Raw genomic sequence first — 115,343 nt, 5'->3', positions numbered from 1 at the left:
TGTAAAAATGTTATCCATCGCTTTGGAAAAGCAATTGTATCTACTTCTGCTAATGTTAGTGGGGAAGAAGCACCACAAGGATTTTCGAACATCTCCAACACTATCAAAACAAAAGTTGACCACATTGTTAATTGGCGCCAATCAGAGCAAAAGCAGACGGCTCCCTCATCCATTATTAAATTAGGAAATAACGGAGATATTAAAATAATTAGAAAGTAGATTACACCTTGTATTAAAATCAAAAATTCCTTAGCAGGAAATAGTGTTCAAATTTATATGAAAGCTATATTATTTATAACGAGGTTGTTGTTGTTTTGGATGCTCTTTTTTATAATTCAGCAACTCTTGTTTTTTTGCCTTGATTTAAGTTCTTATAAAGGTACATCGATCGAGTTCATGCATTCTATTTGGATTGGCTTGCGCATGAATTTGGCAGGAAGTATTTACCTGCTCTCCATTCCGACTATAGCCTTAATTGCCTCACTTTGGGGGCTAAACGATAAATGGACAAACGCAATTGTAAAATGGGAAAGTTTTGTGATGCTTTTTATTTGCTGTTTATTGTGTTCTGTAGATATTGGAATTTACAAAGCTTGGGGAACAAAATTTAATGCTAAAGCGCTTGCTTATTTGGCTTATCCAAAAGAGGTATTGCCCTTACTATACGATCGCACAACGCTATTTTTATTTCCAATAATTCTACTTGAAATGGTGCTTTTTATTTGGGTGTGGAAAAAATTGGTTGGGAAGTATAGCAGGTCACAAAATGGCTGGCCGGTTAAAATAAGTGCATCGGTTATTTTGATTGTAGCCTTTATTATTGGTGCACGCGGTGGAACTCAAAAACTTCCGCTCAACCGGAATCAAATTTTTTTTAGCGAACATCAATTGTTGAATTATAGTGCTATGAATAGCCTTTGGAATTTAGGTGAATTGATTTCTCATCCCATTGAGCCCACAAAAAATCCCTACCCATTTTATTCGGAAAAACTTGCCTTGCAGTATTTGCAAGACTTCAATAAAGCTACTAAGGACAGCACGATCGAAATTTTCAAATCAAAAAGACCCAACATCGTTTTGGTTTTTTTGGAGAGTTGGACAGCCGATGTGGTGGAATGTGTAGGTGGTGAAAAAAATGTGGCGCCCAATTTTGGCAAACTGGCGAAAGAAGGTATGCTTTTTTCAAATTTTTATTCAAGCGGATACCGCACCGAACAAGGATTACTGGCCATGCTAAGCGGCTTTCCTGCCCAACCGCAAGGTTCAGTAATTTACTCCTGGGGTAAATTCGATAAATTGCCCAACCTTTATATCGATTTGAAAAAACAAGGTTATTACACTTCTTTTTATTATGGAGGACGTTTACAATTTGATAATGTGGAAGCCTATCTTAGAAGCGCTGGCGTGGAGCACATGGTAGGGGAAAATGATTTTGCGATAAAAAAGCGCACCGTATGGGGTGCCTACGACGAAGAGATTTTTGCCCTACATCTCAACGATTTAAAAGCAATGAAAGCGCCTTTTTTTAGTACCTTAGGAACAATTAGTACGCATGAATGGTGGGATTCAGATGTAACGCAAGTATTTAAAAATTCGGGTGGCGATGAATTAAACGATAAGTATAGAAATACGGTGCATTATTCCGATAGTTGCTTGTATGCCTACCTAAAATCAGCGCAGCAACAGCCTTGGTATGCGAATACAGTTTTTATTTTAGTTGCCGATCATGGTTGTCGTTTTCCTCTGCAACGAAACAATTATGAAGTAGGACGACACCATATTCCTATGCTCTTGATTGGTGGGGCTTTGAAAGAGGAATACCGCGGTACAATAAATAATCGCATTGCCTCGCACACCGATTTAGCTGCCACTTTATTTGGTCAATTATCACTCACTTCTTCGGATTATTTAAGAAGTAAAAATATTTTTAATCCTTACAGCCCTGAATTTGCGTATTACGCATTTGATAATGGTTTTGGACTAATCACAAAAGACAAAACAGTAATCTTCGATAACAATCAAAACAAGGATATGTTAAACCAAAAGGAAGACTCACTTAGTCTTCGACTAATTAAATATGGAAAGGCATTCCTCCAATGCACCAACAGTTTCGCGGTTGGCGCAAATAAGTAATTATTTATTTTTATTGTTAGCCCTACTAAAAATCACTTAATTTTCTTGCTTTAAAAACTAAATTTGCAAAAAATAAAAAGTGAAAGCCCACCTTACTCATCCGGTCTTTAAAATCATTTCCGACTGTTCCAAAGAAATGAATATTCATTCTTTTGTGATAGGTGGTTGGGTACGCGATTTGTTTTTAAAGCGACCGTGTAAAGATATTGACATAGTTGCGATTGGCTCCGGTATTGAGCTCGCCAAAAGAGTTTCAAAAAAATTGGGCAGTGAATTTCAGGTGAATGTGTTTAAGAATTTTGGCACTGCTCACATTAAGTATGAAGATTATGATATCGAATTTGTGGGAGCCCGCAAAGAATCTTATCGCAGTGAATCGCGCAAGCCAATTGTAGAGGATGGTTCCTTGGAAGATGATCAAAACCGAAGAGATTTTACAATTAATGCCTTGGCTATTTCTCTTTCAGAGAAGGATTACGGCAAATTAGTTGACCCTTTTGGGGGATTGGCTGATATGGAACAAATGCTTCTACGAACTCCACTTAATCCGGCCATTACCTATTCTGATGATCCTTTGCGGATGATGCGAGCCATACGCTTTGCCACACAGTTAAATTTTTCTATTCAAAAGGAATCATTTCAAGCCATTGTCGAAAATAAGGAACGTATACGGATTGTCTCCGCAGAGCGCATCACAGATGAACTCAATAAAATTATTTTATCGCCTAAGCCATCCATTGGGTTTAAATTGCTTTATGATTCGGGATTATTAAAAATAATATTCCCCTTAATGGCCAATTTGCAGGGGGTACAAACAATTGGAAACAAATCGCACAAAGATAATTTTTACCATACCTTGGAAGTGCTCGATAATGTATGTGAAACCTCCAATGATTTGTGGTTGCGCTGGGCGGCGATTTTGCACGATATTGCCAAGCCGCATACAAAACGTTTTGAAGAGGGGCATGGCTGGACTTTTCACGGACATGAAGACAAAGGCTCGCGCATGGTTCCTAAAATATTTGCTGACTTGAAACTTCCTTTGAACGAGAAAATGAAGTATGTTCAAAAGCTTGTACTGCTTCATTTACGCCCCATTGTGCTTGCAAAAAGTATTGTTACCGATTCGGCAGTACGTCGACTTTTGTTTGAGGCAGGCGACGACATTGATGATTTAATGAAGTTGTGCGATGCTGACATTACTTCCAAGAATCCGGTTAAAGTAAATCGTTACCGAGCTAATTATGAATTGGTGCGTCAAAAATTAAAAGAAGTAGAAGAGAAAGATCATTTGCGAAATTGGCAACCTCCCATTAGTGGGGAAGACATTATGAAAGCCTTTAATATATTGCCTTCCAAAGAAATTGGTATCATTAAAAATGCAATAAGAGAAGCGATATTGGACGGTGTAATTCGCAATGATGCAGTTGAGGCAAAAGCATTTATGTTTGAAAAAGGAAAGGAAATTGGATTAATAGCAGTAACAAATTGTTAACACAGATACTCAGCAATATAGGAATTTAATTGCATAAATAGCATTGATTTTAAAGCATTAATATTTGAGATTGCAGAATTAATATTCTAATTTCACGCTATAGAAATTGCGAAATTCACTTACACTTTTTAAGAGATAAGATCATGACCGTTTACAGATTCAGGGTTTCGTTCGAAGACCACAACGATATCTATCGTGATATTGAAATCCTTTCCAATCAAAGTTTTGAAGAATTACATGAAGCCATTCAACAAGCAATTGGTTTTGATGCAAGTAAAAATGCAACTTTTTTTCAAAGCAATGATTACTGGCGAAGAGAAAAAGAAGTTCCACTTCAGATAACTGTTGAAAATGCCGATAAGAAAGGGAAATCAAAAACTAAAAAAACGTATCTCTGCGATTATATTGATGATCCACATCAAAAATTAATTTACTATTTCGATTTTGATAAAATAGAAAATGCGGTGTGGACATTTACCGTTGAGCTCATTAAACTCAGCCCCGAAGATCACGCTTCATTTTATCCACGTACTGTAAAAACGCAGGGTGTAGCCATTCGCCAATACAAAGTACAAAAGTTCACACCTTCAGCTGATGATGACGAAGATGAGCGCCCAAAAACAAAATCAAAAAGAGCTGTGGTTGAAAAAATATTTGACGACGATGCTTTTTCGGATGCTTCTTTGGTAAAGGATGATGAGGATCTTGCGGACGGTTTTGGTGAAGAAGGCGAAGAAATTGCCATTGAAGAGGAGGACGATGCAGTATTGGACGATGGAGAAAAAACAGAGGGAGAAGATGAAGATGATATGCTCGAAGATAGTCCCGAAGATGAGTTTGAGCAACTCGATGAAAATATGGAAGAATAAAATCTTCCATTATGCAAGCAACTTTACTTGTAATTTGTGGCCCTACTGCAGTTGGTAAAACAGCCTTGTCTATTGCTCTTGCTAAACAGTTTACTACCGAAATTATTTCTGCCGATTCGCGCCAAGTTTATCGCGAAATGCAAATTGGCACAGCCCGCCCTTTCGATGCTGAATTAGAATCAGTTCCACATCATCTATTGGGACATATATCCATTCACCAAAAGTATACGGTAGCTGATTTTGCGATAGAAGCCAATGAGCTAATTAGTAAAATACATGCAAAGAATCCGCTCGCAATTCTTGTCGGTGGAAGTGGTCTCTATTTGGATGCCGTGTGTAATGGCTTAGATGATTTGCCTAATTCTGATGCATCTATTAAAGCTAACTTATTAAAAACGCTCGAATCAGAAGGGATCGAGAAGCTGCAAAAGCAGCTATTGGAACTTGATCCAGTATATTTTCATAGCATGGATATTAATAATCCGCATCGACTAATTCGAGCAATTGAAGTATGTTTAATTAGCGGAAAAAAATTCTCTGATTTACGCCTCGGTAAAAAAATGGAGCACCCTTTTCGAATCGTAAAAATTGGCTTGCAAATGGAAAGGAAAAAGTTATACGAAAAAATAAATTTGCGCGTGGAACACATGTTTGAGCAAGGCCTTCTGGAGGAAGTTAAAGGACTTCTTCCCTACAAAAATCTAAAGGCGTTGAAAACAGTTGGTTATTCTGAATTGTTCGACTTTTTAGATGCCAAAATTTCAATTGAGCAAGCCTTATTGCTGATTCAACAAAACACACGAAGGTACGCAAAGCGGCAAATGACTTGGTTTAGGCGGGATCAAGAAATTAATTGGTTTGAAGTTTTAGAAAATAATGCCGAATTAATTAATAAAGTAAAAGCATTATTGTAATTTAATTTTAACCTGTTCCACGCTGTAAATATCTCTTACTTCTTTATCCTGAACATAGGCAATCAACACATATTTGCTATTTAATTTTGGCAACTTATAATTCAATACTACCTTGTTTGTGTCTTTGGGAATTGCGATTGTTTCCATATATCGAACTGCGCTGTAATGAATTACTTTTTTTCCTTTGTTTTCACCGGATTTAACTGTAGCTGCCGGCAAGTCCTTTTCAACCAACACCAATTGCAATTGACAATTTGGTGGCAAATTTACAAGATTGCACATTACCGAAATTTTTGCACTATCTATTTTTTGCGCTTTTAATTCAGCAATATAATTTGGTTTGTTATGTAAAAAAGCATCTTCAACAGAACGTTTAATTAAACCTTCGTCGGAACCGGTAAATTCTGTGGTCCCATTCACAATAAGTTGGGGGGTGTATGATTTTTGAACGGGCAAATAGGAATTGTAAAAATCTTGATGCGCTTCAAATTTTTTGCTGGCATATTCATCTTTCCAACCCAAATTATCCCAATAAGCAACATGATAATTTAAATAGTAAATTTCGGCACCATCCTTTTCTGTGTTCTTTTCCATTTTACTTAATAATTCATCCGCGTCGGTACAAGAGGCACAACCTTCGGCAGTAAATAGCTCAAGTACCACAAAAGTTTTTTCCTTTTTTTTTGCAGTGTTAACCTGAGCTGTTAGGCTTGAAAAAAAACATACTGATAGAAGTGCAATAAGTGCATTTTTAAGATTCATAGTTGGTGAAATGTTAAGTTTTGTGATAATGATATTGAAGTGAGTGTGCGTACAAAAATAGAAGATACCTTTGTTGTTCCAGCTATTTTTAAATTAATTTTGCAAAATTTAGTATCTGTATGAAAAAATTACTTGTTGTTTGCCTATTGATGGCAGCTCCCTTTTTTAAATTAAGTGCGCAAGTGGATTCGCTTGTGGAGTATAAATTTGACCCTAGCTTACTACTCTCATTTCCGGTAACGCATACCAAACAATCAGGCGACTTCAGGCTTATTTTGGAAGGCAGACACAATGGAATTATTTACAATCTTTTTGTTACCGATGAATACAATTATACTCAAATAAAAAATTACATAGAACTAGACAGTTTGTATGAATTAATTCTTTTTAATACCAAACAAATTTATGTTGGCGATAACGTTGAATCAAACAGCTACACTTATAATTTCGGTGAATTGAGAGGTAAGTACCTGCTAATAGAGTCGGGTAAACCTGAGAATCCTTACATTGCTGAGTATTATTTGGTTGGTGTTAAAGGAAGGCTTTACTTGATGTCGGTTACCTATTTGAAGAATTATTCGGCAAAACAAATCGAGCAAGCAAAAAACTTTGTGAATACTATTCGGTTTGATCCACAACTTACTCGCGATAATCAATTAAACCGATTGTAAATGCCATTAAAACAACTTTTGCACCCCATTTTCGATTTTGTTTTCATGGTCGAGTAACCACTTTTTTCGCCATAATCCGCCTGCATACCCAACAAGTTTACCCGATTCACCAATTACACGGTGACAAGGAATTACAATTGCCAAGTTGTTTTTTCCATTAGCGTTTCCAACTGCTCTAATGCTTTTGGGATCACCTAATTGAGCTGCAATTTTTAAGTAGCTGCGTGTTTGTCCAAAGGGAATTTTTTGTAAGTGCATCCAAACAGTTTGTTGAAAATCGGTACCCACCTGCTGAATAGGAAAAGTAAACTCCTTTCGCTTTGCCGAAAAATATTCCTTAAGTTGAAGTGCTGCTTCTTTTGCAATAGGTGGAAGCCCTTTGGAAGAATTAACTTTTTCATCACTAAACGTGATCACGCTAATGAATTCATTATTTCCTTTTAAAATTAAGAAACCTAAAGGTGTTGCGATGCAATTGGTGAATTCCAAATTAGCGTGGTTTGTGTTACAAGATTAGTACTTTGAAAATAAATTGCAAAATAGCCTTATCATTTATTAGCGGCACAATTAGGGGTAACCTGCTACCTATTAGTTGTGTATGAAAAAAAAGCGTAAATTCGTAGCTTATTATTTAGCCTAAAGCCTATGATTACTGAACAATTTGAAACTGAAGTTGAAGAGATTACCGAACACGTCGTTAGGGCTGATAACAAAAGAGCACTTGTTATTCATAACGATGATTTTAATACTTTCGACCATGTAATAAATACCCTGATAGATGTGTGCAAACATAACCCAATTCAGGCTCAGCAATGCACACTTATTATTCATTATAACGGCAAATGTGAAGTTAAACTTGGAGCTTTGCAGGAATTAATGCCTTTGCGTTTCGCAATTCAAAACCGCGGTATAAACGTTACCATCGAGTAATTACATATTAAATTTACTAGAATGAAAAAAATGCTTGCAGTACTCTGTATTGCCTTTACTTTACAAAGTTGTTTTAAAGTGCCTATTTCGGGCCGCCGTCAAATGAACTTGCTTCCTGAGAGTACCATGATAGGAATGAGCATTACCAGCTACAAGGAATTCTTAACCAAAAATCCATCCGTCGCAGTTGGCGATGCGCAAGCACAAATGGTTAAAAATGTGGGTGCAAAAATTCAGTCTGCCGTTAACCGTTATTTGGGTCAGAAAAAAATGAGCGATCGCGTAAAAGGATATAAATGGGAATTTAATTTGGTTAATGATAATACCGTAAATGCTTGGTGTATGCCCGGAGGGAAGGTAGTAGTGTATTCAGGTTTATTGCCGGTTACACAAGATGAAGCAGGCTTAGCGGTGGTGATGGGACATGAAATTGCACATGCAATTGCGCGCCATGGAAACGAACGGATGAGTCAGGGTTTACTGGTGCAATTAGGTGGACTAGGATTACAAGTAGCCATGTCGCAAAAACCACAGGAAACGCAAAATATATTTTTGCAATCATATGGTGTTGCTTCTACACTCGGAACCTTAAAGTATTCCCGGGTGCATGAATCGGAAGCCGATAAAATGGGACTTGTTTTTATGGCAATGGCCGGATATGATCCTTCGGTTGCAATCTCATTTTGGGAGCGCATGGCGAAGCAAGGTGGTGCTAAAACGCTTGAAATTCTAAGTACACATCCAAGTGACGAAACGCGCATTAAAGACATAAAAGCTTATTTGCCCGAAGCTCAAAAATATTATAAAAAGAGCTAAGCATCCATATTATAGAAATTTGTAAATTCGTTAGACTTAAGCATAATTCATGCGCTAAGCAGTAAGGATGAATTTAACTAATAAAGTAAAATACTTCTTTTTTCTTTTTCCTTTATTTATTTCATCCGTTTTTGCACAAAGCCAACTTCAATACCTTTCTTCCACAACCGGTGCTGCCTGCTATGCGGTAGCCTATTACAATAATTTTGTTTTTGCCGGAGCTGGCAACACTTTGCAGGTGTACGATGTAAGCAATAGTCAAGCACCTTACGCTAAGGTTTATGAACATCGATTTACCAGCAATATTGCCTGTTTGAAAGTTAAGGGAACAAAATTATTTGTGGCGGCAAATCATGCAGGTTTAAGTATGTGGGATATTTCAAATCCTACACAGCCGGGTTTTTTAGATGCATTTGAACCCGACAGCATAAATGAAGCAGCTTACGATATTGCCTTTAAGGCAGATAGTGTTTTTGTTTCTTTAAAAAGTAAAATGGCACTCTTGCTAAACAATGGCACAAGTTTATCTTTATTGAATCGTTTTGCATATCAGAGCAATGGCATTGTTGCAAGAGGCTGTGATGTGAAGGGGAATTTGTTAGCCTATACCAGCGCCTATGGACCAAATGCACAAACAGGCGTGCATTTACTTGATGCTAATACACTCACACAACTCTCTTTTTTTACACAAAACTTTTGTGATCCCGAAGATGTGATTTTTGGAGCCAATATCCCCTTGCTACATGTTTTAGGGGGTACTGAATCCTGGGCAAATGCTAATCCAAACGGTTTGTTTTATTCACTTGATATAACAACGCCGACGCTGCCAACATTAAATTATATGGATACCTTAAAGGGAATTACCTATCTCGCGGTAGCGCAACCACAGCGCGGGCAATTGATAAATGATACTGTTTATGTGGCTACTGTCGCCGCTTACAATACAAGTACGCCCTTTCCACTTAGTGGTAATGTATTTGTGTACGATGCTTCAAATCCAGTAACCGAGCATAAACTCACTGAAATATATGCCGGACTTTGGCATTTTGATTTAGCAATCCATCAACATAAAATGTATGTGGCTTCAGAATGGTATGGACTCAAAACGCTTGATATTTCTGATATTTATAATGAAATTGATTTAGGAAATACACTCACAGGTGGTTGGAATACATCCGCAGATATTTACAAAAACAAGTTAGTCGTTGCCAATGAAGGCTATGGCTTTAAACTGTATGACATAACAGATAAATATCAGCCGCAGCTACTCGATACCAGCAATGAACAAGGCTTTTGTTATGGGGTGAGTTTTTCGAGTAATGGAAATTACATCTACGGCTATTTTTATACCGGAAAAGATTTTAGAGTGTATGATGCGAATAGTTTAGCGCTTTTGTCCTCTATTGATGTTAATGCCACTCCGGCTACAACCGATTGGCTAGATGCACAAGTGTGGCAAAATAAAGCTATCAATATTGAAGCTCCTTCGCTCAGCCAACGTAAGATTTTTATTGCCGATATTTCTAATCCACTGCAAGCTGTAATCGATACGCAATTTGTTGCTCCGCAGGTCAACGATATTTTAGTTACGCCGGCAGGAAAACTTATTTTGGCGAATAATGGATCCATTCAAGTATATGATTTGCAAAGCAGAAATATGATTGTGAATGTTCCGCTTGCCTTTCAAAATGTTACCAGTATTGCTTTTTATAACGATACCTTGTATGCGAATGTAAATGGCTTATTTGCAGGTTTGCGGCGCTATCTCTACACAGGTTCATCCCAACTCACTTTGATTAGTTCTATTACACTTCCAATTCCGAATCCTAAATTCATGGCTGCGGATGCTTTTGGTTTATACCTCGATTATCAGCAGGAAGGTTTATTTGCATTTTCAAAAAATAGCCTCACTCAAATTGGCTATTTTAGACATTCTCAGGAGTTTTATCGCCCGGACCAATGGGGCCAAAAAATGCTTATGTGCAAAGATAGTTTGTTGATTTTGTCGGAGTATTTTGGACAAACTTCGCTCTTGACCAATTGTGATACTTATTTCACACATGCAACAGCTTTTGTCGCAGATTCAAAAGCTATACAGGTGTATCCAAATCCGGCGACAGATAAAATAAATTTACGATTTACTTTGAGCGAAAATTCTGCTGTAAGGTTAGATTTGTATACACTACAAGGTACTATAGCAAAGCGGCTACTTTCCACAATTCAGCCTAAAGGTGAAGCGTTTTTCAGTATTGATATAGATGATTTAGCCGAGGGACAGTATATTATTAAACTGAATACTACACAGGGTACAATTCAGCAAAAGATGCTTAAAATTGCATGTAAATAAAACAATTTATGAATCCAATTAAAAATCTCATTTTAATTTTTATGCTGCTTTCACAAACAATAACTGCACAAAATGAAAACGTTCCCTATCTGCAGCAAATTGAGCAATGGCATGCTAAACGTGTGGCTAACTTAAAAAGTGAAAGCGGTTGGCTTACTGTTGCAGGCTTATATTGGTTGAAAGAAGGGGAGAATTCTGTTGGCAGTGCAAAATATAATCAAGTAGTTTTTCCAAAAGGGAAAGCCGCTGAAAAAATAGGTGTTTTTACTTTAAACCATGGCGAAGTTAAATTAAGTGTTGTGCAGGGTGTGTCTGTGATGCAAAAGGATTCACTTTTTACTTCCGGAATTATTTTCAATGATAAAATTGGTGAACAGGAAGTGATTTTGTCACATAAGAATTTACGTTTCTTTATAATTAAGCGTGGAGATAAATATGGTATTCGTTTAAAAGATATTGAGAGTGATGCCAGAAAATCTTTTACGCATATTGACCGATTCCCGGTAGCTGAAACGTGGCGTGTGGTGGCAAGTTACGAAGCCCCCAAAGAAGTAAAAACAATACCAATTCACGATGTAATAGGTTTAACTACCGAAACACCCTATGGCGGTACACTTCACTTTGAATTGAATGGTAAAAAGTATCAGTTGGATGCAACTTTGGAGGAGGATGATTTATTTATTGTGTTTGCCGATGAAACCTCCGGAGTAACAACCTATGGAGGTGGTAGGTTTTTATATGCAAAGGTGCCAAAGCAAGGAACGGAGGTAATTCTCGATTTTAATAAAGCATATAATCCACCTTGTGCTTTTACTGATTTTGCTACTTGCCCATTACCTCCCGATCAAAATAAATTAGCACTTGAAATTACCGCCGGCGAAAAGGCTTATAATCGGCATTAAGAGTATTTTGTCTCCTGCAAGTTTCAATGCGCTATTTTAGATTTAAAAAGTATTGCGTCCAAGCTATATTTACCGGCACCTGCAATAAACACAGCACTATACGCCACTAAAAACAAAAATGCATGCTCACCATCACCTGTAATTTCGCCATGATGCGCTACAAAAACGGCAACTAGCATGGCAATAATTAATGGGATTAACGCGATACGTGTGAATAACCCAAGGCAAACAAAAAGGGCACAAAAAAATTCAGCTCCAATAGTCAAGCTTAAGGAAACACTGCTTCCTAGACCCATAAAATCCATAAATGTTTCTTGCTTTGTTGTAAAATTTAGCAATTTTTTATATCCATGCGGTAGCATGAGTCCTGCACCAACAATCCGAAGCAACAGCAGCGCTATGTTGGTATTGAGGTTTAAAATTTGAGTTGAAAAGAGTTTTCGAAGCATCTGTAAAAGTGTTTATAAAAAGGATTATTCTTTTGCTATTTTTTTATACGAAACAGTTAGTCCTTTAATGAGCGATGAACTAAATCCTTGATGTTCCATTTCATTCAATCCGGCAATGGTGCATCCTTTAGGAGTAGTTACTTTATCAATTTCTTGCTCGGGATGATGGCCGGTTTGAATCAACAATTCTGCCGCACCTTTTACTGTTTGAGCGGCAATTAGACTTGCAGTAGCTGCATCAAATCCGATTTCAATTCCACCCTGAATATTTGCGCGGATGTAGCGTAAGGCATATGCTATGCCGCAGGCGCCAAGCACTGTTGCTGCATCCATTAAATTTTCATTTATAAAAACCACTCTTCCCAATTGTTCAAATAGTCCGCTTATTTCTTCTTGTTCTTGGTTAGTAGCTTTTCCAATACTTAGGCAAGTAATGCTTTGTCTTATGGCGATGGCAGTATTGGGCATAGCACGCAGCACCGATAAGTTGGCGGGTATTTGCTTTGTAATTTGTTCAATGCTATAACCCGAAACAACTGAACAAAGTATATGCTTTTTGGGATTCAAAGATTTTTTTATGGAAGCAAGTAAATCATCGGCCTGATAAGGTTTTACGGCAAGAATAATAATATCAGCAGCCTTTACAGCCGCTTCATTGTTGCTACTGATTATAATCCCTTTGCTTTTTAATGTTCCCAACGCGGCACTGTTTCGTCGGGTAACATGTATGTTTGGGGCTTTGGTGTAGCCACTTTCCAAGAGACCCTCCGCAATAGAAGCGCCCAGATTTCCACCACCCAAAATGGCAATTTTTTTTGTATTCATATATATGGAATGAAACAGCTAAGGTATGAAAATCAGGATTGGTAGCACTTAACAAAATTGGTAAATCAGCAGTTGCAAAAAACTTTAGGTGCCAATAAATACCCAATTTCCCTACATTTGCAAAATGAATTATTTATCGGTTGAAAATCTCACCAAAACCTACGGCGAAAAAACACTTTTCAAAAACATTAGCTTTGGAATTGAGCAAGGACAAAAGGTTGCACTCATTGCTAAAAACGGTTCCGGCAAAAGTACCTTACTAAAAATTATTTGCGGAAAAGATATCGCAGATAGCGGTAATGTGGTAAACCGCAACGGTATCTCCATCGCTTATTTAGACCAGAACCCCGACTTTGACGAAAACAGTAACGTAATCGAAAATATATTTCGTGCAGATAATCCCGTATTGAAAATCATTAAGGAATATGAGTTTTGCTTAGAAGAAGTGAACCTCAACCACAGTGATGAAAATCTGGAGAAACTGCAAGATATTACTGCAAAAATGGACGATGCTGCCGCCTGGGATTACGATGTAAAAGTAAAGCAAATTTTATCTCAACTAAAAGTAACCAACCTGCATCAACCTATTGCTGAAACGTCGGGTGGACAGCGGAAGCGTGTTGCCCTAAGCCGTGTGTTAATTGAAGCTCCCGATTTATTAATAATGGATGAGCCTACCAATCACTTGGATTTAGAAATGGTGGAATGGCTCGAAGAATACCTGTCGCGGCAGGATATGGCCTTATTAATGGTTACCCACGATCGTTATTTTTTAGATAATGTGTGTGATGAGATTCTAGAACTGGATAACGGAGATTTGTTTCGTTACCGTGGAAACTATTCTTATTTTCTTGAAAAAAAGGCAGAGCGAGAGTACAACGAGCAAAGTGAAACCGATAAAGCACGCAACCTTATGCGTACAGAGTTGGAATGGATTCGCAGGATGCCCAAAGCGAGGGGTACCAAATCAAAAGCACGTATTGATGCATTTTACGATTTAAAAGACAAGGCTACCGGAAAGCCTAAGCAGCAAGCTTTGCAGCTAAATGTTAAGATGAACCGCATAGGAGGGAAGGTAATTGAATTGAAAAAACTGTATAAAAGTTTTGGCGATTTAAAAGTGGTAAAAGCTTTTGATTATACCTTCAAAACCGGTGAACGTATTGGTATTGTTGGAAAAAACGGAGTAGGTAAATCAACGTTTTTGAACATGCTAATGGGTTTAGAACAAGCGGATTCAGGAAAAATTAATGTGGGCGAAACGGTTGTGTTTGGCTATTATTCCCAGCAAGGAATGATACTGAATGAAGATAAAAGGGTGATTGAGGTTGTGAAAGAGATTGCCGATGTAATACCCATGGGAGATGGTAGCAAAATTACCGCTTCGCAGTTTCTTCAACTCTTTCAATTTCCGCCAGATTCGCAGTATACTTATGTAAGCAAACTTAGCGGCGGTGAAAAACGCAGGTTGTATTTGCTTACCGTATTAATGAAAAATCCTAATTTTTTAATTCTGGATGAGCCTACCAATGACTTGGATTTATTGACCTTAAATACTTTGGAAGATTTTCTGGTTAATTTTAAAGGATGCCTTATAATCGTTTCCCACGATAGGTATTTTATGGATAAGTTGGTGGACAGTTTATTTGTGTTTGAAGGCGATGGAGTGATATCCGGATTTACCGGTAATTATGCGGATTTCAGAGACAAGCAGGATGAAAAAGAAAGAATAGAAAAATTAGCGCTTAAGAAAGGTGTCCTCCCAAAGGCAACCGAAACAATAGAAACCTTTGAAAGTAATGTTGAGCCAATCAAAAAAGCAAAGCTCAGCTTTAAAGATAAATTTGAATACGATTCCCTCGAAAAGGAAATTGCTGCACTAGAACTTGAAAAGGCCGAACTAACGAACAAAATGAATGAAAGTAGTATAAATCACGTGGATTTACAGACTGCTTCTGAGCGCTATGGTATTGTGATTCAGCTCATAGACGAAAAATCCTTGCGTTGGCTCGAATTAAGTGAACTTGTTTAATATCTTTTTAGGAACTGAATTTTTCAATCAAAAAAATGCTTTAATTTCGCAGAAGCAATTAATATTAACTTAAACAAACACAAGGTGGATTTATTTGAAAAGATAAGAGCAAATCGCGGTCCTATCGGGCAGCATGCTAAAGAGTCTCATGGTTATTTTACCTTTCCAAAACTGGAAGGAGAAATTGGACCACACATGATTTTTAGAGGTAAAAAGAGACTAAACTGGAGTTTAAATAACTACCTCGGATTGGCGAATCATCCGGAGGTACGCAAGGCGGATGCGGATGCGGCTGCTCAATACGGATTTGCATTGCCAATGGGCGCGCGGATGATGAGCGGAAATTCAAATCAGCACGAGCAATTGGAAGCAGAGTTGTCGGCCTTCGTGCAAAAAGAAGATACAATTTTATGTAATTTCGGCTATCAAGCCATGGTATCTGCAATCGATTGCTTAGTAGATCGTCACGATGTGATTGTTTACGATGCTGAAAGTCATGCTTGTATTTTAGATGGCGTTCGCCTGCACATGGGCAAGCGCTATGTATATGCGCATAACGATATTGAAAGTTGCGAAAAGCAATTACAACGGGCAACTAAATTGGTTGAAAATACCGGGGGTGCAATTTTAGTTATTACAGAAGGTGTTTTCGGAATGAGCGGAAATCAAGGTAAACTAAAAGAAATTGTTGCCCTAAAGAAAAAATACAAATTTCGCTTATTTGTAGATGATGCACATGGCATTGGTACAATGGGTGCAACCGGCGGTGGAACAGGGCAGGAACAAGGTTGTCAGGATGGTATTGATATTTATTTTGGAACCTTCGCTAAGTCATTTGCATTGATTGGTGGATTTATTTCAAGCGATGAGCAAGTGGTGGAATATTTGCGCTACAACATGCGTTCTCAGATCTTTGCTAAAGCTTTACCGATGCCCCTAGTAGTGGGTGCCTTAAAGCGTATTGAGTTGATGCGTACCAAGCCCGAATTGAAAAACAAATTATGGGAAATCACGAATGCTCTTCAAAGTGGATTAAAAGCAGCCGGATTTAATATCGGAACAACCAACTCGCCGGTAACCCCTGTATACATGAATGGTTCCATACCCGAATCAACCAATTTGATTTTGGATTTACGTGAGAATTATGATATTTTTTGTTCTATGGTAGTTTACCCGGTTGTTCCAAAAGGGGTAATCATTTTGCGACTTATACCCACAGCTGTGCATACGCTTGAAGATGTAAGCTACACGATTGAATCTTTTGGTAAAATTTACCATAAGCTAACATCCGGGCAGTACATGAGCGAAAAAATTGCAGCCATATAGGATTCTAGACTTTAATTGCATCTTAAATTCTATGAATTTGCACTTAATGTAAAAAAAGTGCAAAATCTTATTTTGAAATCATGCAAATCAAATTTATGGGTACTTTTGCCTGCCTTAAAAAAATGAAAATATTGATTAATACTATGAACACACTTTCAAAAAGCAAACTAATTGCACTTGCGGTAGTTTTTATGGCGATGTATTCTTTCTCTTCCTGCAAAAGTAAAAGCAGTGATAATGGGCAAGTTTCTACCGACTTAGTGAACAATCCCGCTTCGGCAAATGGAAATGAAGAAGAAGAAAACATTCCGGTAATGTCGCTGGAAGCAGAAACACATGAGTTTGGAAAAATAACTGAAGGTGAAAAAGTATCCTATTCTTTTAAATTCAAAAATACAGGTAAATCCGATTTAATTATTTCGGATGCTAAAGGAAGCTGTGGTTGCACGGTTCCACAATGGCCTAAGAACCCAATAGCACCTGGAGGAAGTGGAGTAATTGATGTAACTTTCGACAGTCGTGGTAAATCAGGCATGCAAAATAAAACGGTTACTTTAATTACGAATGCAATACCCAATACAAAAATTCTCACGATTACCGGGGAAGTGAGTGCACAAGGTAAATAGTATTCATCTCAACAGGATAAACAGTTGTTGTTTTGTTTACCTGATTCACAACCCAACTCAATCTTAAAACTAAATTTAAAATCAAATACAAAAACAAATGCTAAATCAAATTATCCTAATGTCTCAGCCCCAAGGTGGCGGAAATCCAATTATGAGTTTTTTACCGATTATTTTAATTGTAGTAGTTTTTTATTTTTTCATGATTCGTCCACAAATGAAAAAAGCAAAAGAGCAACAAAAGTTTCGTGAAGCGATTAAAAAGGGCGATAAAATTGTTACCATTGGTGGTATTCACGGTAAGATAGTAGATGTGGCTGAAAAAACATTTATTATTGAAGTAGAAGGTGGAGTGAAATTAAGAATTGAACGAAGTGCTGTATCAATGGACAGCTCAACGCTTTTAGGAGCGCAAAACAATCAATAAGTTCTTTCTTCGCATATAATGATTGCGAAATAAATAAAAGGTATAAAAGCGCTACAAAGTTGTGTGACTTTTATACCTTTTTAAATTTCGCCCCAACAAGCATAACCGCTGCTTTATTGAAATTGTGCATAAATGAAAAATAGAATTATTGCGCTTACAAATTGGCTTAAATCAGGAAATCCAAACGGTACAAGTAATCGTTGGGTAACTTTTTCATATTGCCTAATAGTTGCGTTTGTATTTTGGCTACTCATTGTGTTTTCTAACGAATATAAGGCCCCTGTTACTTTTAATTTGCGTTACACGAATTTTCCGAAAGATAAAATGTTGGCCAATAAGTTGCCACTAAAGGTGGATGTACAGTTAGCTGCACGCGGTTTTACTTTTTTAGGATTTTATTTTAATCGTTTAAACGATACGCTTACCTTGGATGTATCTAATATTCGTAAAAATCAAAATGCTAAGGATTATTACCTTCCTGTGTACGCGCAGGCACAACAATTCGAAAGCCAATTGGGGAATCAAATTAAAATTTCGAAAATTTATTTGGATACCTTGCACTTTTATTTTGATAAAAAGGTTGTGAAAGTTGTTCCTGTGCATTTAAATTTGAACTACACTTTTGAAAAACAATTTCAATTGGGAGCTAAAGTGGATATTAAACCTTCTAAAATTGTTGTGAGTGGTCCTGCTTCGGTGATGGCTGATATTGTTGAACTTAATACCCAACAATTAAATTTCTATAACCTCAACAAATCGGTTGCTAGAGCTGCTGAAATTATAATTCCGGACGAACTAAACAGTGTGGAATTCTCGACCAAGAAAGTGGTTGTGAAAATACCTGTCGAAAAATTTACTGAAGGAACTATCGAATTGCCGGTGGAAGTGCTTAACCTACCCGAACAATTCACGATTAAAACATTTCCCGAAAAGGTTAAAATTACTTACTTGGTAGGTTTAAGTAATTATGAAAAAGTAACCGCCGACCAGTTTTCGTTGTTAGCCTATTATGATGAGAATGCAACCTCTTTAAAATTAAAACTCGTTAAATTTCCGGAGGTAGTTCGCAATACAAAAATCGAAACGGATAAAGTAGAATATATTCTTCGTAAAAGATGATTCAATTAGGGGTAACAGGTGGTATTGGCAGTGGCAAAACAACTGTGTGCAATGTGCTAGAACACTTTGGAATACCTGTTTACAACGCTGATGAAGAAGCAAAGAAATTGCTAAATACACAGCCCATTCAAAAAAAAGTAATTCAAGTTTTTGGAAATGGAATATTAGATGAATCCGGTGCGATTGACAGAAAAAAACTGGCGGCTCAGGTATTTTTAAATCAAGAAAGATTGGAAGTCTTAAATTCGATTATTCATCCTGCCTTGGCCGTTCATTACGCCAATTGGTTAAAATCAAAAAAGCACAATCCCATTGTTGCAAAAGAAGCTGCAATACTTTTTGAAAGCGGCAGTTATAAAGGGATGGATAAAATAGTTAGTGTTTATGCCCCACAGGAACTGCGAATTAAACGAGCTATGCAACGCACAAATACAAGCCGTTCAGAAATTATGAGTCGAATTAAAAAACAACTCCCGGAGAAAGAAAAAATGAAACGTTCGGATTTCGTACTCTACAACAATGAAAAAAAAATGTTATTGCCTCAACTCATTCTACTGCTAAAGCAACTTAACTATTCTTTTAGCGATTAGTTTGCGTTTATAGCACTAGATGCAGCCGGAGTAGTAACTTCCTCTTTAAGGATATTTATCCGAATGGTAACCTTCATTTGTTGTTCGCCTTTATCGTCGCCATGACAATGTCCCCCTTTTGAACCTCCTTTGTGATGCCCTTTGTTTCCTTTATTTCCGTGCTGTTTTTCTTCTACGGTAGACACTACAATTAAATCATTACCTACATAATCCTTTTCAGGAGTGTAGGTGTAAACTGCATTGCCTGAAAGGTCATCACTCAATTTGCTCACATAAGCATGTGCCGCATCTGTAGTAATTTTATAGGCATCATCCGATTCATTTACCGGTAATGTAAAAGTAGCACTTTCATTTACTTTAATAGTTTTTTCAAGGCTTTGCTCTATGATTGTTACTTCTTGTTTTTCCTTTTCACAAGAATAAAATGAAATAAGGGCAACTAGTGCAAGTGTGGTAGCTACTATGGATTTTTTCATGAGTGTTTTTTTAGTATCCTTCAAAGATATTTTTTTTTAACATTGCTTATCCTTTATTTTGATATAATTAGGTGAATGCAAGCTTATTTCGGATGAATAAAATTGTTTTCAATGAAGTGTTAATTTGTATCAGTTCATTGCTTTACAATCCTAAAACTGCTTTCAATTTTCCGTACCCACTGCGGCTTAGTGGAATTTTTGCTCCACTTTTAAGCAAGGCCAAATGATTGTTTTTTTCGAAGGGTTCAATCCTTGTTATTTGCGCCAATTGAACAATGTAGGAGCGGTGTACACGCAAAAAGTCAGTAGCATCCAACACCGTTTCAAAATGGCTCATGGTTTTCTTTTTTAAATGATGCCCTTCCTTGGTAAATATTTTTACGTAATCGTCGTAAGCCTCAATATATACTACATCTTGTACCGGAATAATTTTAATATTAGTTCCATTTTTTACAACAATCCGATTTTGTTCTTCTGCATGTTTTCCAGTTGTTTCATTAATACTTTTTACTGCATTCTCGCTTTTAGCGCCGGATGAATTTGTCAACCACTTTTGCATTGCTTTATCGAAACGCTCTTTGCTAAAGGGTTTTAGCAAATAATCAACGGCATGGGTTTCAAATGCTTTCATGGCATATTCATCAAAGGCAGTAGTGAAAATCACTGCAGGAGCCTGCTCCACCAATTCTAGCATTTCAAATCCGTTTATTTTAGGCATTTGAATATCCAAAAAAATTAAATCGGGATGATGTTGCTGAATGGCTTTTACGCCTTCGAAGCCATTGTTACACTCTTCCACAATGCTTATTTCAGCGTAGGTTTGCAAGTATTCCTTTACAATACTGCGTGCCAACGGTTCATCGTCAATGAGAACTGCTTTTATCATAAAATTTGAGGAATGGTTAGTGTACTTATAAAGGTATTGCCAGACTGCTCTGTGCGCAATAAATCCTGGCGGCCATAAATTAAATAAAGCCTCCGTTGAACCGAGCTAAGTCCAAACCCAACACCCTTTTTGGGTTTGGATGTACCGGCATCAAATGGGTTTATTATTTTAATTAACAGGTTTTTATTTTCAATACTCGCTTCAATTCTAATGGTGATATCTTCCAACGTGTCATAAAGCCCAAACTTGATGGCATTTTCAACTAACGGCTGAAGCAGGAGAGAAGGCAATGCATAATTTAAGGACTGTTCCTCACATTCCACAACAGTATTCAAACGATGACCAAATCGCACCTTTTCGATTTCGAGATATAATTTTAGATGCTGCAATTCATCTGTGAGTTTCACCAATTGTTGTTCGTCCTTGCGCAGTGTACCTCTTAAGAAATCGGAAAGTTGTTGTACCATTTTTCTTGCTTCATTGGGTTTTGATCCCGCTAAGGCACTAATAGAATTGAGGCTGTTAAATAAAAAATGCGGCTGTAATTGTTGCCTTAGTGCAGTAAGTTCAGCATCACGCACTAGTTTTTCAGCTTCTTCTTTGCGCTTCTTGTTTTCGTCTTGCTCTTTCATAAAAAACCATAACCAACTGGTTACTGTCATAAGTGCAATCATCAGCAATGAAAAAGTATAACGAATGGGAAGAGAGGATTCTAAAAAATCAAGATAGCTTTTGTTTTCAGGATAAATATGAGCTAAGAGCCATTGCAAGCAAAACATGTAAGCAAATGTAAGCGCAATGCTATAACCCAATCGCTGCAAGCGATTATCAACACCCGGGCGGTAAAATCGATACGTGTTTTCCGTGATATATCCCGCTAAGGCTAGAAGAAGGTTAGAAACAACTGCATCGGTTAATGCAATTTCCCATGACCAATGTAGGCGGTGCAAAACGATTGTTTGTACTAAAATCCAAAACAGCCACCAACCAATATAGCTGCTGACTGCTTGTTTTTTAGTAAGGGTATACGCGAACAAATTTCTTAATGTAAAAAGTACATGAATTAAACAAACAATTGGCTTTCCGTTTGAATTACCATTGCTTTATGTCTCACAAAGTTAATATAAGCATTCACTTCTTCGGTTTCGTGGGTTGAAGTATAAATTTCGGTGCCATCGCTCAACTCATTTACCAGCTGAATCTCGCTAACATCAATAAATTTCCAATTCACCAGCTTTTTATTATTGTTCACAAACATGGCTTCATCGCGTTTCCCTAATGCACGCGCTTTAAAAAACGCTTCTTCCGATGACTCTGCTTTAATCATTCGAAGTTGCTCATCAAACTGAGCGTTGTTTTTGCCGTTTTCAATATCAATATTAAAAACCAATTTTGTTACATACCAATTCATGTTTTTTGCTATTAAGGGGTGTTGGTTACAAGCTTTAAGTACATTCATTTTTGTGCAGTTTACGAACAGCTAGGTTTCAATGCAAACGGTTTTACTTTAGTTTATTTGTTTTAAAAACTCTGAATATCAATCCCGCCAAACACAACACTGCCTCTTAACACTAGTACTTTTGATTCAGAATAGCTCATGTCCTTTTGAATCATTCGTTTATCCTCTACACTTCCTAAAACTGCTGTTATTTCAGATTTTATTTCCCAATGCGCAGGAACAATTAATTTTGTGCCTGCAAATACGTTGTTTATTTCCAATTCCACTCTACCATTAATATCAGCTTGGCTCAGGTTTACTTCGGCACCACCGAAGACCACGTTTATTTCGCCCCCCTTAAAATCTTTGGTAATGATATTTTTTTCCATGCCGGCAAAAACGGCGTTTAATTCAAGATAGTTGTCGGAGTTTTTTTTTTCTTGCCACTGTGCCCATTGCTCGTTTTTTTGTTGCCAGTTTTGATGACGTTCCCAACGGCGGTAGCGGTGATTTCCACAGCTTTTTCGGCGAGGTTTAAATATAACCATCAAACCAATAAAGATTAAAGCTATTGGCCATATATAATGAGATATGCCTAACTCCGGAAAATTATCTCTTAATAAAAATGCAGTACCAATAAAGATGGGGATTAACCAACCTGCATTTCTAAAAGAATGTTTAATTCCAACATAAATACCAATTACTATAAGCAACACTTTCCAGCTAAAAATCCAATGTGGAATATAAGCGCCCATTTCGCGTGCTAAAAAAAGACTTCCAATTCCCATAATTATTAATCCCGCTAGCACTTTACCTCTCCGGTGACTTTTTTCCCAATTTCTCATGTTATCCTCCTGATTCGTATTTTGATTAGTTGGATTTGTGTTTTCTGTATCTACTCGTTCCATTTTTTATTGTTTTTATTTTTTTTGATGCGACAAAACTATTTCAAGATGCAGGGCTTCACAACAGTCAATAGGCAAGCTTTGACGAAAAGTAGGTGAATGGTAAATTGGAGTAGGTGAACTGCAATCCGTTTATTTGGGGTATCGGATTTTGCAGTTTAATTAAGCAATTTTATTGTAATTTTTTAATTCAAATTAAATTTCTACACCTAAGAAAACACCCTATCAAATGTTTAATGTGTGCGCTAATACCATGATGTAATCATTACTATGCGTTTTCAAATAATAGATATTTATTTGGGAAATTGAACGATTTTGTTTTTACATTTTTTTGGCTTTTAAGAGCCATTCGCCGCTTTGCTAATCCACTTGTTTGATTAATTTTGTCAACCTTATCAAAATGGCATTGAATACCCTTTGAAAAAAATACTATTACTTGGATTTTTATTTAGTGCATTCTCGTGCAATTACTTTAAACCTAAACAAAAGGAAAAGGCCATCGCACGCGTGTTTGATAAATTTTTAGATGCTTCCGATATCGAAAAAATTGTGCCTCAAAATGTGAAAGGTAAGGATAGCATTGCCATGGTTAAAAATTACATTGACAATTGGGTACGTCAAAATTTATTACTTCAAAAGGCAGAGCAAAATCTGAATGCTGAAGTGCTAAATGCCTCTATTGAAAAGCAATTGCAAGATTATCGTACTTCATTAATAACCTTTGCTTATGAAAAGGAGTTGATTCGTCAAAAGTTAGATACCGGAGTGAGTGAATCAGAAATCGAAGCCTATTACAGTAAAAATCCGCAAAATTTTCAATTAAAAAACAATATTATAAAGGTATTGTATGTTAAAGTAAAAAAGAATGCGCCCAAATTGAATAAAGTACGCGAATGGTGCAAAAGCGAGAAACCACAGGATAAGAAGCTGTTAGAAGATTATTGCTACCAGTTTGCTGAGAATTTCTATCTTGACGACACTTCTTGGTTTTTGTTTGATGATTTATTAAAGGAAATTCCCATTGAAGCATACGATAAAGAACAGTTTTTGCAAAATAACCGATGGGTAGAAGTGAACGATACATCGAGTTTATATTTTGTAAATATTAAAGGATTTAAGATAAAAGACAGTACTTCGCCATTGAGTTTTGAAAAGCAAAACATTCATAACATAATCCTCAATAAACGTAAGCTTCAGCTCATTAACCAAATGAAGGAAGATGTGTATAATACAGAACTAAAAAATAAAAATTTTGAGATTTATTAAAGTAAAGCGCATGAAGAAAAGTTTTGCAGCAGTCGTTGGATTAATTTTAATTGCAAGTAATGTATTCGGACAAGGTAAAACGGTTGTTGACAAGATTGTTGCAGTAGTAGGATCTAATTTGATTTTAAAGTCAGACGTGGATAATGAGTATCAGCAATATGTAACGCAAGGCTATGCTGCAGACGATGATACCCGTTGCAGTGTAATTGAGGAATTGTTATTTCAAAAACTATTGATTAATCAAGCGGTTCTTGATAGTGTGGAAATAACTGAAGCGCAAGTGGAAGGAGAGTTGGAGCAACGCATCAACTATTTTATCAAACAAATTGGATCTGAGCAAAAGCTTGAAGAGTATTACGGAAAGAGCATCTCACAAATAAAAGAAGATTTTAGAGGGGATATTAAAAAACTCTTGTTGGCTAAAAGCATGCAAGCTAAAATTACCAGCGATATAAAGGTAACACCTGCTGATGTTAGAGCCTATTTTAATTCCATACCTCCGGATAGTTTACCCTTATTAAATTCAGAAGTGGAAGTAGGGCAAATCACCAAAAAACCACCTATAAATGAAGCCGAAAAGCAACGGGTAAAGGAAAAACTAAACGAAATGCGTGAGCGTATTGTAAAGGGAGAAGACTTTTCAACCTTAGCCGTGTTGTATTCCGAAGATCCAGGTTCCGCTCGAAATGGGGGTGAACTTGGCTTGCTTAATCGCAATGAGTTGGTTCCTGAATTTGCTGCCGAAGCATTTACACTCAAAGGAAAAGAAGTGTCTAAAATTGTAGAATCACAATTTGGATATCACATTATTCAACTCATTGACCGTAAAGGTGAATTGATTAATGTACGCCACATTTTGTTGGTTCCAAAAACATCCGGAGCCGATTTATTAAAAGCTCAGATTTTTTGTGACAGTGTACATCAGTTAATTTTAAAGGATTCCCTGAACTTTGCAGATGCTGCTTTTAAATTTAGCGATGATTCTGAAAGTAAGAATAATGGTGGTATTATTCCTAATCCACAAACAGGCTCATCTAAATTTGAAACGGCTGAATTGGATCCAACTACTTTTTTCACCATCGATAAACTTAAAGTGGGTGAAATTTCAGAGCCGGTAATTATGCAAACGCCCGATGGTAAAAAGGCATATCGCTTGTTGTACTTAAAAAGCAGGAGCGAACCACATCGTGCAAATATGAAAGACGATTACCAACGCGTGCAAAATATTGCATTAACTTTAAAGCAAAACAAAGTAATCGACACTTGGATCAAGAATAAATTAAAAACCACATTTGTGAAAATTGATGAGGAATACAAATCTTGTAATTTTAAACATGATTGGTTTACAGTTAATAAAGCAGAATAATTCGTAGAGAAAATAAATTATGCAATTCAAATCAGAAGTAGAAGCAGTAGATTTTTTTGTTGGAAAATACAAAGAGTTGAACAGCGAAATAGGAAAAGTAATTATCGGACAAAACGAAGTAATAAGAGATGTACTAATCTCTATTTTTAGCCGTGGACATTGCTTGTTAGTTGGGGTACCCGGATTGGCTAAAACTTTATTGGTAAACACTATTGCCGAGGCATTGGGCTTGCAGTTTAGCCGCATTCAGTTTACACCGGATTTAATGCCTTCGGATATTATTGGCTCAGAAATTTTAGACGAGAGTCGTAATTTTAGATTTATAAAAGGACCTTTATTTGCCAATATTATATTAGCTGATGAGATAAATCGTACTCCTCCTAAAACACAATCCTCGTTGCTGGAGGCAATGCAAGAACGGGCTGTTACTGCAGCCGGAAAGCGCTATGAATTGGGAAATCCATTCTTTGTTTTAGCAACCCAAAACCCAATTGAACAAGAAGGTACCTATCCTTTGCCGGAAGCACAATTAGACCGATTTATGTTTAATGTGTGGCTCGATTATCCGAGTTATACAGAGGAGTTGCAAGTTGTAAAAAACACCACCTCCGACAGAAATGTCACCTTAAATAAGGTAATGGACGACAAGCAAATAATATTCTTTCAAGACTTGGTGCGCAGAATCCCTGTGCCTGAAAATGTGATGGAGTATGCTGTAAAGCTTGCCATTAAAACGCGCCCCAATTCAGAGCTTGCTTCAGCAACGGTAAACAATTATCTCACCTGGGGAGCAGGGCCTAGGGCTTCTCAATTTCTTATTGTAGGTGCCAAATGTCATGCGATGATTCAAGGTAAATATTCGCCCGATATTGAAGATGTTCGTGCAGTAAGCACTGCTATATTGCGCCATCGAATTGTGCGCAATTATAAAGCTGATGCAGATGGTATTACCACCGATGCAATAATTCAAGAATTGCTGAAATAAAATTTAGTGTATTCATTTTTCTATCTTACGGTGCTTTACTGCGCTGTTTTTAAAATGCATTTTATTTTTTTAGTGTGAAGGTTGTATTGTTGCTTTTTTGTACCTTAGACTGACATTTTGAACTTGGCATAGCCCTTGCCATATGACTAGTTCCCCTGTTTAAATTGCTTGACATACGCATTGGTTTGGGAAGGAGGGGTTTTACTAATTTTATTTTCTGACATTCTGACTTATACCTTATGAACGATAATTTCGAATTTAAAAATATTCAATTGAACAACCTTATTGACGATGAAAGTGACAATGATTTTATTCCACTTTTAACTTCAGAAGATGAGGAACAAATGAATTCGGAGCAAACTCCGGAAGTTTTATCCATACTGCCTTTGCGCAATACTGTTTTATTTCCGGGTGTAGTGATTCCAATTACAGTAGGCCGTGATAAATCAATTAAATTGATTAAGGATGCTTACAAAGGCGACAAAACAATTGGTGTAGTTTCGCAAAAGGACGATAAGATTGAGGATCCCAGCTTTGATGAGCTGAATAAAATTGGAACAGTTGCATTTATTATTCGAATGTTACGCATGCCTGATGGCAACACTACAGTTATTATTCAAGGAAAGAAACGTTTTCAATTAAATGAAATTACGCAAACCGACCCTTACTTAAAAGCTTCGGTTACACCCTTTGTAGAGCATAAACCCAAAAAGGGAGATAAGGAATTTGATGCCTTATATAGTTCCTTAAAGGATTTGGCTTTACAAATTATTAAACAATCGCCGCAAATTCCTTCCGAAGCAGCTTTTGCTATCAAGAACATTGAAAGTCCATCTTTCTTAATCAATTTTATTTCGAGCAACATGAATGCTACCGTTGCCGATAAGCAAAAGATAATGGAGGTTTCGGATTTAACCGAACGTGCAACTTTAGTGCTTGGTTTTTTAACTAAGGAACTGCAAATGTTAGAACTTAAAAATCAAATTCAATCCAAAGTAAAAACTGATTTAGACAAGCAACAACGCGATTATTTTTTGAACCAACAACTCAAAACAATTCAAGAAGAATTGGGTGGAAATCCTGTGGATGAAGGGGTGAAGGAGATGGAGGAAAAAGCCAAGAAGAAAAAGTGGAGCAAAGAAGTTGAAGCCACATTTAAAAAGGAACTCGAAAAAATGAAGCGCATTCATCCCAATGCAGCTGAATATTCAGTTCAAATGAATTACCTCGAGCTCTTGCTTGACTTGCCGTGGGGAGAATACACCAAAGACAAATTTGATCTGCGCAAAGCAAAAAAAATATTGGACGATGACCATTATGGTTTAGATAAAGTGAAAGACCGTATTTTAGAGCATTTGGCCGTATTGAAATTAAAAGGCAATATGAAATCGCCGATACTATGCTTGTATGGACCTCCCGGTGTAGGAAAGACTTCATTGGGTAAATCGATTGCAAGTGCATTAGGGCGTAAATTTGTACGCATGAGTTTAGGAGGTCTGCGCGATGAAGCTGAAATTCGCGGACATCGTAAAACCTATATCGGCGCCATGCCGGGTAGAATTTTACAAAATATTAAAAAAGCAAAATCTTCCAACCCTGTATTTATTTTAGATGAGATTGATAAAGTGGGCAACCATTTTCATGGAGATCCTTCATCGGCTTTATTAGAAGTGCTTGACCCGGAGCAGAACAATGCATTTTACGACAATTTTGTGGAGATGGATTATGACTTAAGTAATGTGATGTTTATTGCCACAGCTAATTCGTTAAGCACCATACAACCGGCTTTGCGCGATCGTTTGGAAATTATTGATGTGACCGGATATACCATCGAAGAAAAAGTAGAAATAGCCAAGCGACACTTGGTTCCTAAGCAATTGGAAGAACATGGTATAAAGAAAAATCAAGTGCAGTTAGAGGATAAAGTGCTTGAAAAAATAATTGAAGATTATACTCGTGAGTCAGGGGTACGTAGCTTGGAAAAGCAAATTGCAAAAGTGGTGCGCAATGTTGCCAAAGCAATTGCAATGAAGGAAAAGTACAACACAAAATTAAGTATTGAGGACATTAAAAAATTCCTCGGTCCGGAATTTTTTCACAAAGATAAATACCAAGATAACGAAGTGGCAGGTGTAGTTACAGGCCTAGCTTGGACAGCTGTTGGTGGCGATATTTTATTTATTGAAGTTAGTTTAAGTAAAGGCAAGGGAGGCGGTAAGCTAACACTGACAGGTAATTTGGGAGATGTGATGAAGGAATCGGCAGTTATTGCGCTCGAATATTTAAAATCGCACTGCGATGATTTTGGAATTGCTTCGCACGTTTTTGACGAATGGAATATACATGTGCATGTTCCGGAAGGTGCCACACCCAAAGATGGTCCATCTGCCGGGATTACTATGCTTACAGCCTTAGCATCGGCCTTTACGCAAAGAAAAGTAAAAAATCACCTGGCCATGACCGGCGAAATTACCTTGCGCGGAAAAGTATTACCGGTGGGAGGTATAAAAGAAAAAATACTAGCTGCAAAACGCGCAAATATTAAAGAAATTATTCTTTCTCAAGAAAACAAAAAGGATATTCAAGAAATAAATGCTTCCTATATCTCGGATTTAACTTTTCATTATGTAAAAGAAATGAAGGAAGTAATTCAATTGGCTTTATTGGAAGAAAAAGTAAAAAATCCGATTGATTTTGCGAAGAAATCTGAGCAGGAAGTGAAGAAAGAGAAAGTAAAGGTAAGCTAGTTTAATTTCTAAAATGCAGGCAAGATGCCTTTAAAATATAAAACGCTCGCAAGATGCGAGCGTTTGCGAGACACTAATTCGCTCGCTTCCAGCGAGCGTAAGCTATTCCCAAGCCTCCGGCTTAATTTTATCAATAATCCTTTCTGCAAGATGCCTTTAAAATAAAAAACGCTCGCAAGATGCGAGCGTCTGCAATACTAATTCGCTCGCTTCCAGCGAGTGTAAGCTATTCCCAAGCCTCTGGCTTAATTTTATTAATAATCCTTTCGGCAGGATGCCTTTAAAATAAAAAACGCTCGCAAGATTCGAGCGTCTGCAACACTAATTCGCTCGCTTCAAACGAGCGTAAGCTATTTCCAAGCCTCCGGCTTAATTTTATTAATAATCCTTTCGGCAAGATGCCTTTAAAATAAAAAACGCTCGCAAGATGCGAGCGTCTGCAACACTAATTCGCTCGCTTCAAACGAGCGTAAGCTATTTCCAAGCCTCCGGCTTAATTTTATTAATAATCCTTTCGGCAAGATGCCTTTAAAATAAAAAACGCTCGCAAGATGCGAGCGTCTGTAACCTAAATTCGCTCGCTTCCAGCGAGCGTAAGCTATTCCCAAGCCTCCGGCTTTTTTTAATTCATAATTCATCAATTAAAATAGGCCCATCCGGATTAGCACTCGAATAAACATAGTAAGACTCATCAGTTACTTTCCCAGCTTTTACTGGATTTTCATGAATATAATTTATTTTTTGTTCTATAATTGCAGTACTATCCAGTAAAACTGGATAATTGGTATACTGCCAAAAATGGTATTTGTGGTATTGTTTATTTTTCTTTGCAAAAAAAGCAAATAAATATAGTAGCCATTCCTTTCTACTTTCTTCAGAAGTGGAAGCAATGGATTTTAAGATTTCCTTTGCTGTAAAACTTTTGAATCGACCCAGCAATTCAGTCAAATTTTTTTCACTTTCACGGTTTACTATCAAGTGTAAATGATTGCTCATTAAGACATAAGCAAAGATTTTTAATCCTTCTTTTTGTTGACAATAAATCAAATTTTCAATAACAATTTCGGCATATCTTTTTCTTGTAAAAACGTCAATCCATCCTACAACAGTGAGGGTAATAAAATAAATTTCGTGAGGGTATGTTTTTCTAAATTCTGACATATTAAATCAAACTTAAGCCATACAACGCCTTTTTAAAAATGCTTTATTAAAAATCATCCATTAATAATCAATATGTTTTATAATAAAAAACTGCAGGCAAGATGCCTTTAAAATAAAAAACGCTCGCAAGATGCGAGCGTTTGCGACACTAATTCGCTCGCTTCCAGCGAGCGTAAGCTATTCTCAAGCCTCCGGCTTAATTTTTTAATTTCCAGGATATCAATAAAACCAAAGTATTAGAATTTAGAAACAATAAAACAGCTGCATATTCGTTGAATTGCAAAACATTTATTTAATTTGTAATCCAATCTAATGAAGCAACTTTTTACGAACAAAGTTATAATTGCACTATTATCATTTTTGGTTTGCCGGGTGCATTCCACAAATGCTCAAGTTGGCGGCAACAATACCTACGAATTTTTGAATTTAGTTCCCTCTGCGCGGGTTTCAGCCTTAGGCGGTAATCTATTGGCAGTTAAGGACAATGATTTGAATCTTGCCTTTTATAATCCTTCCTTACTAAATGAGGGGATGAATAAAACCCTCGCGCTCAATTTCTCGAGTTATTTGGCCGGAATTAAATTTGGATCAATGGCTTATGGCTTGAAATTAAAGAAATCCGGTATGTTGGATTTCGGAATTCACTACATAAACTATGGAAGTTTTACCGGTGCCGATGCAACATCACAGGAAACTGGGACATTTCATGCTGCAGAATATGCTTTTTTTACCGGTTATGGCCGTCAATTGGATTCTTCCTTTTCGATTGGAGCCAATTTAAAAGCCATTTATTCTCAATTGGATACATTTAATTCATTTGGACTTGCGGCTGATGTGGCGGGTACTTATCATAACCCAGCAAAGAACTTTACAGCTGCCCTTGCAATTAAGAATATTGGCAGTCAGTTAACGCGATACAATGAGACAAAGGAAAAATTGCCATTTGAAATTCAAGCAGCAGCATCTATCCGATTAAAACATGTTCCCTTAAGGCTTTCCTTGGCTGGGGAGCATCTCGAAAAATGGAATTTGCGCTATGTCGATTCTGCTGCGATTAAACAGAGTTCGCAAAGCTTAGGAGGAGCAGATGCAAGTACTTCTAAAAACAAGAATTATTTTTTTGATAAGCTATTGCTGCACAGCGTAATTGGAGCAGAGTTTTTAATTACTAAAAATTTCAATATACGTGCAGGGTTTAATTACCGTAGGCGAAAAGAGTTAAAGGAAGAAAGTCGTGGCGGTATTGCCGGATTTTCTTTTGGTGCCGGAATTAAAATATCCAAATTTCACATTAGTTATGGGGTTGCATCCTACCATTTGGGCGGATTGTCTAACACATTTTCAATCTCTACAAAATTTTCGGAATTTATTCGTAAAGCATCAACAAGTCCTTAACTTTGTGGCGTATTAAAACAAGATGAATTAATACTAAAAGAAAAATACATGCTTCCTAATGCAGACATAGCAGAAGAAATCGAGGTGTCGGGTGGTATTACTGGATGGCAGCTTAAAAGCAATTTTCGGCTTATGAAACAAATTACGATTGCGATTGACGGATATTCATCCTGCGGAAAAAGCACATTGGCTAAAGCATTGGCAGCCAAATTGGGCTATAGTTATGTGGATTCAGGGGCAATGTATCGAGCGGCAACGCTCTTTTTTTTGCGCAATAAATGGATCAGCAAAAGCGGCAAAATTGAGGAAAGCAAAATTATTGATTCCTTGCCATTAATAAATTTAAGCTTCCGCTATAATAAAGCGCTCCGATTTTCAGAAACCTATTTGAATGAGGAGAATGTTGAAACAGAAATCAGGCAGATGGAAGTTTCGAATAATGTAAGCAAAATCAGTACTTTAAAGAAAGTGCGTGAGAAAATGATTCATCTCCAAAAGGAAATGGGTAAAAATAAAGGGGTGGTAATGGAAGGCCGTGATATTGGAACAGCAGTTTTTCCGGATGCTGAACTTAAATTGTTTATGACAGCCGATATTGAAGTTCGGGTACAACGTCGCTATGATGAAATGACCTCAAAAGGAAACCAGGTGAGCCATCAAGAAGTGCGCGAAAATTTGCAAAAACGCGATTACAGCGATACCCACCGCAAAGAAAATCCTTTGGTACAAGCAGCGGATGCAATAGTATTGGATAACAGTGATTTAGATAGGCAACAACAACTCGACTATGTAATCACCATTATAAATGACCTATCTTTGGTGAAGGATGAAATCAATAAGGAACGCTTGCGTTAGTAAAGTATTCATTCCCGAACAAGTAATTTCAGTTTAATGATAAAAAAAATACTCTGCTTTGTTTTCCTGTTTGTATACCTTGACAATCAGGCTCAAACTTGTATTGGCGTGAATAAATTTGTAAGCGGACCTGGAGGAAATAAATGGATTCGTGCAGATTATGCTCCTTATTTGGTTGTTGGAGGGGTCTATTATGGTGCCTCTACTACTATTGATGGTCAAATTTTAAATGCCAACTTAGGGGATGCCGCCACCGTGTACGCCGCCGTGTTAGACACAAATTTTAATTTAGTGCGCATGTTTAATGTTTTGGGTTTGAAATCCTATGGTGGTGTAACTCCAACCCGCCTATGGGATATGCATGTTGACAAAAATGGAAACATCTATTTCTGTGGAAACTATACCCAGGATACTTTAATTTCAGGAACTGATACCGTTATCAGTGCGGATAGTTATCAAGAAGCATTTGTAGTTGCTGTAGATGCTTATGGAAATTCAAAATTTTTAAAATCTTGTGGTACACGCACTGCAAATACAGGACATAGTTACCAAGATTTAGCAACTGCTGTAACAACCGATGGTTCAGGAAATGTATATTTTGTTGTTAATGGACAAGGCACTTATTTTGAATTGGATAGCATAACTGTAAATGCTCAACAATTTTCACCTTTAAATGGGTATTACGATGTGTTTACAGTAAGTCTTGATTCACTTGGAAGTGTGCGTTGGATAAGGAATTGTGGTACTGCCAATAAGGATGATTCAGCATATGATATAGCAGCCGATTCGATTGGAAATGTTTCGATTACTGGAACAGAAAATGGCAGCAATTCGGTTTTTCATTTCGGTTCATTCACGCATACATTTATAATCAATACCAATGGTTACCATGGATTTGTTGCACGATATGATAATTCCGGAAATGAACAATGGTTGCAAAGTATAGAAACTTATTATCCAAGCGGACCGAATGTTGGGCCTTTTGCAATTGTTGTGGATGATGCCGGAAATACTTATGCCGGTGGCTATTTTGATGGCTATGTTATTTTTGGTGCCGATACCATCCGAACACTTAATTCGACCTCCAATTATTTAGCTAAATATACATCAACCGGTAAATTGCAATATTTGAAAACAGGTAAAATAGATGCCTTTTATCCTTATCCAATGGAAATGGATTTGAATAAAGATAAAATATTAATTACCGGGCAAACTTTCACCAACCAACTGAGTTTTGGTCAGTATGGAGCCTGTTGTTCTAACCGAAGTTATATTGTTCAGTACGACACATCGGGAACAGTTGATTGGCTGAGGGCTGCAAGTACCACCGGAACCGGGACGGGTATAAATTTCAGTTGTGCACTTGGTGCAAATAATGAAGCTTATGTTTCAGGCTATGCACAGAATGCTGTGGTAACTTTGTACCCGAATACATTAAGCGGTTCTGCGAGTGGAAATTATTACTTCGCAAGAATTGGCACAATTGTGAATTCGCCTTTTACCTTTTCAATTGCCTTAAATGGCAATGATACCTTGGCTTGTGGAACAAATGTTCAAATTGTTTCTTCTTGTAGTGTGGGCTCCAATGCGCAAATTACTTGGTGGACAGATAAGGATACCATTGCATTGCCAAACTTTTATACTTCCATAAGTGCATCGCCACGCATGAGCAGCACCTATATTGCCAGAGCAACTTTTCATGGATGCAGCCTTAGCGATACAGTAAAAATTACAGTTTTACCATTGCCTGTGGATGCCGGCAGCGATACTACGATTTGTGCCAATTCGATTTTGCAAGTTGAAACGGATAGTATTTTTGGTGCGGTTTACAGTTGGAAACCGACAACTATGTTTTCAAGCAGCAGCAGTTTTAATCCTTATTTTTTAGGTACTGCAAGTACGCCAATAGTAGTTTCGGTGAAAAAAAGTGGTTGTGCGAGTTATGATACTGCCTCAATTACCGTAATTCCACTTGCTGTGTCAGATTTTAGTTTTTCGAGCCTTAATTACGCTGTGGATTTTGTTTCCAATAACCTGGGTGGAAGTTCCTTTTTGTGGGATTTTGGTGACGGAAGTGTTGACAGCACAACTATTAACCCTAGCCATTTGTATGATTCCTCATTGGTTTATAGGAAGAATTGTAAATGAACGATCAACACATGAAACTAGTGATACAATGAATATTTCGGAATTAGCCAAGGGTTTATATACTTGTCTAATTTATTCAAAAACTAGCAATTTGCTCAGTTATAAGTTTGTAAAGCACTAATAATGAAAGTATTTTAGCAATTTTGCATTTAAATTGACTCATGAAAAGTTTTAACATACCCGATTTTTATAAAAGCCCGGTTATTTCAAAAGTGAAAGACTTGCGGAAGTTAAATGATCCGCGTAAAAAGGATTTTACTCCCACTATGCTTGATTTTGGGCCGGTTCGGTTTTATATCGCACGCCATTTTGGATTTTGTTATGGTGTTGAAAATGCTATTGAAATAAGCTATAAAGCAATTGAAGAAAATCCTGATAAGCGTGTTTTTTTATTGAGTCAAATGATTCATAATCCGGAGGTTAACAATGATTTATTGAACCGTGGTGCGCGCTTTTTGATGGACACTGCAGGGAATTATGTGATACCCTTTAGTGATTTACAAAAGGATGATATTGTAATTATACCTGCATTTGGAACAACCTTAAAAATTGAGCAACAACTGAGTGAAATTGGAATAGATGTGCGTAAATACGATACAACTTGCCCCTTTGTGGAGCGTGTTTGGAAAAAATCGGAAAAGTTAGGAGACGATAAATACACCATAATTATTCATGGAAAATACAATCATGAAGAAACGCGTGCAACCTTTTCACGCAGCGATAAATATTCGCACACCATAATTGTAAAGGATATAAATGAAGCAAAAAAAGTTGCTGATTTTATCCTAGGAAAGGTTACAAAAGAAGAATTTGTGCATACTTTTATTGGTAAATACTCCATTGGGTTTGATCCGGAAGTGGATTTAAATAGGGTAGGAGTTATCAATCAAACAACCATGTTGGCTACTGAAACACAGGAAATTGCTGAATTCTTTAAGCAAACCATGTCGGAAAAGTATGGTTCCCAAAATTTGGATAGTCATTTTGCCGATACACGGGATACTTTGTGTTATGCCACCAATGAAAACCAAGAAGCAACCTATGGTTTATTGCGCCAAACTGCTGATTTGGCCATAGTTGTTGGTGGTTATAACAGCTCCAATACTTCGCACATTGTGGAATTGTGTGAAAAAAAGTTACCTACATTTTTTATCTCATCTGAACGTGAAATTGAATCAGCCAACATTATTCACCATTTTGATTTTACGCATCAAAAGCATTTAAGGACCGAAAATTTTCTTCCTTCCAAGGATCCGGTAACCGTTATTTTAACAAGCGGAGCTTCTTGTCCGGATTCGGTTGTGGATGCTGTGCTTCAAAAAATTCTTTCTTTTTATTCGGATACTTTCGATACCGAAACTGTGCTAGATAAGTTATATTTACAGATTATGTAAATTAAGTAAGTGTCTGATAATCATATATTATTCAAATCATAAATTAGTATTATAATTAATATTATGTTAAATAGTAAATTTTGAATACTACCCTCAGTTAGGTTAAAATACGGATTGAATTGCTTTCTAAACCTGCTGACTAATTTTCATCAATTGCCATTTGAACAGCTTCCCAAGCAAGCCAACTTATAATTCTCTTAGAAGATTGCCAAGATCGAATTACAGATAATAAAAAAAGGATATTGAACTGGTCAATATCCTTTTTGAAATATTTGAAATGTTATTAATATTTTCTTTTTCTGCCAGCTGAGAAACCTCCGGATTTATTTCCATCGGAATAAGATCGTTTAGAGCCTCCACCGTAAGATGGTTTTTCGCCACGATCGCTGTTACCGCCTCGGCTACCACCAAAGTCTCTACCTGAACTGCCACCGCTTCTTGGACGAGAAAAACTTTTGCCGCCACCGCCAAATTCACGGTCACCTCTCGGTTTTCCGCCACCTCCGCCACTTCCAATTCCGGAAGAAATTTCTAAATGCACACTTCTTCCTTTATAGCGTTGTGATTTAAAAGCATCCATTACCATTTCGGCTACTTTTGGCTCTACATCAAAAAACGAAAACTTTTCCTTTACATCAATTCTTCCAATGTTACCAACATCCAGTGTTGTAACCTGACTCACATAATCTCTTAGTGCAATAACATTTAAACCATCCATTTCACCTAAGTTAATGAAGAAACGGCCTGTTGGTGCTCCATCATGGCGTGCTTCCCTCCTGTCGCGATCGGCACTTTTTACGTCTACATTTAAGTCAGCTGATTTTTTATAATAATCGAGGAATCGATTAAATTCGGTAGAAACCATGCGTTTAATTAACTCTTCTTTGCTTAAATTCATCAACATTTCATTGATTTTAGGCAAAAAGGATTCAATTGCGGCATCATTTACTTCAACTTCCTGAATTTTATTTACCAGGTAAAATAATTGTTTTTCACATACTTCTTTACCGGTTGGTAATTTGGCATGTGTAAACTTTTTGCTGATTTGGCGTTCAATCATTCTAATTCTTCCTACCTCTTTCATGTTGATGATAACGATAGAAACACCTGATTTTCCTGCTCTCGCTGTTCTTCCGCTGCGGTGGGTGTAATTTTCGATATCGTCGGGTAAGTTGTAATTAATAACGTGAGTTACGTCGTTCACATCAATTCCACGTGCAGCAACGTCGGTGGCAACCAACATTTGTAAGGTTTTACTGCGGTAGCGCGCCATAACTTGATCGCGCTGTTGTTGTGATAAATCCCCATGAAGGGCATCGGCATTGTAACCATCCTTAATTAACTGTTCTGCAATTTGTTGGGTTTCGATGCGGGTACGGCAAAATACGATACCAAAAATTTCAGGATTAAAATCGGCAATGCGCTTTAATGCTGCATATTTATCTTTTGCATGCACGATATAATAGCGGTGCTCAATATTTTCGGCACCTTGATTTTGCTTTCCAACCGTAACCTCATGAGGGTTGCTCATGTAGTTTTTGGCGATTCGTGCTACTTCATTTTGCATGGTGGCACTAAATAACCAGGTATTCTTTTCTGCAGGCGTTTCGGATAAGATACTGTCTAAATCTTCTTTAAAGCCCATGTTGAGCATTTCATCGGCCTCATCCAAAACCACAATGGAGATGTTTGTTAACCTCACTTTTCGGCGGCTAATCATATCTACCATTCGGCCAGGAGTGGCTACAATGATTTGCGCACCACGAGATAATTCGCGGCTTTGCATTTCTAAACTAGCTCCTCCGTAGATGGCTACGATGTGAGCACCGTTGATGTATTTCGTAAAATTTTGTAAATCGCGGGTAATTTGTAAACAAAGTTCACGCGTAGGGCAAATAATAAGTGCCTGTGTGTTTTTGCTGTCGAAATCAATTTTTTCGACCATTGGTAAGCCAAAGGCTGCTGTTTTACCTGTTCCTGTTTGCGCTAATCCAACTAAATCTCTTTTCTCGCTTAATAATACAGGGATGGTTGCTTCCTGTATGGGGGTGGGACTTTCAAAACCTAATTCTGTTATTGCTTTTACGACTCTTGCATCAATTCCTAATTCTTCAAATCTGTTCATTACTTGTTATTATATTACTTTTTTAAAATTTGCGCAAAGGTACGACAATTAATTTAGCAATGATTTAGTGTGTTGGAAATGTATGTAATAGCGTTTGTTTTTATTCCATTACAGAATGCTTGAATGCAGGCTTAATGCGGATTTGATATTTGCATGTCGGTGGTGCTATTTAATTAGAAATACGTTAGCAGCTTGTAAATAAGAAATAGTGCTTTTAGGTAGGAATTTTACACCTACTTTAATCATGTGAGGTTAACCACCCCCTGCCCCCGCCGGCGGGGGATAAGTTTTTTATGAATTGTGAGCGAGCATTGAACCTAATGCGAGTTAACCACCCCCTGCCCTCGCCGGCGGGGGATAGTTTAATTTGGAAGGTTGGCTTTTGTGATATTTGCTTGCTTTTAGAGTTTTATCCCTGCTACTAATACATCATCAATTTGTTCGCCATCTGCTTTCCATTTTAAGAAAGTTTCTTCTAATACTTTTTCTTGAAGTTTTATGGGAGTGCTTTCTTGGGCTAAAATTAGCTCACGCAATTTCTTTTGAGAGAATTTTTTTCCTCCATTTCGCCAATCTGGGCCACCAAACTGATCGGAATAGCCATCAGAAAACATGTAATAATTATTTCCGGGGATTAATGGAACTTGATGATTGGTGAAGGGTTGCACTAAATGAAATCTACCAATAGGTTGTTTATTCCCTTTAATTTCAGTCAGCATTGCTACGCTACCTGATTTGTCGAGAATTAAAAGCGGGTTGTTGGCTCCTGCCCATTCAATTGTTTTATTATCATAATCAATCATGAGTAGGGATGCGTCCATACCATCGTTGACCTGCTCGTGTTCATGTTCATGCTCATTGCTTGAGAATGCATCAATTACGAGTTCGTTTACTTTGTCTAAAATAGTAGCCGGATGGGTTAAATCAAACTCTACCACAGCCCTATTCAATGCTTGATGGCAGACTAATGAAACAAAAGCTCCGGGTACACCATGACCGGTGCAATCGCACACCGCAAAATAGATTTTATTTTCATCGGCATGCATCCAGTAAAAATCGCCTGCGACAATATCCTTTGGGCGATACAGGATAAAAATATCCTGAAAATATTTTTTTAACGTTTTGATACTCGGTAAAATTGTTTTTTGAATACGTTTCGCATAATCAATAGATTGTAGGATCTCAGTATTTTTTAGCTCGATTATGTTGTAGGCTTTCCTTAATTCGATATTGTTTTGCTGTTCTAACTCTGCACGTTTTGATGCTTCTTCGGCACGCAATTGAGTTTGCAGGACTTTAATACGCCCAGTACTTTCATCTGCAAGCACTTGTGTTTTATAGTTAAAGTATTTTTCCAAGTGCTCATTTGCGGTTTCAAAATTTCCTTTTTCCTTATATAACTGCGCTAATAATTCATGTGCTCTAAATGCTTTTGCTTTAAAATTGTTTTTGCCGGAAATGGTTGCTGCTTCGAGTAATTTTTGCTCTGCTTCATCGTGCCTCTTCATCGAAATAAGGAGCTGCCCCATTTCTAATAAGGAAGTTATTTGCCCTTGTAAATTCGCTGTTTTAATACGCATAGTATAGGCATGTTCAAACAATTCAAGTGCTTGGGGGTAATGACCTAATTTAGATTCAATTACTCCTAAATCTGTAAGTGCTCTTGACAGTCCGGATAACTTATTATAATACACATAAATATCGCGAATCTCATTCAAGATGGTGGCAGCTTCCACAAGTTTTTCCTGCTTTATTTTTATTGAGGCAAGACCATTATTGGTGCGGGCATACCCGTATTTTGCATTACATTGTTTAAAGAGCTCCAGGGCTTTGTTGTAGTTTTCTTCTGCTTCTCCTAGTTGATTGCTGTCGAACTGGTAGGTGGCCAAGGTAAATAGACACCATCCTTTTACTTCATGATAGTTCGTATCATTTACTTCATGAAGGGCTTTAAATATACAGTCGAAGCCATCGTTTCTTCTTCCTTCAAACCAACACACAATTGATTCATAGGTGTGATACATGGCGATTGCCGATTTACTCTTAATTTTTGGAAACTTTTCCTTGGCTTTTATCTGACATTCTTGAAACAATTTTTTATTTCCTAAACTCAAATAAATGTAACTAAGACTATAATAGAAAATACCTTCATAACCCGATTGATTTTCGGTTTCGGCTTCCCTAATGTATTTTTCCAATAGCCCAATTACTACTTCAGAATGTTGACCATCGATGTAAATATAAATGAGTGAGAAAAAACGTTCGTACCTTTTAACCGGGTCGGTTATGTGAGAAATGGCATTTATTTCAGTATCGAAAAAGTTCATATTATATATAAATGCAGTCTAAGCGAGAAAAATAGTGTAGGGTGTTATATGTGAAGTGCAATAATATTTTTAAACACCGAATTGTGTTAAGTGATGATTGGCATGTAAATACATCATATCCGCCCATTCTTCCTGCGTCATATTGCCAAAGAAAGGATGTTTATTTTTGGTAATGATTGCGGGGCCATTTTGTTGCAAGCTTTCCAATAATTTAATTAATTTACCTTGCTCCTCCTCAAATTGCTTTTTATCAGTTACTTTAAATTGAACATGCGTTGGCAAGTTTTTACCAAATCCTCTCTCTTTCAAGAATTTCTTTTTTAAATTTTTGCCAATCAAAAATCCAAGAAGCGTAAACTTTATTTTCTTTTCGCCAGTCATTACCAACAATGGGTTTGAAACATGCATGAGCATTTGACCCACATTCATTTTGCCCCATAATGCTTGCGTTTCGGGGCTTAATTTTTTTATTCTTTCGATAAGTTCGTTGTTGTCGGCTTTATTAAATATTGATTTCATTACACAATTTGTTATTTTTTTAGGATCAAGTTGCTAATCTTCAAAATGAAAGTATAAGGCTACTAATGTAAAAATAATTACCAATTGAATGGAGTAAAACATTTTGAATATGAATTACTAATTAGTCGTAGTTGCAAACTAGGACTAGAGTGCAAAAAATATTTGATGAATGAATTTTTCAAATACTTACTATTGTACAACGTTATGAAAATAAAAATAAACTAAAAATGACGCTCCCGGAATTTGATTTAAGAATACAAAAAAGCACAATTGATGGCAAGGGATTATTTGCTTATTCAAAGCTTCCTGCCCGCAGAAAAATAGGTGAATTAACAGGTGAAATAATATCTACCGCTAAGGCACGTAAATTGGCAAAGCAGCTCAAGAGAATTGCAATTGTTGAGTTAAACGAGGATATTGCTTTGGATGCCACCAATTATGAAGATAAATTAAAGTACATAAATCACTCTTGTAAACCCAATACTTACGTAAGAATAATTACCACTCATGTGGAATTTTACACCTTACGTGAAATAAAAAAATACGAAGAGCTTACTGCTGATTATGGGGAAACACATCATGATGGAAAATTGAGATGTAATTGCGGATGTGAAGGGTGTATTGGGTTTTTGTAATTGTACATTTTTGGTGAATTGAGTTTGGAAAATGTGTGAGCGTTGATGGAATATAAAAAGGCGTAGTTGCAAACTACACCAAGTCCTTGGTTTTTTGTAAGCCAGAGGCTTTTTAATAGCTAACACTCGCAGGATGCGAGCGAATGATTTTTTGGGCAGCAGAGGCTTTTTAATAGCTGACACTCGCAGGATGCGAGCGAATGATTTTTTGGGAAGCCAGAGGCTTTTTAATAGCTGACACTCGCAGGATGCGAGCGAATGATTTTTTGGGAAGCCAGAGGCTTTTTAATAGCTGACACTCGCAGGATGCGAGCGAATGATTTTTTGGGAAGCAGAGGCTTTTTAATAGCTGACACTCGCAAGATGCGAGCGAATGTTTTTCTTTCGGAGCTTTTTAAATAACACGTTTTTGCCTTTTGGGTAGCAGTGTGCGCTCTAGTTTAATCAAGCATTTTTATTTTCAAGCCATTCAAATATGGAGGGGTCTTTTGCGATTTCTACTTTAAATTTTTCGGGTGGTTTAATACCAAATGATGCTAATGGTAGCGGAATGTTGTGAATCATTTTATACTTTGTAAAGTAGTTGTTTTCGAGCCAACCTTCACCAAAGTGAGAAATGGCATTGTAGTATAAGAGCACTTGTTCATAATCTGAAAGTTGCGCGCGCAGCATTCTTAAATACTCTATCTTATCAGCATCAGAAATTAGATCTTCATCTTGCTTATCGACGTATTTTACTGTTTGAAATAAATGACGGTAATAATGCCCTAAACGGCTTTGATGGCCACCCCAGGGCAAATAACGTAAACGCAGAATAACAGGATTCCCATCCGCATCAATATAAGCGGGACGAATGGATTTTGATTTGATGAGTTTGAAATAATTAAGTACTGCAAAAAATAATTTATCTTCAAAACAATGCGCCGGCATTTTATTGATTGCTTTGCTCACCATATCGGAATTATCCCCAACTCCACCCAAAAAAAAGATATATGCTAGCCTTACCAACTCTTCTTCTGTATATTGATTTTGCAAAAGACCAGATTCCTGTAGCTCATCGTATTTATCTTTGCAACACCAAAAGGAATATCGAAATTCATTGTACATCGATACAAATGCTTTTCGTTTTTCGACAATGCCTTCGTTTCCGTCAATTTTTATTTCAGAAATATTGTCTTTGTGAAAGCGCAGTAATTCATAATATTTATTTTCAAAGCGTTCGATTTGCAAATCTCGTTTTTGTTCGACATTGGCTTTAAACTGCACCCAAAAAGCAAGGAACGTTAAAAAGGCTGCAAAGAGGGCTATGAGAGGTCCCAACATCCCACCAAAAGTATCGCCAATAGGCCCAGTAATAGTGGGGTTTAACTCTTCGCTTGGAAAATTTTGATAGTATATTTTGGTTAGCCATTGTGGAAAGCTTACCAGAATTTGCTTATAAAAAAGGGCAATAAATAGGATTATTAAAATCGGCAACCATAATTCCGACCATATTCTTTTTAAAGCTTTCATGAATTGGTATTGGGTATGAAAACAAAATCAGCCAACAAAATGGAAAATTAATTTAAATAAACCATTAATGCAATTTTTAAATGGAATCAACAGCTACCTATGTCATGTAAGATATCTATTGAGAAAAAGTACGTATTACCCCGCTGTTAAAAATACCCCGCAGTGGGTATTTTATCAGCAAAATTGTATGCCTTAATTTGTTGTGTACTTATCAATTCACTAAAATCTCTTGAACATGAAAAAAATCTACAAACCACACTTCATTAAATTGAACTTGGTATTAATCATTCTTTTAAGTTGCAACCTGCATCTTATGGCGCAATGGCTGCAAACAAAAGGGCCTGCCGCAGGAATATCAAAAAAAGTCATGGTGGATAATTCGGGAATGTTTATCAGTGGCACCATTGGCGGTGGAATTTTTGTTTCTACTGATGATGGTCAAACTTGGGAACAGCGCATAAACGGGATTAATCAACATAGTTTGACGGTAGATGATATAGATACCGTTGGTCAGAGTATATTTATGATGGGTACTTCATCCTTTATGAAGCGCTTGTACCAATCGACTGATCATGCACAAACCTGGACTGAAAATGCACTTTCCTTTACGAACGGAACCGGATTAGAGCATATTGGAAATAGGATCTTTGTTGCCACAAATTCGGATGGTTTATTGTATAGCGATGATTTAGGTATTAATTGGGATACCTTGCCAACAGCATCGGTGCTAGGAACTATTTATCCGGCAATTTATGACATACATGTGATTGGGAATGATTTATTTGTAAACTTTCAAGATTCCGGATTGTATAAAACTTCGGCCGCTGCAACTACTTGGACGAAAGCATCGATTGGAATAAGCCAGCAGGATATAATTGTAAATATGGTTTCAACCGGAAGCACTTTATGGTTAGTGCATCAATACAGCAATGAGTTGTATAAATCGGTGGATGGTGGAATACATTGGAGTTTAATGCCAGCCATTGGAAATAATAATTCTATTGAAGATTTATACGCATTGAATGGGAATTTATATGTGATAACAGAGCCACATATTTATCTAACAATTGATAATGGATTGAACTTTACTAATTTCTCCGGCAGTGTGAATACGAAGTATCAGCGATTGTGCTACAATGGAACTGCATTTATAAGCATATCCAGTTTCTTTGGTATTGGGGTTCAGCGAAGTATTACTAATGGAGCAACATGGAATGAATCTAATTATGGTTATGCTAATTCACGCACTGTGTCGTTGTTTCCTGATGGGAATAATTTATTTGCAAGCACTTACGATAGAGATATGTTTATTACTTCGGATGCAGGATTAACCTACACCCGGATACCCAGCCCAATTGTAAACGATTTGTTTTTTGCCAATGATATTATTAAAGTGGGCGCAGACATAGTTGAGGGAGGATATTCAAAAATGTACAGAAGCAGTAATAATGGAAATACATGGGTGAATTGCAGTCCGGGTATTCCAATTGGATGCGATGTACAACAATTTTTATTGGATGGAACTGATTTATTTGCAGCAACAACTATGGGTGTTTATAAAAGTACAACCAGCTTTGGCAATTGGCTTCCGTCAAATACAGGAATACCTGCCGGTACGGAGTTAAATTCGATTGTAAAAAGCGGAACACGCATCATTGTTTGTGGGAAGACAGCTAGTTATGATGCACGACTTTACTATTCAGATAACGGCGGAACCAGTTGGACAGATAATAGTGCTGCTTTAAATCTTGGCGCATTTTCAAGTGCTGATAAACTCATTGTTTCAGGCACGAACATTTTACTTTCTGCAGGATTTCAATTGTATGCGTCAACCGATAATGGCGTAACGTGGAATATTAGTGGAGTAGGAATGCCATTTGGAAGAGTGAACAAATTTTATCAATACGGTACGGATTTATTTGCAGGTATGGGGCAAGGAGAAGATCCCTATGGAGAAATTTTAATCTCGCGCGACTATGGAGCGAATTGGACCAGCATTCGCGATAATCTTTTTAATTCGAATGTATCAAGCATGGCGATCATGAATGGTGATTTATTTGTAGGAACCGCTTGGGGCGGAGTTTGGAAAAGGCCGGTAGCAACAATCACTGTTGATGTTCCTAAAATAAATTCTTCGAATACCCTTTTTGCGATTTATCCTAATCCCGCTAAGGAAAAAGTAAAGCTGAATCTTAATAATAATGGCAAGTTTAAAGCGATTGAAATTAGAAATAATGAGGGAGAACTTATTTATTCAATAGCCACTTCATTGGCTCAGCTTGAAATTGATACTAAGCAATTTGCGAATGGATTTTATGTTGTGAAATGCCTTGAGGACAATTATTTACTCTGCCAGAAATTAGTGATTTGTCATTAGGAAGAATTATGAGTTTGGATTTTTATGGTGGTTGGTGTTAAACACATAGGAGCAAAGGGCACATAGTAAAGATGCGGATTACATCACTTTTTCTCTTAGGTATTTTTCGTAGAGCAGGTGTACGATGCCGTCGGATAATCCAATTTGAGGAACGATTATTTCGTCGATGCCGGCATTTTTCATTACGCTAAGAAATATTTTGGAAGCGGGAAGAATAACATCAGCGCGATCGGGATTAAGTCCAAGTTTGGTTATGCGTTGTTCAACTGTAAAGGAATTAAGGTATTCACTATACTCTTTAATTTTATCGTATTGCAAACTTTTGCCTTCTTTTTTCTTGAGTGTTTTGTAAATTTTATTGATGTTTCCACCCGAACCGATTGCTTTTAAAGGGCGATAATTTTTAGTGATGTTGCGGACCGTTTCCTTAAAATCGCTCCAATGTTCCTTGCTCACTGTTTCGTGCAGCAAGCGGATGGTACCTATATTAAAGGATTGCGAAAAGACTATTTTGCCTTCCGAAAAGAGTGTTAATTCTGTACTTCCGCCACCGACATCAATGTATAAATAAGAAGAATCATGGTCTAAGTGTTCGGCAATATGGTTTGAATAAATAATTTCAGCTTCAATTTTACCGTGAATTATTTCGATGTTGATACCTGCTTCCCTCCTTACACGTTCGATAATTTCATTTCCGTTACCGGCTTCACGCATGGCACTGGTGGCGCAGGCGCGGTAATCGACTGCACCAAAAACTTCCATGAGCAATCGAAAAGCTTGCATGGTTTTTACAAGGCTTCTGATTTTTTCTTCGCTTATAAATTTTTCAACAAATGCATCTTCACCTAATCGAATGGGAATGCGCACCAATTCATTTTTTTTAAAGAGTACTTCTCCCCCATCTTCCATAACTGAACAAAGCAAAAGCCGCACAGCATTAGACCCAATATCGATAGATGCAAATTTCATTAATTGTTACTTTTTTTGTTTTTTAAATAGGTGTAAATTTCATCTTGTGCCCTAACTTTATTTTTAGGGTCGCCTTTTTTGTATACGTTGTCCTGAGTGGAATTAAGAATACGTGCTTTGGTATTTCCAGCCCATTGAATTTCTAATATTTGTTTTAGCTCTTGCTGAATTTCAGTGTCAAAAATTGGTGTGGCTACCTCGCTGCGATGGTCTAAATTACGTGTCATAATATCCGCGGAAGCGATGTAGTACTTAGCTTCTCCCCTATTGCAAAAAATAAAAACACGACTGTGTTCTAAATATTTATCGACGATACTTACCGCTTCAATATTTTCGCTTAAGCCTTTTTTTCCTGCTACCAGCGAACAGGTGCTTCGAATAATAAGGCGGATTTTTACTCCCGCTTTACTCGCATCGTACAATTTTTTAATCATTGCTTCATCCACGAGGTTATTCATTTTTAAGAAAATCCAAGCTTCCTTTTTTTCTTTGGCAGCCTTAATTTCTCTATCAATAAGCGCAACCAGCTTTTTACGCATATTAAAGGGAGAAACGAGCAATTCCTTGTAAGTGCCGGCTTTGTAATTATCGCTGTAAAAATTGAATACTTCCACTACATCTTGCGTAATTTTTTTATTCGTAGTGAGTAAACTGTGGTCGCAATAAAATTTTGACGTGTCTTCATTAAAGTTTCCGGTTCCAATGTGGGCATAATATTTTGGCAAGCCGTTTTCTTCGCGTTCAATGAGGAAAAGCTTGGTATGCGCTTTTAATCCGGGCACACCGTAAATTACTCTTGCTCCTTCTTCCTGCAAGCGATTGCTCCAAAATATATTTTGTTCTTCGTCAAAACGGGCTTGCAATTCTACAATTGCCGTAACTTGTTTACCGTTTTTAATGGCATTGATTAAGGCATTCACAATATTCGAATTGCGGGCTACTCTGTACAGTGTAATTTGTATGGATTTTACTTTAGGATCGATAGATGCTTCGCGCAACAAATCGATGATGGGGTGATAGGATTGATAGGGATAGCTTAGCAAGATATCCTTTTGCCGTATCACTTTCATGATGCTCTGATTGTCTTTAAAATCGGGGTGTTCGAGTGCGGGTGGAAATTTATAGCGCAATTCGCTGCTGCCTATTTTTGGAAAATTTATAAAATCAACCGTATTGTGATAACGTCCACCTTTGATGAAATTTTCATTTTTTAGGATCTTAATTTTTTTGCCGATAAAACGCAGGATATCAGGCGAAATGGCTTCATCCACCTCTAAACGCACAGGGTCGCCCTTTTTGCGAAGCTTCACGCTTTCGGATATTTTCTTAACCAAACTTTTGGAAACATCGTTTTCGATATTGAGTTCGGCATCGCGTGTCATTTTAATGGCATAGGCTTCAGCAAAATCGTAATTGAAATGAAAGAACATATCTTTCAAACAATAACGTATCACGTCGTCGAGTAATATCACATGTTTATTTTCTTTTGGTAAAACCAAAAAGCGAGAAATTTTATCAGAAGGAATTTCTACCAAGGCCAATTTGTCTTTTTTAATTGGACTTACGAGTTTAATGATGAGATAAATTGCCCTGTCTTTTAGCCATGGAAACTCCACCACATTATCGAGCATAATTGGAAAAAGAAAGGGAAGCACATTTTCTTTGAAGTAGGCTTTCACAAAAGCGCCTTGTTCGGGATTGAGTTGCTTTTCGTTGATGATAAAAATATTGTTGTGCACCAATTCCCCGAGCAGTTTTTCATAGGTTGCTTCAAACTCATCTTGCTGTTGAGCTATCACTTTCATGATTTTATCCATCAGCACTTTGGGTGTTTCGCCTGCAAATTCTTTGGGTTTGGCTCCAATTTTTATTATGCGGCGCACCGTTGCCACGCGAACTCTAAAGAATTCGTCGCGATTGCTGGAAAAAATACCTAAAAATTTTAATCGTTCTAATAGTGGTACGCTGGGATCGTTGGCCTCTTGAAGTACTCTTGCATTAAATGATAGCCAACTTATTTCGCGGTTTATAAGTGGTAAACTTTGTTTGTTCATAAAAAATTAAGCATTTGATTTTCTCCTTAAAGAAGGAGATTTTTTGCTGGCAGGAGCTTTTAAGTTGGAAGACTTTACACTTTTTTTGGTGACGCCCCTTTTGGCGGAATTGGCTGAAACAGCCGGTGGATTCGCTTTATCTGCAAGTTCCTTCATTAATTTTTTAGCAATAACTTTGCTGTGCTTTTTAACGCTTTTAAGAAATGTAGCAGTTGATTTTAGACCGTGCAATTTTACTGTTTCAGTTATCGCAACAATCATTTTTTCTTCCAGTTCTTTACGTTCTTTTTTAGTCATTTGCGTACTTATTTAATAAATTTTGAACTCAAAATAAGAAATAGATTTTAAAAGTCAAGTAAAATTAGGTATTTCTTAACTAAAATTTAATATTGGCCGCTGTTCCATTTTTATGAAAGCAGAAAGTCTTTAGAATGTTTCTTGCGGATAAAATAGCATTGTTACCTATTTCTTTTTTGCTTTCGGTTTAGATTTGGTTTTTGATTTTGTGTAATAGTTGCAAACTTTATTCATCACGCATTTACTGTGCAAAGGGTCGCTTGGGCGACAGATTTCTCTTCCTAAGAAGGAAATAGCCATTCCAAGCTCTCCCCAGTGTTTTTGATCGACAGCTGACATGAGTTCCTTTTCCATTTTTGTAGCATCTTCGCTGTTGGCTTGGCTTGCAATACCTAAACGAGGGGCAACACGAAGTACATGCAAATCGACTATCACACCAACCGCCTTAGCTTTTGCTTCGCGCATAATTACGTTGGCAGATTTACGGCCAATTCCCGGAAGTTTTACTAATTCGTCCATAGCTTTTGGGATATTTTTATCTTGCTTAACTTGACCTGCAATCTTTATTAACCAATTGGCCTTATTTCTAAAATTTCGAACTTTGGTAATGTAAGGAATAAGCGTTTCCACATCGCATCGCGAAAGGGCCTCCATGTTAGGAAATGCCTGAAATAATTGAGGAGCAATTGTATTCACAATTTTATCGGTGCTTTGTGCGGAAAGTACAACCATGACAATTAATTCGTAAATGGAATTATACTCCAACGGATGCTTCCTTTTAGCGTATTCTTTTAGCAATGGCGCTACTGCTACATTCCAATTTGTTTTCATGTTAAAAATATTTATTGCTAATATATAAAATCAGGAACAAGGTTGTGGAAGTTTTTTATTGCGTTAGCCTTCTTTAGCGGTATGTATTTTATCAATTTTTGAGCATTCGGTTTCATGTTTTCAGTTTTTTGAAGCAGCGAATCCTTACATTTGTGCTTTCCCGAGCCATTTTAGACTCTATTCAATGGGTTCGCATAAAATGTTATGAAAAAAATTTTACTCTTTACCCTTGGCGGGATTGTGTTATTGATTTTGCTCTTGGTTTTCTATTTTATTTCTGTTGCCACTATCGATCCACCTGTTCCCAAATCCCTTGCGGCTATGTCGTTGCAGCGAACTAAAATGGATACCGATTTTTATACTTTGGGAAATAGTTGGATAAAAAAGAGTAACAGTGGATTGTGGGAGATGTATGTGGAAGCTGAGGATCCCTTTGAACGCGGCACCATTAATGGAAAATTAGCAAAGGATTTAGTTCAATTGCAAGAGGATTATTTTATTCATCAACTCAAAAAACTTATCCCCTCTCAAACCTATTTGAATTATTTAAAATATGCTATTGCTTGGTTTAACCGTGATTTGGATGCTTATGTAACGGAAGAATACAAACAAGAAATATATGGTGTTTCAAATTCGTTAAATGATAGGTATGATTTTATTGGATCTAAGTATCAACGCAGCTTAAATTACCATGCTGCGCACGATATTGGACATGCATTGCAAGACAAGAATATGGTTGTTGGATGCACTTCCTTTTCGGCCTGGGATGCAAAGAGTGCGGATAGTAGTATAATTGTAGGACGAAATTTTGATTTTTATGTTGGCGATGAGTTTGCCCAAGATAAGGTTGTTTGTTTTTACAATCCGATACATGGAAATAAATTTGTATTCATTACATGGGGAGGTTTTGTTGGAGCTGTATCAGGGATGAATGACCAAGGACTTACAGTTACTATTAATGCTTCTAAATCAGATATACCAAGTGGTTCAGCCACGCCTATATCTTTGGTGGCTCGTGAAATTTTGCAATATGCCTCCACGATTAAGGAGGCACAAGCTATTGCAGAAAAGCGTAAGACATTTGTTTCGGAGAGTATTTTGCTAGGTTCGGTGAAAGATGGGCATACCAGTATTTTAGAGAAATCGCCAACAAAAATTGGATTGTTTGAATCGACTAATAATTACATTATTTGCGCCAATAATTTTCAAAGCAGTGTCTTTGCAGCAGATGCTGTGAACATTGAAAATAAGAACACTTCCTCCTCCATGTATCGCTACCAGCGGATGGATGAATTAATATCGCAGTATCCTAAGATAGGTGCAAAGGAAGTTGCTGAAATTTTGCGAAACAGAGCAGGATTAAAGGGAAGAGATATTGGAATGGCGAATGAGAAATCTATTAATCAACTTATTGCTCATCATTCGGTAATTATGGAACCGGCTAAGCGATTGATTTGGGTGAGCACTAATCACTATCAGTTAGGAGCATATCGCTGTTATGATATACATAAGATATTCGCAACCTATGCAGGTTTAAAAGAAAAAAGGGAAATTTGTGAAAACGACTTAACGCTTCCGGCAGACTCATTTTTATATTCGCAAGCGTATCGTAATTTTTTGAATTATAAAGTAATTTCACACTATGTGAGCGATTGTATAAATTATGGAAAGAAGCTCAGTGCGAAAATGGAAAAGGCCTTTGTTGCGAGTAATCCGGAGCAGTTTGAAGTGTATTCGCTTTTAGGTGATTATTATTTAAAATCGAAAAATTATGTTTCAGCACAAGCGCAATATAACATCGCGTTAAGCAAAGAAATTCCATTGAAGAAGGAAGTAAAACACATCCAAGACCAATTAAAAAAGTGCGCAGAACAAAAGGCAAAATCATAACAATTGGACTTGGTATTTTTCTTGTTTTGATAGCTGCACTTCGCGTTGAGGCACAAACAACAAAAATTTATGGTACGATTCGCGATACGGAAACAAATGAGGTAATTCCTTTTGTGATTGTTACATTTAAAGGAACAAAGATTGGTACATTTTCGGACGATGAAGGGAATTATATGCTTGAATCCTATTATGCTTCTGATTCGTTAAGCTTTTCGTTGGTAGGTTATAAAAGGAAAACCGTTGCTGTTAAGAAAGATAAAGTAAAGCAACTGAACATAGCGCTTACACCCAATGGAACCGATTTAAAAGAAGTGGTGGTAAATGCCAAAGATTTTGAAAATCCCGCCTGGCGCATTATTCGTGCAACCCTTGCCAATAAAGATGTGAATAATAAAGCAAAGCTGGAGGCCTATGAATACGAAGTCTATAATAAAATAGAGTTCGATATGAAAAATTTTCAATCGAAATTGCGTAAGAATATTTTTCTGCGGCCCTTTCGTTTTATATTTAATTATGTGGATACGGTTGGTACCGATTATTTTTTGCCGCTATTTATTTCTGAATCTTTGAGTGATTTTTATTTTAGAAGGAACCCTAATCAGAAAAAGGAAAAAATTAAAGCCACCAAAACCGGAGGCATGCAAAACGAAAGTGTATCGCGATTATTGGGTGATACCTATCAAAACATAAATGTTTACGACAACGATATCATGGTATTTGGAAGGGCTTTTGTGAGTCCTATATCGAATGCGGGTTTTGCTTTTTACCGCTATTACTTGATGGATAGCGCGTATATCGACAATCGTTATTGTTATAGAATATCCTTTCAACCAAAGCGAAAACAGGAGCTTACTTTTGCAGGCGAGTTATGGATTAATGACACCACATTTGCTGTAAAGCGTGTGGAAGCTGGAATAGCAAAGGATGCTAACATTAACTACATACAAAATTTTGAATTTAAGCAAGAATACAATCAAGTAAAAAAGGAAGTGTGGATGCTTACTACCGATCGATTAAATTTTGAAGCTGCTATATTGGTTCCGCATAAGTTGCGCAAACAGCACTTTGTGGGAAGTAAAGTGAGTTCGTACCGTAATTTTAAAATTAATGAATTTAGGGAAGAATCTTTTTTTGCAAAGCCGGATAACATTGAGATGGAAGACAGTAGTTATGCAAAACAGGAGGAATATTGGAAGGATGCCCGTCATGATTCACTTTCACAACACGATAAGGATGTATACACAATTGCGGATTCGATTCCAAAAATTCCGCTGTTTAAATTATACATGAATGTGGTAAAGGGATATAATTCGTGGGGTGTGGTTGATTTTGGACCTTATTTTACAACCTATAGTTTTAATGCGCTCGAAGGTAATCGCTTTAAATTGAGTGCGCGCACCAATACAAAATTTGACAAACACTTTGGAGTGGATGGCTATTTGGCTTATGGAACCAATGATAAAAGTTTTAAATATGGCGGCAGGGCGAATTATTACTTTAAGCGCATTCCTCGGAGTTTGCTTAGTGCCGGTTATCGGGATGATGTGGAACAATTTGGATTGGCCCAAGGTGTTTTTAAGGAAGATAATATTATTACGTCGGCCTTGCGCAGAACGGCAATTAGAAGTTACAATCGAGTGCATGAAGTGAATGTGTATTTTGAAAAGGATTGGTTTAATGGCTTTGGAAATAAGTTTCAATTTAAACGCAAGGAGTTAATTCCGGTGGGTGATTTGGAGTACGATGCAGAGAATACGCTCGGCCAGTTGGTAAATGTTTCGAAGATTACTACAGTAGAGTTTTCACTGCATACGCGATTTGCGTATAGCGAACGTTTTATTGGCGGCAATTTTCAGCGCATTAGTTTGGGAACGCAATATCCTATTTTAGATGCGCATTTTTATTGGAGCGTTAAAGGTTTGTTGGGTGGCGATTATGCCTATCAAAAATTGGTTTTAAGTGTTAAGGATAAAGTGAAATTGGGGATTTTAGGAACGTTTAGATATAAGGTTGAAGGTGGAAAAATATGGGGTAGTGTGCCCTACCCTATTTTAGAATTGCATCCCGGAAATCAAACTTTTTTATTGAATGACAATACCTTTAATACGATGAATTATTTTGAATTTGTGAGTGACCAATATGCGAGCGTTGCGGTATCGCAGCATTTTGAGGGCTTGTTGTTTAATAAAATTCCATTGGTGCGAAAGCTAAACTGGCGGGAAGTGTTGAGTGGGAAAGGATTAATTGGGAATTTAAGTGCATCGAATGAACGCATTTTACAACTGCCTACACATCTTTATACACTTAGTTATCCCTATTATGAAGTGAGTGCTGGAATTGAAAATATTTTTCAAGTGTTTCGAGTGGATGCGCTGTGGCGCCTTTCTTATCTGGATCATCCGGATATTACAAAATTTGGAGTAAGGGTAAAAATGCAATTGGAATTTTAAAGGAATTAATGGAACGCTGATTTATTAAGATGATTATGATTTTTTTAAGATTTTGACACGTTCGGAATTTAGAGAAGCGTTTTTTGATTAGTGATTTTTATGGAACGCGGCTTGGGCGGATGTAGCGGATTGGTATAAAAGAAATGAACGCAGATTTATTAAGATGATTATGATTTATTTAAGATTTAGACACCTTCGAAATTTAGAGAAGCTTTTTTGATTCATGATTTTTATGGAACACGGATTAGGCGTATGAAGCGGATTTTAATATCCCCCGCCGGCGGGGGCAGGGGGTGGTAAGGAACGCTGATTTATTAAGATGATTATGATTTTTTTAAGATTTACATATTAATTTAATCTCCTTTTTCTTTAAAGATGTAGTTAATAGCAATTGGATTTGGGGAAGTTTCATCAATTTTTTGGGGTTCTTCATCCGGATTTTGCCAAGGAGCGTTTTCATCTTCTTCATTGGTATCTTCTTCCCAAACGAATTCTTCTTTTTGTAAACCTATCTTACGAAAGTAAAAGCTGCACAATAATCCTGCTGCGGCTCCCATTAGGTGACTTTCCCAAGAAATGCCTATTTGTAAAGGTAGTACTCCCCAAATGAGGCTTCCATAAAGGAACACAACGAAAAGAGAAAATGCCATAAGGTATTTATGTCCTCTTATTAATCCGCTAAAAAAGAGAAAGGAAGCCAAGCCATACACCACACCACTTGCACCGATGTGATAGCTTGGGCGGGCAGAAACCCATACCCATAAACCTGTTATGAGGTAAATAGAAAAGAAAGCTTTGTACCCGATTTGGCGGTAGAAATAAAAAAGTCCGGCACCAAGCACAAGCAGTGGCACCGTATTAGAAAACAAGTGCCCAAAATCGGCATGTAATAATGGCGCCATAAAAACGCCGGTAATACCTTTAATTTCGCGGGGGTAAAGTCCGAAGGTAAAGAGCTCGATATGAAACACCTCTTCAACTAATTTCACAATCCAAAGCAAGAACACAAAGCTGATTGGAAAGAACCAGGTGTGAAATCGTTTGCTTTTTTCGGAGGCAGATAAACTCATTGTGCGAAAAGGAATTCAATTCTTATACCAGTTAAATAAAGGTGTCATAAAGGCACAATAAGCGGTATATTTGAGCCAAATAAAAATACAAAATGGAATACAGAAGATTAGGTAAATCAGGATTACAAGTAAGTGCGCTCTCCTTAGGCAGTTGGCTGACATTTGGAAAGCAAATTGAGAATAAAACAGCCGAGCGATTAATGGACATGGCATACGATGCGGGTGTAAATTTTTATGACAATGCTGAAATTTATGCCAATGGAGAGAGCGAAATTGTAATGGGTAAAATATTAAAAAAGAAAAAATGGGAACGGAGCTCGTACCTTATTTCGAGCAAAGTTTATTTTGGATATCGCGGTGCTAAATCCAAACCGAATCAACGCGGATTGTCGCGAAAACATGTGATTGAAGGATGCAATGACGCATTAACCCGTTTACAAGCGGAATATATTGACTTGTTTTTTTGTCACCGACCGGATAAGAATACGCCTATGGAGGAAACGGTATGGGCCATGAATGACTTGATACGACAAGGAAAAATATTGTATTGGGGAACTTCGGAATGGAGTGGTAATGAATTGATGGAAGCCTTTATGGTGGCTCAAAAATATAATTTGATTCCCCCCACTATGGAACAGCCTGAATACAATATGTTTCAGCGGGAGAAAATGGAGAAAGAATTCATTCATTTATTTACGCATCATGGCTTGGGCACCACCATTTGGAGTCCGCTTGCATCGGGGGCTTTGACCGGAAAATACAGTATTAAAAATAAGCCTAAGAATACGCGGCTTGAAATGGATGGCATGGAGTGGCTTAAGAAAAAGGTGTTGATTGAAAACCACTTGGAAAAGGCTGAAAAAATGAAAGTGTTGGCCACTAAATTGGGGGTATCACTTCCCAAACTAGCAATTGCATGGGTTTTAAAAAACAAGCATGTGAGTACGGCAATTTTGGGAGCTTCAAAACCTGAGCAATTGAAGGAAACGCTTACCTCGTTAGAAGTATTGCCCTTGTTGACAGATGAAGTGCTTTTGACAATTGAAGGGATTTTGAATAATAAGCCAAGGCAGGCGGAGTTTTAATTTTTTTATTGAAAAGGCGCATCAATTTACCATCCCCTGCCCCCGCCGGCGGTGGATAATTTGTTGTTGACAGCGAGCATTTTTTCATTAAATTTGTACTCTCCTTTACTACATGAGAAAAGTTCTGATTATTGTTTTTATTTTGATACAGGTTACCTGCAGCTTTGCGCAAAACGCTAAGGTGGAAGAAGCGCGTAAGCTTTATCCAAAATCGGGAACCAATAAGGAAGTATGTAAGAAACTTTACGATATGCTTGCACAAATTGATGAGAAGAATCAGAATTTGTTGTTGGGGTATAAAGGCGCTGTAATGGCCGAAATGGCCAAGCATGAGAAGGAAGCACCTAAAAAGTTAAAATTTTTCAAGGAAGGGAAACGCAAATTGGATGAATCTATACTAAATGATTTAGAGAATATAGAATTGCGATTTTTACGTTTGAGTATTCAACTGCACACTCCATCCGCTTTGCGCTACAATGGCAATATAAAGAGTGATAAGGAGTTTATTGTTCAGAATATTGAAAAAGTTAAGAACGAAAATTTAAAAAAATCCATTTCGGAATTTATGGCAACCCTTGATACGATGCCTGTTAGTCCGCCAAAATAAATACTATGCTCAGCAACCACGTTATACTTGTTGATGTTAATGACTGTGAACAAGGAACAATGGATAAAGTGGAAGCGCATCTTAAAGGTGAATTGCACCGTGCTTTTTCTATCTTCATCTTAAATTCAAAGAACGAACTTTTATTACAAAAGCGTTCGGAATTAAAATACCATTCAAAAGGCAAATGGTCAAATAGCTGTTGCAGTCATCCACGCCCATTCGAAAGCTTAGAAACAGCAGTTCACCGTAGGTTGCAAGAGGAAATGGGATTTGATTGTACACTGGAATTTAAATTCTCCTTTCATTATAAAACCGAATTAGAAAACGATTTAATTGAACATGAAATTGACCATGTGTATGTTGGTTATAGTGATTGTTTGCCGGTAATTGATACACACGAAGTTAGTGAATGGCGCTATGCCACCATACCAGCCATTGCTGCTGAAATTGAAAACAATAGTGCTGCTTTTTCTGTTTGGTTTCCAATTGCTTTTAATGCATTAAAGAAATACCTTTAGTATGATGAAAATAAAAAATTTACTTCTTGCTCTATGCCTGCTTTCACTTGGCAACATTGCCAACTCCCAAACTGTGGATGAGTTGAATGAATTTAACAAAGAGCGTATCAACATCAGTAAAAAAGGCATGACCGTGCTTGCTGCTTGGAGTTTAGCCAATGTGGCTGCAGGTGCTTATGGGTTTAGCACTACACATGCAGAAGTGGATAAAAATTTTCACAAAATGAACATGATGTGGGGTGGAATAAACTTGGTGCTTGCTGCCACCGGTTATTTGGGGGCAGTGAACGACAAGAAAAGTTATGATTTGAAAAAAAGTTTCAAGCAACAGCAATCGATTGAAAAAACTTTTTTGGCAAATGCTGCATTGGATGCAGCATATATAACGGCTGGTTTATATTTGACCGAACGTGCCAAAAATCAAGAAAGTAAATCGGCTGTTTACAAGGGTTATGGGCAATCGATAATGCTGCAAGGCGCGTTTTTAATGTGTTTTGATGCTGTTATGTTTGCTGTGGAAAATAACCATGGCAATAAGAAATTGTATCGTTTTTTGGATAAGGTAAACTTGAGTAGTAATGGGATTGGTGTGAAGTTTAGGATTTAGTGTGAAGGGATTAAGGATTAAGGATTTGGGAATTCGGATTTAGGATTAAGGAGTTTGGATTTGTGACTTTTTGTTTAGGGCTTGGTGATTAGGATTTGGGTTTTGATTCGTTTGAGAGGAGTTGTGCTTTGTATTTTGGCAGGAGTCCTACAAATTTAAGCAGTGTTTCATCTAGTGATAAGTCGGAATGCGCGCCTGCGGCATTAAAGTGACCGCCACCTTCAAAATTTTCGCGTGCAAATGTGTTCGCGTCAAAATTACCTTTGGAGCGGAATGATATTTTTACGATGTCGTCGCGCTCAATAAAAATAGCTGCAAATTTTACTTTATTAACCGAGAGGGCATAGTTAACAAAGCCTTCGGTATCGCCTTTTTGGTGGTGGAAGCGCTCCAGTTCTTCGGCGCTTAGGCTGATAAAAGCCGTTTTGAAATCCTCTAAAACCGTGAGTTTATGAGCCAGTGCATGACCAAGCAGCTTCATCCGGTTTTCGGAATTGGTATCGTAGACTTGCTCGTGAATGAATGTTTTTTGGGCTCCGGCTTCTAGCAATTCTGCCACTATGCGATGTGTATCGGCAGTGGTAGCATCGAAACGAAATGAACCGGTGTCGGTCATGATGCCGGTATACAAGCAATTGCTGATATCTTTGGTGAGCATGTCCTTCTCTCCTATCCCATCGATTAGTTCGAAGATGAGTTGACAGGTGGAACAGGCACTTGTATCGGAGAAATTAATATCGGCAAATTTTTGTGGAAAGAGGTGGTGATCCACCAGTATTTTAAAGCCTTTTGCAGTGCTAACAGCTTCTTCCATTTTGTCGATGCGCGACAAGGCATTGTAATCGAGGCAGAAAATAATATCTGCGGAAGCAATGAGTTTGGCGCATTTCTTAACATTCTTATCGTAAGGAATTATTTTGTCGCAGCCTTCCATCCAGGATAAAAACTCGGGATAATCGTTGGGTGGGATAACCGTTACTTTGTGTCCTTTGGCTAACAAAAAATTATATAGTCCTAATGAGGAACCAATGGCATCTCCATCGGGATTGAGGTGGGTGGTTATAACAATATCTTTCTTCTTGCGAAGGACTTCCTTTAATCTACCTAATTCTAGCGGGCTGAGCATACATTTAATTTTCTTCAAAAATAAGAATAAAAATGAGGGGGCAGAATTGGGCGAATTTTTATAGTTTTGCGGCTCGAAAAATTAAACTAAAAAAACAATGTCAACAAATAGAACGTTTACAATGATTAAGCCTGACGCCACAGCAAAGAATTATATTGGCGGGATTTTAAAAATGATTAACGATGGTGGTTTTAAAATAATTGCCATGAAATACACGCAATTGAGTAAGGATGCGGCCGGTAAGTTTTATGAAGTGCACAAAGCCCGTCCTTTTTATGGGGAATTGGTGGATTACATGTCTTCGGGGCCAATTGTTGCTGCTATATTAGAGAAGGACAATGCAGTTGCTGATTTCAGAACTTTAATTGGTGCTACTAATCCTAAAGATGCTGCAGAGGGTACTATTCGTAAAATATATGCTGAATCGATTGCTGCTAATGCGGTGCATGGTTCGGATAGCGATGAGAATGCTCAGATTGAGGGTGATTTCTTTTTCTCGAAATTGGAGCGTTTTTAAGGGTGTTTTTTTTGAAACACATAGGAGCATAGGGAACATAGGGTGCACATAGGGTTTTTGCTTGATGTTGTTGATTTAATTACTTCTTTAATTCAAGCGAAATATTAATAAAAAAATCTCTGCTTATATTGGCAGAGATTTTTTTTTATCCGTGATATACCCGGGAAGCTATGATGCGGTCGTTTTTTATTTCGAGCACCTCTCCTACTTTTAGGTCTTTTTCGCCTTCGACGCTGCGGATGTATTCCATAAAAATACAGTCGGCTTCGGCAATAAATTTGGTTGGTTTGTAGCTTAGTGTTGGCAGGCGTTCAAAGGCATCTTTCCACCAGGTGTACAATTCGGGTTTTCCTTTTATAAGTCCTTTTGTTTCGGGTTTTCGCTCGAGTAATTTGGGGCTGTAGTGCACGGCACTTTCGTCGTAGAGATTTAGGAGCTCTATTATATCGTGTGCATTAAATGCGTTCATCCAGCGGGTGGCAATGGCTTTACAAGTTTCGGAGGAGAGCATTTTTACAAGGATAAAATTTCGATCATGCGCATAATTTCCTGGTCGGTTTCCTCTATGTGTTTAATTGCTTGACTGAAGGGGGTGTATGCCACTTCATTATTAATCACTCCAACCATTTGCCCGTCTTTACCTGAAATTAGTGCTTCCACAGCCATGAAACCAAGACGGCTGGCAAGCACACGATCGTTGCAGGAAGGGCTTCCTCCTCTTTGCATGTGGCCTAAAATGGAGACACGGGTATCGTATTGGTTGAATCGCTCTTTTACTTTTCGAGCAATTTCGAATGCTCCGCCTTCTTCTTCGCCTTCGGCAACGATAATAATTTTGGAAGATTTGCTTTTTCTTCCTCTTTCCAAACGCGCAATGAGGTGGCTTAAATCGGTTTTGGTTTCGGGGATTAAAATACTTTCGGCACCTACACCAATTCCACTGTTTAAAGCAATTAGACCGGCATCGCGACCCATGACTTCCACAAAAAATAGTCGGTCGTGACTTTCGGCGGTATCTCTAATTTTATCGACTGCATTAATTACAGTGTTGATGGCAGTATCGTATCCAATTGTGAAATCGGTTCCAGCTAGGTCGTTATCAATTGTGCCGGGTATACCGATAAAGGGCATTTTATAGATGGAGCTAAATTCGGCAGCGCCGGTAAACGTTCCGTTTCCTCCAATGGCAACAATGCCTTGAATGCCGTGCTTTACTAAATTATCGTAAGCTTTTTTCATGCCTTCTTTGGTCATGAATCGTTTGCTTCGGGCAGTTTTGAGGATGGTGCCGCCGCGTTGAATAATGTTGGCAACGCTGCGTGTATCTAAGTTAATAAACTCTCCATCTATCATTCCTTCGTAACCATGCATGATTCCCATTACGGATAATTTGTGGTATATACCGGTACGCACTACCGCTCTAATACAAGCGTTCATTCCGGGGGAATCGCCACCGGAGGTAAAAACAGCAATCTTCTTCATCTTTTTTCTTCTTATAAATTGGGTGTAAAAATAGGAGTAAATTTAAAACGCAAGGTAATAATCCTTTGTCAGTTGTTTGTATTCTTCTGAATAGGAATGTCGCTCATCCTGTTCAATAATGATACTGCTTTCGGAAAAGGTGGTTGGATTAAATTCGAATTGCATCAGCAATCGTTTTTCGGTTTTATCGGCTCTTGTTTTCACGCGCAAGATTTTATCGACGTGCAATTTTTTTTCTTTAGCTAAGTCACGAAATATTTCGGCTTCTTTGCTGGGAAGTATCACACAAAACTTTCCGTTTTTTGAAAGCAGTTTTAATACGCCTTCAAGCAGGTCTTCGAAAGCAAGAGAATCGGTATGACGGGCTGCGGTGCGCGATTCTGCAGAAGCTTTGGAAGAGTCGATAAAATAAGGTGGATTACTAACGATTAAATCGTATTTTTTTTCGTGATTTTTAAAAAAGTTTTGAAAGGACTGATGGTAAACATGTATGCGTTCTTTCCATTTACAGTTGCTTACGTTTTCTTGTGCTTGCAAGAAGGCAGCATCATCAATATCGATGGCATGAATTTGAGCGGTAGATTTTTGTGCCAGCATGAGGGCAATTATTCCGGTGCCGGTGCCGATATCTAAGATAGTTGTGGAAGTAGCAGCATCCACCCATGAGCCCAGCAAAACTGCATCCGTGCCTACTTTCATGGCACATTTATCTTGGTTTATTTTAAACTGTTTGAATTCAAACTGCTGTTGGGGCATAAAACATTTGTGCGGTAATGGGGTGTTGTTTGATTTAATTTTGATAAAGATATAAAATTATATGCTTATGTATTACTATGCGAGAAAGTAGCAAATTGTTGGAGTTTGCAATTTATTGTTTGAATCAATGATATTGTAAGGAAAAATATTTTTGAAAAGTGTAGTATATTTATTTGGATGCTGTTATGCAATAAGGATTGAGCCTTTGTTTGAGCTCTCCGCCGGCTGGCGGAAGCGAGTGGTGAAAGCCTGACCCGATTTTTCATCGGGTATTGCCCAAAAAAAATTGACATTAATTGTAGCTCACAGCAGACTATGAATGTTTTATAAAAGGAGAAATTGTAAGGCTAGAATTAACAAAAAAGAGTTTATGTGTTACACTTTAGTTGCCAGTAAAATGAGGCGTTCGGAAGTTTTTTCATCGAATTTTTGAAGGTTGTAATTTCCAAAAGTTGCCGTAAGACGTAATCCACTTTTTTCGAAATAGTGAATAAAGTCAGGCAGTTTAAGGGTTTTTACTTTTTCGGTGAAGGAAAAATCTTCGCCATTATCGGTGAAATTAATGTGTTTGATGAGAAAACCTTTTTCTATTTTTTTTTGAATTTTAAAAGCGATATCGCAGACTTTTTTTTGTTCCTTAGGTATTAGTTCATTGAGCACTTTGGTAGAATTCATAAAATCAATAACCAATACACCCCCTTGTTTCATGGAGGCTGCGGCAGATTGAATGGTTTTTAGATTATCTTTTTCATTTTCGAAATAACCGAAACTGGTAAAGAGGTTCATTACCGCATCGAAATAATTCACACGAAAGGGCTGGCGCATATCGTGTGTAAAGAAAGAAAGCGAATCGTTTTCGAATTGTTGTGCATATTGAATGCTTTGTTTGGAGAGGTCTAAGCCCGTAACATTATATCCATTTTTAGCAAAATAAATAGAGTGTCTTCCTTTACCGCAGGCCAAATCGAGCAAAAATGAATGTGGTGCAAGCTTAAGGTGCTGAATTAAATTGGTAATAAATTCTTTTGCTTCATCTTTATCTCTGTGTTGATAGAGTAAGTGATAGTAGGGAGAATCGAACCAGATATCGAACCAGTATTTTTTCTTGAAGTTGCCATTCATTGCGGAACAAATTTAATGAAATAAGCAAGGGAGTGCTAAGAGAAAATTTTGGATTGAAAAGAAGTTGTAAACCGAAATATGAAGCAATAAGGAATGGTGTGCGATTATTTTTTTTTCGGAGTTAATAACAAATAGTTGTAAATAAATTCTATTTTAGCCGATGTTTTTATTTATACAAATAGTTATATTTGCTAACATATATTAGTAATATCAAGGGTTTTTACACAATTTTAAGCGAATAAGCAGCAATATATTTATTTAACTAAAGCGAAATAGGATGGTTGATATTTATGATTTTTACGATAAAATGGATCGTAATAAAATTATGCTTTCATTTAAAGGTGATATCACCTCCGAATTGCTGACGTCTATATTGCAAATTATGGAATCCAAGTTGGATAATTTGCAGGAGGAGCCAAAAGTTAAGAAGAAAGTGTATAATGTGTTGGTGGAGTGTTTGCAGAATTTGTATCACCACATGGATGAAGTTGCCTTTACGGATGACACGAATGAAATTGTTTCTCGTTCGGCCATTTTTATGATAGGTAAGGTGGAGAATGAATACAGCATTATTACCGGAAATTATATCTTAACTTCGAACGTTGAAAATCTCAGAGTAAAATTAGACAAGATAAATGAGATGAGTAAAGAGGAGTTAAAAGAGTACTATAAAGAAATATTAAACAACGATACTTTCTCTGAAAAAGGCGGAGGAGGCTTGGGAATGATAGACATTGCGCGTAAATCAGGTCAGAAGCTGAACTATAATTTTATGGTGGCGGATGATAAATATTCATTTTTTAGTTTGAACATTAAAATCTCACAATAATTAAATACTATGGAAACACTGCTAATTGAAGGTTCACCCAAAACGCCTACTATTAAATTTGATTGGGATAAAGGATATTTAGAAATTAAAGGGAGATCGATCCCTGAAAACTCGATTGAGTTTTACAAACCGCTTGTAGACTGGTTGGATAAATACTCGGGCAAGCCACAAAAGAATACAAATGTGAATATTCATTTGGAGTACTTTAATACCAGTTCTTCGAAGTGTATTTTGGACGTATTTAAAAAACTTGAGAGTATTCACAAAGGCGGAAGTAGTGAGGTTATTATTAACTGGCATTATGAAGAGGATGATGAGGATATGTTAGAAGCAGGCGAAGATTATCAAGCCATTATTAACATTCCTTTTAAAATGGTATTGAGCGAAGCTTAAGCTTTGAAATAGTATAAAAAAAAGCAGTTGCCTAATATGCAACTGCTTTTTTTATGTGGATAAGTGTAGAAAAGTACTTTGGTTAATTGCAATAAGATTTGAATTATAAAACTATTAAAATCATTACTTGTAAGGTGTTTTCTTACTTTTTGCTTGATCAAAAAGTAAGCAAAAAATCAAGGCTGATGAGCAATTGGCTAAAATTTTAATTCATTTTTACTCATATTGTGTTAATTTTTTAAGGTATTCGTGATTCGGCTTTGCCTTAATTGCCACGCAACCCAAGCGCTCGATTTTGTTCCGTAATTGGAGAATATTTTTGTTTCTCGCTCGAGGGTTGCTTACACAGGGCCTACGCTTAAAAATGAATTCAAATTTCTTAACGCTAATTTCTCATAGGCCGGTCCTTTTCGGTTTTTAATGATGTTTTTTAGGGTTTCGTTTTTTGTATCTTATTATTATTTGCGAGTTTTCATGCATGTTTTCTTACTTTTTGCTTGATCAAAAAGTAAGCAAAAAATCAAGGCTGATGATAAATTGGCTAAAATTTAAATTAATTTTTGCCGCGCAACCCAAGCCGCTCGATAATATTCTGTTGAAAGAAAATATTTTCATTTCTCGCTCGTGGATTGCTTACACAGGCCTGCGCATAAAAATGAATTCAAATTTCTTAACGCCAATTTCTCATAGGCCGGTCCTTTTCGTTTATGATTATGATTTTAGGATTTCGTGCTTTTTGTTGCTTAGGTTTTATCGGGAGGTGAACACTACTAGCAATAGTCATTCTCATACTTTTTTCTTGATCAAAAAGTATGCAAAAAATCAAGGCTGATGATAAATTGGCTAAAATTCGAATTCATTTTTACACGCAACCCAAGCGCTCGATAAATTCAGTAAAAGGAAAATATTGATTTTTCTCGCTCGAGGGTTGCTTACACAAGGCCCGCGCTTAAAAATGAATTCAAATTTCTTAACGTCAATTTCTCATAGGCCGGTCTTTTTCGGATTTTATTGATGTTTTTTTAGGTTTCGTTTTTTGTATCTCATTATTATTTGCGAGTTTTCATGCATGTTTTCTTACTTTTTGCTTGATCAAAAAGTAAGCAAAAAATCAAGGCTGATGATAAATTGGCTAAAATTCGAATTCATTTTTACACGCAACCCAAGCCGCTCGACAATATTCTGTTAAATGAAAATACTTTCATTTCTCGCTCGAGGGTTGCTTACACGAGGCCAACGCTTAAAAATGAATTCAAATTTTTTAACGCCAATTTCTCATAGGCCGATCCTTTTCGGTTTTGATTGTGATTTTAGGATTTCGTTCTTTTTGTTGCTTAGGTTTTATCGGGAGGTGAATACTACTATCAATGGTCATTTTCATACTTTTTTCTTGATAAAAAAGTATGCAAAAAATCAAGGCTGATGATAAATTGGCTAAAATTTGAATTCATTATTGCCGCGCAACCCAAGCGCTCGAAAGTGGTCAGTGCTAAGTAAAAAATTGTTTTCTCGCTCGAGGATTGCTTACACAGGCCCGCGCTTAATAATGAATTCAAATTTCTTAACGCCAATTTCTCATAGGCCGGTCTTTTTCGGATTTTATTGATGTTTTTTTAGGTTTCGTTTTTTGTATATCATTATTATTTGCGAGTTTTCATGCATGTTTTCTTACTTTTTTGCTTGATCAAAAAGTAAGAAAAAAATCAAGGCTGATGATAAATTGGCTAAAATTCGAATTCATTTTTACACGCAACCCAAGCCGCTCGACAATATTCTGTTAAATGAAAATACTTTCATTTCTCGCTCGTGGATTGCTTACACAGGCCTGCGCATAAAAATGAATTCAAATTTCTTAACGCCAATTTCTCATAGGCCGATCCTTTTCGTTCATGATTGTGATTTGGGGATTTCGTGCTTTTAGTTGAATAGATTCTATAGGGTGGTGAATACTACTATCAATGGTCATTTTCATACTTTTTTCTTGATCAAAAAGTAAGCAAAAAATCAAGGCTGATGATAAATTGGCTAAAATTTGAATTCATTATTGCCGCGCAACCCAAGCGCTCGAAAGTGGTCAGTGCTAAGTAAAAAAATGTTTTCTCGCTCGAGGATTGCTTACACAGGCCCACGCTTAATAATGAATTCAAATTTCTTAACGCCAATTTCTCATAGGCCGATCCTTTCAGTAAACTAAATAAGCCTTTATTGATGGCAATTCATCATTAATACTGGTTGTGATATTTATATCTCAAGCAAAGTAAAACTAAGGATAAGCAAATGAAATTTTTCTTTCAAGCTAGTCTTTGATAAATCGTTTGCAGAAATTATTAGTTCCCTCCTTTACTACAATAAAATACATTCCCGGTTTTAGATCTTGTAAATTTAAATTGAGTTGTGATGAATTAATGTTGGTTTCAGCTTTATATACTTGGCCAAGGAAATTTGTAATTTGGTAGCTATCAATTTTATTGTTGGATGTAAATTTTAAAATATCTTTTACGGGATTTGGTTGAAGGTTGTGGGTTGCGGAAGTTTTGATTTCACTGATTCCTGTAAAATCGTCGTTTTGAATGGTAAGCACCCAACTGGAATCTAATATTGTAGCGGAACCACTTACATTTTGAAGACGGAGTTCAAGTATTTCATCCGGCTCAATTGTTAAATCATCCACAATAGAAATGCTAATGGATTGCGGAACTGTGGAATTTGCCGGGAAGGTTAACTGTGATGGGGTAAAAGTAAAATCGCTGTTGAGTGTAGCCGTGGTTAAATTACCTAAAACTACATCCACCGTAGTGGCAACTGCAAGGGGATTAAAGATCTTTACACTAATGCTTAAGCCGCCAACTGCTTCATTAAAGGAAGCATCGGATGTAAACATGGTGACCGTCGGTGGCACAATAAAACCACAGCCGTTGATGGTGTGTGAACCCAAGTGAGAATAATCAGCTTGCGGAAATATATCCCATTGACCATTTGAATTGTTCCAGTTTGACTCACCTTGTTTGATATTTTGTTTTCGCACCAGTGTTGCCGAAGTTGAATTTGCATTGTAAACCGGCCAGCCAAAGCCGGGGTTCACTCCTATTGTGCCAAAGCAATCGACTAAAGTAGCATTGTGGTATAAGCCAATTGCGCTGTTTCCATTAAAGAAGAACTGTCCGTTTACCAAATCTGAAATTGCCTTTACTGCTGAATCGGAGCCGGAATAACTGATTACATAGGTATCTCCATGATTTATAAAACCGGATAATGGCACATCGGTTCCGGCAACGGTGTTACCGGCAAAATAAATTTTTATGGAATAATTTGATAAATCAACCACCTGGCCGGTTGGATTATACAATTCGAATGCTCTATCACCAGCTGAAAAACTATGCACAAATTCTGAAAAAAATATGTCGGAACAAGGATTGGAAGTGGTTATGGAGTCGTTGTCATAAATGGTAAAATTAATTAGAGAATCACCTAGAGTTGCATTGTTACTCGGGTTTGCAAGCATAAAACTGTAGGTCTCAATTGGCTCGGCTAAGAGGTCTTCGAATATGCTCACACAAACAGATTCATTACCGGCAAAATTGGGTAAAAACTTAATTCGAGTAGGTGCAATGGTAAAATCGGTACCGAGCGTTCCGGTGGTACTTGCCACAATTTGCACATCTACAAAAGTAGTATCGGGTAATGGATTTGTAATGCTTACACTAAAACATAGGCCACCAACAGCTTCCGTGTAGGTACCATCGTTGCTTACAATACTGATAGCCGGAACAACACCTGAGCTGTTTTTTTTGGCCTGAACATTAGAGGCAATTCCAATACTGAGAAAAAGCTGGATAATTAAGTAGCAATATTTCATAGTTTTTATTTTTGATTCAAACTTGAAGATACAAAATATTTGTAACGCAACTCAAAAATTGGAAGTGTTTTTTATAAAATATCAAAAACTTAAAATGTAACAATGCCAACAGTAAGCCTTTGTTGAATTGACGGATTTATTTTATTCAGAATTGAATGGTAGAAGTGACAAGACTTAAATACGGTGTTTTTACTGTGGAATTTTTATACTCATTAAACCAAGCTTGAGTTTTCTGTTGATTTTTTTAAGTCTTTCAAAATTACTAGTACTAAAACACTTATGATAGCTGCAAAAAAGCACCAAATAGAAATAAAATATTTTGGTGTTATGATGCGTGTTATAATGCATGAAGTTAAAATTGTAATTCCTAGAATTTGCATCCGATTCACACTAGACACAAGTGTTGATACCACCGTTGGAATAAAATAAAAAAAGGCACTCAACCACAATAAATTTTGGGTATGCGGAAATTCAAGATTGTATTTGATATGGTGTCCGCTGATTTCGGCATGTATTGGGTAAATTATATAACAATAGCTCAGGTAAAGAGAAAGTAGTATACCGAGACTTAGTATATAGGTGAGCACTCGTTTTCGTTTTATATTCTGTTCGAGAAACAGAATTGATAGTGGTACCCAGGTAGGCCAAATTATTTGGGCCACAATCAAAAAGGAATAGGTGCTGGCTGATTTTAAGTATGAAAATTCGGGATGTGTAAATGAAAGCCAGAGCAAACCTTCAGTGAATTGCTGAAAGGCGAATAGAAATGGAATGCAGGCGAAAGCTGTTTGCGCCGGAAGGCTTACCTTTTTGACGGAAGCAATACCTACCAGTGCTAAAACTGCACTGGCGGTAAAGCTTGCTTGGGCTGAAAAGCACATTAAATAATAGGGATTATCACTAACATAAAATTTTGCTTTTTGAATTTTAAATGTAGTAGCCGTTAGTTGAAAAATTTAATCCACTTACGCACTGTTCTATTTTCTAATTTGCTTTCATTACTATTGATGCGCTCAATAGCTAAACCAACCGCATCATTGGAGATCCGCTGAATTACTTTCGCTTTTGAATTTATTTTCTTAATCAAAGCAATGAATTCACGTTCTTTTGTAAGAAATAAGTGATTTTCCAATACGACTAAATTAGTGTTTAGCGAAATTTTTTTTAAGGCACTTGCACTGTTGTAAAAGCTTGCTACCTGCACATCTTCGTTGAAACGAAGTGTAAGATAAGATCGCAACAATTTTACAGAAAGAATATCGCTATCTACAATAAATAAATTCAGTTTTGACAGGGGCATGTTTAATTTAGTTTGGAATTAAGTGTACTTCGTACTTGTCATTTCCGTCCATATAGTAATACCAAAGCGCTTTTTCTTCCAGCTTTTTAATGAATAAGGTGCGAGAGGATTGATCATCGTCGCCATTTAGTTTTACTTCTTCATCTTTATTTTGAAAGGTCCAGTTGCCCGCACCGTTAAGCATTCCAAATGAATAGGAATAGGATCCGCTTTTTGAAAATGTTTCGGTATACCCTGCCACGAGCGACGTGTAATCATCGCCGTTAATTTTATAATTATCGATTTTCCAAGAATTGGCTAAACGCGCAGCACGCGAGCGGAGGCTTAACGCAGGGCCGTCGTCATATTTCTGACAACTTTGAATGGAAGGAATCACTATAGCTGCAAGAAGTATGCAGAGGATTGCAAATTTGTTTTTTAGTTTCATGTTTTTTTTCTAGTTTAAAATGTGTTTTTAGCATCAGGGCTTGATTCAAGCACCATTGTTTCTTCCATTGTACCGGCATTTTTTAATTCGAATTCGCAGGTTATTTTCACTTCATCGCTTACCACTACGCCGCCTGTTTCCATGGCTGTGTTCCAAACAAGGCCCCAGTCGTTTCGGTTTAATTTGCCCGTAACTGTAAACCCGGCTTTTTCATTTCCCCAAGGGTCTTTGGTAATTCCACCAAACTGCACGTTTAGGAGTTGGTTTTTTGTTATGCCCATCATGCTTAATTCGCCCCAAAGTTCATGGTTACCATCCGCATCGGCTTGTGCAATTGTGCTCGAAACAAAGGTGATTTGTTTGTGCTTGTGTGCGTCAAAAAAATCAGCACTCTTTAGATGTTCATCTCTTTTGTCGTCGCCTGTATCCAAGGAGGCTACATCTATCCAAAAATCAATGACAGCGGTTGAAAAATCTTTTCCGGTGGTATAAATGCTGGCATCAAAATTTTTAAATTTTCCTTTTACATGAGCAATCATAAGGTGACGCACTTTGAATTCAACTTCACTATGGGCGATATCAATACTCCATTTTACATCTGGTTTCATTTTTTTATTTTTTTTAATTATTTCTTCACATTATTTACACCTAAATCTTTGAATGCTTTACCAAATTCGTCCATGTCGTGACTGAATTCGCTTTTAAATGAATTCCAATTGTCTTTTCCAGTTTCTTTGTAATCCGCCATTCTTTGCTTCAAGCTGTTGTTTTTTTCTTCCAGGTCTGCAATTTTTTTATCGTAATCGGCACGAGCTTGAGCTTTTTCATCGCGTACTTTAAGTCGGAAAGCAGCTAATTCCTTTTCATTTTGTGCGATTTGATCGGCGGTTACTTTTTTGTATGTTTCAATATCTGCAAGGTATTCATCATTTGCTTTTGCTAAATCTGCATTAGCATCGTTTACATTTTCTTGCGCATTTTCGACCTTTTTTTCGGGACTGCTGCAACTGCTTACTAGCATCACTGACATAATAGATGCGACTGAAATTGTTAGAATTGAAATTTTCATTGTATTTTTTATTTGATTTTCGCTTCCTGCGAACAAGGTGCAATAGTAGCATTGCGGTGCAAAAGTCCGTGAATACTAGGTAGTAAATGTTATATAACTCTAAGATTAAATTGCATCATTCACAGATGGGGAATTTATTTTTTGAATTTTGATTTGTTGAATTCTTGAATTTTGATTTGACGAATTGTTGTTCTATTAATTTGCAATTCATTCTAAAGATGGATTTATGGCTGTGGGGTATTCTTTAAGGTATCCGTTATTTCGATGTATTCTTTTGACAGTTTTGTAAGTTCTCGCTCGGTTTTTAACTCTGTATCGATTACGGCATTGCTGGCAGGTTCGTGTGAGGATACCAATTCATTTACTTTTAAATGTAGGGATGCGGAAAATCGGTTGAACGATTTTTGAATTAGAAACAAGCTTAAAAAGGTAATTCCAATTATCGCTTCGTGTATACACTCATGTAGTGATTGGTCAAAAAAATCCTTCTGCGTAAGCCAAAAAATAACGCTGATGCATGCAATAATAAAGGTAAGTGAGTTACCCATTACTGTTATTGCAAAGGAAGTTACTCGTTCAAAAATGCGTTCGGCATGGTGTGATAATTTGTACATCGTAAAGCTGTTATAATAATTTGATTTCTTTTGTTTTGGATAGCCGTAACAAAATTTCCTTTTTTATAATTGATGCGGATTCATCCCAGCTTTGAATTGCATTGTGCTGCGCAGCTCTTTCGATGCCGGTTTGGCTTGAATAATTTTTTAGCTCGTTAATTAAGCTGATTCTATTTGCTTTCATATTGGTGTAATTTGGTTCAACAAAGATTGAGCACAGGGGCATCTTAAGGATTATATTACGACCATATTTATTTATATAATTCACAGATGATTAAACTAATTTGTTTGCCTTGTTTCGGAATCAAATTCAATGGATTGAAACACTGAATTGAGCTTTGGAATGGAAAGGTTTGTTCCTTTTTATTTTTGATGGAGCTTACAAACAAAAAAAGGGATTGCCTTGCCAGGCAATCCCTTTAATAAAAAATCAATTTTTAATTAATACGAAGTCTTTAATTCTACTCTTCTGTTTTTCGCTTTACCGATTGCAGTTTTATTATCTGAAATGGGTTGTGTTTCGCCAAAACCGGTTGCAGTTAATCGCGATTCCATAATGCCTTGTCCCATTAAATAAGTTTTAACCGATTCGGTTCTTTTTTGAGAAAGGGTCATGTTGTATGCGTCTTCGCCATCGCTATCGGTATGGCCTCCAACTAATAAGTTTGCTCCTTCGTATTTTTTCAAAATAGAAGCTAATTCATCCAGTTGTACTAAGGATGCAACTTTTAATTTATCGCTATCAAATTCGAAAAATATTTTGCTTGCAATTTGAGTTATTTTTTTCACATCTTCTTTTGCCATTTCAGGACATCCTTTGTTATTAATAGTTCCTTTAATGGTTGGACAACGGTCATCATTATCTGCAACACCATCGCCATCTGTATCAGGACAGCCTTTAAAAACCATTGGTCCTGCTTTATCCGGACAAGCATCTTCTTCGTTCACAATACCATCGTTGTCGTTATCTTTTGTGCAACCTGTTGCATCTACTTTGTAACCGGCTTTTGTGTCGGCACATTTATCATCTAAATCGGCAACACCGTCTCCATCTTTATCCGGGCAACCTTTTAAAGCTGCGCTACCAGAAGCATCCGGGCAACGATCGTCTTTATCGGCCACATCATCACCATCTTTATCGGGACAACCGTTCAAAGCAAGTGTTCCTTTCTCATCCGGACAATTGTCTTCCTTATCTCCTACTCCATCGCCATCTTTATCAGGGCAACCTTTAAGCGCCAAAGTACCTGCTACATCCGGACATGCATCCAAGTAATCAGCTACACCATCTTTATCTTTATCAAGCGGGCAACCTGTTTTATCCACTGTAATTTTTGGAGGCGTGTTGGCACACTTATCTCTTGAATCAGAAACACCGTCCATATCTGCATCTTTTTTCTTACCAAAATTAAAAGTCAAGCCAACCATGTGTTGCAAGTAGGCATCATTTCCGGCTTTGTTCACACCATCTTTACCATCACCGGTAGAGTATAATACCATTTCTTGCAGGTTAAGCATAACCGTTGGGGTTAAACTAATATTGATACCCACCCCAAAATCAGGAGCCGCATAATCGATTTTACTTTTATCAGTAACTGTAGGATTCACTGCAAATAGCATTGCACCTGCACCCACAAATAAATAGGGTCTAACCACATAATCGGACGATAATATATTAAAGCGAACGTTAGCAGTAACTGTTGAGAATCCGGTTTGGAAACTGCTGGTATCGCCTTTAAAGCCAAGCTCTCCTTTGGTAAACAACAAATTTGCATCTAAATGCCGATTGATAAAGCGTGAAAAAGATATTCCTCCAAATCCATAAAGCGCTTGGTTTCCTTTATAGAAACCTTTCCCTAAATCGCCTTGGTACTGGTTTGCGCCACCGTGCAAGCCAATGCTCCATTTTTTATCTTCTGTTTGTGCCTTTGTACTGAGCGTGAATGCAATGCATGCAGTCAGAATTATAAGCTTTTTTCCAGTTCGTTTTAAGTTCATAAAACCCGGTTTGTACTTAATTGATTTCATTTTTATTTTGAATTAGTAAGTGACAAAGGTGTGTGAAGTTGTGCGGGAATGTGTTACATTAAAAATGTGTTTATTATCAATATTCACACTTCAAGTATCGCTTTAAATGTGCTTCCATGCTGATACACTTCGCTTGAGTATAAGCTTACAAACTGGTTTAGGAGCGTTGACTTCAAAAAAAAGAGCCGTTGAAATTTCAACGGCTCTAAAACTAAACCAACTATAAAAGTCTTGATAATAAGCCTATTTGTAATTAACTCTTTCGTTTTTCACTGACAGTAGTAGAGTAACAGTTGGCTAATGCCAGCGTATGCTTAATCTTTTTGAATTACTAAGTATTTTGAAGCGCTCCAAAACTTTTCAGGATTGGTAATGGTTAAATTTTTCACCTTCTTTTTATTTTTTGCATCGGCATCCAATACATAAGAATCGGCAGGATGCACGGTAATTATTTTCATATTGCTGTTTACTTCAATGCTGGTGGTTTGTGTATAATCAATGCGAATAAATTTGCTGTTATCAATATTAGGGCTGAGTTTAGCTGTTTTACCCATGCCTAATAAACCACCTTTTCTATCGATTAAATTTGCATCGCGCAATTCTTTTGATTCACCAATAACATAGTATGCGGTATGCAAAGCCATTGTTTCTTCGGCAATGGTTTGAGATTTAACAGCGCTTTCTTCAGTTACGATACTTAAAGCTGTTTGCAAATCGTTAACCTGGGCATTTAAATTATACAGTTTTTCATTTAAGGCAGTCAATTCTACATCTTTTTGTGCCAATTGATTGTTAATTGTGGCAATGGCTTTGGCCAGTTCGGCATTTTTGTAAGAGGAATTTTTTAATTTCTTTTTTAGCTCAGCCAGTTTCTTGCGGTTTTCTTCCATTAATGTATTTATAGAGGCAATGCCTTCATTAATTCGTGTTCTCTGACTAGGTTTTAAATCACCTTGTTGGTCGGTGCTTACAGAAATAAGATGTTGGCGTGCTGTAACCGAATCCAAGTTGCGTTCCACATCATTAAAAGAGGTAATAAAATCATTTATGGATGCTTCTCTATCTGAAACAATTGATTTTAAAGAGTCGTTTTCAATAGTAGTTTTGTCGAGTGCGGCTTTATCTAATTTCGCTTGTTCGCAGGCAGAAAACATAATTGCAAGTAGTGCAATAAGGAGGTAATTTTTCATAAGTTCTGTTTTTTAATTTTACTGTGTTGAAAAAATTCCACCACATTTTATACTTGCAAAGAAACTATGTGGCAGCTACTATTCCATTATACAATTGCAGCTAGAAGTTACATAATTCACAGATAAGTCAAGCAGGTCAGTATAAAACAAAAACCGCAAGCAAAATCCTGCGGTTCTAAATTTATGTACTTAATGTAATTAGTCATTTATTGTTCTAAGTCCCCAAATTTCGATTTGAGTTTTTTCATCTGCTAATGGGCTAAGCGTTTCATAGGCAAAGGTTAGCTTAGTTAAGTCAGTTTTACTGCTATCTAATCCATACACTTTACTTTCGGTTCCTGCTTTCATTTCGCTGCTAATATCAATTACTTGTCCGTTGCCGCCAGCAAAAGAAACTTCTAAATCGTACATGTTAATTTCTGCTTCCTTAACCACCACTTTAATGGCTGTAAATCGCTCGATGCCCGAAACAATTATTTCGTCACGGTTTTTATTTTCGCCAACTACTTTATCAGCAATTTTATACCACTCCCATTTATCGCTTACTAAAAATTGAGGTGTTTGTGCATTTGCATTCATTAATCCACTTGCTAAGGCAAGCATTACAATTAGTGTTACTTTTTTCATGATTTCAGGTTTTAAGTATTATTAGTTTGATTTAATTTTCTGTGACAAAGGTGCTGCGCTCGGGAAGCTTTTGCATTACAGAACTCTATTTTGTTCTTGTAACATTCGCAGGTGTGAATTGTAATGAAAATTCATGAACGCCTTTACGCACGCTTAATGCATGAGTTTAGTATAAACTGAAAATCAATTTAAACCAATAAAAACTAAAATTACAGGAAGGGTGATTGTTAAGAAAACAATCAATTTTTGAACGTCTAATTTTTTTGTATTGGATAAATTATCCGGACACAGCGTGCATGATTCAACGTGGATTACTTTATTCTCTTTTGAATAAGATACAGCCAGTTGTATATATTTTCCCAATGCGGAACGGCCATTCACCGGTTGGGTATCTATTGAAAGTGTTTTACGATCCGTGACACGGTAAACATAAATGAAAACAGTAGCTGTATCGGAGACTGATTTTAAGTCATAAGGTTGCAATCCTAAAGTTTTTTCAACTTCGTCTTTCGACATACCTAGTTGAAGCTCCATCACTTTGTCGAGGGAGGTATACTTGGGCGATTGAACAATACAAGAGCTGCACAGGGTAATTGAAAAGAGAAAGCAATAAATAAGATTTTTCATATTCTAGGTTTAATCTGTTGAAGCGGGCAACAATTTTTAAGTTAAATACTAATAGGTAGCTAAAGCGAATATTTGGAGGCGCTTTAAGTAATAGTTTAGCGCATCAACTGTATTCAAAAAAGTAAACCGCTCCAATTGCTGTGGGGCGGTTTATTATTATGGTATTAAAAATTATTTTTTATCCGTGTTTGTTTTATATCCCCATACTTCTACCAATGCTTTTTCTTCGTTACGATTGGGCATAGTTTTGTATTCAAATACAATTTTTTTAATTGCCCTTTCTCCACCGGTTAAATCAATTACTTTGCTTTCAGCACCCATCAATATAGGATTTGAGATAGTAATGTTTTGATTATCTCCACTTTCGTAATGCACCACAATACTTCTGATATCAATAGATGCAAAGACAGCAATAAATTTAATGGAGGCAAATTTATCAGCACCTACCACCACAATTTCATCGTGGTCCATTTTCCAATTGATTGTTCGTTCTCCTATTTTATGCCATCCTTTTTTGTCGCTTAAAACAATACCCGGCATTTCAACAGCAGATTTATTGGGTGCTTCATTAGATTTCATTCCCCAAATTTCGATGGAAGCTTTTTCATCCTTTTGATTTGGTTCAGTTTTATAAACGAGTACAATTTTTTTAATGTCTCGCTCCACGCCTTTTAAATCGAAGCTTTTGCTTTCTCCGCCGGCCTTTATAGGACTGCGCACTTCAATCACTTGTTTCGTTCCATTTTCAAAATAAACTTCCATATCGTAAATTGATAATTGAACATCCTTAACAAAGAGTTTTAATGAAGCAAAGCGATCTGCGCCTAGAATTGTAAATTCATCGCGATCGCGTTTTAAATCGACACTTTTTTCAACAATTTTATGCCAGCCGGTTTTATCATTTGTGATAAGTTCCGGTGTTTGTGCTTGTATTCTTCCAGCTAAGGCAAGAAGAAGAATCAACATTGATTTTTTCATAGTTTTAGAATTTGCTTTAATTAATATAGAGCAAAGTTGCCAATACATTATGTGTGTTGACTTATACTATTAAATCGAAAGCTTACATTATTCCTATCTTTTAGGAATACTGCTTTAGTGATAGATAATTCTAGGAGCAGAAAAAGTTGCTGCTATTTTCTTAATTCCATAATTCCCATTTTGGTGAGATGGATTCGAATGGGCTTTTTTAAGGAGTCTTCGGGCTCAAGAACGGCGAGTAAGGTTAAATTGTATTCATACTGATCTTTATTGCGTGCCACCTGGATGGCTGTCCTAAAAATATTCTTTAGTGTAACTTTAATAGGAAGGGTCACAACTGTTGTTCCAAATGGCTTTATTTTAATGGCTTCAAAGTATTTGCCTTTTAGTGTACCTTGATTTGGCACTACCAGTACATAAGCCATTTCCTTAATGGACAAGGTTATGGGACCATAATTAATAATTTTGATTTTGGCACTGGCTTCAATATTCTTGAAACGAATTTTAGTGTATTTAACGTTTTCTATTTCGAGCTCGGGCGGTTGTGGAATCTTTAACTTGGCAACTTTATTAATTGGCAATTCCGCTTTACCCAATACGGTGGAGTATTGCAGAAATACATGGATGGCATAGCTTGCACTATCCCCTTTTTTTCGTTCGGCTTTTAAATCTTTTAGAATTTCCTTGTAAGGAATTTTTAATGAAAATTCAAATGTATCCTTACCATTTGGAGGCAAAACAATTCCCAAAAAGCTTTGACTTTTAAGATAGGTTTTATTAAATAAGGAAACTTGGTATTTGATAGTATCCACACCAATTTTCAAAAAGGAATTATTTTCGATTACGAGTTTCGAGTGTATATAAGTTGTATCGTCACCCACATTAATTTCAAGATCACCAATTTGTTCCAGCTTAGGAATATAGCGTGCTATAAGCTTATCTTTAAAAAAATAGAGGTATCCTACAGCACCTATTACAAGCACTAAAACAATTAGTAGCATCCATATCCATTTATTTTTCATTGCTTGCCGGTTTTGATTTAAAGAATCGTCTTAGTAAAATATTGTGTTGCACGGCCTCAAGATCTTGATCCAATTTTTTTGTGCTGCTTTCCAAATTTTTCAAACTGGCTTTTAAATTCGCTCCAGCTTCTTCATCGTGCAATAAAATACCGATGGCGCTTTTTGAATTTCTTTCGCTGGCTTTCAAATTACTAACAAGCATTGTTGCTGAATCGGTAAGTTGTTCGATATGGCTAGCAGCAGCTTTTAATGATTTAAAGACAATTGTATCGCTTACCAAATCATTTGCAAGTGTTCCTTTACGGGTTAACCCTGAGCTAAATCCATTTAGGGAAACCAGCAACTGGTTTGCTTTTGAGGCAGCCCCTTGCAACGAAGCAGTTGCTGCGTTAATTTGGTTATAAACAGCATCATCACTAAGTAGTTTTGCAACCGTACCTGTTCCGTTTGCTAAATTATGACTAATCACTTTAAAGTCGTTTGTTATCACCAATAAATTTTTATTGTTGTCTTGCAAGGTGTTTATCATATCGTCGGAAGAGAAAGTTTTTTCCACCAGCAAAGTATCTCCCTCTTCCACTTCATTTGATTTGGAAGTTCCTCCATAAATAACCAATATTTTATTACCAATAAGGCCATCGGTGCTGATTTTTACTTTAGCATCCTTTCGAATGTATTGCTGCGCTTTGGTTTCGATTTTCATAATTACTTCCACTTGTGATTTTCCATAGAAGTGAACACTGCTTACAGTACCAATTTTGACACCTGAAAACCAGATATTATTACCGGTTTGTAAACCGTTAACATCATCAAAAAGTGAAACTACCTTCATTTTCCTTTTAAAGGTTTCATGTAAATTTCCCACCATTAGTACACCTGTAATCAGAAATACTATTCCTAAGATGACAAAGAAACCGACGGCCACAGCGCGTTTATTTTGTAATTCGTTCATTGTTTGTTGTAAAATTATACTTGTAAAATCCTTCAATTTGTTTTTCAGGATGATTAAATACTTCCTCAAATGTTCCAACCTTAAGAAAAACGCCATCGAGCAGCATGGCGATGCGATTGCCGGTTGATTTAGCGCAGGTTAAATCGTGTGTGATAATTATGGAACTGGTTTTAAATTGTTGTTGCACATCCAAAATGAGTTGATTTATTTCGGCACTTGTTATGGGATCCAAACCGGAAGTGGGTTCATCGTAAAGCATTATTTCGGGTTTTAAAATGAGCGTACGAGCAATTCCAATTCGTTTGCGTTGCCCACCGGAAAGATCGCTTGGCATTTCGGTTAGCTTATTTTTTAAACCTACTGAATCCAAAACTTCATCAACTGCTTTATCCACTTGCGCTTTGGATAGGTTTTTCGTATTCATGGTTAGTGGAAATGCAAGGTTTTGATACACATTCATACTGTCGTATAGTGCACTGTTTTGAAATGAAAATCCAATTCTAAGTCGAAGTTTATCGAGGTTTACTTGATTTAACTGATCAACAACTTCGCCTAATACAATTACTTCCCCTCTATCCGGCTTAAGCAAGCCCACGAGTATTTTAATCAGTACCGATTTTCCGGTTCCTGATTTTCCAAGCACGGCGATATTTTCTCCTTTAATTAGATTCAGATCAATGCCTTTTAATACATCAAGTTCACCAAATGACTTGTATAATCCTTTGATGGAAATGGCGTTGTTATCAGTATTTATTTCCTGTGTGAGCATTTGCTTACTTAATAATTTCGAATCCAATTAGACATTTGCACAATTACAATTTCTTCAATAAAAATTAAAAACATGGCAAGTACCACAGCTTGATTGGCAGCTTTACCAACACCTCGTGTACCTTGAGTGGCATTAAAACCTTTATAGCAACCGATGATTCCGATGGTGAATCCAAAAACTATTGATTTGGTTAATGAAGCAAAAATGTCGACAAAAGTGATTGTTTTAAATGCGCTTTGATAGAAGGCGATGAATCCGGTAGCTTCTTCGGAATTTACATTTACATAAGAGCCGAATAATGCAACAAAGCTGCAATACAGTGCAAGTAATGGAACCGAAATCATAGTGGCCCAAACGCGCGTTACCACGAGATATTTAAAGGGATTAATGGCAGAAACTTCCATCGCTTCAATTTGTTCCGTTACCTTCATGGAACCTAATTCGGCGCCAATGCTGGAACCAACTTTGCCTGCGCAAATAAGTGCTGTTACTAATGCACCTAATGCTCTAACAATGGCTATTCCGATTAAAGAAGGCAGCCATGAAGCAGCGCCAAATTCTTCGAGAGAAGGACGTGATTGTTTTGTGAAAACTATTCCGGTAACAAATCCTGTTAAAGTAATAAGTGGAAGTGATTTTAAGCCTACTTCAAAGCACTGATGTATAATTTCACCAATGTGCATGGGAGCTTTCCCTGCCTCTTTAAAAAAGCGCATGGTAAATAAAAAAGCCTTGTGTACATCTTTAAAGTACTGATCGAGTCCTTTTGTGAAAATAAATTTTTTAGTGTGCTTCACTCTCATACTAAGACCAATTGTATTGAACTAACGTTGCGCTGCATTTTTTAATTTTCGATTTTGGATGCGTGAATTTCTGATTTGGCTGCGCTCCTTGTTGAATTTATTTCTTGGAGCCTCCGCATTTAAGGAGTGCATTTCCCTGTATGCTTTCATTAATGCTTCAGGAAACTCATCCTTGTATTCTATCCGGTAAAAAGAAAATCCATTATATGGAATTGTTGTTTTTCCTGTTAAAAATTTAACATGTGAATCCACATCACTTTGCTTGAAGACAGCTAAAAAAGCGCTTTCTCTTTCTTTTTTGAGTTGCAACCATTTTTCGTTAACTACATTTTCAGAGACCATGCGTGCACATTTTTCTTGAATGGTGAAAAGCATGGTATCCTTGCTATTTGCAGTTAAATACTGAACAAAAAGAGTATCCTTAACCGACATTTTTGTGACGAAAATTGAATCGTTTTCTGAGAGGTTGGCATTCAAATTAGGATTCTTGAAAAGCATATATTTCTTCTTTGCTTCATAAAAAAGAATGTGCTCCTTTTCTTTTGCTAAATAGTTTTGAGGGGTTATGGTGATTGATGCTTCCGGCGTGTTTTTTAAAAAATCGGCTAATTTTGAAATGAACTTTTCTTGCTTCCGATCTACTTCACAGCTTCTCATATCCCATTTAAAGGATAGAGATTTCTCAATTTCCTGCTCTATATTTCTAACTTGAATGCGGTATGGAGTTGTAGCCGGCTTCACAAAAATATTTGTGACCACATCAAAAAGTACATCTTTTAAATGAAATTTAGGGTTATTTAAATTTCCGGTAATGGGTACTTCATAATCAATTACATTCCCTCGTTCTCTTACAAATGCCATGATTAATCGAAGGGGCAGCCAATTGTTATCTTTATTACGTACCCGATTAGTTACTCTCGGATCTATTACGGTGAGGTGGTTATCGCTAACGATTTCACCATTTCTAACATTCCAGGTGCCCTTAATGGCAATTGTTCCTCTATCGAGAGGAAAGGATGTGTAAGTGAGTAAATAGGGATTAAATAAAGTGGTTGGAATTTTATCAAAATCATAAATCATATCAAAATCACTGCTGTCTTTTGGGTTAATACTAAGCGTTATATTAGCTTTTCCATAAGGCTGTATAGATGATACAAAATTAATTTTCACCCGTTTGTGCTCCTTATCAATTGAATCTGCAAAAACAGTTAAAGGATCTAGGCCGATGGAAAATTTTTCACTAGTCGAAAAATCGTTGAATGCGAAATCGCCATTTGTAAGGTCGAGATGATTTATCTTATAATTACTTCTAAAGAAATTTTTTGCCAGTACTTTTACATAGCGTGCAATTTCTATAACTAAGTTAAATTCGGCTTCATCTGCTGCAACTGTTGCAATTTTAGAGCCCTTCTTCCCAAACATTTTTTGAATATTGTCGAGTTGATCGTAACGTTCATATTTGAAAAAAGGATGTGCTAATAATATAGAATCAAAACTGTATTTGTGGTTTTTAGGGCTTAGTTCGATAATTCCAATTTTTAATTTTTGAAAGGAAGCAAAATCTTCCTTGGGATTTTTGCCAAAATGAAAATCAGTAAAAGCGAGTTTTCCGCTTGCCGAAATATTTTCTTGGTCCTTAAAATTTCCCTTGGCTCTAAAGTCTGCATCCACATTGGCTCTAAAACTGCCATAGTTGGTAATGTCGTTTAAGTATTGTTGTAAAAAATCGAGATCATACTTTTGAATAACAGCATTCAATCTATAATTTAGGTTTGTAAAATTCATTTCAAAATTTCCGTTCACTTTACCGGTGCCAATGCTTGGAATGAATGAAAATGCGGCAACGATGCTGTCTTTATCCCACCATTTGCCACTGCTTTTTATATTAATTTCCTTTAATGAATAAGAAATAGGAATTTGTGATTCACGATACTTAAGCACTCCCCTTTCTATTGAAATATTTAGAATATTAAAATGTACCGGAGCTTTAGGGATATCACTTGTGCTTTTGGAAGAAAATTTTTTTATAATGTCTCCAAAGTTTAGCTCCTTTTTGTTTTGAATTACTATTCCTATTGGTTGATTTAAATTGATTTCACTTATTTCATAGGTTTTATTCAAAAGTTTGCGCATGGCAAAATTTGCACTGACTCCCCTTGCCGAGAAGAAAAGTGTATCGCCATCAGGCTCATAAATTTTTAGATTTTGAAGGTGAACATATCCTGTAAAGGGATTAACATAGGCCCAATCCATAGTAATTTCCCGACCTATAAATTTTACATCATATTTTTCAATCAGGTATTTTGCTATGGGAGAGATAAATAGTATGATTAGCAAAATGGCACCAAAGCATATTCCAATGGTAATAAGTGCGGTTTTTTTAAACTTTTTTGTCATGCGGAGCAAAGATGCAATATGGCGGTTTAGGAGTTCTTATATTATACCGCTACAGTGTTACAAAATTCACACATTGTTGGATGCTTAAGGTGATTAGAAAAATTGGATTGGTAAGTAGATTGCGATTTTTAAAAATGCAATACTAGCTTACCAAGACTTTTTGATACCTGTGTTTAAGGCGTTGACGTTTGTTAGTTGGAGCTGTATGATTGAACTAAAAAAGTAATGATTGAATTACATAAACATTTTTTGCTTTTCTGTAATCCATTCTGTGTAATAATATTGGCATAATTCACATCTGCTACACTCGCGAGATTGGCTAAATTCATACTTGTCGCCGTTTGCTTTAATGTGATTTGTATAATTGATATACTGCCAATTGTGCCCGATTATTTTGCAAACAGATTGAGCTATTCGTTTAGAAATAGATACTTTTTTATAGGGGGTGGAATTCAAATTAATTGTTAACACCTTGAATAGGTTTTTTACTGAATAGTCGATGTAACATATTTTCACCAAATGATTTTATGCTGGAGGAGTTTTTGCTTACAATATTTGAAACACCAAATTGCAAGACTGTTCCCAAGAGCGCTTTAATAGGATTATGGGTTGCGCCAAAGAGTATTTTTTTAGATAAAAATCCGGTTCCTAAACCAATAAGGCTACCAAGCAAATCCTCCTTAAGGTTGGGTGCAGACATCACTTCTTTCCAGGTATTTTTAATTAGATTTATTGGCTTTAAACTTTCATAGGTTAGGTAAAATTGCGCACGCAATAAGTCAAATTGAAGTTCTTGCTTTTGCTTCAACAAAGTAATTCTATTATTTAACTCATCGGTTTGGTTTAGGTGCTTCATTCTTTTTCTTTTAGTAATTGCTTTATAATTGAATTGCTAATCGGATACTTAATCCATTGTTGCTTAAAACTATGCATTAGGATGGCGCAAAGAGTATAAAATCCACCTAACACAAAAAAGCCGTAATAGGGTTTTGGCATATACTCACCTATCCAAAACGATAAACCAATGCTTGCAATAAATACAATTAAAGCAACAACCATTAATATTGCTAATCTTGAAATTAAGGAGGATACAACATCTGCTGTTTTATCAATTAAATTTAACTTATACAGTTCCAGTGTTGTTTTACTGTAGTCCTCTGCCTTTTCGAAAAGCACTTCAATGGGTGTTGCCTTGATGTCCATATTGGATAATTGGTTTTGGGTGATACTAAGCGGTATGATTTACTTCCTTTTTAACTTCGGCAAATTTCGCTTTACCCTTTTCAGTAAGTTCATCCGCTTGCTTGCGCAGATGATCATACTTTTCTGTAACTGTTTCTAACAAATCGTCAAATTTACTTTGTAAATCTTCCGCCAGATCTTCACCTTTATCCAATATTTGTCGTCGAGTACGGCTTCCTTTATCAGGAGCAAATAACACACCGGCAAGTGCGCCTATAGCCACACCGGCTAAAATTCCTACAACTACTTTTCCTGTTCTCATTTTTTCTTGTTTTTAAGTATTAATTATTTGATTATTTTTTCTCCTTGAATTACGCGAAGAAGAATTGCAATTATTGCGATGACTAGTAATACATGTATAATTGCTCCGGTGCTGTATGCAAAAAAACCGATGGCCCAAATAATTATCAGCACGACTGCAATTGTATAAAGAAGATTTCCCATTTTGATTTTTTTTAGAATGTATATTAATTAAGTGATTGCAAGCAATTATAGTGATTCCATAATTGCATCAAACTCTTCCTTTGTTTTTCCAATTTTTACTTGCACACGGCTCAGCATTTCGGTCTTTTTACCATTTTCATAGCGTAAGTCTTCATCTGTAAGCGTATTGAATTGTTCCTTTAATTTTCCCTTTTGAACATTCCAGGTTCCTTTAACGGGTGCATTAACATTTGTTGAATTTTCCATTTTTATAGGATTTAGTTGTAACTGTATTATTACGTTACAAAGTTGAATAATCTGCATGTAAGCGTGTTATACAATAGCTGTAAATTTTTATAAAATTCACATATCAACCAATCATAAAACCCAATAAGAAAAACTAGAAGCGCAATGAAATTAAGATTCATGGAAGGTTCTAAAAATAAGAAAGCAGCCTAAAATAAATTAGGCTGCTTACTTATGAATCATTTTAATCTTAATTAGCCCCTATATTTCCTAAGGCAATAACATTATTCGTATTTGCCGCATCATACACTGTCATGAAGCCATCGTATACTAACCAGTTGTCATAGCTGATTGCTATACCATCATTTAAGTTTCTTACATTGGTGAAACTCATTCGGGTAATACCATCAACCGGATTTAAGGTTTTACGGTTTACGGGCATACCTATGGTAGAAACCGATCCTAAATTAATATGCACAGGATACATACCGGCCGGCAAAACTCCACCGGAAGTTAAATCCACAGTTACAAGTGTATTTCCATTTTTTCTTTTTTCAAACTTAGCTACACCAAAAACTCCGGAAGCGGAATCCTGGTTTATAACGTAGGATTTGTTCGTAGCAGTAATAAAATTACCTCCGATATCCGCTTGAGCGATAATGGTTCCCAAAGTGGATGCATCAAGATGAACATTAATATATCCATCAAAATTAATTAAGGCCGAGTAGGAAACGGCTAAGGTTGTAGAACTATTTCCTGCTGCATCAACTGAATTAAGTGGATACATAATCATACCCGTTTCAATAGCTGAGTTCATGTGGATGTGTGCAGGATGCGTTCCAACAGGGGCACCAGAAAGCGCAATGGTAATAACCGATTCGGTACTTCCACTGCTTTTTTCGGCAATTGTTACAGTACCGGAAACACCAATTAGATCTTTCACTTTAAACGTGTAGGTCGTTTTTAGCGCTTCTACAGGTGTTGGATCAGGAGTGGGCTCAACAGTATCGTCTTTGTCTTTTTTGCAGCTTGCTACCGACAAGGTTAACATAATTGCCAGTGCAGCAAGTTTGGTTAAACTGTTTTTCAAAACTATTTTTTTCATTCTTAATTATGGATTTTAGTATAACGGAATTGTTATGGTACAAAAGTCTGCAAGTAGTACAGGATGAATCTTACACAATTTCTATAAATTGTTTCAAAATTCCTGTTTCGGATTTAGAGCTTAAATACCAAGCCTGCATTCACAATACTTTTTCCCATACCAACTTCGGCATTTAGCCCGAATTTTGGAGAGATGTAATAGCGAATGCCTACATGTGTTCCTCCAAATGCTAATGGAACAACACGATTTGAATTTGTATAATAAGTAAATGCTACACCGCTTCCAAAATTTAAGCCTGCATAAATGTCCATTTTATCGCCGTGGATATTTTTTTTGCTGTTATCCGAAATGAGTTGATAAAAGTGAAAATTGCACACAATACCTGCCGGAATATTGAATTCTCCGCGGTAGTTATTGGATAAAGCTCCCCTACCCCCTACTCCAATGGTAAAGCCCAATCCCACATATTTATGAATCCCAAATTCTCCTTGAAAATTAAATTGTTCGGTTGTCAATTTATATCCATTTCTATTATCATTTCGGCCGTAGTAATAATAATCATCGAGGTGATAAAATTGAGAAAAACCAACTCCTAATGAGAGTACTTTTGAAGTACGTTCCCAAGCTTGTGCATGAAGTAAGGTGGGTGTTAATACAAATGATACAATAAGAAATGCGCTTACAAATAATTTTTTCATTTTATTTCTGTTTTGATTTGTTGAATGGATTTCAGTTATAATCAGCTTTAAAAGGGCATACAGCTTGTTTTGAATGCTCCTTAGAAAGTTGATTTTTCTTATAAACCTGAAATTAGCAGATGAAGTTCTTCCTTTGTCTTACCTAATTTTTTTTGAAGTCTGCCCATCATTTCATCTTTCTTTCCTTCTTCAAAAAGTAAATCATTGTCTGTTAGTTCAGCGAATTGTTGTTTTAATTTACCTTTTTGTTCGTTCCAGTTACCTTTCATTTCAGTTGAGTTCATATCATTATGTTTTAATGTGAAAGAATTTTCACAACACAAAGGTGGGCTTAAAACGATGTGGCATACTTATACAATTCAGCTAAAAAGTTATACTATTCACAGGCAAGTTGTGAAACTCAGAACAGTTAATTTTATGCAAAATCAATTTGTGATTTTAGAATCAATTTCAATTTTATCCTTTAGAATTTGAACGGAATAAGCATTCGGGATAATTTTTTTACCGTGTGTAAGTGCATACACTTTAGTGAATTCGGCACCGAAATAGAGAATGATGGCTGAATAGTAAACCCAAACCAAAATTAAAATAACAGATCCTGCAGCACCATATACTGACGCGACTGCAGAACTTCCCAAGTAGGCGCCAATTGCAAACTTCCCAATCATAAATAGAAACGCGGTAAATCCGGCACCTATAACACAGTCGCGCAAAGCAATTTTCCCATCTGGAAGCGTTTTAAATATTACCGTAAACAATAATGAAATGATTAAAAACACAATTAATAAATTAAGTGCATAAAAGAAATAAACGCTGTCTTGTGGAAAGCGTGCAGTTAATCGAGTATTTAGAACATCCATAATAGAATTCACGATCAATCCTACCATCAAAAGGAATCCAGCTGAACCAATCATTGAAAATGAAGTTACTCTGTTTTTAATAAAGCGAATAAATCCACGCTTAGGTTTTGCCTTTATCCCCCATATATAATTTAATGAATCTTGAATTTCCACAAACACTCCGGAAGCTCCAATTAACAACACTATTAAACCCAGAGTTGTGGCAAAAGTGTTGCTCTTTGAAAGTTTAACATTCTTAATTGTCTCCTGTATTTGCATTGCTGCATCATTTCCTACCAATCCATTTATTTGTCCAAATATTTCCCCTCGCACAGCTTCAGCACCAAAAAAGAAACCGCTTAAACTTATTATAATAATCAATAAAGGAGGTAGTGAGAATATGGTGTAATAAGATAGTGCAGCGCTTAGTTTAAGTCCATTATCCTCAATAAACTCGCTAACTGTTTCAGTTAAAAGAAATGCAATTTTTTTTGATTTTATTTTTAGTTGATTCATTTAATGATTTTTAGTGTGGATTAACCAAAATATTTATTTTATTCATAGGCAATAGTCGAAGGCTTTCCAATCTCAAAATCTCTAAATCCAAAATCACTTGTCTTGAATGAATTTACTTTAAAGGCGCCTTGCTTATATCCGGGAATGGAAGGATAAAAAGATAGTGATATTTGAAACGTATTAAAAACCAGGTTATCGTTTTTTATCAAGCATCCAATTCCAATTTGGCTATACACTTTGCTTCTGGTAAAACCTGTTTCATCGCTGCTGAGCATTCCTACAGAATAAATAAGATAAGGGCCAAATCTAAATCCTATGATGTTCCATGGAGCATAAGATTGTGTTTGAAGCTTAAGTAAAATTCGATTTACCCCAAATAAATTTGAACTGTTAAAACCATCGATTGCCGGCCCATCATTTAAATTTAAATTTTCTCCTGGATTTCGATTGATTCCAAAAGTGATTTGTGGTTTGGCAAATTCTCTAAAGCGCCAACGGCCAATTTCAAGCAATTTAGTAAAGTAAATTATACTGAACCGAAACATGCCCTGTTCTGCTTTTAATGCTCTTAAGTAGGTACTGTACTCATAATTAGAACTCAAATATCCCCAAGAATGAAAATTTCCAAATGAAATTCTTCCGCTTAAGTAAGTCCTGCCTGTCTTGTTTTTTTCGAGATAGCCTGCTGTAATCGCATAAACTTTGCCAACCGGAACATCTTCTGTTATTCCGAAATTGAAAATAAATTTGTCTTGTACATATTTACGTGTAGATATCCCAACACTTGCCAAATAAAAATTTTCGGGACTATAGCTTTGCGTGCTATCATAAACAGCGTCCGGTTTTTCAACATACTTTGTTCGAATAAAATGTAAAGCCGATATAAAATTCGTGGAGCGATTGGTTTCTGAATTTCCTTTAAATATTTGCATGGAATTGCCGATCCAATAATCTTGGGTATTGCTCAAGAATCGTTGTGGAATGTAAGTACTATCGAACGTTAATATTGAATCTCTGTGCAACAGTTGAGTGAATATTGCTCCCGCAGCCCATTTCGTGTATGGAGAAAAAAATGGACGGTCGATTGCTAAACTTCGTATGGAGTTTCTGAATTCATCTGTACCATAATGTAAAGTTGTACTTATATATGTGTTACGGATATTGGGAACATAATAGTCGGTGTAAAATGCTCCGTCCCCATTTCGATGATACCATGTATAGTTATTTTGAGACTCGTGTCCCCATCCCATAAAATTTCGTTCTACCAATTTAACCACTACACGCGTGGGTGATGCGCCAATCTTAGGGATGATACTCCATTTGTCTAATTCACGAATATACACATCCACCGAGTCGGAATTTTTTGAAGCGGGTAAAGTATACACCACTAAATCGCGCACATAACTTTGGCGGCGCACCAAACGCTCCGATTCTTTTACCAGTAATGAATCAAAAACTTGGTTTTTATGAATGAGCAACAGGTTACGAATGGTGGTACGTTGTGTTTTAATGTGTGTTTTATTTGCACCTTTTAAAAAGAAATTTTGATCGCGTGTTATGGTATCACTAATTGAATAGCCAAATGGGTCAAGCGTTTCGATGTGTATGTTACGGATAATTTTTCCTTCAAATGCACTATTGGGTTTTTGAATTATTTTTTTTGCTATTCTCTTTTTGACTTTTTTTAATGGTTCCACAGACTTAACCGGTCTGAATATCATTCGATATACAAATTTGGCGAGTTTATTTCTTCTGGAATGCGATTCAATATTTTCATATAGCTTGCTTGAATCACCTTCGTTAGAGGTACTTTGAGCGTCTGAAAATTTTATTGAAAATAGGAAACTCATCGAAAGCAAGAGTGCAATTTTGAGCCACATGATTATTTTAACTCCTGTTTCTTTTTATTCTCATCTTTTGCCTTATTTTTAAAATAACCTTTAAACAATATATTGTGCTTTGCGGCTTGCATATTTTCATCCAGGCCTTTGGTACTTTTCTTTAAATTATTCATCGTTTGATTTAGGTTTTCGGCAATTGTGGAATCTTGAATCAATTTACCCAATGTGCCATTACCACTGTTCACTTTCACCATTATCTCTGCAAGTTGGCCAGAAATTATTTCGGCATTGCCGGCTGTTACTTGAAGGCTTCCTAAAATAGCATCCGTTTCAACCGGTTCGTTCGAAGCCAGGTATTGACCCGAGTTAACCACTTTTGAAGTGGAACTGCCTTGTGTGATTGTTACAAGTCTATCGCCAATTAGACCTTCCGAACCAATTGAAACTCTGCAATCGCTTTTAATGAACTGTTGAATTTCTTTTCGAATCATCATCTCCACGGTTACTGTGGTGTCATTAACAATTCGAATATTATCAACTGTTCCAACATTTATTCCGGCAAAACGAATATTGTTCCCAACTTGTAATCCGCTTACATTATAAAAGGTGGAGTTCAATTTAATTACCGGATTAAAAAGATTTTTTTGGCGGCCAATGATAAATATGGCTGCAACAAAAAGCGCTATACCTATGGCAATGAATAAACCTAATCGTATTTTAAATTTTTGTGAATGTGGTTCCATGATTTTAATTATTGATAAGCTGCTTATTTAATTATTTATTTATTTTCGAAAACTAGAAGTATTGAAATAGCAATTCTTATTTAGTTAAAAAAGGATGCTATAAGTTCGTCTTCTGAATTTTGGAATTCCTCTTTTGTTCCTTCTTTGTAAACGCAACCATCCGAAAGCATAATAATTCGGTTAGCTGTAGTGAGCGCGCATTTAATATCATGCGTTATAATTATGGATGCAGTTTTGTACTTTTTTTGCAAGTCAAGTATGAGCATGCTAATTTCATTAGATGTTACCGGATCCAGCCCTGTAGTGGGTTCGTCGTAAAGCATTATGAGGGGATCAGTAACAATAGTGCGCGCTAAGCTGATGCGTTTTCGCATTCCACCGGAAAGTTGAGAAGGCATTTTTTCAATAGCGTCTGCAAGCCCAACATTTTCAAGCACTTCTTTCACTTTTGCATCCAATTCGGTTTCTGATAATTTATCCTTTTTTCGACGCAAGGGAAATTCCAAATTTTGTCTTACTGTCATCGAATCATATAATGCTCCACTTTGAAACAGAAATCCAATTTTTTGACGCATTTCCGAAAGTTCAACTGAATTCATTTCAGAAACTTCTTTACCCAAAACTTTAATGGAGCCGCTATCAGCAAGTAATAAATTCACAATGCATTTTATGAGTACAGATTTTCCTGTTCCTGATTTCCCAAGCACTACCAAGTTTTCGTTTGCATGAAGTGTAAGATTTAAGTCTTTAATAACTTCCTGCGCGCCGAAGGCTTTTTTGAGGTGAGTAATTTCAATTGCTACATCAGTTTGTGTAGCTGCTGAATTATTGTTTGGCAGAGATATGTTAGTAGAAGTCGTCATCATGGAAGCATATCTGTAATTTGTACTGCAATCATATCCACAATTATCACAAGCAAGGAAGCAAGCACAACAGCTGAATTTGCTGCAACACCAACACTTTCGGTGCCTCGCCCGGCATTATATCCTTTGTAACATCCCACCAATCCAATAACAGCACCGAAAAAAAATGATTTTACAAAAGCAGGTAAGAAGTCAATAAATTCAACGTGACTAAATGCTTGTGAGAAGAATAGCACAAATGAAACATCTCCTTTAATATTTGCTCCGGCCCAACTTCCCAAAATTCCTAAAGTATCGGCATAAAGAATTAAAATGGGAATCATAAAGATGGCAGCCCATACGCGTGTAACAACCAAAAACCGCATCGGGTTGGTGGAAGAAACTTCCATGGCATCAATTTGTTCGGTAACTTTCATCGAGCCAAGCTCCGCTCCCATTCCTGAACCAATTTTTCCGGCGCAAATTAATGCTGTTATTACCGGACCCATTTCGCGAATTAAAGAAACAGCAACCATTCCGGGAAGCATATTGACCGCGCCAAAATCAACTAGTACAGGCCGTGATTGAATGGTTAATACCAAACCCATAATGGTTCCGGTTATAGAAATTAAGCCAAGTGATTTATAACCAATTTGATAACATTGTTTTAAGAACTCTTTAAATTCAAAACCGCGTGAAAAAGTTTCCCGCATTAAACTTGAAATAAAGAGAAAGACATCTGCAATATCTGCGAAAAAACTACTTGCCTCCACTTTTTTAGCAATAGATTTTTCGCTCAGTAAAATGGATTTTTCTGTAGCATAATTTTTAACCTTATCCGCTCGAGTGCTTGTTGACATTGTGTTAATTCAAATATCTTCTTAGAATCCAAGTTATCGTTTCGTGTTCTTCCATAATCCCCGTAAGGAAATCAGCAGTTCCGGCATCTTTATTAGTATCTGCACATTCGTTTATATTTTTGCGCAATTGCACAATAACAGTTTCATGATCGTGAAGTAATTCTTTGAGTGTTTCTTTTGAACCGGTATATTTACCGGGATTTTCAGTAATGCTGCTGTGTTTTAAAAATTCATTCATCGTGCCAATTGTTTTTTGTCCCAGTTTACCAATTCGCTCAGCAATCTCATCAATATAAAGTTCAAGTTGTTTGTACTGATTTTCGTACAGTTTATGAAGTTCCATGAAGCTTTCTCCGCTAACATTCCAGTGTGCTTTGCGGGTTTTAACATACAATGTCATTTCATTGGCAAGCACATCTGCTAAGAGTGTTGAACTGTTCTTTAATTTTTTATCACTAATTCCGATATTTGGTTTCATTGTTTTTATGATTTTGGTAAGATTAAATTTTAGGTAAAATTTCTATTGGTGGAGTTTCCATAATCCTATCGCCTAATAGGTATCCCCATGGTTTTAAGCCATCGATATGATCAAAAATAACTTTGATGATTGCTGTGAGCGGAATCGATAAGAACATGCCGGGAACGCCCCAAATTGCTCCTCCGCAAATGACAACCACCATAGATACCAGCGCATTGAGTTGCACTTTGGATGCAACCACTCTTGCGATTATATAGTTGTTATCAATAAACTGAATAACAATATAGGCGCCTAAAACAAGAAATGCCGATGTAGGCGATTTAGTGGCAAGCGCTATAAGCATGGGTAAGGATACTGCGATTATTCCACCGATGTAAGGAATTAAATTTAAGACAGCACCAATTACACCTAATAAAATAGCATAATCAATTCCAATAATCAACAAGCTTGCAGAGTTAAGTGTTGCAATAATTAAGGCTTCCAGCATGAGTCCAATTAAATAGCTTTGAATAATTTTTTTTGTAGCACTTAAAACTTTATTCACTTCCGTATGATTATGGGCACTAAATAACTGATGAATAAAATTCATTAATAAGGGGCGATAGTATAAAACTAAAAACACATATACCGGTATTAGAACAAGCACCACCAAAACGCTTCCGATATTAACAAGCGTCCTACCAACTAGGGATTTACCTAATACCATTGCCTCTGCTTTAGTATCGTTGGTCCAAATTTTTACTTTAGAAAGTCGGATATTAAATGTCTCGGATACCCAGGCTTCTCCTTGATGGAGTAGCAACTCAAATTTTGCTAGCAGCATAGTGAAAGATTCTGCTTTCATATCGGCCCGCGAAGAAAGCCATATCAATATTGCCATAGAGAATCCAATTACTGTTATTAAAGTAATTGAAATAGCGAGTATTCTATTGAATTTTTTACGAACCAAAAAATTTACAATAGGACTCAGTACTATTGCTATTATAATGGCATAAATCAGGGGTAAAATTATGTTTTGCGCAAAATGCATACTGCAAACAATAGCAAAAATGCCGATTGATACGATTGCAAATTTTATATAAACAGGTAGATTTTGAATACGGTCCATTAGATTTGGTGCTGCTACAAGTGCATCATCATTACAATTAATCACTGAAATTTAATTTAACTGATTACCTTTGCATCCGGATAACGCTTCTTCCATACTTCTAAAGAGGCTATGTTGGTAATGGTAATAAGTGTTCGGTAATCCAAACGCACTTTAATTAATTTCTCTTTCGAGGTTTCTATAATTTTTTTGATTTTACCTTTCATCTGATATTGATTTTGAATTACAAAGATGAAGTGAAGCAACTACCATTCTGTTACATAACTTTTCTAAAAAATTGCACGATTCACACTTAGTTAAATAAAGCGCTTAGTTAATCATGAGCAGCTTAGTGTATTTTTTATTTATGATCATTACCGAAATGTAATACATGCCTACCGGGAGTTTATCATTTAGATTAAGCACTATTTGATGCAGGTTTTGAGGACTATTAAGATCATTTATAACGCATGCTCTCCCATATAAATCAAATATTGTAACAGAATAATTACCTGTAATATCAACATCAATAGCTAAGTTTAACAAACCATCTTTTTTGCATGGATTTGGGAATACAGAAAGCGAAAAATCATTATTTGCAAAGGAAACAGGAACAGAATTAGAATATGAGAAGCTTCCGTTAAAGTCGGTTTGCTTTAACCTATAATAATAATTGTTTGAGAGCGTTAGCAGATCAAATGAATGGTACTGAAGAGTACTCGTAGAATTGCCTGCTCCATAAATTACAGCGATGGGTTTCCAATCTGTGCCATTTAGGCTTTTTTCAATCGTAAAAAAATCATTATTATATTCTGATGAAGTAGTCCATTTCAATTCCACCCTATTCTCATCCAATTGTGCACTAAAACTTAAAAGGTTTATTGGTAGCGGGTTTGATAAAGCAGTTGAAGCAAGTGAAAAGGCAGAAAAATTGGTACTTGCAGCACCTGAAAGTATTGTTCCTACGGCAAGGGATCCGGTTGTACCTCCATTCCCACTATTATTCCATACGCTCCCATTCCACGAAACTACCCTTAACTCTGAAAGATTTGTAACACCGCAACTTCGAGTATCCCAACTTAGTTTTACGGCTAAATTCCCGTTGCCAATAGTCCTGAGTAGCATCCAATACTCGCATTGCGAAATGTGTTGAATGCTAATATCCATGTTAATAGAGTCATAAATAATGGTAGGGTTACTTTGAAAATACTCAGCCTTAAATTGATTTAGGGTACTAATGCCCACGCCAATAGAAATTGGTGCATAAACTGAATTCTTTCCTACCGGAAAAGTAAATGCTTGTTTTCCTGTTTTATAAACCGGCCCGGATACAAAACTTAAATAGCTGGCTCCACTTGTTGTAGCGGCATTTATAAAGTATAAATTGCAATTTGTTGTAGCATATATAATCCCAAGAATAAAATTAAGGGAATTAAATATTTGAACATTTGCATGGAGTGTTAAGCCTTGGCTATTGTTAAGTTCTGCGTTATAAAAAATTTCAGTATGGGTAGGATGTGAGAGAACTATATGTTGATTAGCGGCACCATCAAATACAACTTTACCATTGTTTTGATTAAATGAACCCAGAGTTACTGAATTTAAATTTGTCCAGTTTCCAGCAATATTTATTTGGTAAAAACTTGAACTGCTTACATCTAATTTGCAGCTGGAGCTTGCACCAATCAATAAGTTGCCATTCACATCTAAATTGCAATTAAGTAACACATAGGCTAGAATTGTTACATTATAAAAATTGGCATTTCCCGAAATTTGCTGATTGGCAACAAATGAAATAGTTCCGCCATTGGGGTTGAATGTACCGGGAAGTGCATGAAATCCGGCACTCAACTCCAAATTCCCAACTGTAGAGTTAAATATTCCACCCCATAATTTAAAAGGGCCTTTGCTGGATATATCTCCGTCTGCACCAATAAATGTTCCAGCGGCTTGCGTATAACCTGCTAAGCCAATCGAAAGCGTATATCCTGGTAATAACTGAATTTTGCCTGCATACACATCCAAAAGACTAATTCCTGCAACCACAATATTCGTATCAATAATACAGAAGGAGGAATCAGTACTTTCAAAATAGGCTGTATCAATTGAGGTCGGGACTGATGCACCTGGAATTCCTGAACTCAAATACGCCCAATTTGAACTGCTATTCCAATTGCCTGAACCAACCCAATAGCGTGTTGCAGCTATTCCAAAAGAAGGAGCAACAAAGAAGATAAAGTAGAGAAGAAATGGTAGCTTTTTCAAAATAGAAATTGTACTACAAAATTCACACATGACAATTCAATTGTGTTACATAACATTTTTCATTTATTACATAATTCCAAATAAAAATGCCTTACGATGTGCAAGGCATTTTTAATTCGTGAATGAAATTTGTGACCTAATTTCTTATAGCTAAGCTTCAACTATTTTGCTTATTACTAAAAAAATAGTGATTTACAATTTACCATAGCAGTTAAGAACTCATTTTTGCAAACTCCATACGATTCATGTTATGGCATTCTACGGCACATTTACGACACACTTCAGCACATTTTAAACAGTGCTCAAGAGTGGTTTGTTTTTCGCATTCTAATGCACAGGTATTGCACATGTCTGCACAAAGACTGCAAATTTGTTTTGCAAACTCACTTGCGCTCGACATTGATTCCATTGCAAATAGGCACATGGCTGCACAATCGTGTGTTAACTTTATACACCGTGCCAGACTTTTAATATTCTCTTCATTCAGGCAAGTGCTTTCACAATGAGAACATTCTACTGCACAGTCGGAACAAGCAGTAATACAGTCTTGATATTTTTGTAAGCTCATACTAATTTAGTTTAGTTAATATTTATTTAAAATGCGAATAACCTTTTATTCAGCTGCTAATCGAATTGGAACAACTTTAAATTTTTCAGGAAACTGTTTAATTATGCCGTCAGAAATATAATCTGCTAGTTTTAAATTATCAGCGCGCAGTTTATCGTAGGCAACAATTTCGGCTTCATAATCTTTTCTGAATCGCAACACAATCACATCGTTGGTAAGTTTTAAATGATGGCTAAGAATTTTATTTAAATCATCGAGTGCCCATTTCGAATTTATTTTGTTTAGGTAAATCGCAATATCGGTAGCATTTGCTTGCCATCTACTAGCCAGTTCATCCGGTATATCGGTGTTATTTGCATTACATGCACGCATAACTTGTTCCGAAATAAAAGTATGAACAACTAACAGTTCGGTAAATTTATTACCTGCATCTTCTCCAAAATAAGGTTTGATGCTGTTTCCGATTTCTGTTTGATTAAATAATAATCTTTTTTCGGTTGGATCTATTCCGGGTAAGTTATCAGCAATGCATAATATTAGGTTTCGATTCCATGTACTTTGTTCTTCCCATAATTTTCTGGTAGCTGCTTTAAAAGCCGTTGCAGAATTTAATACAAATGCTCTTTTGGAACTAGTAACTTTTGCTGATGCATTCTCGGGTAGAACAAGTAACAATAAAATTAAGATAGAATACGGTTTGAAGAAACAGAAAAATTGGTTGTTGGGCGTTGTTGAACTAAACTTTTCGATGGAGGCGTACATGTAAATTCAGCATTAGGTTTGTAGCCTCAAAGTTGCACACTACCTATTTTGCAATTGTTACATAACTCTGCATATCTCTTATAAAATTCACAGCACACAAAAATATTTTCAACTTACTTAAAGACTATATTTTTGCTCGATAAATTCTCTTCCACCATTTAACACATTCGTACCAAATAACACAAATAAAGCCAACTCCGGCGCTTAAAAATACCGCAGTACCAGGCAATACTTCAAATTCGAAAAATACCGTTAGTGGTTTCACATATAAAATTAAACCCGAAATTATTACCGTAATACATATTATTAATACCACTAAATTATTTTTATACAGAAGTGTAGTGAATATGGAATAGTAAAATGAACGATTAATTAAGGTTAGGAATATATTTGAACTAATTAGTGTAATAAATACCATCGTGCGCGTAGCCTGTTCGTCGCAACCCGTCTGAACCGCATACTGATATGTAAATAAAGTTCCAACTGTTATAACAATTCCTTGCACAATACTCGTTGCTAATTCTTTCCAACTAAAAAAAGTGGTGGTAAACGGCCTTGGTTTTTGAATCATTAAATTTTTCTCAAAAGGTTCATTCTCGTATATGATGGAACAGGTTGGCCCCATGATCAACTCTAAAAATATTACATGTATGGGTGAAAAAATGTTGGGATAAATCCATCCTAAGGCTAATGGAATAAATACGGTTAGTATAATCGGAATATGGATTGAAATAATGTATTGAATTGCCTTTTTTAGGTTAGTATAAATTTTTCTCCCCATTGCCACAGCATCCACCATTTTGGAAAGGTCATCCTCCAATAAAATTAAGGAGGCGGCTTGTTTGGCTATTTCGGTTCCCTTTTTTCCCATTGCAATTCCTATATGAGCAGCTTTTAAAGCAGGTCCGTCATTTACGCCATCGCCGGTCATGGCAACTATTTCATTGTGATTTTTTAAGGCAGTAATTATTTTAAGTTTTGCTTCCGGAAACATTCTGGTAAATATATTATTGTTCACTACCACTTCATTTAAATCAGCATCTGACAGCTTCATTAATTCGTCACCGGAAATGCTTTTCTCGAAACCCTTGAATCCAATTTGTTTGGCAATTGAAATAGTGGTAGCTGCATTGTCGCCGGTAATAATTTTAACTGCAATACCCGCCTTATAAAAATCTTCCAACACCTTTTGTATGTTGTGCTTGGGAGGATCGTAAAATGCAACTAAACCTAAGAATTCAAATTTGAATTCTTCCTGTTTCAATGGATAGCTTGTTCCCTCAAAGTTTGCTTCTCCGACTCCCAGAATACGATATCCTTCAACTGCCAAAACATGAATGGCATCAATAATTTCTTGTTTCTGCTGTTCGGTTAAGTTGCAAACTGTTAAAAGTGCTTCAGGGGCGCCTTTGGCTGCAATGATTTTTTTATCCTTATCGTTCCCGAAAATATGCGTCATCATCGGAGGCTTTCCGCTCAAAGCATACTCATGAATCATTTTATAATGTGGTCGCTCATCTGTGCCTGCCGAATTCTTATAGGCAGCGTGCAGTTCAACTTCCATTGGGTCAAACGGAATAGTCTCACTCGCAAACATAGCGATGCGAAGCAATTCTTTATCTGATGCAGATGCCATGGATTCAGGCGTTGTAAATGTTTTACTTTTCCAAACAAATAACTTTGCCAAACGCATGTTATTTTCGGTAAGGGTTCCGGTTTTATCTGTACAAATTACAGTAGCACTACCAAGCGTTTCAACAGTTTTCATTTGTTTTACAACAACTCCCATTTTCATCAGGCGCCAAGCACCAAGAGCCATAAATGTGGTAAAGGCAACCGGAATTTCTTCGGGCATAATACTCATCGCCAAGGTAAGTGAGCGTAAGAGACTGTCAAGAAAGACGCGTGAATGAAGGTAATTTATACCCCAAACTACCGCAAAAACAAGCGCACCGCCCATCATCATCTTCTTAACAAAATTGCTGATTTGCAATTCAAGTGGCGTTTTTTCTTCCTCAATACTTTCAAGGCTCTTACCAATTTTACCCAGTTTTGTTAAATTGCCTATTGCTGTAATGGTTGCAATTGCCAAGCCACTCGCAACGGCTGTTCCTTTATAAATCAGATTATTGTCCTTGGATTTATCCTTAAACACCGGCATCGATTCACCGGTTAAGATCGATTCGTTTACAGAAAAATCATTCGATTGAATAATGATTCCGTCGGCTGTTATTGATGTTCCTTCTTCTACCAATAAGCTATCTCCCACCACCAATTCTTCACTTCCAATTTGTATCAGTTTACCATCTCGATAAACTTTGCATTTGGCTTGGCTAAACTGTTTAAGTTTTTCTAAAGCATTTTTGCTTCTTGAATCTTGATATAATGAAATGGCAGCTGAAAAAAGAATTGCTGCTAACATAAAAATCCCATCGCTTGTTTTGCCACTGGTAAAATAAATTGTGGCCGCTACCAATAGCATCAATACCATCGGTTCGAGAAGGATATTCTTAACACGAATTAAAAATGTATTTTCCTTTTTGTACTGAAGTGTATTTGTACCAAATTTAGTTCGCGCCTCCAGCACTTGCGCCGCGCTTAACCCCGGAATATTGAATTGATTTTCTGACACTTTATGTTGAATTTATTTACGCTTTGCGAAGGTTAATTTCCATCAAAATTATAAAGCAAAAACAGATAATTTTTTCGCTTTAAAAATGAATACCGTCAATACTCCCCAAACCGTTATTAGAAAGCCCAAATAGTTAATACTTGGCTGTATCATGGCTTGCGAAGTAAATGCAATATCAATGGTTGAATGAAATATAGCACAAATAAGTAAACTACCTTTTGATGAATTATACAACCAAGTTAATAGAATACTCCCCGTAAGCAAGCTCAGCACCCATCCCACAATCGCCATCACATCCATATCCATATATCCCGGCCGATAAAAGAAGAGTGGAATATGCCACATGGCCCATACAATTGTTAATACACAACTCGCTGATAATGCATTCATTTTTGTATGCAAAAAGGGTAGCGCAATGCCTCGCCAGCCAACTTCTTCACCAAAACCGAAAAAAAGTAAATTGTAAACAACTAGGCTGGGTATGCTAAAATTCGGAAATTCTTTTGAGGTAAAAAGATCGATTGAATTGGGAGTCACATTATGCATAATTGAAGTAGCAAGTAGTGCACAATATCCAAGAATTGTTGGTGCAAATGCTGCAATTAACAAATAAAGGATTGGTCGTACTTTAATACAGCATTGCAAAAGCAATTTTATTCCTGCTCCCCTTTTATATATGAAGGTGGTAATAAATGCAGCCATTAGTGGCCCAAGAGCGCCAATGGCATGGTGGTAAGGAATAATTGGTAAGGTATAAATTCCAACAGTTGGTCCGTATAAGGGAAGCCAAATCAACCAAGAAATAGAATAAGCCAACACACAAAACAGTAGAAATTGTTTCATGCTTATTTCCAAATTTTAAAATTTAAATTAAATTTTTTCAATTGTATGAGGGAGCGCCAATCCACAAATAGCAATGCAAATAGTAGCAGTATTCCAAAGGAGAAACTGCTGATAGACTTCCACGATAAAGCAGAGTGCATGATGCTGTCAAAGTTTTCGGCAGCATATTTACCGAAAAAAACGGCGAGAGTATCACTGGTAAATTTGCCAACAAAAAAAGCGGGGATAATATAAATAGGCTTAATCTTAGCCATACCTGCCGCTAAAAACAAGGGAGTAGTTGGTAATGGTAAAAGTGAATAGGCAAGAATAACCGCCTGACTCTTCCAACCTTTTTCTTTTAGTTTACTACCCAAAAATACAACGTCTTCATTTTTGGAGTTTTTAAATATTTTATCCGCCAAGAGCGGGATGTAAAGGGTGAGTGTAAATCGACCAAACACAGAACCAACAACACCAACACATATAACCCACCAAGGATTAAGCTGAAAGTAAATTTGCAAGGGTACCATGATGGCAAAAGCCGGAGGAAAAGGAAAGGGAACTACATCAAATAAAAATGCACCCAAAAAAACCAAGAAATATTGCCACCACATAAATTGTTTTGTAAGCAAAGGTAATACTAGTAATACAATTCACTAGAATTAATTTAATCGAAAAAATTAATTTGCGCCTTTTGTTGCATCAAAATTGGCTGTCTTTTTATTCTTTGATTTTATCTCTGCTCCACTTTTAATTTCGAATTTAATTTGAATTTCGGGTTGAATCTTCGGTTTTGAAAATTTAAGCGAATTGCCAATCAAGTTATTAATAACCTGACTAAACTGGAATCGAATTATTTTTGCAAAACAAAATCCGTTGCAACTGATTATTGCTCGCTTGTCTTTAATGGTTTCGTCGTAATCGGCAATTACCTCCCCAACAATTTTTGAAAGGTTGGTTTTTTCAAATTTTTGATCGCCACTTTTTGCACGCGCATATACCAGCAAATCTTCAATCAAATCTTGCATTCTTTTGGCAATGTGATTGGTGCGGTGCAGGTAATTTTTTCCTTCCGGAGATAAGTTTTTTTCTTCTTCCGCAAGCAAAACCGTTACAAAATTCTTGATTTTACGCAATGGTTCTTGCAAATCGTGACTCGATACATAGGTGAAGGTAGTCAAATCTTCGTTGGCAATGAGTAATTCTGCTGCCCGCTTTTCTTTTTCTTTGTTTTGATAGGCTAATTCTTTATTTGCAATTATTAATTCAGCAGCTCGCTTTCCTTTCTCTTTGCTTTGAAATGCCAATTCCTTATTGGCTATTATGAGCTCGGCAGCACGCTTTCCTTTTTCCTTATTTTGAAATGCAAGCTCTTTGTTGGCAACAATAAGCTTTGCTGCCTTTTTTTCCTTTTCCTTATTTTGAAAGGCAAGTTCCTTATTAGCAATAATCAATTCAGCAGCACGTTTACCCTTTTCTTTATTTTGAAATGCCAATTCTTTATTTGCAATAATCAATTCGGCAGCACGTTTTCCTTTTTCTTTATTTTGGTAAGCTAATTCTTTGTTTGCAACAATGAGTTTAGCAGCTTTCTTTTCTTTTTCTTTATTTTGAAAAGCCAATTCTTTATTGGCTACAATTAATTCAGCAGCTCGTTTTCCTTTTTCCTTATTTTGAAAGGCAAGTTCTTTGTTGGCAATAATTAATTCGGCTGCGCGTTTCCCCTTTTCCTTGTTTTGAAAAGCCAGTTTTTTATTTGCAACAATAAGCTCGGCTGCTCGCTTTCCTTTCTCTCTAGATTGCAATGCCAACTTATTCTTTGCAATACTTAATGCAGTTTTCATGTACTATTGTGTGTCTTAATTTAAGTGTGTAATTATTAACTCAGTATAAAGTTATCGCGACTGGGTTGTAATGTGTTTATAGTAAGCAGTTTAAGCGCTTTGGAAATTATTTTTAACAGGGGATCAAAATCACATTTTTTGATGTAATAATGCGCCCCATTTTTATACAACTCGTCTGCAATATCTCTATGCAGGGAGGTGGAATAAATTATAACCGGTAAGGTTTCAAGAAGTTTATTCTGCCTAATTTCTTTTAAACACTCAGAACCATTTTTTCGAGGCATATTAAGATCTAGAAATAAAACATGGGGCAAGTCTCGTACATTCTGATTTAAAAAATCCATCAATTGCTCTCCATCCTCAGCTGTTGTAAGCAAGTACTTTAAATCCAATTTATGCAAGGCTTTATTAAAAAAGAATCGGTCATCCTGATCATCATCTGCCAGCATAATTTTTAGCAGCTTGGCTTCGCTTGTTTCAGTTGGGTATAACACGGTTTTAATCAGATAACAAGGAACCTGTATTAGTTCCCCGTACTTTTAAGCAACATGTGGAAGTATTATATTGTCGATGATTCGATCCAAGGCTAGTTTTATTACTTCTTTCAGCTTTTCGAAGTTATCGGGTTTGCGAATGTAGTCTTGCGCGCCTATTTTCTGCAGTGTTTCTATCATGTTCTTTTCATAATTGAAATCCTTAGTGTAAGAAGTTGAAAACATGATGACCGGTATGTTCTTTAATACTTGATTTTCCTTGATTTCAGAAAGACATTCAAATCCGTTTTTTCGAGGCATGCTCAAATCCAAAAATAAAACATCCGGTAAATTTGCTGCGTGTTTTACGAGATACAGCATGAGCTGTTCGCCATCATTCACTGAATTAATTAAGGTGGGAATGCTTAGTTCTTTTAGGGCCTTTTCAAAAAAATAACGGTCATCTTTATCATCATCTGCTAACAGAATGGATAAGGGAGCTGTTTTTATTTTCGTTTTCACTTTTTGTAAATAGCTTGCTGAATTTGTGGAGTTATGTTCTATTCGCATTTTTAGCTGGGTTCAAAGTTGATACTATTAATTTGGTTCTGATTATAAAGAGTATAAAAAAGATTATATAATTCACACATTTCTTTTCTGCTCATTTCAATGTTTTGATTGCTTATTTCTTTTCGCTCACCACAATCGCAATTCCTCCGGCAAACAAGAGTACTGCAATAATTGGAGGCCAACTGAATGAAAACGCTTGTTCATTATAAATCTTTACCGGACCGGCATCCACAATTTTTCTTGCACTCATCCAATCATAAGCGCTGTATATCAGCATAAGTATTCCAATGCATACACTGATAATTCCAACTGTTTTTCGTTTTGCCATTTGCTTTTTATTAACTGATACAAATTTCGTATCAATACTTTTTTAAACTCTTATGTTATCTTTTATTTATGTTTCACAATTCATTGAACAAAAGCGTTTCAGTTAAGCCTTACACATGCTTTGCATAAACAAAATTTAGCTCATTAAAACTAAATTAGGAAGTAATATGCAACAAGTTGTATGTCCTAAATTAGGATCTCATTAATGAAAGCAAAATATTGGCAAGTCAGCGATATGCCGGGAATACTGATTAAGTTGATTGAACAATAAAAAGTTGTGTTTGTAAAATCGTTACTTTAAGAATGCTTTTAAAAGGATTGGTTCTGTTTGTAATCGTTGGAGATTTAGTGACAACTCAAAATCAGTTGGCCGAAAATGTCTGATTATTGACCTTCATTTACTAGTTTTAGTAGTTAATATTGCAACTCAAATTCTTGCAATATGACAACAAAATTTACTTTCCTCCTTTTACCTCAAATTCATTTACTTGATTTAGCAGGCCCTGATCAAGCCATTCATGAAGCAATGGACTATGGTGCTGATTTCGAAATTGAATATTGTTCCTTAGAAAACAATATTGTCTCCACTGCAGGATTACCGCTTGGCAAGGTAAAAAGTTATAAAAGCTGTAAATTAAAAAAGGGAGACTATTTGTTTATTCCTGGTTCAAATTTCACCTATTTAACCTCGCTCCCATTTAAGAAGCAAAAGGATTTATTAAATTGGATAGTTATGCAACATGCAAATGGAGTAACGCTTTGCAGTATTTGTGCGGGTGCTTTTGTTTTGGCTGAATGTGGCTTATTAGATGGAATTAATTGTACTACACATTTCAAAAAAACAAAAGAGCTGCAGCAGCTGTATCCAGAAGCTAAAGTGCAGGAAAATATTTTATTCACGCATCAAAATGGCATCTATACCAGTGCCGGAATTGCCTCCGGAATTGATTTAACCTTGCACATTATTGAACAGCTAAAAGGTAGCTATTTTGCCCATTTGGTGGCGCGTGAACTGGTGGTATACAAGCGCAGAAATGGCGCTGCATCTCAAGAAAGTGAATTACTCAAATTTCGAAACCACATTCATGCAGGTATACACAAAGCCCAGGATTTTATTCTAAAAAATATAAAGAAAAAGTTTTCGATTGGTGAATTAGCGGATGTTGCAGGAATGAGTGAACGAAATTTTACCCGAGTATTTAAAAAGGAAACCGAGATAACTGTCAACCACTTTATCAATCTCATCCGAAAGGAAAAAATTAGTGAACTCATGAAGAACCCTGATTTATCACGAATCGAAATCGCAAACAAGGTTGGATTAAGCAGTGATAAACAAATGATGCGTATTTATAAAAGCAAATGATGAAACTATTTTTTTCCTTCCTGCTTCAACTCTGTTTACCTATTCTTGCTTTTTCGCAAGAGATAGATGTGTTGCACCTGGCATTAAATTTAAAATTTGATTGGCAAAAAAGACAAGCCTATGGCACAGCTGAAATAACTGCAAGAGTTCTAAATACATCCAATATACTCTTGTTAGATGCAGCAAAACTCCATATTGAGAGTGTGTACATAAAAAACAAAAAGTTGAAATTTGTATACAACGACAGTGCAGCCAAAAATGCACTTGCTTTATTGTTAGATAAAAATTGCCTTTCCGGTGATACGGTAAAAATTACCATTAACTATCACACAACTTACGAAAATAAATCTGATCCAAATGCCATATGGGGTAGTTTTGGTAAAGGTTTGCGCTTCTTTGAGCCTACCAGCACTACTCCCAACAAGCACAAACAAATTTGGTCGAGTGGTGAACCTGAGGGTAACAAATATTGGTTTCCTTGTAAGGAAGATATTGCCGACTTGCATACCACCGAAATAACTGCTACAGTAGAACTACCGCTTATGGTTATAAGCAATGGTAAATTAATTGAAACTATTGTTAATGCAGATAATACAAGAACTTTTCACTATGCTTCCAATGTATCATTTCCAAATTATTTGGTATCACTGGTGGTGGGAGAATATGTAGATGTAGTTCAAAAAACTGAGCGTGCAAGTATTCATAATTTTGCTTACTCGAATGAAATAGAGGCTGTAAAAGCAACCACCAAACTTTTGCCGGACATGCTGGCATTTTTGGAAGAAAAAACCGGATTCACATATCCTTTCAATCAGTATTCACAGGTGATGCTTCAAGATTACCCTTTCCCTGGCTTGAACGGTCAACACATGCTGGGAATGCTTTCCGATAATTACATCGATGATTATGGAGTACATCAGGATTTTAGCTACCTCTGGGATGGAATTGCCGTGCAAGCTCTCGCCGGACAATGGTTTGGGAATTTAATTTCACCTCAATCATGGGAGGATAATTGGCTAAATGCAGCTTTCGCCCAATATTTTGCCGGATGCTATACCGCAAAAAATAACACTAAAGATGAATATCTAAGTTACTATATACCCTTCGAAAAGGGAACTGTATTGGCAGATTGGCAATCAGGTTACAAGCATCCAATCCGAATTAATTTACAAAAGGATACAATTGGTTTTGTAAACGACAATTATGCTAAATACAGAGGAGCGCTTGTTTTACGTATGTTACAGAAAGAAGTAGGTGAAACAAATTGGTGGAATATTATTCACACCTATGTAAAAAAGTATGCCCACAAACAAGTTACAACTGACAATTTCATTGAGGTAGTCAATGCTGTCACAGGAAAGTCCTATCAATGGTTTTTTGAACAATGGGTAGATGCTATTGGCTTACCAGAATTTAAAGTAACACAAGTATATAACCTCCCGAAGAAAGAATTGGAATTGCATGTGTCGCAAACACAAAACCTCGATTCAACCAACAAGCAGCAACAAGTAGGATATTTTAAAGGAATGGTAGAAATTGAAATGGATAACAACATAAAACAAATTCAGCTCGAAGCAAAGCAGGAAAATGTGTTTACGTTTCATCTAACTGAATCTCCAAAAATGCTAAATTTTGATTGGGAAGAAACATGGATTTGTGAAACAAAATTTGAGAAAACAAAAGAAGAATATCTGTACCAGTTAGCAAACAGTAAATCAGTTTTAGCACGTCAAAAAGCAATGGATGCCCTTGTTGGCAGTGCAATGGATACCACTATTGATTTAACTTACAAAGCTAAAGTGGAAGCAGCATTTAAAAATGAAATACAATCAAATGCTTATTGGAGATATCGCATGTATGCATTGGGCGCCTTAAGAAAAATCAGCTCCAAAACTCCGAGCGCCGCTACAGAAGCATTGCTGTTAAACTTGATAAAAAATGAAAGTTCGTGGCTTAAAACTTCAGCAATTTCTTTTTTAGGCAATTCAGCAGACGCTAATTATGTCGATATCTATATAAATGCGTTAACAGATAAAAGCGACAGAGTAGTTAATGCAGCTGCTATTGCATTGGGAAAAACAAAAAGTCCGTTAGCATTTGAAACCTTGATAGCATTAGACAAAAAACCTTCTTGGAAAAGTCAAAGCCGAATTAGTGCCTTAAACGGACTTCAACAACTAGGAGATCCGCGCGCCTTAGAGTTTTCATTAAACTGCTTAAAGGATAATAAATCGCCACGATGGTATTTAGCAACACCGGTTTGGGATTATCCCTTTGCGGCTGTAAATACTATTTGTGCTTTAGAAAAAGCTGAAGCGGCCTACCCTATTCTTTTCGATCGCTTTACAAAATCTTTAATTGAAAATGATTTAAATGATATTTTTCAAAATGTGCAATTGCTAACTATGTTAGCCGATAGCCGCGGCAAGGAAGTTTATGCAGCATTGCGTATCAAATTTGCTGAAGATGCGCTGTTAATGGAAGCTATTCAGAATTATGAAAATCAGTATTTGGAAAATTTGAAAAAGTAACCGAATGAATTTCAAATCAAGCTATACGCCCAGATTTATCCGCTTTTTAGAGATACATGAATACTTTGAATGGAAAGTTAAAATTTATGGCATTTCAACTAAAACTACTGAAATTGCATATTCTAAATTATATCGTGTTAAGCAGGATCTTCCAAATTGGTTGAATAATTGCAAAACTCCCGGATACAAATCGCATCAGCATGCTACCCTAATTTTGCATCAGGGTGAAAAGGAATTTTTTGCTGTTCTAAGTTCTTGGATGGATGAAAATATGCTTCAAATTTGTGCATATAAGTTAGAAGCGAATGCGATTAAATTAATTTCAAAAAATGGGTGTGTAACCTGTGTGTGGGAACTAGCTGTAATTTGGCACGAGCGAAATGCTTGGGTTAAACATATTTTGATGCAAGCTCCTAATCCAAATTTTACAGCATATTTGGATGCTCAATTAAATGAACGTATTTAATTTTCTACAAACGCTATAGCTTTGATTTTTTGCAATTGCTCATTTTTTGACTTGATTTTCTATTTATAGCTACTAGTATTTTTGCATTTATATACCTAATTTGGCACTACAATAGTCGAAGCAAATTAATTCTTTATCAGTAGCATGGAACATAAAGCTAAATCCATTCGCCCCTTTATCGGTGCGAAAAATTATGATGTGTCAAGAAATTTTTACCGTGACCTTGGGTTCAAAGAAAATGTAATTTCTTCGAACATGTCTTATTTCAATTCCGGTAGTTTTGGTTTCTATTTGCAGGATGCATATGTAAAAGATTGGGTGGATAATACGATGGTTTTTATGGAAGTGGATAATGTTGCTCGTTTTTGGGAAGTAGTATCAAGCTTGAATCTCCCATCAAAATATAAAGAAATAAAGCTGTTGCCGGTGCGCAAATTGGATTGGGGTAGCGAATGTTTTATACACGATCCGTCAGGAGTTTTATGGCATGTAGGTGAATTTAATTTGATGTAGGATTTATTGTTAGTTGAACAATATGAAAATCAATGCAGACAACGACAGTTTCATTAAGGCGCTAACGTTTGAGCCATTAACAAAAAACAATTGGCTTAAATTCACAGCACTTTTTGGACCAAAAGGAGCCTGTGGAAATTGTTGGTGCATGTATTACCGTTTAAATAAAGCTGATTATGTGGAAGGCAAGACAAACGATGGAAATAAAAATGCAATGAAGGAATTGGTGTGGAACAAGGCCCCAACCGGTATGCTTGCGCTGTATGAAGGCGAAGCCATTGCTTGGTGTGCCTTTGCGCCGCGTGAAGATTTTATCAAACTTCAAAAATCAAGAGTGCATAAACCTATTGATGACAATGCCGTTTGGTCGATACCTTGTACTTTTATTTCCAAAGAATTCAGGCAGCAAGGCGTATCGGTTGCGTTATTAAAGGGACTTTGTGCTTATGCTAAATCACAAGGAATAAAAATTGTGGAGGCCTATCCTACCATCCCCACACAAGAAAAACTTCCGGATGCCTTTGCTTGGATTGGACTTTATAAATCTTTCGAAAGAGCCGGCTTCAAAATTGTAGATCAAACATCCAAAAATCGGCCAATGGTAAGGTATTACATCAACTAAAATCAAATCTCATGAAATCAAAAATTGGAACAAAAGAAAAACCATTACTGCTAAAAACTCCACCTTTAAGTTCGGAATATACCATGCATGTGGATGAAAAGGAAGGTAAAGAGATTCTTGTGTGCACCGTTGGAAAAACGGTATTGCATTATGACCTGCGTTGTTTAAGCGATTTGCATGAAATGCTAAAAAAGTATGGCGATTGGATGGAATTGGGAAGCGCAGACGAACAAAAGCCAGCAAAGGAAGGAACGGTGGAAGCTTGGGGACGCTCCGAAAAAAATCCTGTAAAAGGATGGTATGGTTTAAAGAAGGGACTGCGCGGACGATTTGGAATGTACATTCCGCCTTTAATGGAAAAATTGGGATGGGTAGAACTAACGCATGATGCCAAAGGAAATAAAATGCGGGCGAAATAAATTTAATGTATTAGCTGAACCATATCCGCTGTAATGTTGGACCCTACGCTACAAATACTAGTAAATCAATACGATTTAAATTTTGCTTACGCTCAAAAATTAGTAGAGGATGTAAGCGCTGAGCAGATGACTACTATTCCCGCTGTTGGATTGGTAAATCATCCGGCATTTACGCTTGGCCATTTAGTTTCTGGAGCCGCATTATTGGCAGAAGATTTGGGAGCAACATTGGTAATGCCTGACGGATGGGATTTACTTTTTTTACGAAAGGGCCCCGGTGACCCGCGTTTACCGGATACCGATGCAAGCAAATATCCCGCTAAGGAATTACTTTTGCAAGAATTAAAGCAGCAACACGAAAAAGTAAAGCGCTTGTTTCTTGCGCTTGATAAAACAAAGTTGAAGCATAATTTCAATTGGCGATTTTCCGCTTACCTACCTACACTTTTAGATATGATTTGTTTTATGTGCATCAATCACGAAGCCATGCACCTGGGGCAGTTGGCGGCTTGGCGGAGAGAGATGAAATTACCATCTGCTTTAGCAAAACTCTGAGCGATATAATCTACAAACTGAATATTCCATTATTTTTGATAGGGCAAGCAACGTTTTCATCAAAACAGTTGTCAACCATGTAATTCGCATTTGCGTGAATGAATCTGAACTGGTTAAAGCTTGTTTAAAAGGTAAGCGCGATTCACAAAAGCAGCTTTATGAGCACTTTGCACCTAAAATGCTTGGTGTATGCTATCGGTATGCCCATTCGAGAGAAGAAGCGGAGGATTTTTTACAAGATGCTTTTATCACCATTTTTAGAAAACTACACCAATGGGAAAAGAGAGGAGAATTGGGTGCCTGGATTCGAAGAATTGTAATTAATACTGCATTAAATGGCATTAAATCGCGTCACCCATTTAATGATTCGCAGGGTGGACTGCCTATTGAGCAAATTAGTGATACTAAGGTGGTGGTTCACCCCTTCCGGGAAAAGGAATTGATTGAGCTGATACAACAATTGCCTACCGGCTACAAAGCCGTTTTTAATTTATACGCAATTGAAGGGTATTCGCATGAAGAAATTGGAATGCTACTTGGAATTAAAGCGGCGACTTCGCGCTCACAATACATGAAGGCAAGAAATATGCTGCTTCAAAAACTAAGTGCTGAACATAAAATAAGTAATGATGCTTCAAGAACAGGAAGATTTGAACAAGGAGTTTAAAAGTTCCTTCGAGAACTTTTCAATTGAACCTTCCGCCTCCATTTGGGAGAAAGTTGAAGCAGATATTCGTTTGCGTGAAAGAAAAAGGAGAATAATTATATTTTTTTTCACAACCATTGCCTTGCTTAGTGGAGGGCTGCTGCTATATTATATTGGGAATCCTGCTCCCATTCAAACTACTGTTACGCATAAAAAAATAAAGCAAGCAGCTACTAATACTGAAAATGCAACCATTCAAAATGCTACTTCTTTGCTTCAAAATTCTACGCTAGAAAAAGCCAATGCCTCTCATGCACGGAATAGGCAAGATTCAAAATATCAATCGGAAAATGTTAGTAGTTTACCTGCCATCATACAAAAAACTGCGCAAGCAAGCAACGAGAAGCCGTTTCATTATCCACAACCTCAGACACAAAGCCCAATTACTAAACATGATACCACGGGAAATGTAGTTTTAACAGTACAAAATTTTGTAAAAAGCAATTTAGAAGTTCAAGAAATTTTGGAAAAACCGCTGACAATCATTTCAATTGATTCGATACCGAAAAGCAGGGATAGCATAACAGTCAAAACCAATGATTCTATATCTACTGACGTATTGATGCTTTCAGTAAAAGATAGTGTTTTACAAAACGACAAAAAAAGCAGATGGAGCATTGGAATTGGCGTATCTCCTGCAATGAGTTTTGTAAAACATAAGGAAAAAGGTTCATATCAAATTGTAGCAGCTTATCGGGATTCAACTGATAAACCTACTGTGCAACTAAATTATCAGGTGTATGTGAACTATGAGCCGGTTCCAAAAATCGAAATCTACAGCGGAATTATGTATGTGCAATTGGCGCAAAAAATCAAAAATCAACAAGCAGTTTATTTTTATGACTCAAGTAAAGTAACTACCTCCCCTACACCAATAGTTACAGTACATCGAGCCTTTTACAACATTAATGACAAACAAGATGGAAATACGTTAAATAAATTCACCTATGTTGCCGTTCCGCTTGGATTGCGTTATCAACTCTACAAGAAATCTAAGATTAGCTTTTACTTGGTGCCGGAAATGGCTTATCATAAACTCATACTTGTGAAAGGATATCGTTATGATTTTGAAAATTTCGAATATGTTTCTATTCGGAAAGTAGATTTAAAAGCTTCTTCCTTTAGTTATGGAGGCGGCATTTCAATTAATTATGCAATCAATAATCACCTGCAATTTGAGATTGTCCCGACCTATAAAAATTTCAGCAAATCTATTTATATAGCCGCTTATCCTTACAGCGAGCGCTTCCAGCAATATGCAGTGCAATTAAATTTGCGATACATGTTAAACTAAATTTTTGTTCAAGCAGCGTTTTCATCTTTTGGACTGTCATGTTTAATGAAGTTGTAAAGCTTCTGAAATGAAAAATTTAGTACTAACCCTAATTTAATTTAAAATGAAAAAAATATTTATTCTTTCGTTCATGACTGTTGCCATTTCATTAAAAGCACAAATTTTAAATGGAAATTTTGAAAACAATTCAATGGCAGATTTATCGAATTGGGAATGGACTTGCGGGTCTATTTCTACTCCGGATGCGCCACCAAACGGAGGTGCTTGGTGTATTGAAGTGATGGGTGGTAATTTACAAGCCTGCTTTCCCGGATATGCATTTCAACGGATCACTTCCATTAATCCCTTAAAGTCGTACACCCTTTCCTGCTGGGCAAAAGCTACTACTAATTTTCCTATAGGTTTATATTTCGGAACCATCAATAATGGTCAAATCACTTTACAATTGGGCAGTACCACTACATCGAATACATGGACGGAATTATCCGTACAATCAAACTTTGCGCTTGCTTCGGGCGATACTGCAATTGTAATTTTACATGGAGGTTTGGTTACAGGCCCCCTCCTAGTTACAGGACTTTTTGATTTAATTCGTATGGAGGATGTTACCGGAATTCAAAGCATCTCCGAGCAGGCACAACTTACTGTTATTCCGCAGCCATTCTCCTCGCAAGCCCTCTTGCAGTTCGGTAAAACATTGTTGAATGCCAAGATTATTATGTATGATTATTTAGGGCAAGCGATAAAACAAATTAGTAGCGTTTCAGGAAATTCGTACACGCTTACTCGCGGAAATTTAGCACAGGGAGTATATTTTATAGAAGTGCGCGAAAATGAAAAATTGATTGTAAAGAAGAAGTTGCTAATAGCTGACAACTATTAAGCAAATCAATAAAATCAGGGCATTTATATTCTATAAATAAATCGAAATTTTCGGAGTTTATTTTTTCCCGGGATTTAAGATCAATCGTAATGAGCTATCCTTTGTAAAATAAGCGATAGCCCAATTGATAAAAATGATGAGTTTATTGCGCACACTTAGAATCAGCATTAGATGCAAAAACATCCAGGTTAACCAAGCAAAATATCCCTTAAAATGGATAAAGGGTAAATCCACTACTGCTTTGTTTCTTCCTACTGTAGCCATCGATCCTAAATCCTTGTATTCGAATTCTTGCTCAGTTTTACCGGACGATAAACGATTCAAATTTTTTGCGAGGTTCTTGGCTTGGTGGATGGCAACATTGGCAACTTGAGGATGGCCTTTGGGATATTTGGGTGTTTCCATATAAGCGATATCTCCAAGAGCAAAAATAGCTTCACAGTCACTAATTTTATTAATTCGATTTACTTTCAAGCGCTTTCCCGGGCCATAGCAAGTGTCAGGGATTCCTTGTAAAGTATTGGAAATTACACCTGCTGCCCATATTACAGTTTTTGTTTGGATGGAATTACCATTTTTAAATGTGAGCAACTTACCGTCATACTTCTCAACTATCGTTTCCTTAAGAAAAGTAACTCCCATTTCATTCAAATAATGCAAGGAGGCGCTTTTTGCAGTGTCACTCATGTTATTTAAGCTGTGTGCACTCCCTTCCACCAATACGATATTAAATTTCGAAAAATCAATTCCCGGGTAATCTTTCGGAAGAATGTGTTTTTTGATTTCGGCGAATGCTCCTGCAAGCTCCACTCCTGTTGGACCAGCGCCAACAATCACTAAGTTCATTAAGCCTTGCTTTTCTTCTTCATTACTTGAAATGATTGCTTCGAATGTTTTGAGTATGTGGTTTCGAATGGCAATGGCTTCGGAAGTTGATTTTAAGGTAAACGCATTTTCTTCAATCTCTTTATTCCCAAAAAAATTGGTTTTGCAGCCCATGGCAAGCACTAAATAATCATATTCAAAATCACCAATACTGGTTTCGATTTTTTTGGAAGCAGGCATAACCTGAAGTACTTCTGCCAGTCGAATTTGAAGGTTTTTCTTATCCTTAAAAATATTGCGCAATGGAAAAGATATACTGGAAGGCTCAAGCTGCGAGGTGGCTACTTGATAAAATAAGGGTTGAAACTGATGGTGATTGATTTTATCTATCAGCAAAATGTCAAAAAGACTTTTATCCAAATTGCGCACCAGTTGAATGCCGGCAAATCCACCACCTACTATGATTATCTTCTTTTTTATCGTTTCCATGGTTCGTCTTGAAGTCAAATAAATTAAAATATTCTTCTTCGAAGCTACTCAGATTTTTCCAATTCGAATTAACAATTGATTCGTTGCAAATTGTATTAGGAATTATTTGTTAAAACAATAAGTCTTTAATTTCTTTTTTTAGACATGATTTTAATCAGTTCGGTGCAATTAATAGTGCATTATCTTGTAAAACATTTTATGTTTGAGGATGTTGAACTGAGTACCAACTAAAATATGTAAAAACTAGCTGAGAACGGAATTTATGTAATCACGAAATGCATGTGAAATAACTGTTATGAGAAAAGCAACACTGAATCCAACTGCGCTTACACACGAAAGCTCGCTTAAAACACTGGTTGAAAACAGAACCATTTACAACCTCGAAAATTGTGAATTAAATCTATTCGAAACCTACCAAAAATCTGAGCGTGTTCCTTTGCAATTTAATGACCTCGTGGTAACCAGCATGTTGAAAGGTAAAA

General features: G+C 36.6%; 115 protein-coding genes (2 of these 115 running past the window's edge). 46 read left to right on the top strand and 69 right to left on the bottom strand.

Annotated elements, in window-relative coordinates:
* The 5 genes from IPP32_09445 to miaA form a co-directional block, all read left to right on the top strand.
* Positions 1-219, top strand: the final stretch of a protein-coding gene (locus tag IPP32_09445; GenBank protein ID MBL0048303.1) for a threonylcarbamoyl-AMP synthase. The gene continues 345 nt to the left of window position 1, outside the view; 219 of the gene's 564 nt are visible here — the last part of the coding sequence; its start codon lies off the left edge, out of view; the stop codon is at positions 217-219.
* Between the two features lie 177 nt (positions 220-396).
* Positions 397-2,133 (top strand): sulfatase-like hydrolase/transferase, encoded by a 1,737-nt coding sequence (locus IPP32_09440; GenBank protein MBL0048302.1) that lies wholly within the window; start codon positions 397-399, stop codon positions 2,131-2,133.
* 79 nt (positions 2,134-2,212) lie between these two features.
* Positions 2,213-3,628: an HD domain-containing protein gene (locus IPP32_09435; GenBank protein ID MBL0048301.1), complete on the top strand. Its 1,416-nt coding sequence runs from the start codon at positions 2,213-2,215 to the stop codon at positions 3,626-3,628.
* 143 nt (positions 3,629-3,771) lie between these two features.
* On the top strand, positions 3,772-4,497 hold the full coding sequence (locus IPP32_09430) for a hypothetical protein (GenBank protein MBL0048300.1): 726 nt from the start codon (positions 3,772-3,774) through the stop codon (positions 4,495-4,497).
* A gap of 11 nt (positions 4,498-4,508) precedes the next feature.
* Positions 4,509-5,411 carry a tRNA (adenosine(37)-N6)-dimethylallyltransferase MiaA gene (miaA, locus tag IPP32_09425; protein ID MBL0048299.1) on the top strand — a complete coding sequence of 301 codons (903 nt, stop codon included), beginning with the start codon at positions 4,509-4,511 and terminating at the stop codon, positions 5,409-5,411.
* On the opposite strand, the gene IPP32_09420 is transcribed toward miaA, so the two are convergent.
* Positions 5,403-6,173, bottom strand: coding sequence for a DUF1223 domain-containing protein (locus IPP32_09420; GenBank protein ID MBL0048298.1), 771 nt, complete (start codon positions 6,171-6,173; stop codon positions 5,403-5,405). The two genes, miaA and IPP32_09420, sit on opposite strands and share 9 nt — an antisense overlap.
* Positions 6,174-6,292: 119 nt before the next feature.
* On the opposite strand from IPP32_09420, the gene IPP32_09415 reads away from it, so the two are divergent.
* Positions 6,293-6,844, top strand: a complete 552-nt coding sequence (locus IPP32_09415; GenBank protein MBL0048297.1) for a hypothetical protein — start codon at positions 6,293-6,295, stop codon at positions 6,842-6,844.
* A gap of 6 nt (positions 6,845-6,850) precedes the next feature.
* Here IPP32_09415 and IPP32_09410 read toward each other — a convergent pair whose 3' ends face one another.
* Complete coding sequence (locus IPP32_09410) at positions 6,851-7,333, bottom strand: methylated-DNA--[protein]-cysteine S-methyltransferase (GenBank protein ID MBL0048296.1); 483 nt, start codon at positions 7,331-7,333, stop codon at positions 6,851-6,853.
* A 156-nt stretch (positions 7,334-7,489) separates the two neighbouring features.
* Between IPP32_09410 and IPP32_09405 the strand changes: the two genes are divergently transcribed.
* From IPP32_09405 to IPP32_09390, 4 genes are all read left to right on the top strand, one after another.
* Positions 7,490-7,774, top strand: a complete 285-nt coding sequence (locus tag IPP32_09405) for an ATP-dependent Clp protease adaptor ClpS (protein MBL0048295.1) — start codon at positions 7,490-7,492, stop codon at positions 7,772-7,774.
* A gap of 21 nt (positions 7,775-7,795) precedes the next feature.
* The gene (locus IPP32_09400) at positions 7,796-8,590 is read left to right on the top strand and encodes a M48 family metallopeptidase (GenBank protein ID MBL0048294.1); all 795 of its coding nucleotides are present in this window, start codon (positions 7,796-7,798) and stop codon (positions 8,588-8,590) included.
* Positions 8,591-8,657: 67 nt separating this feature from the next.
* Positions 8,658-10,937, top strand: coding sequence for a T9SS type A sorting domain-containing protein (locus tag IPP32_09395; protein ID MBL0048293.1), 2,280 nt, complete (start codon positions 8,658-8,660; stop codon positions 10,935-10,937).
* Between the two features lie 8 nt (positions 10,938-10,945).
* Positions 10,946-11,839 carry a DUF1684 domain-containing protein gene (locus tag IPP32_09390; protein ID MBL0048292.1) on the top strand — a complete coding sequence of 298 codons (894 nt, stop codon included), beginning with the start codon at positions 10,946-10,948 and terminating at the stop codon, positions 11,837-11,839.
* A gap of 23 nt (positions 11,840-11,862) precedes the next feature.
* Here IPP32_09390 and IPP32_09385 read toward each other — a convergent pair whose 3' ends face one another.
* Both IPP32_09385 and proC read right to left on the bottom strand, forming a co-directional pair.
* Complete coding sequence (locus tag IPP32_09385) at positions 11,863-12,288, bottom strand: DoxX family protein (GenBank protein ID MBL0048291.1); 426 nt, start codon at positions 12,286-12,288, stop codon at positions 11,863-11,865.
* 24 nt (positions 12,289-12,312) lie between these two features.
* On the bottom strand, positions 12,313-13,113 hold the full coding sequence (proC, locus tag IPP32_09380) for a pyrroline-5-carboxylate reductase (GenBank protein MBL0048290.1): 801 nt from the start codon (positions 13,111-13,113) through the stop codon (positions 12,313-12,315).
* A gap of 124 nt (positions 13,114-13,237) precedes the next feature.
* Here proC and IPP32_09375 point away from each other — a divergent pair, with 124 nt between their 5' ends.
* The 6 genes from IPP32_09375 to IPP32_09350 all read left to right on the top strand — a co-directional run bounded on the left by IPP32_09375 (position 13,238) and on the right by IPP32_09350 (position 19,230).
* On the top strand, positions 13,238-15,145 hold the full coding sequence (locus IPP32_09375; GenBank protein MBL0048289.1) for an ABC-F family ATP-binding cassette domain-containing protein: 1,908 nt from the start codon (positions 13,238-13,240) through the stop codon (positions 15,143-15,145).
* A gap of 84 nt (positions 15,146-15,229) precedes the next feature.
* Positions 15,230-16,471 carry an aminotransferase class I/II-fold pyridoxal phosphate-dependent enzyme gene (locus IPP32_09370; GenBank protein ID MBL0048288.1) on the top strand — a complete coding sequence of 414 codons (1,242 nt, stop codon included), beginning with the start codon at positions 15,230-15,232 and terminating at the stop codon, positions 16,469-16,471.
* 143 nt (positions 16,472-16,614) lie between these two features.
* Positions 16,615-17,097, top strand: a complete 483-nt coding sequence (locus tag IPP32_09365; GenBank protein ID MBL0048287.1) for a DUF1573 domain-containing protein — start codon at positions 16,615-16,617, stop codon at positions 17,095-17,097.
* 97 nt (positions 17,098-17,194) lie between these two features.
* Complete coding sequence (gene yajC / locus IPP32_09360; protein MBL0048286.1) at positions 17,195-17,521, top strand: preprotein translocase subunit YajC; 327 nt, start codon at positions 17,195-17,197, stop codon at positions 17,519-17,521.
* Between the two features lie 132 nt (positions 17,522-17,653).
* Positions 17,654-18,640: a hypothetical protein gene (locus tag IPP32_09355; GenBank protein MBL0048285.1), complete on the top strand. Its 987-nt coding sequence runs from the start codon at positions 17,654-17,656 to the stop codon at positions 18,638-18,640.
* The gene (locus IPP32_09350) at positions 18,637-19,230 is read left to right on the top strand and encodes a dephospho-CoA kinase (GenBank protein ID MBL0048284.1); all 594 of its coding nucleotides are present in this window, start codon (positions 18,637-18,639) and stop codon (positions 19,228-19,230) included. The genes IPP32_09355 and IPP32_09350 overlap by 4 nt, the downstream gene beginning before the upstream one ends.
* On the opposite strand, the gene IPP32_09345 is transcribed toward IPP32_09350, so the two are convergent.
* The 5 genes from IPP32_09345 to IPP32_09325 all read right to left on the bottom strand — a co-directional run bounded on the left by IPP32_09345 (position 19,227) and on the right by IPP32_09325 (position 22,938).
* Entirely contained in the window at positions 19,227-19,706 is a 480-nt protein-coding gene (locus IPP32_09345) for a hypothetical protein (GenBank protein ID MBL0048283.1), read from the bottom strand. The genes IPP32_09350 and IPP32_09345 overlap by 4 nt on opposite strands.
* A gap of 142 nt (positions 19,707-19,848) precedes the next feature.
* Positions 19,849-20,592 (bottom strand): response regulator, encoded by a 744-nt coding sequence (locus IPP32_09340; protein ID MBL0048282.1) that lies wholly within the window; start codon positions 20,590-20,592, stop codon positions 19,849-19,851.
* Positions 20,589-21,629, bottom strand: a complete 1,041-nt coding sequence (locus IPP32_09335) for a histidine kinase (GenBank protein MBL0048281.1) — start codon at positions 21,627-21,629, stop codon at positions 20,589-20,591. Before IPP32_09335 ends, IPP32_09340 begins: the two co-directional genes overlap by 4 nt.
* Before the next feature lie 26 nt (positions 21,630-21,655).
* Positions 21,656-22,003 (bottom strand): DUF4288 domain-containing protein, encoded by a 348-nt coding sequence (locus IPP32_09330; GenBank protein ID MBL0048280.1) that lies wholly within the window; start codon positions 22,001-22,003, stop codon positions 21,656-21,658.
* A 110-nt stretch (positions 22,004-22,113) separates the two neighbouring features.
* A complete protein-coding gene (locus IPP32_09325) occupies positions 22,114-22,938 on the bottom strand; it encodes a hypothetical protein (GenBank protein MBL0048279.1) in 825 nt (274 codons plus the stop codon).
* 414 nt (positions 22,939-23,352) lie between these two features.
* Between IPP32_09325 and IPP32_09320 the strand changes: the two genes are divergently transcribed.
* The 4 genes from IPP32_09320 (at position 23,353) to lon (ending at position 29,299) form a co-directional block, all read left to right on the top strand.
* Positions 23,353-24,201, top strand: a complete 849-nt coding sequence (locus IPP32_09320; protein ID MBL0048278.1) for a hypothetical protein — start codon at positions 23,353-23,355, stop codon at positions 24,199-24,201.
* Between the two features lie 10 nt (positions 24,202-24,211).
* Entirely contained in the window at positions 24,212-25,567 is a 1,356-nt protein-coding gene (locus tag IPP32_09315; protein ID MBL0048277.1) for a peptidylprolyl isomerase, read from the top strand.
* 19 nt (positions 25,568-25,586) lie between these two features.
* Positions 25,587-26,552 (top strand): AAA family ATPase, encoded by a 966-nt coding sequence (locus tag IPP32_09310; GenBank protein ID MBL0048276.1) that lies wholly within the window; start codon positions 25,587-25,589, stop codon positions 26,550-26,552.
* Positions 26,553-26,791: 239 nt separating this feature from the next.
* A complete protein-coding gene (gene lon, locus IPP32_09305) occupies positions 26,792-29,299 on the top strand; it encodes an endopeptidase La (GenBank protein ID MBL0048275.1) in 2,508 nt (835 codons plus the stop codon).
* A gap of 627 nt (positions 29,300-29,926) precedes the next feature.
* Here lon and IPP32_09300 read toward each other — a convergent pair.
* Entirely contained in the window at positions 29,927-30,460 is a 534-nt protein-coding gene (locus IPP32_09300; GenBank protein MBL0048274.1) for a transposase, read from the bottom strand.
* 312 nt (positions 30,461-30,772) lie between these two features.
* Here IPP32_09300 and porQ point away from each other — a divergent pair, with 312 nt between their 5' ends.
* From porQ to IPP32_09280, 4 genes are all read left to right on the top strand, one after another.
* Positions 30,773-31,855 carry a type IX secretion system protein PorQ gene (gene porQ, locus IPP32_09295; GenBank protein ID MBL0048273.1) on the top strand — a complete coding sequence of 361 codons (1,083 nt, stop codon included), beginning with the start codon at positions 30,773-30,775 and terminating at the stop codon, positions 31,853-31,855.
* A 132-nt stretch (positions 31,856-31,987) separates the two neighbouring features.
* Positions 31,988-32,710 (top strand): (d)CMP kinase, encoded by a 723-nt coding sequence (locus tag IPP32_09290; GenBank protein MBL0048272.1) that lies wholly within the window; start codon positions 31,988-31,990, stop codon positions 32,708-32,710.
* A 36-nt stretch (positions 32,711-32,746) separates the two neighbouring features.
* Positions 32,747-34,858 carry a hypothetical protein gene (locus IPP32_09285; GenBank protein ID MBL0048271.1) on the top strand — a complete coding sequence of 704 codons (2,112 nt, stop codon included), beginning with the start codon at positions 32,747-32,749 and terminating at the stop codon, positions 34,856-34,858.
* Positions 34,859-35,019: 161 nt separating this feature from the next.
* Positions 35,020-36,252 (top strand): 4-hydroxy-3-methylbut-2-enyl diphosphate reductase, encoded by a 1,233-nt coding sequence (locus IPP32_09280; GenBank protein MBL0048270.1) that lies wholly within the window; start codon positions 35,020-35,022, stop codon positions 36,250-36,252.
* 283 nt (positions 36,253-36,535) lie between these two features.
* Here the strand turns inward: IPP32_09280 and IPP32_09275 are convergent, their stop codons facing one another.
* From IPP32_09275 to IPP32_09265, 3 genes are all read right to left on the bottom strand, one after another.
* Complete coding sequence (locus tag IPP32_09275; GenBank protein MBL0048269.1) at positions 36,536-38,377, bottom strand: DEAD/DEAH box helicase; 1,842 nt, start codon at positions 38,375-38,377, stop codon at positions 36,536-36,538.
* A gap of 401 nt (positions 38,378-38,778) precedes the next feature.
* Positions 38,779-40,704, bottom strand: coding sequence for a tetratricopeptide repeat protein (locus IPP32_09270; protein MBL0048268.1), 1,926 nt, complete (start codon positions 40,702-40,704; stop codon positions 38,779-38,781).
* A gap of 69 nt (positions 40,705-40,773) precedes the next feature.
* Positions 40,774-41,223, bottom strand: a complete 450-nt coding sequence (locus tag IPP32_09265; protein ID MBL0048267.1) for a DUF1569 domain-containing protein — start codon at positions 41,221-41,223, stop codon at positions 40,774-40,776.
* A 227-nt stretch (positions 41,224-41,450) separates the two neighbouring features.
* Here IPP32_09265 and IPP32_09260 point away from each other — a divergent pair, with 227 nt between their 5' ends.
* Entirely contained in the window at positions 41,451-41,858 is a 408-nt protein-coding gene (locus tag IPP32_09260) for an SET domain-containing protein-lysine N-methyltransferase (protein MBL0048266.1), read from the top strand.
* A gap of 444 nt (positions 41,859-42,302) precedes the next feature.
* On the opposite strand, the gene IPP32_09255 is transcribed toward IPP32_09260, so the two are convergent.
* Complete coding sequence (locus IPP32_09255) at positions 42,303-43,370, bottom strand: putative phage abortive infection protein (GenBank protein MBL0048265.1); 1,068 nt, start codon at positions 43,368-43,370, stop codon at positions 42,303-42,305.
* A 235-nt stretch (positions 43,371-43,605) separates the two neighbouring features.
* Between IPP32_09255 and IPP32_09250 the strand changes: the two genes are divergently transcribed.
* The gene (locus tag IPP32_09250; GenBank protein ID MBL0048264.1) at positions 43,606-45,747 is read left to right on the top strand and encodes a T9SS type A sorting domain-containing protein; all 2,142 of its coding nucleotides are present in this window, start codon (positions 43,606-43,608) and stop codon (positions 45,745-45,747) included.
* 78 nt (positions 45,748-45,825) lie between these two features.
* Here the strand turns inward: IPP32_09250 and IPP32_09245 are convergent, their stop codons facing one another.
* The 4 genes from IPP32_09245 to IPP32_09230 all read right to left on the bottom strand — a co-directional run bounded on the left by IPP32_09245 (position 45,826) and on the right by IPP32_09230 (position 49,898).
* Positions 45,826-46,716: an ethanolamine ammonia-lyase reactivating factor EutA gene (locus IPP32_09245; protein MBL0048263.1), complete on the bottom strand. Its 891-nt coding sequence runs from the start codon at positions 46,714-46,716 to the stop codon at positions 45,826-45,828.
* Complete coding sequence (gene ppk1, locus IPP32_09240) at positions 46,716-48,770, bottom strand: polyphosphate kinase 1 (protein ID MBL0048262.1); 2,055 nt, start codon at positions 48,768-48,770, stop codon at positions 46,716-46,718. Before ppk1 ends, IPP32_09245 begins: the two co-directional genes overlap by 1 nt.
* A gap of 6 nt (positions 48,771-48,776) precedes the next feature.
* Complete coding sequence (locus IPP32_09235; protein MBL0048261.1) at positions 48,777-49,067, bottom strand: hypothetical protein; 291 nt, start codon at positions 49,065-49,067, stop codon at positions 48,777-48,779.
* 165 nt (positions 49,068-49,232) lie between these two features.
* Positions 49,233-49,898, bottom strand: coding sequence for an endonuclease III (locus tag IPP32_09230; protein MBL0048260.1), 666 nt, complete (start codon positions 49,896-49,898; stop codon positions 49,233-49,235).
* 204 nt (positions 49,899-50,102) lie between these two features.
* Here IPP32_09230 and IPP32_09225 point away from each other — a divergent pair, with 204 nt between their 5' ends.
* Both IPP32_09225 and IPP32_09220 read left to right on the top strand, forming a co-directional pair.
* Positions 50,103-51,788 carry a peptidase C45 gene (locus IPP32_09225; GenBank protein ID MBL0048259.1) on the top strand — a complete coding sequence of 562 codons (1,686 nt, stop codon included), beginning with the start codon at positions 50,103-50,105 and terminating at the stop codon, positions 51,786-51,788.
* Positions 51,761-54,238, top strand: a complete 2,478-nt coding sequence (locus IPP32_09220; protein MBL0048258.1) for a carboxypeptidase-like regulatory domain-containing protein — start codon at positions 51,761-51,763, stop codon at positions 54,236-54,238. Before IPP32_09225 ends, IPP32_09220 begins: the two co-directional genes overlap by 28 nt.
* A gap of 353 nt (positions 54,239-54,591) precedes the next feature.
* Here IPP32_09220 and IPP32_09215 read toward each other — a convergent pair whose 3' ends face one another.
* Positions 54,592-55,308 (bottom strand): rhomboid family intramembrane serine protease, encoded by a 717-nt coding sequence (locus IPP32_09215; GenBank protein MBL0048257.1) that lies wholly within the window; start codon positions 55,306-55,308, stop codon positions 54,592-54,594.
* Between the two features lie 92 nt (positions 55,309-55,400).
* Here IPP32_09215 and IPP32_09210 point away from each other — a divergent pair, with 92 nt between their 5' ends.
* From IPP32_09210 to IPP32_09195, 4 genes are all read left to right on the top strand, one after another.
* A complete protein-coding gene (locus IPP32_09210) occupies positions 55,401-56,393 on the top strand; it encodes an aldo/keto reductase (GenBank protein MBL0048256.1) in 993 nt (330 codons plus the stop codon).
* A 112-nt stretch (positions 56,394-56,505) separates the two neighbouring features.
* A complete protein-coding gene (locus IPP32_09205) occupies positions 56,506-57,000 on the top strand; it encodes a hypothetical protein (GenBank protein ID MBL0048255.1) in 495 nt (164 codons plus the stop codon).
* Between the two features lie 5 nt (positions 57,001-57,005).
* The gene (gene idi, locus IPP32_09200; protein ID MBL0048254.1) at positions 57,006-57,518 is read left to right on the top strand and encodes an isopentenyl-diphosphate Delta-isomerase; all 513 of its coding nucleotides are present in this window, start codon (positions 57,006-57,008) and stop codon (positions 57,516-57,518) included.
* A gap of 1 nt (position 57,519) precedes the next feature.
* Entirely contained in the window at positions 57,520-58,125 is a 606-nt protein-coding gene (locus IPP32_09195) for a hypothetical protein (protein ID MBL0048253.1), read from the top strand.
* 88 nt (positions 58,126-58,213) lie between these two features.
* On the opposite strand, the gene IPP32_09190 is transcribed toward IPP32_09195, so the two are convergent.
* Positions 58,214-59,251, bottom strand: a complete 1,038-nt coding sequence (locus tag IPP32_09190; GenBank protein ID MBL0048252.1) for a bifunctional oligoribonuclease/PAP phosphatase NrnA — start codon at positions 59,249-59,251, stop codon at positions 58,214-58,216.
* Between the two features lie 97 nt (positions 59,252-59,348).
* On the opposite strand from IPP32_09190, the gene IPP32_09185 reads away from it, so the two are divergent.
* Positions 59,349-59,768: a nucleoside-diphosphate kinase gene (locus IPP32_09185; protein ID MBL0048251.1), complete on the top strand. Its 420-nt coding sequence runs from the start codon at positions 59,349-59,351 to the stop codon at positions 59,766-59,768.
* Positions 59,769-59,913: 145 nt separating this feature from the next.
* Here IPP32_09185 and IPP32_09180 read toward each other — a convergent pair whose 3' ends face one another.
* The 4 genes from IPP32_09180 to IPP32_09165 form a co-directional block, all read right to left on the bottom strand.
* Positions 59,914-60,279, bottom strand: a complete 366-nt coding sequence (locus IPP32_09180; GenBank protein ID MBL0048250.1) for a nuclear transport factor 2 family protein — start codon at positions 60,277-60,279, stop codon at positions 59,914-59,916.
* Between the two features lie 2 nt (positions 60,280-60,281).
* Positions 60,282-61,250: a 6-phosphofructokinase gene (pfkA, locus tag IPP32_09175; GenBank protein ID MBL0048249.1), complete on the bottom strand. Its 969-nt coding sequence runs from the start codon at positions 61,248-61,250 to the stop codon at positions 60,282-60,284.
* 42 nt (positions 61,251-61,292) lie between these two features.
* A complete protein-coding gene (locus IPP32_09170; GenBank protein ID MBL0048248.1) occupies positions 61,293-62,006 on the bottom strand; it encodes a methyltransferase in 714 nt (237 codons plus the stop codon).
* 375 nt (positions 62,007-62,381) lie between these two features.
* Positions 62,382-63,128: a methyltransferase domain-containing protein gene (locus tag IPP32_09165; protein MBL0048247.1), complete on the bottom strand. Its 747-nt coding sequence runs from the start codon at positions 63,126-63,128 to the stop codon at positions 62,382-62,384.
* A gap of 307 nt (positions 63,129-63,435) precedes the next feature.
* Between IPP32_09165 and IPP32_09160 the strand changes: the two genes are divergently transcribed.
* Positions 63,436-63,957: a hypothetical protein gene (locus IPP32_09160; protein ID MBL0048246.1), complete on the top strand. Its 522-nt coding sequence runs from the start codon at positions 63,436-63,438 to the stop codon at positions 63,955-63,957.
* A 9-nt stretch (positions 63,958-63,966) separates the two neighbouring features.
* Positions 63,967-64,350 carry a DUF1987 domain-containing protein gene (locus IPP32_09155; protein MBL0048245.1) on the top strand — a complete coding sequence of 128 codons (384 nt, stop codon included), beginning with the start codon at positions 63,967-63,969 and terminating at the stop codon, positions 64,348-64,350.
* Between the two features lie 2,296 nt (positions 64,351-66,646).
* Here the strand turns inward: IPP32_09155 and IPP32_09150 are convergent.
* The 44 genes from IPP32_09150 to IPP32_08935 form a co-directional block, all read right to left on the bottom strand.
* Positions 66,647-68,206, bottom strand: a complete 1,560-nt coding sequence (locus IPP32_09150; GenBank protein ID MBL0048244.1) for a T9SS type A sorting domain-containing protein — start codon at positions 68,204-68,206, stop codon at positions 66,647-66,649.
* Between the two features lie 212 nt (positions 68,207-68,418).
* Positions 68,419-69,087 carry a hypothetical protein gene (locus IPP32_09145; GenBank protein MBL0048243.1) on the bottom strand — a complete coding sequence of 223 codons (669 nt, stop codon included), beginning with the start codon at positions 69,085-69,087 and terminating at the stop codon, positions 68,419-68,421.
* 62 nt (positions 69,088-69,149) lie between these two features.
* A complete protein-coding gene (locus tag IPP32_09140) occupies positions 69,150-69,506 on the bottom strand; it encodes a hypothetical protein (protein ID MBL0048242.1) in 357 nt (118 codons plus the stop codon).
* A 7-nt stretch (positions 69,507-69,513) separates the two neighbouring features.
* A complete protein-coding gene (locus IPP32_09135; protein MBL0048241.1) occupies positions 69,514-69,933 on the bottom strand; it encodes a hypothetical protein in 420 nt (139 codons plus the stop codon).
* 14 nt (positions 69,934-69,947) lie between these two features.
* On the bottom strand, positions 69,948-70,541 hold the full coding sequence (locus IPP32_09130; GenBank protein MBL0048240.1) for a YceI family protein: 594 nt from the start codon (positions 70,539-70,541) through the stop codon (positions 69,948-69,950).
* A gap of 17 nt (positions 70,542-70,558) precedes the next feature.
* Positions 70,559-71,002 (bottom strand): peptidase M23, encoded by a 444-nt coding sequence (locus IPP32_09125; protein MBL0048239.1) that lies wholly within the window; start codon positions 71,000-71,002, stop codon positions 70,559-70,561.
* Positions 71,003-71,226: 224 nt separating this feature from the next.
* A complete protein-coding gene (locus IPP32_09120) occupies positions 71,227-71,616 on the bottom strand; it encodes a low affinity iron permease family protein (protein ID MBL0048238.1) in 390 nt (129 codons plus the stop codon).
* A gap of 10 nt (positions 71,617-71,626) precedes the next feature.
* A complete protein-coding gene (locus tag IPP32_09115; protein ID MBL0048237.1) occupies positions 71,627-71,800 on the bottom strand; it encodes a hypothetical protein in 174 nt (57 codons plus the stop codon).
* Positions 71,801-72,057: 257 nt separating this feature from the next.
* Positions 72,058-73,644 carry an OmpA family protein gene (locus tag IPP32_09110; protein MBL0048236.1) on the bottom strand — a complete coding sequence of 529 codons (1,587 nt, stop codon included), beginning with the start codon at positions 73,642-73,644 and terminating at the stop codon, positions 72,058-72,060.
* Between the two features lie 314 nt (positions 73,645-73,958).
* Complete coding sequence (locus tag IPP32_09105) at positions 73,959-74,834, bottom strand: hypothetical protein (protein ID MBL0048235.1); 876 nt, start codon at positions 74,832-74,834, stop codon at positions 73,959-73,961.
* Positions 74,835-75,032: 198 nt separating this feature from the next.
* Complete coding sequence (locus tag IPP32_09100) at positions 75,033-75,461, bottom strand: hypothetical protein (protein MBL0048234.1); 429 nt, start codon at positions 75,459-75,461, stop codon at positions 75,033-75,035.
* Positions 75,462-75,644: 183 nt separating this feature from the next.
* The gene (locus tag IPP32_09095) at positions 75,645-76,088 is read right to left on the bottom strand and encodes a hypothetical protein (GenBank protein MBL0048233.1); all 444 of its coding nucleotides are present in this window, start codon (positions 76,086-76,088) and stop codon (positions 75,645-75,647) included.
* 171 nt (positions 76,089-76,259) lie between these two features.
* Positions 76,260-77,066, bottom strand: a complete 807-nt coding sequence (locus tag IPP32_09090) for a hypothetical protein (GenBank protein ID MBL0048232.1) — start codon at positions 77,064-77,066, stop codon at positions 76,260-76,262.
* 152 nt (positions 77,067-77,218) lie between these two features.
* Positions 77,219-78,088, bottom strand: coding sequence for a hypothetical protein (locus IPP32_09085; GenBank protein ID MBL0048231.1), 870 nt, complete (start codon positions 78,086-78,088; stop codon positions 77,219-77,221).
* Positions 78,078-79,040: an MCE family protein gene (locus tag IPP32_09080; GenBank protein MBL0048230.1), complete on the bottom strand. Its 963-nt coding sequence runs from the start codon at positions 79,038-79,040 to the stop codon at positions 78,078-78,080. Before IPP32_09080 ends, IPP32_09085 begins: the two co-directional genes overlap by 11 nt.
* Entirely contained in the window at positions 79,021-79,809 is a 789-nt protein-coding gene (locus tag IPP32_09075; protein MBL0048229.1) for an ATP-binding cassette domain-containing protein, read from the bottom strand. Before IPP32_09075 ends, IPP32_09080 begins: the two co-directional genes overlap by 20 nt.
* A gap of 8 nt (positions 79,810-79,817) precedes the next feature.
* Positions 79,818-80,612 (bottom strand): ABC transporter permease, encoded by a 795-nt coding sequence (locus tag IPP32_09070; protein MBL0048228.1) that lies wholly within the window; start codon positions 80,610-80,612, stop codon positions 79,818-79,820.
* Positions 80,613-80,633: 21 nt separating this feature from the next.
* The gene (locus IPP32_09065) at positions 80,634-83,009 is read right to left on the bottom strand and encodes a DUF748 domain-containing protein (protein ID MBL0048227.1); all 2,376 of its coding nucleotides are present in this window, start codon (positions 83,007-83,009) and stop codon (positions 80,634-80,636) included.
* A 457-nt stretch (positions 83,010-83,466) separates the two neighbouring features.
* Positions 83,467-83,865, bottom strand: coding sequence for a hypothetical protein (locus IPP32_09060; GenBank protein MBL0048226.1), 399 nt, complete (start codon positions 83,863-83,865; stop codon positions 83,467-83,469).
* The gene (locus IPP32_09055; GenBank protein ID MBL0048225.1) at positions 83,862-84,212 is read right to left on the bottom strand and encodes a hypothetical protein; all 351 of its coding nucleotides are present in this window, start codon (positions 84,210-84,212) and stop codon (positions 83,862-83,864) included. The genes IPP32_09060 and IPP32_09055 overlap by 4 nt, the downstream gene beginning before the upstream one ends.
* A gap of 25 nt (positions 84,213-84,237) precedes the next feature.
* The gene (locus IPP32_09050; GenBank protein ID MBL0048224.1) at positions 84,238-84,513 is read right to left on the bottom strand and encodes a YtxH domain-containing protein; all 276 of its coding nucleotides are present in this window, start codon (positions 84,511-84,513) and stop codon (positions 84,238-84,240) included.
* A gap of 23 nt (positions 84,514-84,536) precedes the next feature.
* The gene (locus tag IPP32_09045; protein ID MBL0048223.1) at positions 84,537-84,695 is read right to left on the bottom strand and encodes a lmo0937 family membrane protein; all 159 of its coding nucleotides are present in this window, start codon (positions 84,693-84,695) and stop codon (positions 84,537-84,539) included.
* 45 nt (positions 84,696-84,740) lie between these two features.
* Positions 84,741-84,941: a general stress protein CsbD gene (locus IPP32_09040; GenBank protein MBL0048222.1), complete on the bottom strand. Its 201-nt coding sequence runs from the start codon at positions 84,939-84,941 to the stop codon at positions 84,741-84,743.
* 229 nt (positions 84,942-85,170) lie between these two features.
* On the bottom strand, positions 85,171-86,025 hold the full coding sequence (locus IPP32_09035) for a hypothetical protein (GenBank protein MBL0048221.1): 855 nt from the start codon (positions 86,023-86,025) through the stop codon (positions 85,171-85,173).
* A gap of 113 nt (positions 86,026-86,138) precedes the next feature.
* Positions 86,139-86,723 (bottom strand): hypothetical protein, encoded by a 585-nt coding sequence (locus IPP32_09030; GenBank protein ID MBL0048220.1) that lies wholly within the window; start codon positions 86,721-86,723, stop codon positions 86,139-86,141.
* 98 nt (positions 86,724-86,821) lie between these two features.
* Positions 86,822-87,007, bottom strand: coding sequence for a CsbD family protein (locus IPP32_09025; GenBank protein MBL0048219.1), 186 nt, complete (start codon positions 87,005-87,007; stop codon positions 86,822-86,824).
* Positions 87,008-87,148: 141 nt separating this feature from the next.
* Positions 87,149-88,078 (bottom strand): YihY/virulence factor BrkB family protein, encoded by a 930-nt coding sequence (locus tag IPP32_09020; GenBank protein ID MBL0048218.1) that lies wholly within the window; start codon positions 88,076-88,078, stop codon positions 87,149-87,151.
* 38 nt (positions 88,079-88,116) lie between these two features.
* Positions 88,117-89,958, bottom strand: coding sequence for a hypothetical protein (locus IPP32_09015; GenBank protein ID MBL0048217.1), 1,842 nt, complete (start codon positions 89,956-89,958; stop codon positions 88,117-88,119).
* 2 nt (positions 89,959-89,960) lie between these two features.
* Positions 89,961-90,662, bottom strand: a complete 702-nt coding sequence (locus IPP32_09010; protein ID MBL0048216.1) for an MCE family protein — start codon at positions 90,660-90,662, stop codon at positions 89,961-89,963.
* Positions 90,663-90,742: 80 nt separating this feature from the next.
* Positions 90,743-91,528 carry an ATP-binding cassette domain-containing protein gene (locus tag IPP32_09005; protein ID MBL0048215.1) on the bottom strand — a complete coding sequence of 262 codons (786 nt, stop codon included), beginning with the start codon at positions 91,526-91,528 and terminating at the stop codon, positions 90,743-90,745.
* A complete protein-coding gene (locus IPP32_09000) occupies positions 91,525-92,217 on the bottom strand; it encodes an ABC transporter permease (GenBank protein ID MBL0048214.1) in 693 nt (230 codons plus the stop codon). The genes IPP32_09005 and IPP32_09000 overlap by 4 nt, the downstream gene beginning before the upstream one ends.
* A gap of 151 nt (positions 92,218-92,368) precedes the next feature.
* Positions 92,369-92,842, bottom strand: a complete 474-nt coding sequence (locus IPP32_08995; protein MBL0048213.1) for a DNA starvation/stationary phase protection protein — start codon at positions 92,840-92,842, stop codon at positions 92,369-92,371.
* Positions 92,843-92,864: 22 nt separating this feature from the next.
* Positions 92,865-93,950 (bottom strand): AI-2E family transporter, encoded by a 1,086-nt coding sequence (locus IPP32_08990; protein ID MBL0048212.1) that lies wholly within the window; start codon positions 93,948-93,950, stop codon positions 92,865-92,867.
* A 56-nt stretch (positions 93,951-94,006) separates the two neighbouring features.
* The gene (locus tag IPP32_08985; GenBank protein ID MBL0048211.1) at positions 94,007-94,156 is read right to left on the bottom strand and encodes a hypothetical protein; all 150 of its coding nucleotides are present in this window, start codon (positions 94,154-94,156) and stop codon (positions 94,007-94,009) included.
* A gap of 103 nt (positions 94,157-94,259) precedes the next feature.
* Positions 94,260-96,194: a T9SS type A sorting domain-containing protein gene (locus IPP32_08980; protein MBL0048210.1), complete on the bottom strand. Its 1,935-nt coding sequence runs from the start codon at positions 96,192-96,194 to the stop codon at positions 94,260-94,262.
* Positions 96,195-96,405: 211 nt separating this feature from the next.
* Entirely contained in the window at positions 96,406-96,762 is a 357-nt protein-coding gene (locus tag IPP32_08975; protein MBL0048209.1) for a four-helix bundle copper-binding protein, read from the bottom strand.
* 45 nt (positions 96,763-96,807) lie between these two features.
* A complete protein-coding gene (locus IPP32_08970; GenBank protein MBL0048208.1) occupies positions 96,808-97,524 on the bottom strand; it encodes a glycosyltransferase in 717 nt (238 codons plus the stop codon).
* Between the two features lie 124 nt (positions 97,525-97,648).
* Positions 97,649-100,156 (bottom strand): cation-translocating P-type ATPase, encoded by a 2,508-nt coding sequence (locus tag IPP32_08965; protein ID MBL0048207.1) that lies wholly within the window; start codon positions 100,154-100,156, stop codon positions 97,649-97,651.
* 48 nt (positions 100,157-100,204) lie between these two features.
* The gene (locus tag IPP32_08960; protein MBL0048206.1) at positions 100,205-100,999 is read right to left on the bottom strand and encodes a CPBP family intramembrane metalloprotease; all 795 of its coding nucleotides are present in this window, start codon (positions 100,997-100,999) and stop codon (positions 100,205-100,207) included.
* Between the two features lie 2 nt (positions 101,000-101,001).
* Positions 101,002-101,595 carry a hypothetical protein gene (locus tag IPP32_08955; protein MBL0048205.1) on the bottom strand — a complete coding sequence of 198 codons (594 nt, stop codon included), beginning with the start codon at positions 101,593-101,595 and terminating at the stop codon, positions 101,002-101,004.
* Between the two features lie 66 nt (positions 101,596-101,661).
* The gene (locus tag IPP32_08950) at positions 101,662-102,825 is read right to left on the bottom strand and encodes a two-component sensor histidine kinase (protein ID MBL0048204.1); all 1,164 of its coding nucleotides are present in this window, start codon (positions 102,823-102,825) and stop codon (positions 101,662-101,664) included.
* 35 nt (positions 102,826-102,860) lie between these two features.
* Positions 102,861-103,274 carry a response regulator gene (locus tag IPP32_08945; protein ID MBL0048203.1) on the bottom strand — a complete coding sequence of 138 codons (414 nt, stop codon included), beginning with the start codon at positions 103,272-103,274 and terminating at the stop codon, positions 102,861-102,863.
* Between the two features lie 90 nt (positions 103,275-103,364).
* Positions 103,365-103,868 carry a response regulator gene (locus IPP32_08940; protein MBL0048202.1) on the bottom strand — a complete coding sequence of 168 codons (504 nt, stop codon included), beginning with the start codon at positions 103,866-103,868 and terminating at the stop codon, positions 103,365-103,367.
* Positions 103,869-103,980: 112 nt separating this feature from the next.
* Entirely contained in the window at positions 103,981-104,196 is a 216-nt protein-coding gene (locus tag IPP32_08935) for a hypothetical protein (GenBank protein ID MBL0048201.1), read from the bottom strand.
* Positions 104,197-104,637: 441 nt separating this feature from the next.
* Here IPP32_08935 and IPP32_08930 point away from each other — a divergent pair, with 441 nt between their 5' ends.
* The 10 genes from IPP32_08930 (at position 104,638) to IPP32_08885 (ending at position 113,547) form a co-directional block, all read left to right on the top strand.
* Positions 104,638-105,558, top strand: a complete 921-nt coding sequence (locus IPP32_08930) for a DJ-1/PfpI family protein (GenBank protein ID MBL0048200.1) — start codon at positions 104,638-104,640, stop codon at positions 105,556-105,558.
* On the top strand, positions 105,555-108,089 hold the full coding sequence (locus tag IPP32_08925; protein MBL0048199.1) for a hypothetical protein: 2,535 nt from the start codon (positions 105,555-105,557) through the stop codon (positions 108,087-108,089). The genes IPP32_08930 and IPP32_08925 overlap by 4 nt, the downstream gene beginning before the upstream one ends.
* A gap of 4 nt (positions 108,090-108,093) precedes the next feature.
* Entirely contained in the window at positions 108,094-108,555 is a 462-nt protein-coding gene (locus tag IPP32_08920) for a hypothetical protein (GenBank protein MBL0048198.1), read from the top strand.
* Positions 108,556-108,699: 144 nt separating this feature from the next.
* Positions 108,700-109,068 carry a glyoxalase gene (locus IPP32_08915; GenBank protein ID MBL0048197.1) on the top strand — a complete coding sequence of 123 codons (369 nt, stop codon included), beginning with the start codon at positions 108,700-108,702 and terminating at the stop codon, positions 109,066-109,068.
* A gap of 22 nt (positions 109,069-109,090) precedes the next feature.
* On the top strand, positions 109,091-109,690 hold the full coding sequence (locus tag IPP32_08910) for a GNAT family N-acetyltransferase (protein ID MBL0048196.1): 600 nt from the start codon (positions 109,091-109,093) through the stop codon (positions 109,688-109,690).
* A gap of 11 nt (positions 109,691-109,701) precedes the next feature.
* Positions 109,702-110,109, top strand: a complete 408-nt coding sequence (locus IPP32_08905; GenBank protein ID MBL0048195.1) for a hypothetical protein — start codon at positions 109,702-109,704, stop codon at positions 110,107-110,109.
* A gap of 33 nt (positions 110,110-110,142) precedes the next feature.
* On the top strand, positions 110,143-110,664 hold the full coding sequence (locus IPP32_08900) for a DinB family protein (protein MBL0048194.1): 522 nt from the start codon (positions 110,143-110,145) through the stop codon (positions 110,662-110,664).
* Between the two features lie 94 nt (positions 110,665-110,758).
* Complete coding sequence (locus IPP32_08895) at positions 110,759-111,331, top strand: RNA polymerase sigma factor (protein ID MBL0048193.1); 573 nt, start codon at positions 110,759-110,761, stop codon at positions 111,329-111,331.
* On the top strand, positions 111,291-112,664 hold the full coding sequence (locus tag IPP32_08890; GenBank protein ID MBL0048192.1) for a hypothetical protein: 1,374 nt from the start codon (positions 111,291-111,293) through the stop codon (positions 112,662-112,664). Before IPP32_08895 ends, IPP32_08890 begins: the two co-directional genes overlap by 41 nt.
* Before the next feature lie 103 nt (positions 112,665-112,767).
* Positions 112,768-113,547 (top strand): T9SS type A sorting domain-containing protein, encoded by a 780-nt coding sequence (locus tag IPP32_08885; protein MBL0048191.1) that lies wholly within the window; start codon positions 112,768-112,770, stop codon positions 113,545-113,547.
* Positions 113,548-113,604: 57 nt separating this feature from the next.
* Here IPP32_08885 and IPP32_08880 read toward each other — a convergent pair whose 3' ends face one another.
* Complete coding sequence (locus tag IPP32_08880; GenBank protein ID MBL0048190.1) at positions 113,605-114,861, bottom strand: NAD(P)/FAD-dependent oxidoreductase; 1,257 nt, start codon at positions 114,859-114,861, stop codon at positions 113,605-113,607.
* 295 nt (positions 114,862-115,156) lie between these two features.
* Here IPP32_08880 and IPP32_08875 point away from each other — a divergent pair, with 295 nt between their 5' ends.
* Positions 115,157-115,343: the 5' end (the start) of an AraC family transcriptional regulator gene (locus IPP32_08875; GenBank protein ID MBL0048189.1), read on the top strand. 734 nt of this gene lie beyond the right edge of the window; only the first 187 of its 921 coding nucleotides appear in the window; it begins with the start codon at positions 115,157-115,159; the stop codon falls past the right edge of the window.

The sequence above is a fragment of the Bacteroidota bacterium genome (genome assembly GCA_016721765.1).
Lineage (GTDB): Bacteria > Bacteroidota > Bacteroidia > UBA4408 > UBA4408 > UBA4408.
Note: the sequence above shows the minus strand (reverse complement) of the source record. Positions and strands in the feature narration are given on the sequence as shown.

Excerpts from the sequence above, each read along its gene's own strand:
- IPP32_09440 (MBL0048302.1), top strand. The coding sequence starts at position 397 with ATGCATTCTATTTGGATTGGCTTGCGCATGAATTTGGCAGGAAGTATT.
- IPP32_09430 (MBL0048300.1), top strand. The coding sequence starts at position 3,772 with ATGACCGTTTACAGATTCAGGGTTTCGTTCGAAGACCACAACGATATC.
- miaA (MBL0048299.1), top strand. The coding sequence starts at position 4,509 with ATGCAAGCAACTTTACTTGTAATTTGTGGCCCTACTGCAGTTGGTAAA.
- IPP32_09420 (MBL0048298.1), bottom strand. The coding sequence starts at position 6,173 with ATGAATCTTAAAAATGCACTTATTGCACTTCTATCAGTATGTTTTTTT.
- IPP32_09415 (MBL0048297.1), top strand. The coding sequence starts at position 6,293 with ATGAAAAAATTACTTGTTGTTTGCCTATTGATGGCAGCTCCCTTTTTT.
- IPP32_09405 (MBL0048295.1), top strand. The coding sequence starts at position 7,490 with ATGATTACTGAACAATTTGAAACTGAAGTTGAAGAGATTACCGAACAC.
- IPP32_09400 (MBL0048294.1), top strand. The coding sequence starts at position 7,796 with ATGAAAAAAATGCTTGCAGTACTCTGTATTGCCTTTACTTTACAAAGT.
- IPP32_09395 (MBL0048293.1), top strand. The coding sequence starts at position 8,658 with ATGAATTTAACTAATAAAGTAAAATACTTCTTTTTTCTTTTTCCTTTA.
- IPP32_09390 (MBL0048292.1), top strand. The coding sequence starts at position 10,946 with ATGAATCCAATTAAAAATCTCATTTTAATTTTTATGCTGCTTTCACAA.
- IPP32_09385 (MBL0048291.1), bottom strand. The coding sequence starts at position 12,288 with ATGCTTCGAAAACTCTTTTCAACTCAAATTTTAAACCTCAATACCAAC.
- proC (MBL0048290.1), bottom strand. The coding sequence starts at position 13,113 with ATGAATACAAAAAAAATTGCCATTTTGGGTGGTGGAAATCTGGGCGCT.
- IPP32_09375 (MBL0048289.1), top strand. The coding sequence starts at position 13,238 with ATGAATTATTTATCGGTTGAAAATCTCACCAAAACCTACGGCGAAAAA.
- IPP32_09365 (MBL0048287.1), top strand. The coding sequence starts at position 16,615 with ATGAACACACTTTCAAAAAGCAAACTAATTGCACTTGCGGTAGTTTTT.
- yajC (MBL0048286.1), top strand. The coding sequence starts at position 17,195 with ATGCTAAATCAAATTATCCTAATGTCTCAGCCCCAAGGTGGCGGAAAT.
- IPP32_09355 (MBL0048285.1), top strand. The coding sequence starts at position 17,654 with ATGAAAAATAGAATTATTGCGCTTACAAATTGGCTTAAATCAGGAAAT.
- IPP32_09350 (MBL0048284.1), top strand. The coding sequence starts at position 18,637 with ATGATTCAATTAGGGGTAACAGGTGGTATTGGCAGTGGCAAAACAACT.
- IPP32_09345 (MBL0048283.1), bottom strand. The coding sequence starts at position 19,706 with ATGAAAAAATCCATAGTAGCTACCACACTTGCACTAGTTGCCCTTATT.
- IPP32_09340 (MBL0048282.1), bottom strand. The coding sequence starts at position 20,592 with ATGATAAAAGCAGTTCTCATTGACGATGAACCGTTGGCACGCAGTATT.
- IPP32_09330 (MBL0048280.1), bottom strand. The coding sequence starts at position 22,003 with ATGAATTGGTATGTAACAAAATTGGTTTTTAATATTGATATTGAAAAC.
- IPP32_09325 (MBL0048279.1), bottom strand. The coding sequence starts at position 22,938 with ATGGAACGAGTAGATACAGAAAACACAAATCCAACTAATCAAAATACG.
- IPP32_09315 (MBL0048277.1), top strand. The coding sequence starts at position 24,212 with ATGAAGAAAAGTTTTGCAGCAGTCGTTGGATTAATTTTAATTGCAAGT.
- IPP32_09310 (MBL0048276.1), top strand. The coding sequence starts at position 25,587 with ATGCAATTCAAATCAGAAGTAGAAGCAGTAGATTTTTTTGTTGGAAAA.
- lon (MBL0048275.1), top strand. The coding sequence starts at position 26,792 with ATGAACGATAATTTCGAATTTAAAAATATTCAATTGAACAACCTTATT.
- IPP32_09300 (MBL0048274.1), bottom strand. The coding sequence starts at position 30,460 with ATGTCAGAATTTAGAAAAACATACCCTCACGAAATTTATTTTATTACC.
- porQ (MBL0048273.1), top strand. The coding sequence starts at position 30,773 with ATGAAGCAACTTTTTACGAACAAAGTTATAATTGCACTATTATCATTT.
- IPP32_09290 (MBL0048272.1), top strand. The coding sequence starts at position 31,988 with ATGAAACAAATTACGATTGCGATTGACGGATATTCATCCTGCGGAAAA.
- IPP32_09285 (MBL0048271.1), top strand. The coding sequence starts at position 32,747 with ATGATAAAAAAAATACTCTGCTTTGTTTTCCTGTTTGTATACCTTGAC.
- IPP32_09280 (MBL0048270.1), top strand. The coding sequence starts at position 35,020 with ATGAAAAGTTTTAACATACCCGATTTTTATAAAAGCCCGGTTATTTCA.
- IPP32_09275 (MBL0048269.1), bottom strand. The coding sequence starts at position 38,377 with ATGAACAGATTTGAAGAATTAGGAATTGATGCAAGAGTCGTAAAAGCA.
- IPP32_09270 (MBL0048268.1), bottom strand. The coding sequence starts at position 40,704 with ATGAACTTTTTCGATACTGAAATAAATGCCATTTCTCACATAACCGAC.
- IPP32_09265 (MBL0048267.1), bottom strand. The coding sequence starts at position 41,223 with ATGAAATCAATATTTAATAAAGCCGACAACAACGAACTTATCGAAAGA.
- IPP32_09260 (MBL0048266.1), top strand. The coding sequence starts at position 41,451 with ATGACGCTCCCGGAATTTGATTTAAGAATACAAAAAAGCACAATTGAT.
- IPP32_09255 (MBL0048265.1), bottom strand. The coding sequence starts at position 43,370 with ATGAAAGCTTTAAAAAGAATATGGTCGGAATTATGGTTGCCGATTTTA.
- IPP32_09250 (MBL0048264.1), top strand. The coding sequence starts at position 43,606 with ATGAAAAAAATCTACAAACCACACTTCATTAAATTGAACTTGGTATTA.
- IPP32_09245 (MBL0048263.1), bottom strand. The coding sequence starts at position 46,716 with ATGAAATTTGCATCTATCGATATTGGGTCTAATGCTGTGCGGCTTTTG.
- ppk1 (MBL0048262.1), bottom strand. The coding sequence starts at position 48,770 with ATGAACAAACAAAGTTTACCACTTATAAACCGCGAAATAAGTTGGCTA.
- IPP32_09235 (MBL0048261.1), bottom strand. The coding sequence starts at position 49,067 with ATGACTAAAAAAGAACGTAAAGAACTGGAAGAAAAAATGATTGTTGCG.
- IPP32_09230 (MBL0048260.1), bottom strand. The coding sequence starts at position 49,898 with ATGAAAACAAATTGGAATGTAGCAGTAGCGCCATTGCTAAAAGAATAC.
- IPP32_09225 (MBL0048259.1), top strand. The coding sequence starts at position 50,103 with ATGAAAAAAATTTTACTCTTTACCCTTGGCGGGATTGTGTTATTGATT.
- IPP32_09215 (MBL0048257.1), bottom strand. The coding sequence starts at position 55,308 with ATGAGTTTATCTGCCTCCGAAAAAAGCAAACGATTTCACACCTGGTTC.
- IPP32_09210 (MBL0048256.1), top strand. The coding sequence starts at position 55,401 with ATGGAATACAGAAGATTAGGTAAATCAGGATTACAAGTAAGTGCGCTC.
- IPP32_09205 (MBL0048255.1), top strand. The coding sequence starts at position 56,506 with ATGAGAAAAGTTCTGATTATTGTTTTTATTTTGATACAGGTTACCTGC.
- idi (MBL0048254.1), top strand. The coding sequence starts at position 57,006 with ATGCTCAGCAACCACGTTATACTTGTTGATGTTAATGACTGTGAACAA.
- IPP32_09195 (MBL0048253.1), top strand. The coding sequence starts at position 57,520 with ATGATGAAAATAAAAAATTTACTTCTTGCTCTATGCCTGCTTTCACTT.
- IPP32_09190 (MBL0048252.1), bottom strand. The coding sequence starts at position 59,251 with ATGCTCAGCCCGCTAGAATTAGGTAGATTAAAGGAAGTCCTTCGCAAG.
- IPP32_09185 (MBL0048251.1), top strand. The coding sequence starts at position 59,349 with ATGTCAACAAATAGAACGTTTACAATGATTAAGCCTGACGCCACAGCA.
- IPP32_09180 (MBL0048250.1), bottom strand. The coding sequence starts at position 60,279 with ATGCTCTCCTCCGAAACTTGTAAAGCCATTGCCACCCGCTGGATGAAC.
- pfkA (MBL0048249.1), bottom strand. The coding sequence starts at position 61,250 with ATGAAGAAGATTGCTGTTTTTACCTCCGGTGGCGATTCCCCCGGAATG.
- IPP32_09170 (MBL0048248.1), bottom strand. The coding sequence starts at position 62,006 with ATGCCCCAACAGCAGTTTGAATTCAAACAGTTTAAAATAAACCAAGAT.
- IPP32_09165 (MBL0048247.1), bottom strand. The coding sequence starts at position 63,128 with ATGAATGGCAACTTCAAGAAAAAATACTGGTTCGATATCTGGTTCGAT.
- IPP32_09160 (MBL0048246.1), top strand. The coding sequence starts at position 63,436 with ATGGATCGTAATAAAATTATGCTTTCATTTAAAGGTGATATCACCTCC.
- IPP32_09155 (MBL0048245.1), top strand. The coding sequence starts at position 63,967 with ATGGAAACACTGCTAATTGAAGGTTCACCCAAAACGCCTACTATTAAA.
- IPP32_09150 (MBL0048244.1), bottom strand. The coding sequence starts at position 68,206 with ATGAAATATTGCTACTTAATTATCCAGCTTTTTCTCAGTATTGGAATT.
- IPP32_09145 (MBL0048243.1), bottom strand. The coding sequence starts at position 69,087 with ATGTGCTTTTCAGCCCAAGCAAGCTTTACCGCCAGTGCAGTTTTAGCA.
- IPP32_09140 (MBL0048242.1), bottom strand. The coding sequence starts at position 69,506 with ATGCCCCTGTCAAAACTGAATTTATTTATTGTAGATAGCGATATTCTT.
- IPP32_09135 (MBL0048241.1), bottom strand. The coding sequence starts at position 69,933 with ATGAAACTAAAAAACAAATTTGCAATCCTCTGCATACTTCTTGCAGCT.
- IPP32_09130 (MBL0048240.1), bottom strand. The coding sequence starts at position 70,541 with ATGAAACCAGATGTAAAATGGAGTATTGATATCGCCCATAGTGAAGTT.
- IPP32_09125 (MBL0048239.1), bottom strand. The coding sequence starts at position 71,002 with ATGAAAATTTCAATTCTAACAATTTCAGTCGCATCTATTATGTCAGTG.
- IPP32_09120 (MBL0048238.1), bottom strand. The coding sequence starts at position 71,616 with ATGTACAAATTATCACACCATGCCGAACGCATTTTTGAACGAGTAACT.
- IPP32_09115 (MBL0048237.1), bottom strand. The coding sequence starts at position 71,800 with ATGAAAGCAAATAGAATCAGCTTAATTAACGAGCTAAAAAATTATTCA.
- IPP32_09110 (MBL0048236.1), bottom strand. The coding sequence starts at position 73,644 with ATGAAATCAATTAAGTACAAACCGGGTTTTATGAACTTAAAACGAACT.
- IPP32_09105 (MBL0048235.1), bottom strand. The coding sequence starts at position 74,834 with ATGAAAAATTACCTCCTTATTGCACTACTTGCAATTATGTTTTCTGCC.
- IPP32_09100 (MBL0048234.1), bottom strand. The coding sequence starts at position 75,461 with ATGAAAAAAGTAACACTAATTGTAATGCTTGCCTTAGCAAGTGGATTA.
- IPP32_09095 (MBL0048233.1), bottom strand. The coding sequence starts at position 76,088 with ATGAAAAATCTTATTTATTGCTTTCTCTTTTCAATTACCCTGTGCAGC.
- IPP32_09090 (MBL0048232.1), bottom strand. The coding sequence starts at position 77,066 with ATGAAAAAATCAATGTTGATTCTTCTTCTTGCCTTAGCTGGAAGAATA.
- IPP32_09085 (MBL0048231.1), bottom strand. The coding sequence starts at position 78,088 with ATGAAAAATAAATGGATATGGATGCTACTAATTGTTTTAGTGCTTGTA.
- IPP32_09080 (MBL0048230.1), bottom strand. The coding sequence starts at position 79,040 with ATGAACGAATTACAAAATAAACGCGCTGTGGCCGTCGGTTTCTTTGTC.
- IPP32_09075 (MBL0048229.1), bottom strand. The coding sequence starts at position 79,809 with ATGCTCACACAGGAAATAAATACTGATAACAACGCCATTTCCATCAAA.
- IPP32_09070 (MBL0048228.1), bottom strand. The coding sequence starts at position 80,612 with ATGAGAGTGAAGCACACTAAAAAATTTATTTTCACAAAAGGACTCGAT.
- IPP32_09065 (MBL0048227.1), bottom strand. The coding sequence starts at position 83,009 with ATGACAAAAAAGTTTAAAAAAACCGCACTTATTACCATTGGAATATGC.
- IPP32_09060 (MBL0048226.1), bottom strand. The coding sequence starts at position 83,865 with ATGAAGCACCTAAACCAAACCGATGAGTTAAATAATAGAATTACTTTG.
- IPP32_09055 (MBL0048225.1), bottom strand. The coding sequence starts at position 84,212 with ATGGACATCAAGGCAACACCCATTGAAGTGCTTTTCGAAAAGGCAGAG.
- IPP32_09050 (MBL0048224.1), bottom strand. The coding sequence starts at position 84,513 with ATGAGAACAGGAAAAGTAGTTGTAGGAATTTTAGCCGGTGTGGCTATA.
- IPP32_09045 (MBL0048223.1), bottom strand. The coding sequence starts at position 84,695 with ATGGGAAATCTTCTTTATACAATTGCAGTCGTGCTGATAATTATTTGG.
- IPP32_09040 (MBL0048222.1), bottom strand. The coding sequence starts at position 84,941 with ATGGAAAATTCAACAAATGTTAATGCACCCGTTAAAGGAACCTGGAAT.
- IPP32_09035 (MBL0048221.1), bottom strand. The coding sequence starts at position 86,025 with ATGAAAAAAATAGTTTTGAAAAACAGTTTAACCAAACTTGCTGCACTG.
- IPP32_09030 (MBL0048220.1), bottom strand. The coding sequence starts at position 86,723 with ATGAAAAAATTATTTGTAAGCGCATTTCTTATTGTATCATTTGTATTA.
- IPP32_09025 (MBL0048219.1), bottom strand. The coding sequence starts at position 87,007 with ATGAACTCAACTGAAATGAAAGGTAACTGGAACGAACAAAAAGGTAAA.
- IPP32_09020 (MBL0048218.1), bottom strand. The coding sequence starts at position 88,078 with ATGAATCAACTAAAAATAAAATCAAAAAAAATTGCATTTCTTTTAACT.
- IPP32_09015 (MBL0048217.1), bottom strand. The coding sequence starts at position 89,958 with ATGTGGCTCAAAATTGCACTCTTGCTTTCGATGAGTTTCCTATTTTCA.
- IPP32_09010 (MBL0048216.1), bottom strand. The coding sequence starts at position 90,662 with ATGGAACCACATTCACAAAAATTTAAAATACGATTAGGTTTATTCATT.
- IPP32_09005 (MBL0048215.1), bottom strand. The coding sequence starts at position 91,528 with ATGATGACGACTTCTACTAACATATCTCTGCCAAACAATAATTCAGCA.
- IPP32_09000 (MBL0048214.1), bottom strand. The coding sequence starts at position 92,217 with ATGCGGGAAACTTTTTCACGCGGTTTTGAATTTAAAGAGTTCTTAAAA.
- IPP32_08995 (MBL0048213.1), bottom strand. The coding sequence starts at position 92,842 with ATGAAACCAAATATCGGAATTAGTGATAAAAAATTAAAGAACAGTTCA.
- IPP32_08990 (MBL0048212.1), bottom strand. The coding sequence starts at position 93,950 with ATGGACCGTATTCAAAATCTACCTGTTTATATAAAATTTGCAATCGTA.
- IPP32_08985 (MBL0048211.1), bottom strand. The coding sequence starts at position 94,156 with ATGAAAGGTAAAATCAAAAAAATTATAGAAACCTCGAAAGAGAAATTA.
- IPP32_08975 (MBL0048209.1), bottom strand. The coding sequence starts at position 96,762 with ATGAGCTTACAAAAATATCAAGACTGTATTACTGCTTGTTCCGACTGT.
- IPP32_08970 (MBL0048208.1), bottom strand. The coding sequence starts at position 97,524 with ATGTACGCCTCCATCGAAAAGTTTAGTTCAACAACGCCCAACAACCAA.
- IPP32_08960 (MBL0048206.1), bottom strand. The coding sequence starts at position 100,999 with ATGAAACAATTTCTACTGTTTTGTGTGTTGGCTTATTCTATTTCTTGG.
- IPP32_08955 (MBL0048205.1), bottom strand. The coding sequence starts at position 101,595 with ATGTGGTGGCAATATTTCTTGGTTTTTTTGGGTGCATTTTTATTTGAT.
- IPP32_08950 (MBL0048204.1), bottom strand. The coding sequence starts at position 102,825 with ATGAAAACTGCATTAAGTATTGCAAAGAATAAGTTGGCATTGCAATCT.
- IPP32_08945 (MBL0048203.1), bottom strand. The coding sequence starts at position 103,274 with ATGCTGGCAGATGATGATCAGGATGACCGATTCTTTTTTAATAAAGCC.
- IPP32_08940 (MBL0048202.1), bottom strand. The coding sequence starts at position 103,868 with ATGCGAATAGAACATAACTCCACAAATTCAGCAAGCTATTTACAAAAA.
- IPP32_08935 (MBL0048201.1), bottom strand. The coding sequence starts at position 104,196 with ATGGCAAAACGAAAAACAGTTGGAATTATCAGTGTATGCATTGGAATA.
- IPP32_08930 (MBL0048200.1), top strand. The coding sequence starts at position 104,638 with ATGACAACAAAATTTACTTTCCTCCTTTTACCTCAAATTCATTTACTT.
- IPP32_08925 (MBL0048199.1), top strand. The coding sequence starts at position 105,555 with ATGATGAAACTATTTTTTTCCTTCCTGCTTCAACTCTGTTTACCTATT.
- IPP32_08920 (MBL0048198.1), top strand. The coding sequence starts at position 108,094 with ATGAATTTCAAATCAAGCTATACGCCCAGATTTATCCGCTTTTTAGAG.
- IPP32_08915 (MBL0048197.1), top strand. The coding sequence starts at position 108,700 with ATGGAACATAAAGCTAAATCCATTCGCCCCTTTATCGGTGCGAAAAAT.
- IPP32_08910 (MBL0048196.1), top strand. The coding sequence starts at position 109,091 with ATGAAAATCAATGCAGACAACGACAGTTTCATTAAGGCGCTAACGTTT.
- IPP32_08905 (MBL0048195.1), top strand. The coding sequence starts at position 109,702 with ATGAAATCAAAAATTGGAACAAAAGAAAAACCATTACTGCTAAAAACT.
- IPP32_08900 (MBL0048194.1), top strand. The coding sequence starts at position 110,143 with ATGTTGGACCCTACGCTACAAATACTAGTAAATCAATACGATTTAAAT.
- IPP32_08890 (MBL0048192.1), top strand. The coding sequence starts at position 111,291 with ATGATGCTTCAAGAACAGGAAGATTTGAACAAGGAGTTTAAAAGTTCC.
- IPP32_08885 (MBL0048191.1), top strand. The coding sequence starts at position 112,768 with ATGAAAAAAATATTTATTCTTTCGTTCATGACTGTTGCCATTTCATTA.
- IPP32_08880 (MBL0048190.1), bottom strand. The coding sequence starts at position 114,861 with ATGGAAACGATAAAAAAGAAGATAATCATAGTAGGTGGTGGATTTGCC.